Raw genomic sequence first — 115,343 nt, 5'->3', positions numbered from 1 at the left:
CATTGAAAGTCATGAAATTGCCGATATCATTGAAGATAAATTAAAAGAAAAACATGAAATCTTTTTTGTTCAGGTTCATGTTGAACCGATGATGTAATTTGCAAGCTAATTTTATAGGACTAATTGCCTTAATATTGTATAAATCATTTGCTATCTCCTATTGAATATCAAGGTATAATAGATAAAAGGCATGCAACCCATATCGATCCTTGATCAATGCCCACTCATTTATTCCACATATTTGAAAAAGATATCGATGTTCGCTGACAGCCTAGAGAAACTTGGGAGGAATTGCAATGGATGTAGTCACAGATGAATTAGTTATTGCTGCAATGGAAAGTAATTTAGCCTTAATTCGTTTTGACCTTGATCGCAAAATTGTTTATGTCAATGATATTTTTGCGCAAACTCTGGGTTATGAGAAAGAACAATTATATGCGCTCAAGCATAAGGACTTATGTTTTCCTAAATTTGTAAATAGTTCTGAATATGAAAAGTTTTGGGAGAGTTTATTATCGGGGCAAAGCTTTCAAGACAAAATTGAAAGAGTAAGTGCTACAGGGGAATCTATCTGGCTAGAAGCAACCTATATGCCTATATTTGATGCCTCACATGAGCACATTCTTGGTGTGTCAAAAATCGCAACAGATATTACAGCTCGTCAAAATAATATTACGAGTGTTGTTACCCAGCTACAGGAGATGGCAGATGATTTAAGTAAGCGCTCAGACACTGGTGTCAATCGCAATCGGGAGTTATTAGACAGCATTAACAAAATGTCTGAAGTATCTAGCACCAATATGGAGACGTTGAATACGCTTCAAGAGGAAGCTAAAATGATCCATAGTATTGTAGGTACAATCCGTGAAATTGCTTCACAAACTCATCTTTTAGCACTTAATGCTGCCATTGAAGCCGCACATGCTGGGGAGTATGGCAGAGGTTTTGATGTCGTAGCACAAGAGGTGAAAAAGCTCTCTGGTATGGTGCAAAACTCGATTACAGAGGTTAAAACAAGTACAGATGCTATCACACATGAAATTGAAAAAATTTCGCTTGGTATTTCGCAAATCGAAAAAGATATCGAACTTAGCCAGCAACAGGTACACGTAGCGATTGATGATTTCAGTCAAATTGCGTTAAATGCACAAAAGCTAGAGGAGCAAGCTCGCGCTGCAGGCTCCGCAGTATAAACGAAAGACCTATAACCTAACTCAAATAGGTTTATAGGTCTTTTATCCATTTTGGCATAACTTTATTAGGTTAAAGGATACTCCCGTGGCAATTTTGCTGGCTGAATAATGTAGTTGCGATCCAACTTTACCACATTTTTATTTGGTCTACGAATGACAACCTGCTCCTCATTCCAAGCTACCACAATCCCACGCACATCGTTGCTAGGTAATGAATCACGCATCACTCTTACCTTCTCCCCCGACAAACGGTATTCATTTAACTGTTCATCAGAAATCATGGCTTGTTCCTCCTTGTATTAAAAAAGAACCCCGCCATAAGCTCAAGCGGAGTTCTCTATGACATGTATTAACGTTGAGCATGTTCTTTACTATCGTTTTTCTCAAACCAAAAATCAAGCACCTTTGCAGACATCACACGCTCTTCTATATAACCGACCTGCTGAGAGCTAAATTGCTCTCTCCACGAAATAGATAAATCATCACACATTTGTGCAATCGTTAATAGCTGCGACCAAGCCACATAGCGCTTATACCAGAAAAACTGAGGATGCTCCAGCATATAGGGATAAAGATCATCAAATTCAGTATGTTTACAATCAAGCGCACGCTCAAAAGTTATTTTTGCATCAAGCAACTTCGATATGAAATATTCATGATTACCTACAACACTATTATTATCCATCAATATGCCTCCCTCCTAGTCATCCTAATTATAACGAAAAATAGATGGCCTGCAAAGAGTTAAATATTTGATTTTAATTTCACTTAACCAAAGGTTACTTTGCCACCCTCAAGTGAAGCAATCACCACCAAAGTCTCCAACCTGATTCCTTGCTCACGAAGCTGCCCTGCACCTGACTGGAACTGCTTTTCTACAACAATCCCTGCACCAACTAACTCTGCACCTGAACGTTCAATAATTTTAATGAGTCCTTGGGCTGCATCCCCATTTGCAATAATATCATCAATAAATAATACTTTATCATCTTCTGAAATATAGTCGCGTGAAATTAAAATATCTGTCACGATTCCCTTTGTAAAGGAAGGCACGCGTTCACACAGCATATTAGACTCCGCTAAAAGTGTTTTTTTGCGACGAGCAAATACAAGTGGTACACCTAATTCTAGTGCTGTGGCAAAAGCTACTGGAATACCCGATGATTCTACAGTCACAACTCTTGTGACACCTGCATCACGAAAACGGGACGCAAACTCCTTTCCCATCTCCATCGTAAGCTGAGGATCAACCTGATGATTTAATAGGGCATCTAATTTTAATACTTGATCTGAAACTACAATCCCATGCTCTAAAATTTTCTCTTTTAACTTGTCCATATTAGATCCTCCCTGATTTTATGAAATTGCACTTTTAGCAGCTAAGCTTTGTTTTCTCTTTTTCCAATATACAACACCAGCAACGATAAGCACTACCAAAAGAATAGATAAGAAATAAAATAAACGCCTGTGTCCATAAAAATACGGAACAATCTTATGCCAACGATGTCCAACGGCTCGTCCAATAAACATAAAAGTACCACACCACAAAATCGAGCCTAACGTGGCATAGGTTATGTATACACGCAAGCTAAGCTGATATACACCTGATAAATAAGAGGTCACCTGACGAATGCCTGGAATAAAGTAGCCAAATAACACACTCCAATTTCCATATTTAGCAAACCAAGTTTCTGTTTTTTCCAAGCGACTTGGCGTAATCCATATCCACTTACCATACTTATGTAACAGTGGTTTCCCAATAAGCCTACCTAACGTATAGCTTAGCATCATTCCACTTAAGCTGCCTAAAACAGTAACTAAGTAAGCAAGCCAAAAACTAAAATGTCCCTTTGCTGTAAATCCGCCAAATGCCATTACTAATGTTTCATCGGGAATGGGAACTCCCAAAAATCCTAACGAAAGCAAACCAAACATGGCGAAATAGCCGTATTGTGCGACATAGGACATAATTACACCCATTCATTTATTCCACCTTTCCGGAAAAGCTCTCAAGCTGAATTCAGCTATGCCAAAAGTTAATAAAGATAATAATGTGCATAGACTGACATCTAGTATGAATTATAAACGTTTTATTTCTTGTTAAGGTTACGAAATATATTTTTATTGGGACAAGTTTAAGTCATGTCCCATTCTCGTCCAACATACCCTGTACTATATATAGCACATCTTTAGGGAGGAAAACTATGAAAAATGCACAAAAAGTTGTCCAAATTGCATTTACTTATATTGGTACAGTTGTTGGCGCAGGTTTTGCAACGGGAAGAGAAGTATTGCAGTTTTTCACCCAATATGGAAAATGGGGTACGTTCACGATTTTGTTAGCTAGTATATTATTCATATGGCTTGGAACAAAAATGATGCTACTTGCTCAAAAAATAAAAGCAGTATCCTATGAGGATCTGAACCGCCAACTGTTTGGTGTACACATTGGCAGAATTCTAAGCTTCTTCACTCTCATCATCTTGATTGGTGTAAACAGCGTCATGTTAGCTGGTGCCGGCTCTGTTTTTTCTGAACATCTAGGCTTGTATTATCAGACAGGCTTATGGATCACCATTATTAGTACATTTTTTTTGCTACACCGTGGAATGAAAGGAATTATTCAATTAAATTCGGTTGTTGTCCCACTCATGTTAACTATTTCACTTGTTATTATAATCAACACTATTTATTCTCCCCAATCCGCTAACTTTATAACACTTGAAAGTGATTTTAGTCTGTTATCGATTTGGGCTGCACCTCTTCTATACACCTCATTTAACCTCTCTATGTCCCAAGCTGTACTCGTACCGATGGGAGGAATGATTGAGAATAGAAAGGTTATTATATGGGGTGGCATTTTAGGTGGGTTAGGCATCGGCTTTATGCTGCTTGCCGCACATTTTGCATTATCCTCTCAAATGCCAGGCATAATGCAATTTGAAATACCAATGGGCCATATTGCTCGTCAACTCGGCCATGCCATTCAGTTAATCTATGTGATCCTTATCTTTATGGAAATTTTCAGTACGTTTGTTGCAGATATTTACGGCGTAACCTTACAGCTTAAGCAATATATCCCTGTCTCCGCTAAAATTATTTCTATTTTTATTTTAATGATTTGCTATATCACAAGCCAATTTGGATTTAGCTCACTACTCTCTTTGTTATATCCTATTTTTGGGTTATTTAGCGCTTTATGGACCGTCTTACTAATCGCTTATAAGTCAAATAAAATTCCTGCAATTCCAAAATCAGTTTTATAAGGCCTGCTTCAAATACATTTCCTTTAACAAATGAACAACACGATTTAGTGAATATTGATTTCTTGCTTGGTCTGCACCATTTCGTGCTAATTCATATCGGTATGCTGGATCAATAATTAATGACTCTAATGCAGTCGATAAGGCTTCATAATCCTCAGCAGGGGTCAATAAACCATTTACACCATTACTAATTTGCTCTGCGATACCTCCCACTTGTGTACCAACTAAGGCTAGACAGCATAGGGCGGCTTCGGCAAACACTGAACCAAAGGCTTCGGCACGTGATGGCAACACAAAAATATCAAAAAAAGGAACAAACTCTTCAGGATGCAGTGTGTATCCGTAAAAAATAGTCTCATCATAAATACCTAATTGCTGAGCCATTTCTTCTAAATCTTTGCGAATCGGTCCATCACCAATAATATGAAGCACATAAGGCAATCCCTTTTTCTTTAACACCGCACAAGCTTTAAGCAGTGTGTCTAAGCCTTTAGCTGGTACAAGTCTACATACTGTTACAAGCTGAGCGACCTCATTTTCATGTGGGATGGGCTTAAATCTTTTTTCATCAAAGCCATTAGGAATAACACCAATCTGATCTCCATTTTCAACATATGGAGTTAAATATTGCTTAAACGAATGCGAAGCTGTATAAATCGCATCACAGCGATGCTCTAGCTCTTTATAGATCAAAGTTAGGAATTGATGCTCCAGTCCATTTTCCTTAATGTTACCGTTTAAAATAAGTTCCTGCTCATAACTAGAATGTATGCTAATGATGACAGGTGTATCTGGATATATTTCTTTCATTACAAGACCAACAATCGGATGATGTGCATGAATAATATCATAAGTATGGTGTAATCTCAGCTTCGTCCACCAATAATAATCTCTATAGGTCTGAATATACTTTTTTACAATTGGACAATCATAGTCATGCCAATCAAACGTCTCAAATTTCACATCATGATTGCCTTTGTTGCGTATTCGCTTAGGAAGAGAAAATAGCTCCATTTCCCAATGTGGTGGACCAAAACGATCCTGTAAATAAGGGATCATAGATGATACCCCTCCCGGCTGCTCTGGAGGGAAAAATAACGCCTGTAACAATTTCATAAGCGTTCTCCTTTAACTTCTTACGTGAATGACTTTCTATTTTCATTATGCCATACCTGACTGACAACATCCATGTTCTCTAAGTGCTACTCAAAAAGCTAATTTTTAAATCGAAAAAAATATGATACACTGCTAAAGGAAAATTATGATGAGAGGAGCAATTCGTGGTATGTTGCCAACAGCATTTATAGCACAAATGAGACAGATGCTTGGGGATCAGCAACTCGCACAATTTTTAAAGTGCTATGATGAGCCAAGAACATATGGACTGCGGTTTAACCGCTTAAAAATGAAGAGCCAACTTGTAGAACATTCCTTCCTCCAGCAAGCTTGGAATTTGGAGCAGATTCCATGGTGTGAGGATGGTTATTATTATGACCACAACCAACGACCAGGTAAGCACCCCTATCATGCCGCTGGACTATATTATATTCAAGAGCCTTCAGCAATGACAGCCGCTGAGTTACTTGACCCTCAACCAGGAGAAACGATTCTAGATCTAGCAGCTGCACCGGGCGGTAAATCCACACAAATCGCAGCAAAAATGCAAGGAAGTGGAGTTTTAATTAGTAATGAAATCCACCCTTCAAGAGCAAAAATATTATCGGAAAATATAGAGCGTATGGGAATTGTAAATACAATTGTAACCTGTGCTGCCCCAAGTGAGCTTGCAACACGCTTTCCAGCAACGTTTGATCGGATTATGCTTGATGCACCCTGCTCTGGTGAAGGTATGTTCCGTAAGGATGAAGGGGCGATTAAGGAATGGAGTCCTGAGTCTGTTCAGCAATGTGCAGCAAGGCAATGGGGGATCATCCAAGATGCTATCTCAATGCTTAAACGAGGTGGTATGTTGGCTTATTCAACATGTACTTTTAATAGGCAAGAAAATGAAGAGATGATTCGGCAAATTTTAGATCATTATCCTAATATGATGCTAATTAAAGAGCATAGGGTCTGGCCTCATTTAGAGCAAGGAGAGGGCCACTATGTCGCATTGCTGCAAAATGGACAACTTGAAGAGGATGAAGCAACGGCCCAACTGAATACAAGTAACGGAAGCATTCTTGCAAATGATAAGAACAAAACTAAGGAAAAACACAATAAAGAGCTCTCCACAGCATGGGACGCTTATACAGCTTGGGCCAAGGAAGTAATTCCTCACTTCCATTTACCACAAGGTAGACCTATTCTTTTTGGAGAAAATCTATATTTTTTACCCACGACAAATGACCTCAATTTAACAAGCAAACAATTAAACAAGCTTAAACTGCCGAGAGCTGGCCTACAGCTTGGTGAATTTCGAAAAAACCGTTTCATCCCTGCTCACGCCTTAGCAATGGCAGTGAAGGTTAATGAGGCACACCATACTCATAGTCTTGTGCTTGATACGAGCCAAGTCACCTCATATCTTCACGGCGAAACCATTGCCGTTGATGACAAGCTTACTGGCTGGTGTATTGTTGCAATTGCATTCTCTGAGCATGATGCCTTTCCTCTTGGCTGGGGAAAAGCTAGTCAAGGACAGCTTAAAAATCATTTACCCAAAGGATTACGGCAACAGCACGCCTAACTACCCCAAGCATGCTTTCAGTAGCTTTTCCCATTATGTTCGCCTATTTTGATCGCGCTTGGGGTATTTGACCATACAAAATAATCTCTCTCACATACAATAGGGTATCCCGATAAGTCAGCGGGAACAACATCTTCGAATCATAAGGGAGGATTTAACCATGGGTGAAATTTTTGGCGGCGGCTTCACTTCCACTGGCGTGATTTTAGTGTTGTTCATTTTACTCGTTATCGTTTCTCGTGCATTTGTATAATTTGCGGTGTAGCTTATAAACAAAAAGAGCAATGTAGCTTTATGCTACGTGCTCTTTTTTTCTAGCATCAAATTAATTCAGGCAGTATTTTTCTAGCGCTAATTTAACGCCCTCATCATTATTCGTAGCCGTAATCACTTTTGCAGCCGCCTTCACCTCAACGGGAGCATTATCTACAGCTACACCTAAACCTGCAAAGGAAAGCATCGCGATATCATTATAGTAATTCCCGATCGCCATAACCTGCTCTGCTGGAATCCCTCTAGAATCTGCTAAAGCTTTAAGTGCATTTCCTTTGGATGCATTTCTGTCCATCATATCCACAAAAAATCGACCACTACGCAAAATATTAAAGTCGTCTGACCATGTTGGCCAGTCTTTACTTAGCTGATCCATTTGCTCAATCGTGCCGGCAGTCATCATCTTTACGATCGGTTCTTGAATATCGTTAAACGAAGGAAGCTGCTTAGGCTGCATTAAAAATTTTGCATACATTTCTTTTTTAAAATCTTCTAATTCAGCTAATTGTTCTACATATACTTCATTAGTTGTACTAATATCATAATGAATACCGTTATCATGACAATACGCAATATATTTTGCAAATTGTGTTGTCTTCATTGGAAATTCGTGAACAATAGCACCAGACTTCACATCAATTGTTGCTGCACCATTATGTGTAATGGCGTATCCCTCTAGTCCTATTTCTTCCATTAGAGGTATCGCCATTTTAGGTGCTCTACCTGTACATAACACGATTTCCACACCTTGATTGGACAACTGCTGAATCACCTCAATCGTTCCTTTGGTCAATTCATGATCATCCGTAATTAATGTACCATCCACATCAATAGCTATAAGTTTATAGTTCATCTCTATTTATACCTCCTATCCAAGTCCAACCACTTTATTGATTTGATGCCCGTAATTGCTGAAGCTCGACTTCTGTTAATTCTCTATATTTCCCTTTGGCCAATGTCTCATCTAGCTTCAAGCTCCCCATAGCAACTCGCTTTAAATATACAACCTCACATCCGATTGCTTGAAACATTCGTTTTACTTGATGAAATTTCCCCTCAGAGATCGTTAAGGAAATAAGACTAGGCTGGTTCTCATCTCCCTGCTCTACAATCGTTAAAGCCGCAGGCATCGTAACGTATCCATCATCTAGGGTCACACCAAGCTTAAATAATTCAATATGCTCAGGATGCAAAGCACCTAGAACCTTTGCCTCATATATTTTAGGCACATGCTTACGTGGAGATAACAAATCATGTGCAAGTTGTCCATCATTGGTTAACAATAATAAGCCCTCTGTATCCTTATCTAAGCGTCCTACTGGGAACGGAGAAAACACTTGATCCTGTGGAGATATTAAGTCTAAAACGGTCTTATCAAACTTATCCTCCGTCGCTGAAATTACACCTGCTGGCTTGTGCAGCATTAAATATATAAACTCACGATATACAATATCGCTACCATCCACTTGAATCTGATCAAATTCCGGATCGCATTGCGTCCCGCTATCCTTAACAACTTTGCCATTAAGCGTAATTCGACCTTGCTTCGCCATTTTTTTAATTTCCGATCTTGAGCCGATGCCAAGGTTGCCTAATACTTTATCAATCCGAGCCTGCTTTTTACGCTGACCCTCCATCTTACGTCCACCTCCAACCCGCTGGATACTCATTTTTCAACATGCCATCTAACCATTTACCAAAACCTAAAGAAAAGCCGTTAATCGTAACTAATACGTAGCCTTTAGGGACGGAATCATTGTTGCACACAATACGCTCACGCGAAATCGTTAATGTTTCCCCCTTCAAATAGGAAATGACCTCTTGATTGTTAAAGGATAACTCCACATAACGAACCACCTCGTCACAACGAAGAGCAGTCGCAAGTGGGTGACCAGGAGAAAACCGACCATGATGAACCGTCCCTACGTACCAGCCTGGACGTATTGTACGAAGTCCATTTAATTTAGTTTGTAGTAGCGGTGACATGTACACATGTCCCCCAAACAAAACAGGCATCCCTTGCGGTTGACTTAACAGATTTTCGCTCACAAATTGCTGCCACAATGCAAGCACATCACTTTCTTGCAGTATCGCACCTGTTTTTGATTTCTCCTGTTTTTTACCTTTATGTTGTGGATGCTGGTTGTGCTTATTTTTGTGATTGCCTCTGCCCTTTACATCCAAATGCTGTTCGTATACAGCAATTTCTTCTTCTCCAGTTATCGGAGCGTCTATCTCACTACCAGATGATTGATTAGATCGATTACGTTGTAATATCGTTAAAAAATGTCCTTCCCCTTCAATTAAATGGGGCCATAATCTCCCACAATTCACTAATTGACTCCTGATTGATTCAGTTAACTGTCCTTCATGAACTAGATCTATACATTCATCTAGCCATTCTGGACGACCTTTAGCAAAGCCCTGATTAGCGGGTAACGGAACGATGGAAAACTCTGGATGTTGACTTAGAAACCATGCCATAATGGCTTCATTTTCTTCAGGTGCAAATGTACAGGTTGAATATACAATTGTACCAGATTCCGCAAGCATCTCAACTGCCTGCACCAAAATTTCCTTTTGCATCTCACTATATTTGCTCCGCCAATTTACCTGCCACTCTGCTGACATCCCTTCATCTTTACGAAACATACCTTCGCCAGAGCAAGGGGCATCAATCATAATCTTATTAAAAAAGTTAGGAAATGCTTGTCTTAGATCAGCAGGAGATTCATTAAGTACAATGGCATTACGGACTCCATAAAGCTCTATATTTTTAGCCAATGCCTTGGTTCGTTCACTGTGGATATCATTGCTAACTAACATTCCTTGTCCCTGTAGCTTGGCAGCAATATGTGTGGATTTACCTCCTGGAGCAGCACATAGATCAAGTACTTTATCTCCTGGTTGCACTCCTAATGCCTCTGCTGGCGCCATTGCACTTGGCTCTTGAATGTAGTATAAGCCAGCATGGTAATACGGATGTTTGCCCGGCTTGTCCGCTTCATGAACGTAAAACCCACTTGGGCACCAAGGAATTGGCTTTAAATTAAAAGGGGAAATTTCCTTAAACGTCTTGACGTCAACTTTTAGTGTATTGATTCGTATACCTACATATTTGGAGTGTTCATACGATAGGAGGAAGGACTCATAATCAGTTTTGAGCAGTCCTTTCATTCGAGCTAAAAATTCATCTGGTAGTGAAACTGACATAACAAAATCCTCTCTATGGTGCATTTAACAATATACAAAATGCTACGCTATTAAATTTTCAATACTATTATTGTAACATGGACAGCCTTTTTCAAAAATATTTATTATTCATATTGACAAGCTGGAAAAAATCTTATATTGTTCTCATATAGCAAGTATTCCAATAACATAATATTCACCTGTAAAGGGGAGTAGCTGTACAATAAAATCGTCATTACGAGAGCAACCAACTCTCCGGTTTTATTGACATGAACTACATGTTAGCGAGACCTTTACCATGAAGTATATCCGTATGCCAATACTGGGTTGCTTGATGGTAAAGGTTTTTTTGTGTTAACGGACCTAGCAAACTATAAAGATAAGGGAGAGATTACATTGGACGCAGGATTAGGATTACTATTTGAATACGGTTGGGTTCTACTTGTTTTGGTAGGTCTTGAAGGGTTACTCGCGGCAGACAATGCTTTAGTACTCGCGATTATGGTTAAGCATTTACCTGATAAGGAAAGAAAAAAGGCATTATTTTACGGCTTAGCAGGCGCGTTTGTTTTCCGCTTTGGCTCATTATTTATCATTTCATATCTAGTAGATATTTGGCAGGTACAAGCGATTGGGGCTTTATACTTACTCTACATTTCTGGCAATCATATTGTTAAAAAAGTAATTGAGAGTAAGCGTAAAGCTGCAGGGATCTTAGATGAGGAAGAACATGCTAAGAGTCGGAAGCAGTCTAGCTTCTGGATGACCGTTTTCAAAGTCGAGGTTGCAGATATTGCCTTTGCAATTGATTCGATACTTGCTGCTGTTGCTCTTGCTGTAGCCTTACCTAAAACGAGCTTGCCTCACATTGGTGGAATGGACGGTGGACAATTTTTAGTTGTCTTTATCGGAGGATTTATCGGGCTAGTTATTATGAGATTTGCTGCATCTTTCTTTGTAAAATTGCTACAATCTCGTCCTGGTTTAGAAATCGCTGCTTTTTGTATTGTAGGTTGGGTTGGAGTTAAGCTATTAATTATTACATTGGCTCACCCTGCTGTTGGCTGGTTGCCAGAGACATTTGCCCATAGCACCGCATGGAAGGTTAGCTTTTATGTTGTTCTCATTTTGATTGCTGCACTTGGTTGGGTGCTTAGCTCAAAAAAAGAAGAACCTGTAGTGATTAAGCAAGAAGCTTCGCATCATTCTTAATGATTAAAATTAGTGTTTGACCACTAATTTTTCGTAATACAGATATAATAGAAAAAGTGAGTAAAGCTAGGAGATCCTAATGCTTTACTCACTTTTTTTGTTATGCTTATATGTTGTCCGAAGTGGTAGATGTGGCGGAAGCGCAATCGAAGCTCTCGCCACCTCCGCCGCTAAAGCAGAGTCCATGATCTCAATGCTTAGATCATAAAAGTCAGTCCCACTTGGTATAGACAGCTTACTAATATAGTCTGCAACCTCCCGCTTTAGCTTATCTAGGTTAATGCCCAATAGCTCCTTGGGATACGGAGCTAAATAGGACAATGCAGATTTAAACATTTTAATCCCACCACGAATATTATCATTACGAACATGAAACAGAGCAACAGCAACTTGTAATAAGCCTTTATAACGAAGATCATAATTTTCAGCTAACCACAATTCCTCTAATACTTCATGACATTCAAAGTAATCGCGATCCCGATTGAAATAAACCAAGTATGCCACATATAGCGGCTTATAGTTCATCGCCAGGTTCATCTACTTTTTTCACGGATTTTATGAGTGACTTAACATCATCTAGTAACTCTCTAATCCCTTCCATATCATGGTTTTCCCACAATTGGTTGAATTTTGACTGTGCTTCAATCGCTTCAGATACGAGGTGGTGGAAGTACAACTTATGAATCGCAGATAATACATGGGAAATGACATTCGCATCATCTTCAAAGCTTTTTTGAGCTTCTAAAATTTCCTGACGAATGCTAGACATCTCATTATCTAACACATAAGCGGCTTCGCCTGCTTTTTTGAGACGCTCTCTCATTTCACCAGGCAAGCTCTCCCGATATTTATAATTTAATGAATGTTCAATCGTTGCCCAAAAATTCATCGCAAGGGTACGAATTTGAATTTCTGCAAGCACCTTTTTTTGCCCAAATGCAGTCTGCACAGGGTATTCAATAATCATATGAAAGCTGCGATAGCCACTTTCCTTGTAATTAGTAATATAATCCTTTTCATATAACACCGACAAATCCTTGCGTAAACGAATGTACTCTGCCACTCGACGAATATCCTCAACAAATTGGCACATAATCCGAATCCCTGCAATATCCTCAATGCCTTCTTCAATTTTATCCATGGGTACGTCTAAACGTTTTGCTTTATCTAAAATGCTGGAGATTTTTTTAACTCTCCCTGTCACAAATTCAATTGGTGCATACTCTTCACGTTTTTTAAGCTCGGAACGCATCGTTTTAAGCTTGACCTTGAGCTCCTCTACTGCCTGCTCATATGGTAACAAAAACGTATCCCAATCTCGATTGTCCAACATATTTAAGCCCCCTATCTATTACAGCCCTACAAAGTATGGTGGTCTGCACCCACCGCTTCTGAAATATGAGAAAAGCCATCTCTTTGTAACAATTTTCTCAATTCACGATGAAGCTTACGATTTACTTCAGGCCCTTCATAAATTAAAGCGGTATAGATTTCAACTAAACTTGCACCCGCACGAATTTTTTCGTAAGCATCCTCTGCAGTAAATATCCCACCTGAGCCGATAATCGGTAATTTACCAGCCGTTTGCTTATAAATGGATGAAATAATTTGAGTAGACCTTTCCTTTAACGGCTTCCCACTCAATCCACCCACCTCGTGTGCTGCTGGATGATTAAGTCCATGACGTGAAATTGTCGTATTTGTAGCAATGACACCTGACACACCACTTTGATTGATGACCTGAATTGTGTAGCTTAGCTCTTCATCAGTCATATCTGGTGCAATTTTCACGAGTACTGCTTTAGGTTTTGCATTACGTTTAGCGGCTTGGGTAGCAATTTCTTGCTTAACCACACTTAATAAATGAGACAACTCATCACCATGCTGTAGCTTGCGTAAATCTGGTGTATTAGGTGAACTAATATTCACCACAAAAAAATCAGCGTGATCATATAACGTTGATACACACTTTGCATAATCTAGATGCGCTTCTTCATTAGGTGTCACTTTATTTTTACCAATGTTAATCGCAACTGGAATACTTCTGCGCTTGAGCTTGCCTAATGTCTCCGCCATTTTATCCGCACCTAAATTGTTAAAACCCATGCGATTAATTAAAGCTTCATCTGGCGGCAGACGGAATAAACGTGGAAGCTCATTGCCTGGTTGACCCTTAGGTGTAACAGTTCCAACCTCCATAAATCCAAATCCAATGGCCGAGAAGCCTTCCACAGCTTCAGCATTTTTATCTAAACCAGCAGCCAGACCAATTGGGGAAGGAAAATGAATCCCAAATAAATCACTAGCCATATCATCGGTGTGTGGAACGCCATACATTCCCTTCAGTAAAGAAGTAACACCAGGAACTTTAGATGCTGTATGTAGACCATCAATGACAAGATGGTGTGCAGTCTCAGGACTTAATTTAAAAAATATAGGTTTACCAATATGACGATACAACACGCTTTCATTCACTCCGTTCTTCTCTACTTGCTGACTCTTCTTCCTAGTTTAGCGTTTTATGCACTAAAAGAAAAGTTCAACCTGCAATATTGTGCAAAAAACAAGATCAATAATCCAGTTGTTATTATAGAAGGAATGAGAAGGAATTTATACAGCACATATAGAACTTTAACTTTAAATAAAGTAATTAATTATGGCTTAATCTTGAAATCAGTGTTTGACATTAACCCAGACTAGCGAAGAGACAGGGAGATTCTGAAGATTGTCTCTTAAAATCAGATTCCAACTCTACACTTACTCCAATACAAAGGAATATGATTTTAACAACAATCGCAAGAACTCTCTGGATCGTAGCTTCTTGCCTCTTGTCAAGTACTGATTTATCAATAGAGCCTATAATGGGAGGAGCACATCATTATGTCCGTAAAACGAGTTCCACCTACGATTTCACAGCATAAAAAAACACAAGTCAATAAAAAAGCAATCATTTGGGTAAGCTCCATTTTTAGTGTTCTTGTTATTTTATTTGCTCTGCTTTTGATCTTTAGTTAAATTTTTGATCTTTCATTCATTTATTCTAACCAACGATATACTTTGTTAGGATTAGTCTGATCTTGCCTCTTGCTGAGAACAAAACGGTCCTCGGGTACATTTTGCAAAGAAACTAAGGATTGTGATGTTATTGTCACCTTCGTCCCTTTTGGGGCAAGATCAAACAATTCCTCAATATCCTCTTTTAACATACGCACACAACCTAACGATAAGTCCTTTCCCATACTCGAAGGCTCGTTTGTACCATGAATCGCATAATTGGTGTCAGATAACTGCATTCCCCGACTACCAAACTCCCCATCACTTCGACCATTTGGATTTATGACCTTATCACTGATTTGGAATGTTCCTTCCGGTGTTTTGGCACCACCAAGTCCAACTCGGTAGCTTCTCAACACCACTTGACCACTCACAACCATTAATTGATGTAGCTTTTTATCAACGATAATTTCTAAAGGCCTTGTGAAATAGGGTCCATTTCCGGGTTCAAACTGTTGAGTTTTTGACGGGATGTGATTACTACCTTTTGCTGATGTTTTATCAATTTCAGCATTTCCCCCTTTGGATTTTTGCCCTTCTCCCTTCTGCTGTGCTGCCATTATTTTATGTAGAAGCGGTTCAAACTCCTGCTCCATCACCGTATCAGATCCTGCTAACCAGTTGTCAGGGAACGGCTGAGTTAAAGCAGATAAATCAGTCGGATAATCGCCCTTGTTCTCTTTATAAGAAATAATTGCGGTTGATAATACCGCTAAAGACTCCTGACGATTGATCCACGCTTTGGCTTGCTTTTGTAGCTTGGTTGTATTTGGCACATCACATTTACAGTAACGCTCATCATAGGATTGAAGTGTCGTAACCCCTGTTTCCTTATCTTGTTCGATTCCGTATACGACAGGCATATTTTTTGACCAAACCCAATGATCCCCTGATTTCCCCATTCCCAAAACATGAATAGCCTCTGGACCATCAACACTCGTATCTAGTAAATTACCAATGGATTGCATCCTTTGACTTGCGGTTCCCGTATACCCTCTTGCGGTAAATAGCGGACCTTCAATCACGACTTGAGGTTTACTCGGTTGCGCCGCCTCTTCTTGTTCTGAAAATGTTACATCCGCAGCTAAATCTCCATCTTGGCTTAACTGGCCTTGATCCACCCAGTCTGTCATGACGATATCACTTCCTGGAGCATGGGCAGAAGGCATCCACAACAATAAAACAAATAATAAAATCAAGCCAATCTTGCGAGCTAGCTTATTTTGTGATTCTTTGCGTTTCGTTTGCTCAACTAAACCTTCCTTATAATCATCTAACACCTCAGAACGAATCGAGGTAGATTCAAACGCCTCATACACCTCCCCTGCCTTCATATAGCAATAATGCGCTTTACCTACTTGACCCGATGCTTCATATTCCTTGCCAAGCAAATACCAAGACATTTTATTTTTAGGATGATCCTCGACATATTTTTTAAGATAATTTGAGTTTTTCATCTATGCCTCCAAAAAATTTAAAAATGATGAAATCAACACGATCATTTTCCATTCCCTCCTACTATATCGGCATTTTACAGGTACATTCTAAATGTTTTACTAAAAATAAAAAAAGCCAACTTCCGCAAAAAGCAGAAATTGACTTTGTTTATGCTCAAAATGGAGAAGCCTTAGCCTTCCATGTTAAATGGCTCGTCCGCAATTTTAATGGAATCAGTTGGACAACCGTCACATGCATCTTCCAAATCTTCATACATATCTTCCGGAATTTCAACGTTACCTTTGTTACCATCATTATTGTAGATGACTTCTGCCAAACCTTCGTCATCATAATCATAAATATCGGGTGCCGTTGCGCCACATGCACCACAAGCGATGCAGGTATCTTTTTCAACCCAAGTATATTTAGCCATTACTCTTCCTCCTGAATTAAACGGTATAAACCGTGTGAAATATTAAACAAGTACTTTCCCAATATAATATAAATACAAACCAATTTCAATCCAAATCCCATAAAATTACAACTGATAATTGTTATCAATCTTCTTCCTCTTTTAAAAGGAAATCTCGTTGTAGCGATGTACCTCTCACCTTATAGTTACGAATTAAAGCGGAAGGATCATCACCAAGCATCCCTGCTGTCATAATTGCATCCTCTCCGAATTTATCTCTTAGCTTGTCCATTGTCTGTAGTAACTGCTCTTTCTGCGGTTGCTTTGCGTAGTCAAACAGATCTAGCTGTAATGCAACTTCATCCTTAGCAACTAGGTTTTGAACAGTAATGCCTAACAATCTAACCGGCTTATCGTCATTAAAATGACGTTCATACAATCGACACGCTTCCGTATAAATATCTTTTGTCATTTCTGTGACATGTGGTAAGGTTTGTGATCTTGTGTATGTCACCATCTCAGGTGTCCTTACCGTAATTTGTACTGTACCTGCCATTAAATTTTGTCTGCGCAAGCGACGTGCCACTTGATCAGCGACATTTAGCATCACCCGCTTAATTTCATCAAGCTGTGAAATATTATGGGGTAATGTTGTTGTATGACCAATTGATTTATTTTTTTCACGTTCCTCAATCACAGGTGAGTCATCTAATCCGTTTGCCGCGCGTTTCATCCAGATCCCATTGATGCCAAAACGCTCCGTTAAGAGCTTTTCTTCGGTTGCCGCAAGCTGACCAATCGTGAAAATAGACATTTTCGTCAGCTTCTCTGCGGTTTTCCGTCCAATTCCAAACAAGTCACGACAAGGCCGATGCCATAGCAATTGGGGTACATCTCTTAACCTTAGGACGGTAATGCCATTTGGCTTTTTCATATCCGATGCCATTTTTGCCAATAGTTTATTAGGGGCAATGCCGATGGAGCAAGGTAAATGTAGCTCTGTAGCTACACGTTTTTGAATTTCAGTTGCGATATCAAGCGGGGTTCCAAACTGCTTAGAGCCTGTAATGTCCAAAAAGCATTCATCAATCGACATTGCTTGCAAAAGTGGCGTATAGCTATAAGCGATGTCCATAAATGCCCTAGAGTATTTGCGATATAAATGAAAATTGGGCTGAATGACAATCAGATCTGGACACTTTTGAAGTCCTTGACTTACGGTCATTCCTGTCGTTACCCCTTTGCTACGGGCTGTATATGAACAAGTAACAATTACACCCTTACGTAGCTCCACACTACCAGCAACTGCGGTTGGCTTCCCTTTATACCTAGTTGGGTCCTCGGCCTCGTGTACAGAACAATAAAAAGCATTCATATCAATATGAAGAATCACCCTGCCACGAGTCGGATAATAGTCTTCTACTTTTTTCAACGCCGGTCCCTCACCTTTCAGTTCTTTTATAACCCCTTAAAATTACTGCTTAAAGTAACCTCTTATGTCATGGCTCAAGTTAATTTTCAAAAATATCAAGTCACATTGAACATCATTTTGATCATTATATATAAGAATACATGTTTGGTTCTAAGCAGGCAATACCATACATCATATAGATTTTATAGGGATTAAAATTAAGATTTAAAAAAGATTGTGTTACATTACAGCGTCAAAATGATATAATAATAAAAATTTATATAATAATGCATCCAAAAGGGGGATTCTTCTACCATGTCAACGGCATTATCCATCTTTGATACAACGCTACGCGATGGAACCCAAGGTGAAGGAATCAGCTTGTCAGCTGATGATAAGCTGAAAATTGCACTGAAGCTAGATCAGTTGGGTGTACATTATATTGAAGGTGGCATTCCTGGGAGCAACAATAAGGATATTGAATTCTTCAAGCGAGTAAAGGAACTTGGTCTGTCTGCCAAGATTACAGCCTTTGGAAATACAAGACGCAAAAATAGTAAAGCGGAGCTAGACTCTAATCTGAGTAGCATCATTCAGTCAGGTGCTCAGGCTTCATCCTTAGTAGGCAAAGCGTGGGATTTCCATGTGCATACAGCACTACAAACCACGCTGGAAGAAAACCTAGCAATGATCCATGATTCTATCGCCTATTTGAAGCAACATGGACTTGAAGTCTTGTTTGATGCGGAGCATTTTTTTGATGGCTACAAACGTAATCCTGAATACGCACTTGCGGTCATGAAAACCGCAGAGGAAGCAGGTGCAAGTCACATTGTAATGTGTGATACGAATGGCGGCACAATGCCACATGAGGTCTATGACATTACAGCCATCCTCAAAGGGCAAGCAACAACTGCGAAATTAAGCATCCATACACACAACGATTGTGAATTGGCGGTAGCAAATGCAATTAGTGCAGTTCGTGCTGGTGCGGAGCAGATTCAAGGCACGATGAATGGTTATGGCGAGCGTTGCGGTAACACCAATTTATGCTCTGTCATTCCGAACCTGCAGCTTAAGCTTGGTTATGAAGTTATTCCTGAGCAACAGCTAGCTCAGCTTACAAATACAGCTAGATATATTAGCGAGGTTGCCAATGTATCGTTGCCCATCAACCAACCGTATGTTGGGAATGCTGCATTTGCACATAAAGGAGGCATTCATGTCTCAGCCATTTTACGAGATGCTAGAACGTATGAGCATGTTGAGCCTGAAACCGTCGGAAATAAACAGCGCATATTAGTGTCTGATCTAGCGGGGCAAAGCAATATTTTGTCCAAAGCTCAGCAGTTAGGTATTGAGTTGTCCCAAGATCAAGAAGGCACACAAAACCTTATCAAAAACATTAAAAATTTAGAGCACCAAGGTTATCAATTTGAAGGTGCTGATGCTTCCTTAGAGCTATTAATTCGTGAAGCAAATGGAGAGCTAAAGGAGCTATTTACATTTGAATCCTTTAAAATGCTTGTGGAAAAGGTGGCTGGAAACCCAGTTGTATCCGAAGCCTTTGTAAAGCTGAAAATCGATGGAAATAGCCTGTATACCGCTGCTGAAGGAAATGGGCCTGTTAACGCATTGGATAATGCACTTCGTAAAGCATTAATTACGTATTATCCAGGGCTTAAGGATATCCATCTATCCGATTATAAAGTGCGTGTATTAGATGATAAAGATGCTACCGCTTCTAAAGTACGTGTTCTAATTGAATCGAGGGACTTCGTAAACTCATGGAATACAGTGGGTGTATCTAGCAACGTCATTGAAGCGAGCTGGGAAGCATTGGTTGATAGCTTACGTTATGCCCTACTTGGACAAACAAAACGTGAAAATCTAGAGGATGTTTCCTCGGTAAGCCAAGGGCTTATTAATCATTAGAAGCTTAAGGGTCAACTAGAAAAAGGATACAAAAAAAGAAATAGCCTAACTCATAATATCCCTAAGGATGACGAGTTAGGCTTCTTTATTGTGAGCTTGCCCTATATATAGTTTCTCATTATATACTTAATTTGCTATACAGTGAAATTATTTGATATCGTTAACGATCTCATCAAGCTTAGCCTGTAACTGTTCCTTTGATAGTGAACCGATTTTAATTTCCTTTACAATGCCATTGCCGTCAATAAAAACGTGCGTAGGTAGTGCCGCTCCACGGAACAATTTAAAAATATCTCCTTGCTCATCCTTCAAAACAGGAAACGTAAGCTTATATTTCTCCACAAATGCTTTAACATCCTGTTCGTTATCATACATCGTGGCATTAATTCCGTACGCATCAAGTCTATCTTTATATTTAGCTATAAGCTCCTCAATATCTGGTGCCTCGGATTGACATGGTCCACACCATGAAGCCCAAAAATGAATCCAAACCGGCTTTTGCGTTACAATCCCTTGATTTCTTTCATTCTGTTGATGACCAATCGTATATTGCTTCCCATCTATCCCTTGTAATGAAAAAGCTGGAACTTCCTCCCCCACTTTGACTGGATTATTGTCAGCTGCATATACACGTTTCTCCATACCCCATGACGAGTTAACGTTAAGTCCAAAACTACAAATTAATACGAAAACAGTTAAAACAGTAACCACCTTTATAAAAAAAGAGGATATCCCCCTGTTTTGTTTACTTTGCATTTATGCACCATTCCTTTACTTCATTTTCAAATTATCGTGATTGAACACGATACCTGTATCTGAAAATTATGATCAAAATGAAAGTAAAGTATTCACATTAATTCACATTCACTTAATCAGTTACATTACTTTATAAGTTATATCTTTCAACTAAGTATTATCGATTTCATTATTACGATATAACTGTGGTATTATGATGATAAACAAAACATAGTAAAGGAGGTTTCTACTTCATGATTAATCGAGAATTGTATATGAATCGTATCCGTCCTTTTATAGGAAATGAGCTTATTAAGGTTCTAACCGGAATTCGTCGTAGTGGAAAGTCCGTCATGTTGAATTTGATTCAACAAGAGCTAATTAGTTCCGGTGTCAGTGAACATCAGTTTATTTCTATCAACTTTGAGAATATGAGCAATGCACATCTCTGTTTTGCCGAGGCGCTTCACAAGGAAGTTACTAGAAGGGTAAAGGAGACTCAAGGGAAGGCATACCTTTTCTTTGACGAAATTCAGGAAGTAGCTGGATGGGAGAAATGCATCAATTCTTTTAGGGTTGAATTTGACTGCGATATCTATTTAACAGGCTCAAATGCTAAGTTGCTTTCGGGAGAACTGGCCACATATCTTGCTGGAAGGTATGTAGAGTTTGTGATTTATCCCTTTTCCTTTGGAGAATTTTCAGAACTATATCAAACTGTTTTTCCTGACTCTAACTCACAAACAATGTTTACTCGGTATTTGACTGAAGGAGGGATGCCCTATATAAGCAATCTTCGTTATGCGCAGCAGCCAAGCCGTCAATACCTACAAGATCTATATAACTCTGTCGTTCTAAAAGATGTCGTAAAGCGCAACAATATCCGTGATGTTGACTTGCTAGAGCGTATCATTGCATATATCACGGCTAATGTAGGGACAACATTCTCTGCTACAGCAATATCAAAATACCTCAAAAGCGAGGGACGAACCGTTGCTCCCGAAACAATCTTAAACTATATCAAAGCCTGTGAAGATGCCTTCTTATTCTACCGTGTCCGCAGACAGGATTTACAGGGTAAAAAGATTCTTACTGTGAATGAAAAATACTATATTGCTGACCATGGTATTAGAGAGGCTGTCTTTGGCGGGAATATGAAGGACATTAATCTCATCTTTGAAAACATTGTTTTTATGGAGTTATTACGCCGTGGATATAAAGTCACCGTTGGCAAAGCAGGTGAAAAAGAGATTGATTTTATTGCTGAAAAGCAAAACCAAAAGCTGTATGTACAGGTGGCTTACTTGCTTGCATCAGAGGAAACAATACAACGCGAATTTGGGGTATATGATACGATTCGAGATAATTTCCCAAAGTATGTTGTATCCTATGATGAATTCGATATGAGCAGAGAAGGACTCAAGCATATGAATATTCGTGACTTTCTATTAACTGAACAATGGAATTAACACGTAAATGCCCGTCGTGTTTTACTTCTAAGACGGGCATTAGTTAATTATTACGCACTTCCTTTACAAAATTCCTGAAATATTTATAGTGTAGCGCGACTCATTTACTTAAATAAGCATATAAATCTCCTAACGTAACCACGCCACGATCCCGTAATTGTAATATTAATATCTTCCAAAGCTCTGCCGTCATTTTAGCATCCTCTAATGCATGATGACGTCTTGCAATTGGAATATGATAAAATTCAAGCCATTCATCCAAGCTTGCTACGCTATAATCAGGATTAAGCTTACGCGCAATCATCATCGTATCTAATACCCGATGTCCTAAATGGGCTTTCGTTGTTTTCCATAAGGCAACATCTAAAAAGGCTTTATCATGCGCACTGCCATGTGCAATAAGTACACGATCATCCACAAACGCCATAAATTCTCTTAATGCCTCAAGTAAGCTTGGAGCCTCCCGTGTCAATTCTGCTGTAATCCCAGTCAAATTACTAATACGTTCCGGAATTGTGCATGTAGGTTTAACCAAAGAATAAAATTGTTCATTACTTTCTAGCTCCCCTTGTACCTTTACCGCACCAAAGGAAAGAATTTCATCTCCATAATGATAATGAAAACCTGTCGTCTCCAAATCGAACACGACAGTTTTCAGCTCTAACAGTGGGACATGTAACGTCTCTGGCTTTCGTTGACCCTTCGTCAAAGACCGAACAAAGGCAATTTGCTGAGCGCTAGGCGCCCCTAACATAGAAGCAATTTTTGGAGATAAACTTCCGCCTTTTAACGCCTCCCAAAATCCTCCATTCCCCTTCATTTGATCTTTCATAGCCATTTCCTTTCCGCATAGCGGTGCTGACGTTGTAGCGTGCGATACATTAAACGTACAGTTCCGAGTGCGTTACGTAGCTCTGAGCGTACTTCCTTTTGTTTAATTACAAGTTGAGGTAAATAATTATTACCATTTAGTGATCCGTCATCGCTACGAATAGGTGAGATGGATCTAAGCTTGATCGCTGTATCAAATGCCTCACGGCACGATTCCAGCCAGCGGATCGGGACGGCTTCTAATTGATGTAGCTGCAATATTCTTTCCCATGTTGAAGAGGCATGTATGCCATATTGCAGGCTTAAGTATCTGATTGCATTCACAAGTGGAATATATAATCCATATTTAAGATCAAAATCCCCTGCATGATCTCCGACTGGCTCTGTAATGAGCTGCCCCAAAACATTTAATGCCGCTTTGTGCCTGAGTGTATTGCGTAAAATTGCCGCAGACAAATCTTCCCCGTATTCGTCTCCTTGATCAATGACTTTGGCAAATGCCATGCTTAGCTTCGCCGCAAGCTCCTGACTTCCCGCAATATAACGCATATCCGCAGCAATCATTAAATATCTCACCTGCTCCCAGCCACGTAGCCCACTCCAATACCAGAATTGCTTTTCCCAATCCTTTAAGCATTTTCTCCATATTGGATTAGAGACCATGACATTTCCGGGGCAAGGAGGATATCCCGCTTCCGTTAAAATCTGTACTAATTTATCGCCAAAGGCTTGAAAATAATCACGTACTTGGTCCTCTTCTTCCCCATCCCCAATTACCAATCCATTGTCTTGATCACTCCACAATGTCTGCTCTTCTCGACCGGCACTGCCAAATGCGATAAAGGCATACGGTACTGGCGGAGGGCCAAAGCCCTCCTGTACCATACTTTCCTCGCATAACACGACGGCTCGTTGCATCACAGCATCGTGTAGATCAGAGACATTACGATTCCACCGTTGAATTGGTGTTTCTTTATATAACTCATACAATTTTTCTTGCTCTTCCATTCGGGCTATCCTCAGCATGGCGGGAGAAGTAGCCGAGGTAATTTGACGACTCATTACAGCACTCCCTTTCTCGCTAGGACCGTCACTTTTCCATGTCAGTCTATTATAGTTTATGCACCAACATCTGGATTTTTGTTACCACTGACGATTTGAGAATTAAGAAGGCTCATTTGCTCTGGATAGCCATACGTACCATGCTCACTAATGTCTAGCCCCATCATTTCTTCCTCTTCAGTTACACGTAGACCCATGAAGTATTTCATTGCTAGTAAAATCCCATAAGATAAGACGAATACAAAAGCAAAGGTACCAATGACACCAAGTGCTTGCACACCAACTTGCTCAAAGCCACCACCATAAAATAGCCCTGCTTTACCTACTCCTGTTGTCTCAGCAAGCTCTGGTGTTGCAAATAGTCCTGTTGAAATCGCTCCCCACACGCCTGCAATCCCATGTACTGAAAATGCGTAAATTGGATCATCAAGCCCTGCACGATCAAACCATCTTGATGTGAAGAAGGTTAACACGCCTGCAACTGCACCAATCACTACTGCTGCCCAAGCTTCTACAAATGCACATGCTCCAGTAATCGCTACTAGTGCAGCAAGCACACCGTTTAACATACTCGGAATGTCTGATTTCCCCATCACTGCCCAAGAGATTAACAGTGCAGCAACCGCACCAGCAGCCGCAGCTAAATTGGTTGTCATCAACACGTATCCAAAAAATCCATCGCCAAGCGGTGTTAACGCACTCCCTGGATTAAACCCAAACCAACCAATCCATAAAATAATAACCCCTAACACCGTTAATACTTGGTTGTGTCCTGGAATACTGTTTGGCTTGCCATCCTTGTTATATTTACCAAGACGTGGCTTCAACAATATAGTTGCTGCTAACGCCGCTGTTGCACCCGTTAAGTGAACCACGGTAGATCCAGCATAATCTTGCATACCAAGGTTACCTAACCAGCCACCACCCCATACCCAGTGAGCAACAATTGGATAAATTACGATGGTAAAAATAAGTCCAAAAATAATATAAACACTTAGTTTTGCACGTTCTGCCATCCCACCACAAGCAATTGCGAGTGAAACTGCCGCAAAAGCCATTTGAAACAGAAACATTAAAATTAAAGGTACAGGCGTTTCGGCAAACACACTAAATGAACCAATATCTCCTGCTCCCCCAAACATAAAACCTGTTGTTCCCCAAAAGGAGTTCCCATCGCCAAATGCAAAGCCAAAACCTAATGCCCACCATGCAATTACGGTAATTCCTAACGTCAATACTGTTTTACCCGCAACGTGACCCGCATTTTTCATTCGTACTGTTCCTGCTTCCAATAAAGCAAAACCAGCTTGCATGAAGAAAACTAACATCGCTGCAAGGAAAACAAATAAAGAATTCAAGCCAACTTCTAATACAGTATTATTAACTTCTCCTTCTGCTGCAAAAGCTGAAATCGGAAAAGCTAACATTGCTAAACCACCAAATAGACTTAAAAGTACCTTTTTTCTCATTTACCCCACTCCTTAATGTCATGTTTCCTTACACAATAAAATTTATAAGGTGATTATAAGACCAAAATATCCAATAACACAATAGGTTTTTGAAAAAAAATCATATATTTGCACTTTGTGTAACATTGTATGTAATATATAGTCACACATTTAAGAAAGCCACTATTTTTTATAAAGTATGACGTTTGACTGTACAGTTATAATTGCAGTATTATTAAGTACATAAAATTTAATTTCAATAAGTAATTCCATACTAAATAGTAGGATAAAATGAGGTGAATATATTGGAGTTATGAAATTGTATCGAATCGGAGAATTGTCAAAAGTTGCAGGAATTAGTCAGCGGACGATTGATTACTACACGAAATTAGGGCTAATTTCGCCAGAGAAGCGGACTCAAAAAAACTATCGTCTGTATCATTCTGAAACCTTAAAACGACTTAAACGTATTCATCAAATGAAGGCACAAAAGTATACGTTAGAGGAAATTAAGGAAAAGCTACTTAAATGGAATCAAGTGAGCCCTGAGGAGCAAATCAATGAGAAATTAACCTCGCTTGAGCTTCATATGCAGCAATTAGAGAAGGAAGTAAAGGAACTGGAGCCTTTAATCTCTAACCTTAAGCCAAACCAAGCAAAACGTGCTTTTTCGCACCTTACACCACAAAGTGTTGCGTGTATTGAGGCATTACAATTTTTATTAAATAATAGTAATCCGTTTAGCTAACTTTAAAATTTCATACTAATTATAGGGGGATACCTAGATGTATATTAACTTAATGTATATTCCAATCATCTTAGCTTTTGGCTTATCCTTATGGGCTCAATTTAGAGTCAAGGGGACATTTAACAAATTCTCTGAAGTACCTAACCAATATGGTCTAACAGGCTATGACGCAGCACGCCAAATGTTAGATGCCAACGGACTGTATGATGTACCTATCGAGCCAATCCAAGGCAGCTTAACTGATCACTACGATCCGATCGCTCGTGTTGTCAGATTATCTGAGCCAGTATATCATGAGCGTTCCGTATCTGCGATTGCTGTTGCTTGTCACGAGGTAGGCCATGCGATCCAGCATAAGGAATCCTATCCAATGCTGGTGGCACGTCATCGGATGTTCCCAGTTGTGAACTTCGCTTCTGGTATTGCACCATTTATGTTAATCTTAGGTTTTATATTTAACTTTACAGGCTTAATTGGGCTAGGGATTTTATTTTTCTCTTGTGCTGTATTATTCCAGCTTGTCACTTTACCAGTAGAGTTTGATGCAAGTAATCGTGCACGTCGTATTATGTTAAGTAACGGTTTAGCAACTAATGAAGACGAACGTGGTGTAGGCAAAGTTTTAAATGCTGCTGCATTAACCTATGTTGCCGCGGCGTTGGTCTCCTTGCTTGAGCTATTACGCTTGGTCTTAATCTTTGTAAACAGCAGGGATTAATCTAAATTTTTGTAATTTAAACACAAAGAATCGATTCGTTATGGATCGGTTCTTTTTTATTTCAGACCTAAAAATAGCTTGTATTATCTACGCTATATAGTAAAATAAAATAGAACAAATGTTCCTGTTTATTTTATGTTGTGATAATAAAAAAGTGAGTATCCCTTAAAATAATAATTACTTTTTTAGGATACTCACTTCATATTATTTATCTTAATAAATGATAGCAGCTTAAGTATTAAATCAGCACTCGACAGCCAGCCCGAACTAGCGAATAGACAGAGAGAATAAACATAAATATAATCTAGAGGATCTGATTTTAACAACGATCGTAAGCACTCTCTGTATCGTAGCCTCCACCTTCCAAGAGCTGTCGAGTACTGATAATAAACTGAACTTATTTAATTACAACGTACTCTAAGTTAACTAGCTTTGCATACGTAATAATTTGGTCTGTTGTTAGGTTTAATGACACAACAGTGTGGTGACCACCACCGTTTTGAATCCAAGCCTGTACTCCGTCTTGGAAGTTTGGCTTCACTTTCCACATTACACGTGCTACAGGTAGCTTAGGAGCCGGAACCGTAGGTTCAAACGCCGTCACTTCGTTAATTAACAATTTATAATGCGTACCAAAATCCGCCATAGATACAACTACACCTTCGCCTGCTTTACCATCAAACACAAGACGAGCTGGATCCTCACGATCGCCAATACCTAATGGAGACACAATAATTTTAGGTTTATTAGCGGCTAACGTTGGGTCTACCTCTAACATATGTGATTGTAGGATTGCTTCTTGTCCAGCGGCTAGCTCGTAAGTGTAATCCTCCATAAAACCTGTGTTTTGATTATGACTCATTACTTTTAACAAACGATCAAGTGCTGCTGTTTTCCAGTCCCCCTCACCCGCAAAACCATAACCTTGTGCCATCAGGCGTTGCACCGCAAGACCTGGAAGCTGCTTCATACCATGTAAATCTTCAAAGTTGGAAGTGAAGGCATTGTAGCCTTTTTCATCCAAGAAACGCTTTAATGCAATTTCATAGCTTGCTTGGATTCTTACACTAGCTTCCCAAGCTTCTTTGGAATTAGTTCCATAATCAAACTCATAAGCTTCAGCATATTCTTTCATCAAATCATCAATTTCTTGCTCTGTCACTGCATTCACGTATTGAACGAGGTCTCCGATGCCATAGTAGTCTACCGTCCAACCCAATTGAATTTGTGCTTCAATTTTATCGCCATCTGTTACAGCAACATTACGCATGTTGTCGCCAAAGCGAGCTACTTTAATGTTGAAGCTTTCATTATAAGCAACCGCTACGTCCATCCAATCTGCGATTTGCTGTTGTACCTCTGGACGCTCCCAATAGCCAACAACAATTTTATTTTGCTTACCTAGACGCGCATTGATAAAGCCATATTCACGGTCACCATGTGCGGCTTGGTTTAAGTTCATGAAGTCCATATCAATTGTGGACCAAGGAATACTTTCGTTAAATTGTGTTGCTAAATGAAGTAATGGTTTTTGCAATAGCTTTGTACCACGAATCCACATTTTTGCAGGAGAGAATGTGTGCATCCAAGTTACTACACCTGCTACCTCATCACGATAATTAATCTCCTTCATCATGCTCGTAATTTTATCAGCACTAATCGCTAAGTCTTGCAATACTAGCGGATAAGGTAATTTACCACTTTGGTTTACTGAATCTACTAATTTTTGCGCATTTGCTTTTACTTCTGCTAACGCTTCAGGACCATATAAATTTTGAGAACCTACGACAAACCAAAATTGTTTAGCTGTTGTTGTCATTAAAACCATCCTCTTTTCCCTAATAAATTATTTTTTAATAATAATCAGCGATTGACAATCTATAAAGTAAGCTAAGTTAGCTTATTGTAATTCTTGATTTTAAAGTTTGAACTTAATTATTTTTGACCGTAATAAGCATCTTTCCCATGCTTACGAAGATAGTGCTTATCCAAAATATTTTGAGGCAATTCCTTTGCAAAATGATTTAACTCACGCGCATACAAATTCATTTTACAAACCTCTTCAAGTACAACACTGTTCACAACCGCGGATTTAACATCCTTCCCCCAAGTAAACGGTGCGTGACCATGCAATAACACGGCAGGAATGGCCATTACATCAAGTCCACGTTGCTGGAAGGTTTCAATAATTACATTTCCTGTCTCCGCCTCATACCCACGATCAATTTCTTCCTGATTCAAAAAACGTGCACAAGGGACAGCACCATAAAAAGTATCTGCATGGGTTGTGCCCATCACAGGTACATCAAGACCAGCTTGCGCCCATATTGTTGCCCATGTCGAGTGAGTATGAACAATGCCTCCAATTTCCGCATAATGCTTATATAGTACTGCGTGAGTTGGTGTGTCTGAGGAAGGTCTCAACTCCCCCTCTACCACGTTGCCATCAAAATCAACAACAACCATGTCACTAGGCTTCATCGTGTCGTAGCTGACCCCACTTGGCTTAATGACAAACAACTCACGTTCACGGTCAACCGCACTTGCATTTCCCCATGTGAACTTAACAAGTCCATGCTTCGGCAAATCTAGATTGGCTTGAAAAACCTCTTCTTTAAGCTGTTCTAGCATTTCTTATTCCCTCCCATTCTCTAGCAAATGATCTACAGCGGCTTGCTCAATCGCTAGACCACCTTGATAACGCTCCATAAATACGTCAAAACCCTTCACATCAGTAGGGTCTGGTGAAATTTCTTGTCCTTCTACATCTTTAAACACTTTATGTTCAAGGAAATCCTCTAGCGTTTGGGATTGCTCCTTGTTTTTCATATATGAAGCTAATAACGCCATTCCCCACGCGCCACCTTCACCTGCGGTAGACATGACAGAAATAGGAACATTTAAAGCAGCCGCAACAATTTTTTGTCCTACAATTGGAGTTTTGAACAAACCACCGTGCGCTAAAATACTATCAATCGCCACATGCTCATTATGAGTTAAAATATCCATACCTAGCTTTAGAGCACCAAATGCAGTAAATAAATGAGTTCTCATAAAATTAGCTAAATTGAAATTACTTTCAGGAGAACGAACAAATAACGGTCTACCTTGGTCAATACCTGTAATATTTTCACCAGATAAATAACCATAGCTAAGCAAGCCACCACCGTCAGGGTCACCCTCTAACGCCTTATTAAATAAGACGCTATACAATTTATTATTATCTACTTCAAAACCCATACTCTCAGAAAACTGGCGGAATAATCCGATCCAAGCATTCAAATCACTAGAGCAGTTATTGGCGTGAACCATCCCAACAGGATGTCCATTAGGCGTTGTCACCATATCAATTTCAGGGTATACCTTGGACAATTCCTTTTCTAACACGATCATGGCAAATACAGATGTACCTACAGACACATTCCCTGTCCGTTTTTTTACACTATTTGTCGCGACCATACCTGTGCCTGCATCACCTTCTGGCGGACACAGCGGAATATCGCCCTGCAAGTCTCCAGATGGGTCCAAAATACGCGCGCCTGCTTCCGTTAATGCACCTGCATTTTCACCCGCAAGATAGACCTTTGGAAGAATACCTTGTAAACTCCATGGATAATTACGATCAGCGATCAACCCTTCGAATTGCTCTACCATTCCTTGATGGTAGTTATGTGTACCTTCATCTATAGGAAAAACACCTGAAGCATCACCAATTCCGATTGCCTTATTGCCTGTTAACAACCAATGGATATAGCCTGCTAACGTTGTAACAAAGTCAATTTGTGGCACATGCTCCTCTTTATTTAAAATTGCTTGATATAAATGAGCGATACTCCAGCGCTCAGGAATATTAAATTGGAATCTCTCTGTCAGCTCTTTTGCCGCTACACCTGTTGTTGCATTCCGCCAAGTACGGAACGGAACAAGCAGCTTGCCTGTCTGGTCAAATGCCATATAGCCATGCATCATCGCAGAAAAGCCAATCGCGCCAACAGTTTGCAAAATAAGACCATATTTTTGTTCAACCTCTTGCTTCATTTCACGATACGCAGTTTGAAGTCCTGTAATAATGTCCTCCTGATTGTAGGTCCAATATCCATCCTTCAACAAATTTTCCCATTCATAACTTCCTGATGCAATCGTCTCAAATTGGTCATCCATCAGCACCGCTTTAATTCGCGTAGATCCAAATTCGATACCTAAAGCTGTTTCTCCCTTAGCTATCGCTTCCTTTAAGCCTACATGATTCATAATCATGTATGCCTCCTCTCTGTGCATAGTTTGTACATAAACGATACAGTAAAAAATGAGGGCGATACTAATTATCCTTTTGTTCTTATTATACAAACAATAAAAGAATACGCTTTCTTATACTCAGCAATAGTATATTTTTTGTACGTACATTTGTCAATATAAAGTAGTAGTTATACATACATAAAATAATTTTAAAATATGTCTATATGCAAAAATTAGTTTTATTATCAAGGTGATGAACGTTTTCATTGCTCGGAAATCATGTTAAGATATGTACGTACAAATTTCAAAGGAACAAGGATGAGAATGATGAATGACATGAAACCTAAATATCAAGTCATTATTGATGATATAAAAAGCAATATTTTATCAGGAACCTATAAAGTAGGTGAACAGATACCCACGGAGTTAGCACTACAAGAAAGCTATAACGTCAGTCGGCAAACGGTGCGTAAGGCAATTTTAGAATTATCGAATGAAGGGTTCCTGCGAAGCGAAAAAGGGTCTGGTACTTATGTAAGCCACCAATATCGCTCTAAATCAAATGGGGGCGGGAGCAAAAAAACGATTGGTGTCATTACCACCTACATTTCCGATTATATTTTCCCGTCGATTATTCGTGGGATTGAGGGGCGTTTAAACGAAGATAACTATTCATTACTGCTAGCTAGCACCAATAACGATATCGCTCAGGAAAAAAAGGCGCTAGAGATGATGCTCTCCTACGGTGTGGATGGTTTAATTATTGAGCCTACAAAAAGTAATTTATATAACCCCAACATCGCTTATTACTTGTCGTTTAAAGAGCAAGACGTGCCCTTTGTGATGATTAACGCTTATTACGAGGAGCTAGACGTCCCTTTCTTTTGCTTAGATGATGTGCAGTCTAGTTATTTAGCAACCAAAGAGCTGATTATGAATGGTCATACGCAAATCGGGATAATTGCCAAAATGGATGATATGCAAGGTAAGTATCGGATGAAGGGTTATATTAAAGCGCTGGGCGAAGCAAAGTTACGTTTCCTGCCGGAGCATGTGCTTTCTTTTGATACAGCCTCTAAGCTGAATTTGTCTAAAAATTTAGAAATATTTCTAAACGATCAGCGTGATGAGCTAACGGCTATTGTCTGCTACAATGATGAAGTCGGGTTAGAGGTCGTAAATGGTTGTAAAAACCTCAATATTGCCATTCCAGATGAACTATCTATCATCGGGCAAGACAATTCCTATATTGCTAAAAATGCAAACATTAAGCTAACCACCTTAACCCATCCGCAGGAGCAGATGGGTCGTGATGCCGCGGATTGGATTATTAAAAGCCTGCAAGGCAAAAAAGACCTGCCTAATCAAACCTATTACCAACCTACACTTATTGCAGGAGAAACGGTAAAGGAAATCGAAGTCGAATAGTGGTATTTAAAGAATTATAAGGGAAACTCCAATTGAAAATCTCTTGGGTCATTCTCATATAATTCTTTATTTATTTCTACCGCCTCTTTACAACCCATCGCAAAATAAAATGCAATTGTTTGTTCAGCGGAACCAGCACAAATATATATCTTATCTGCTTTCCATTCTCTGGCTACTTCTGCAATTTGCAAGAATAGATTTTTACCAATTCCTTTGTTTCTATGCTCTAATGATATAAATAACTGGTCTAATAAAACGTAGTTATACTTTTCACCAAAGAACTTACGGTTTATTGTTGCGAAACCCATTAATTTTCCACTTTCATCAAAAGCACCTATAGCTTCACCATCACTTAAAACAGTTGCTTTTAAATTATTGAAATGATGTTCGTAACCATTAGCCCAATCAGAATCTTGATAATTAATTTCGACTAACTTGCGTTTTCCATCTACTTCTCTCCATGCTCTTTTTATGAATTGCGAAGAGACAGAGAGATTCTGAAGATTGTCTCTTAAAATCATATTCCATCAATACATTTACTTCAATTAAAAGGAATATGATTTTAACACAATCGCAAGAACCCTCTGTCCCGCAGCTTCCATCCCTTCATTGTCAACTACTAATTTAAAACCTCCCAGCAATTCCCTTACTAAACAATCCGTAAATTAGGAACCCTCCAGCTAACCCACCTAAATGCGCCATCCAGTTTACATTTGGCATAATAAATGAGAATACAATACCAAAGATCAACAGGCTGTATAACGTCTTACGTGAGCTCTCATCCATTTTCATTCCTTGGAATAAGGCGATAAACAAAAATGCACCATATACTCCAAACACTGCGCCTGAAGCCCCAGTAGACAACGCACCTCTGTCTAATGTTTGATAATACAGTAAGGTAATTACATTCCCTACAACACCACTACCTAAATAAAGCAGCAAATATCTAAAGCTTCCCATTAATCGCTCCAATGGTGGGGCAAAAACTAAAATCGAAAAGCTATTCGAAAATAAATGATTAAACCCTTGGTGCAAAAATATTGCTGAAACTAAACGCCACCATTCCTGATCTGACGGTGGAATATTTGTTAATGCACCATATTGCAATAATACGTAAGGATCAGTTGATCCACCTTTTATACTTAAAAAAATAAACACCAACACATTGGCAAGTAACAATAAACATGTAATGGGGTAATATTTGATATAGCTTTTCCAGTTTTCGTACCGAATAAAAATCATGTAATCTATCCTTTCTGTAAGTCAATCATTGGACAAGTCCTTTTTAAAAAGCTTATAATTAAAATTGTATCAAATTAATTATACAACGCTTAGGAGGAGAATAAAAATGACACAAGCTCGTGCAACATTTAAGGGAAATCCGATTACGCTTATTGGACCAGAATTAAAGGTTGGGGATACAGCACCAGATTTCAAGCTTAACAAAGACCTCGTGACTGAAGTTTCCCTGAAAGACTATGAAGGAAAAATCAAATTGATTAGTGTCGTGCCTTCTCTCGATACAGGCGTATGCGATGCTCAAACACGTCGTTTTAATCAAGCAGCTGCTGATCTTGGTGAGGAAGTTGTTATCCTAACCGTTAGTGTTGACTTGCCATTCGCTCAAGCTCGTTGGTGTGGCGCAGCAGGTATTGAATCTGTGATCACACTTTCTGATTATAAAGATAATGAATTCGGCAAAGCTTATGGTGTATTAATTGATGAGTTCAAGTTAGACCATAGAGCGGTTTTTGTTATCGACCAACATAACAAAATTCAATATGTAGAATACTTAAAGGAAATGGCTGACCATCCTAACTATGATGAGCCAATTCATGTAGTTAAAAAGCTGTTAGCTTAAACTTAATTAGCTCAAAAACCAGAACAAGCAGCCATAATAAGGCATTAAAGAAATTTTAAATCTAAATTCAAAGACGAAAGCGAGTAGAGAACAAATCCCTACTCGCTTTGTTTATAGCAATGATCACTTAAGAAACTTTGTAGGATGAAAACTTCTTATCTAAAACTCTAAACAAGTGTAAAATAACGCGGTAATTTGAACCCATATCACCAAAAGAACCTCGGGTTGCTGAATAAATATCAATGGCAGTGCGTGTTGGACCTGTCGAAATGATAGATACTGTAACATCCATCGTTCTTCCTAGCTTCGTTTTCTTCTCTAAAATAATTTCCCCCACAGACTCAACCTCATGTGTAACCTTGTAGCCTGGGATTTTTTTCAAAACAGAAGTAACTTCCTCCCACATTCGATCTCTACTCATTTGATAATATCTTGTTTTCAATTCTGGAACCTTAGCGCGGTCGCTTGTTCCCTCCTGACTCCGAATAATGCCAGTTAATACTCTCTTAAATGACAACCCGTTCTTCCTCCTTCGTCACCTTACACTAATTTGAAGAATACATTTTATAATTATATAGTCTACCATTATCTTCAAACAAACAAAAGCGAAACACTAGTAACCATTTAAAATATAAAAAAACAACACCCCATACGCCCATCACTTGAGCCCACAAAGTGTTGCTTTAAATTACATAATAGGACCCGCCTATGCCGTCCAGTTATATTATCTCGAACCTGCATAGCAGGTGGGTGACCGCGGCAACAAGCTTCGAAGTCCCCTCATCATATAGATAGGGCCTTTCGTCATTTGTTGCAATATAAGTCTCCCGAGATAAAGTCATTGGTTCAAAATAACATAAAACCGAAACGTACATCGCAGGACGTAAATCTATTATAGAACTTTGTTAACTAAATGTAAACTTACTTGTTATCTAATTTTGGCGTTTCTACGATATCAGAATTTTCTGTAATCTCCGTATTTTCTGTTTCACTAGCCTCTGCTTTTTGTTCCTCAGCTTCACGCATTTTTTGTACCTTTTCTTGTAGCTTGTTATGGCCAAGATAAAAATTATAAAAAGCAACAAATGCGGTTAAGCTTACAAATCCAAACAAAATCAGCCAAGGAAAGCGGTAGGTTAGAAAACCTAACAGTACTGTACATAACACCGTGGAAAGTACGCGAAATGGATTAATAATCGTTAACAAAATTGAATTTTTAAGTAAAATAGATACTTTTAAATGGTAATGTGCTACCAAACCAAAAAAGTTAAATAAGGACACAAATAATACAATTAAAAAAACGAGCATAATCATGCCAAGAAGCTGTAAATTTTTAAATTGATTCATATATACACGATAATCAATAATCATGATCACGATTAGCAATGTATAAAAAATACCGCCTAAAAAGCTTTGCTTATAGTTTTCTTTGTACCCTTTAAAATAAGTTTTTGTAACACCCACATCACCTTCACCCATAACCCATTTCCGAGTAACTGAGAACAAAGCAGCGGTAGCTGGGAATAGTGTAAACGGTGCCAAAATTGCCATAAAAAATAAAGTCTGGCTGCCTAAAATCTCTTTATCCGCAGTTGGAGCAAACAACCATGTTATCGGGAAAAACAAAAACGGAGATGAACAAATAAGCCAAAGTAGGTTACTGCCCGATATTCTCATAATCCATTCGGTGATTTTATAAAATCCACCCATCATTCCTTTAGGTTCCAAGTACAATTTCTCCCCTCACAGATATTTATATATCTCTACTATACTACTATACATGAATCAACAATCATCCACCAACTATTTTAGTCATTTTTTCACTAAAATGATGCTAATTAAATCATAAGAAAGAAGACACAAGTACCTCTACTTGCGTCTTCCTTCTATCGTTATTTAAAGCTCAAGCTTACGATGTAAGTTTAAGCTTTTATGCACAATTACTTAGGTGTATTTTCTGAACGTTTTTGTGGTCTACGTTCTCCACCATTACTATTTCCGCCTGTACGAGGTTTACGATCAGATGAGCGATAATCACGTCCACCTTCACCACGATTATCACGGTTTTCACGTCCGCCTTCACGATTATCGCGATTGTATCCGCCTTTACCACTACCATAACCACCACGGCTTCCACCTTCACGATTATCACGACGGTAGCTACCTCCACGGTTGTTACCATAGCCACTTGGCTTACGTCCGCTTGAGCGGATATCTGGGTTACGACGTTTCACACGAATTGGCTCTTCTGGTGTAAGCTCAATATTTGCCTTTTCGTTTTTATCACCTGTAATTAGCTTAAACGCAGCTGCAAGCAAATTAACTGAATCATATTGCTCAAGAAGCTGAATCGCCATACCTTTGTATTCACCAAGCTCACCAACTTCAACAAGCTCAAGAATACGTTCTGCTGTAATGCGTTGCTTCCCTTCAATCGCTTCCGCAATACTAGGAAGTGGCTTACGAGTAATTTTGTGACGGGTAATTCTTTCGATAAAGTGTAAATGATCGATTTCTCTAGGAGTAACAAAGGACCAAGCTGCTCCTTCTTTACCAGCACGACCTGTACGACCGATACGGTGTACATAGCTCTCAGGATCTTGTGGCAAGTCAAAGTTCACAACATGCGTTACGCCTGATACATCTAGACCACGTGCAGCCACATCTGTAGCTACTAATACATCAATGCTGCCATCACGGAATTTACGCATTACATTATCACGTTGGTTTTGAGACAAGTCACCGTGTAATCCATCTGCGGAGTAACCACGTTTTTGTAATGCTTCTGCTAGCTCATCCACACGACGTTTTGTGCGACCAAAAACAATCGCTAGATCTGGTGATTCCATATCAAGCAAACGAGATAACGCATCAAATTTTTGACGTTCATGTACTTCAATGTATGCCTGGTCAATCAGTGGAGCACTGACTTGCTTAGGAATAACGGAGACATGCTCTGGGTTTTTCAAAAATTGGTCTGCCAATTTTCGAATGTTTGCTGGCATCGTTGCGGAGAATAACATCGTTTGACGTTCTTCAGGAACTTGCTTCAAGATGGACTGAATATCTTCCATGAAGCCCATATCCAACATTTCATCTGCTTCATCTAGAACAACAGTTTGTACATCTTCTAGTTTAATCGTTTTACGGTTAATATGATCAAGCAAGCGCCCTGGTGTTCCGATAATAATCTGAGGTTTCTTCTTCAAAGCACGAATCTGACGGACGATATCTTGTCCACCATAAATCGGAAGCGAACGAATTCCTTTAAAGCGAGAAAGCTTTCCAATCTCTTCTGCAACCTGAATCGCAAGCTCACGTGTTGGTGTCATAATTAAAGCAACAATTTTTTCTTCCTCTTTTGCAATTTTGTTAATAAGAGGTAGACCAAATGCTGCAGTTTTCCCTGTACCAGTCTGAGCTTGTCCAATCAAATCATGTCCCTTCATTGCAAACGGGATTGATTTCGCCTGGATTGGAGTTGCCTCCTCAAATCCTAGCTCTGTAACTGCTTGTAGCACCTTTGGCTCTAGGCCGAATTCTGCAAATGTGTTCAAATTTTTCATACTCCTTCTATCGTAGTGGACATTCCACTTTCTTGAATGTATTCTTAAGTAGCGCTTGGAATGTTTATAGACTATCCAAATAGCCTATAAAGTTTACATAGGGCATTTGATTTCCTTTATCAAATTCCAATATTTCATTCCGCTGTAATTAGCGGTACTATATTTTGTCAAAATTTCACGTACTCAAGAATATCTAAAACATTATAGCACATAACAATCAAGGAACACCAGCAAACGTAAGCGTCTACTTTTAAATTTTTCTGTGAGGTGAATCACAATTGATCAAGGAAATTAGAAAAATCATTACGATAATCTTAGGAGCCGCTTTTATTGCAGCAGGCTTCAATTTATTTTTAGTCCCGCATCATTTGCTTAGTGGTGGGGTTTCTGGTTTGTCGATGTTAACCAATTATTTTACTCCCATTGATTTAAGCTTATTATATTTGCTATATAATGTTCCGTTGTTGATTGCAGGTATTATTTTTCTTGGCAAAAGATTTATTGGACTAACCATTTTATCAGTCGCGACTGTAACCTGGTTCATTGCGATCATTCCTACCCCTGACAACTTATTAACGAATGATACCTTTTTATCAGCTGTATTTGGTGGAGTCCTTGTTGGACTTGGGGCAGGGATTTCATTTCGAGTGGGTGGATCTACAGGGGGCTTCGATATTATTGGCTCCATTATTACAAGATATCGTGATTTCCCAATAGGCAATGTGCTGGTTGCATTAAATGCGTCTGTCATTTTGGCTGCGGGGTATCTTGAAGGAAACTGGAATACAGCGTTAGCCTCTATGGTATCGATTTATTTAACGGGGAAGGTCATCGATCTCATCCATATCAGCCATATTAAAATTACTGTGTTTATTGTGACAGACCAGACAGAGGAAATGTTATCTCACCTGTTAAAAATTCCGCGCGGGGTTACTTTAATTAAAACAGAGGGCGCTTTTTCCCATAAAGAAAAGGATATGCTTATGACAGTAACGACTCGATATGAATTAGCAGAGCTAAAAGAAATTATCACTAAAAGTGATCCAAAGGCTTTTGTTAACATTGTGGAAACGGTGGGAATTATGGGATCCTTCCGAAAAGGATAAATAATACATTTTTTACATTGTATAAATCAGTGAAACAACCATTTCAATTTACATTTGATATGTTATAATAGCCTTATGCAATTTATGCTTTACCCTACTCATCAGCTATCTCTCTGCAAGAATGATTCTAGATGTGAATGATTCTAAGGTGGAAAGGGTGGTTTATATGGAGGTAGAGACTGTTAAACTGCACCAAATTGTCATGAAATGGTTCCCTGATATGTTACCCTTCTTGAATGAAGATGAGTTAAACTCCAAAATCATCTTGCGTGATGGTCTTACGATTTTAGAACCAGATGACGCACTTGAAATTATTCATTTTAGTATTTGCAGACATCAAAGCAGTAGCTTTTTACATTAATACCAAGAACAAATGTTTTTGCGTTAAAGCCGCTTCCTTTATTTCTTGAAGGGGGCGGCTGTTTATATGGATAAGAAATGGAGCGTTTTACAATGAGGCAAACTTATACGTTAAAGCAAAAGTATATACAATTTCTACATATTATGATTCCGATATTTATTACGCAAACTGCGCTTTCGTTAATGGCATTTATCGATACCAGTATGTCAGGTCATGTGAGTAAAGAGGATATGGCTGGCGCAGCTATCGGGTCTAGCTTATGGCTTCCAATCCAGACTGGAATTAGTGGGATTTTAATGGGAATTACCCCTATCGTTGCAGGCTATATTGGTGCGAAGCAAAGGGAAAAAGTTGGTTATTCTGTTTTCCAAGCTTTATGGTTAGCGGTTGGGGTAAGCTTAAGCGTATTACTCGTTGGAATATTTACAGTAAGTCCCATCCTTAATTATATGGGGTTAGATCCAAAGGTACATCATATCGCTTATTATTTTTTAACCGCACTTGCTGTTGGAATATTCCCTTTGTTTGGTTATACTGTACTCCGCTCCTTTATTGATGCACTTGGGCAAACGAAGATTTCTATGGCGATCACTTTATTAACTTTACCTTTAAATGTTGGCGCAGGTTACGTTTTGATTTTTGGACATTTAGGTTTTCCTAGGTTAGGTGGGATTGGATCTGGCGTAGCAACCGCATTTACCTACTGGTGTATTTTTATCATTGCAATTGTTATCGTCCATAAGCATCCTGCCTGCTCAAGCTATGGTGTATTTCATAAATTTTATAAGCTATCACTTACGAAATGTAAAGAAATTATGAAAATAGGCGTGCCTATGGGTTTTGCCATCTTTTTCGAAACAGCAATTTTTGCCGCGATCACGTTACTTATGAGTCAATTTGATACTGCAACGATCGCTGCGAACCAAGCCGCCAACAATTTTTCTGGTACATTATATATGTTCCCGCTAAGTATTTGTCTCAGCTTAACGATTTTGGTTGGATATGAGGTTGGAGCATCACGTCATAAGGATGCGAAGCAATATGCTAAATTAGGTATATTTACAGCCATTGGATTCTCACTCGTCGCTGCACTTATTTTACTTACATTTAATTATGAGGTTGCTTCAATCTATTCCAATGAGCTTGATGTCATTGATCTTATTCAGCACTTTTTAATTTACGCGATCTTTTTTCAAATTTCGGATGCCATCGCAACCCCAACACAAGGTGTGCTTCGTGGTTATCGAGACGTCAACAGCACGTTTTGGATCACATTAGTAGCGTATTGGATTATTGGATTACCGCTTGGTTATATTTTAGCAAACTTTACTACAAATGGTCCTTACGGTTACTGGATTGGCCTCATTACAGGTCTAGGGATCGCCGCAGTTTTCCTATTATATCGTTTGAAGAAAATTCAACGTAGAACTGAAACAGAGATTGTTCCTTCTTAACATTTAACATATTAAAAATTAACAAAAAACAGGCATTCACATTCAAAAGCAATAAGTGAGTGCCTGTTTTAGTATTTTCATTAGAAATAGGTTTTTAAATTAAACCTTATTGAGATAGACGAGAAGCCAAATCGTATAGCTCTACATCAAATACTTTTTTCGTAGATACCACTTTTTCGATATCCGTCAAAATCATTTGGCCACCAATCATACCACAAGCTTTATTAGATTCTCCTGCAATTAAGCTACGTACAGCAAAATCACCTAAACGACTCGCTAAATTGCGATCAAATGGAGTTGGTGAACCACCACGTTGAATATGACCTAATACAGTCGCACGCGGCTCCAAGGATGGTTGACGAGATTTAATCGCATTAACCACTTCTTCTCCTGAGCATACGCCTTCTGCAACAATAACAATGCTATGTCTCTTCCCTTTATCAAAGTTTTGTCTCATGCGATCAGCCACTTCATTTAAGTCATAAGGCATTTCAGGAACAAGAATCGTTTCAGCACCAGAAGCTAGTCCTGCATATAAAGCAATGTCACCAGCATGACGACCCATAACTTCAACAACAGAAGCACGTTCATGGGATGACATTGTGTCACGAAGTTTGTTAACTGCATCTACAACGATACTAACGGCAGTATCAAAACCAATCGTATAATCGGTAAAAGAAATATCGTTGTCAATGGTTCCTGGAAGGCCCATCGTTTTAATTCCTAGCTTACTAAGCTTTTCTGCACCATGATATGAACCGTCCCCACCAATAACAACTAAACCGTCAATCCCACGATCACGTAAAATTTGTGCGCCTTTAGCTTGTCCTTCTGGGGTCTTGAATTCTAGGCAACGCGCAGATTGAAGAATTGTACCTCCACGTTGGATAATGTCACCCACGCTGCGAATGTCCATAGAGAAAATATCTTCATTAAGCAAGCCTTGATATCCACGTTGAATACCAAATACTTCTAAGCCATAATATAATCCACTACGCACTACAGCACGCACAGCTGCGTTCATCCCTTGAGAATCTCCACCGCTTGTAAGTACTGCGATTTTTTTAATTTGTGACATATGAATTCCTCCTAAAATGTAAGCTGTAACCTTTAAAACCTATAGCATTTATATATGTTTGCGAATCCAACGACTGTTAACGAAAAAAAACAAACGCATAAGCGGACTTTTTCTCATTAACTTTCTAGAGGCGTCGCGTATTTCTTTTTGTTGACTTACCTTCGGATCTGATAAATATAGAGCAACAAGGCCTTCTATAATCATGACATGGAATGACGAGGCTGGTAAAGCAGCAACATCACGTCTAGCATTTTCAATGATCATCGTAATTCGTTGTATCATCGATTCTCGCGAATCATAGTAACTACAGAAATTGAGGTCTCCGCCAATCTCATCTTCCTCTTGATCAATTAAATAATCAAGCATAATATGTAATCCACATACATGAGGAAAATAACTATCAAATATTTTTTTAGCATCTGTGTCAAGTAATGTCTTACTACTCGCAGCTAAAAACAACATAAAGACACCTAATGTCGAACCTGTTGCTGCTGCAAACTCATTCCATTGTAAATGAGGTGTACGGTATTTATTATCTTCCCACCATTTCAACAGCGCAGTTTCACGTTCATTAGGATGAATGTGCTTATACACTTGAAGATCACTATACAGCGATACTAATTCAACAATATAAGGTTTAACTGTCTCATAGCTAGGTAGCTCAGCTATTTTTAACCGACAAGCTTCAACTAAGGATAGCAAATAGGCCCCATCTTCTTTTTCCTCACGTAAAGCATAATAATCTTGTGGCTCTCTGTTAGGATCTACCGCATCTAGCATACTTTGATGCAATAATCGAAAATCATCAGGGTCCATTGAAGTACTGCGATCACATAAATTATCTAAGTAATCACTAATGCTTTGGAAAGCAACGATTAAAGGAATCAAAACATGACGTTGCGCCAAGTTTGCGGCTGCATACACACTGCCTCCTTGGCAATGAAACTCCTTAGTAGCAATGCTAGCTAACGCTTGCTTTCTTAATTCAGGATCAGGAATTTGTGCAGCATTATGCTTCCAGAAATCTAGTTCCTTGCGTACATCCGGTAAAATAAACTTGTACACCCGACTCATCAGCCGAAAAGGTTCACGAGGTATTTTATTGTGGCTTTGCTCAAATTCAAACACTAAGGCACGCCTCCAAGGTGTAGTTAACATCATAATCCAATGTCCAATAACAGACATCAGCGCTTATATTATAATATGATCTAACTTTTTGCACAAATAAACTAAATCACAACTCCATTATAAGCTTTAATTTTGCTAAATTCAGGAGGGTATCTATATGTAACAGCATTGATAATTTCATTTTTTCGCGACGCTACTTCCTCCTGAGGGAGATCAACGATAATATCTTCTACATCATGAGGTCCAATACGCCAATGTCCTAACACAGCGCCCTGAAACTGCCCATCAATCAATAAATATTGTAATACTTCTTTCCCACTATAGCGTTTTTTTAATTGCGATAAAAATGCCCTAACTAGAAAGTCAGACTTATCCAGCATAAACACGCTACGTGGTAGCGATGGGTTCAGCTCTTTTTTTCCAGTCTCACTATTATCCTGATTGTTTTTACTAGATCGGTCAAAATCCGTGGCACACATCCAGCCTTCTCCTATTCCCCCCACCTCGGTTGCCATAAGCTTTCCGGTCTGAAGTGCACTGTCAACAACCATCTTTATCGTTTTAGCTGTAAACCCACTCCAGCTTTTAAATTGCTCCATATCCGTAAAAACCATCACTTTAACAAAGCGGATTAAAACCTCTTCGATCGCTTCAAGACGACTTGTCTCATCTGTTGGAATTTCAAACCATTGCTCAGCGAAATCAAGCCATCCCGTTTCCCATTCACTATCGACCTGTTCTTCCACAAGTAAAAATGCTTGTTGTAAAGCCTGCAGCGCTGCACCAATTTCTTTTGCTGTATAAGGTAATATTTCCTTTAACTGATCCTTAGTCAAGCCTCCAGACTGCTTAACAGCTTTATACACATCCTCGTGGACCTGGCTCATCTGTGCTGGCACTTTTCGAAATGCAGTTGCATACAACTGTAAATCATCCTCCGATACGTAGGCTACTCGTCCATCTTGGAATCTTGACTTTACAATCACATGCTTCTCACGCAAATAGAAAGCAATATTGGAATCATTAAAAACTGTACGATGTACGAGGGAAGGTGGCTCACCAGGTCGACCAAAAAAAACGGGGGCAACAGGCTGAAGTGATTTAAACATGGAGAGATAGGCTTCCTCGTCGGTAGCCTCTGTTAAAGGATGTGATAGTCCTTGACGAGCCATTCTTAGTCTTATCACTTGATCGATTGTCCAGTTCATTCCTTATCCCCTTCTTGTATGACATGTTGGATCACAAAGTTCATATATATCTCAAAAAAAGACACAGCCTCCTGGCTGTGCCTTTCATATCATGCTTAGAACTAAACTTTATAAGTCATCCTGGATAGGAAATAATCTTATAATTTAGTTACGTTAGCAGCTTGTTGACCACGGTTACCTTCAGTAATTTCGAATTCTACGGCTTGACCTTCGTCTAATGTCTTGAAGCCTTCGTCTTGAATCGCTGAGAAGTGTACAAATACATCTTCGCCGCCTTCAACTTGAATAAAACCGTAACCTTTTTCTGCGTTAAACCATTTAACTGTACCTTTCAAATGAACAACCTCCTAAAAATAATCACCATCATTGGTGAATAACCATATTATACTCTATGACTTGGGACAATGCAATGTGACATTTTTCTCTCTTTTTATTTTTAACCAGTTCCATAGACCTGAACTTTTAGTGGACAAACCTAAGGTTTTATTTGCTTTCCCGTCATGGCTAAGGTATCATTTCTTAAGATTGTACTCTTAAAAAAGACAACACAATATAATGAAGAAGGTTGGCGTACGCGATGATGAAAAAGCATCAAATATATAAAAAAGATAAGTGGAATATGATGACAGTAGAGGTTCAGGGTAGATACATCGTACTAAGAGAAATTTCTGAACAATGGGGCGAGGAAACTCATAATTTCCTAAGCCGCCCTGCCATGATGGAATGGGCTAAAAATCGTTTCCCTAAAGAACAATACATAGAACGTGAGGCAGAATGGGAAGAGATTATGGAAGCCTTTAAAAATATTTAAGAGGTGAAATATGGACAGTTCTAATCTTGTAATATTTACAATTTCCTCTTTTGCATTAGGGGCTATATTGCTCATGACTAAAAATAGTGTTCATCCTAAATTTAAAAGAGGACTAGCAACTGCGGCAGTATTTATGATTGCCGCTGCATTTATTATGGTTATATATACACTATTCACCTTGTAAAACAAAACGAGAAGAAACTTTTACCTCTACAGAAATATTATGTACAATAAAAGGACAAACTAGGGCTAATTTATGTTAAAAGGAGTCCCTAGTAATGAACAACGTCGCTATTATTGCTTTAATGCTTAGTTGCAGTATGCTGATATCTTCGGTGCCTAGTCTACCTGCAACAATGACATCTAGCGCTACAATGTCTCAAAATAAGCTACCTAAACAAAGGAGGACGACAATGAGTACTTTAAAACGTTCAGAGGTTAAACAAGAGAACACATGGAAACTAGAGGATCTATTTGAAAACCAACAAGCTTGGGATCAAAGCTACAACGATTTAAAAAAAGCTTACTCTGATGCTGCTAATTATGAGGGAAAACTAAATAATGCTCAAAATTTGAAGGCAGTGTTTGAATTAGAGGATAAGTTATCACTACAAATTGAACGCTTATATGTGTATGCTCACCTTCATCATGACGAGGATACAACCAACCCTACATATCAGGCACTCGTAGAAAAAGCGAAAAAATTAAGCGTGGAAATTAGCGAAGCATTATCCTTTATTACACCAGAAATTTTATCCTTGCCTGAAAATGAGCTAGACGCTTTTATTCAAAATCCAGAGTTAGCAGATTATAAATTTACGTTAGAAGAAATTAAACGTGAAAAAGCTCACATCTTAACAAAAACAGAAGAAGCCTTACTGGCACAGGTTGGCAACTTGTCTCAAGCACCTCAAAGCATTTTTGGCATGATTAACAATGCGGATCTTAAATTCCCTAAAATCAAAGATGAAAATGGCAAAGAGGTTGAATTGACGCATGGCAGCTACATTCAATTTTTAGAAAGCCCTCATCGTGAAGTACGTGAGCGTGCGTTTAAAGCGGTATATGCAACGTATGCAAAGCAAAAAAATACAATTGCAGCAACGTTAAGTGCAAATGTAAATAAAAATATGTTTTATTCTAAAGTACGTAAGTACCCTTCTGTCTTAGAAATGTCCCTATACGGTGACAATATTTCTAAAGAGGTATATACCAACCTTATCGACACCATTCATGAAAGCTTGCCATTAATGCACCGTTACATGAAATTGCGTAAGAAGCTACTTGGTGTGGATGAATTGCATATGTATGACCTATTTGCGCCATTAGTTGAGGAGTACAAATGGGATATTACTTACGAAGAAGCTAAAGGCATGATTGAAGAAGGCTTAAAGCCATTAGGTGAAAACTATTTAAAGGTGCTTCGTGATGGGTTTAATAAGCGCTGGATTGATGTATACGAAAATGAAGGGAAACGTACTGGGGCTTATAGCTGGGGTGCGTATGGCACACACCCTTATGTTTTGCTTAATCACAAAGATAACTTAAACAGCATGTTTACACTTGCCCATGAAATGGGTCACGCGCTTCACTCCTATTTCTCTGATGAGAATTTAAAATATCGTGATGCACAATATACGATTTTCTTAGCTGAGGTGGCTTCGACAACCAATGAAGCCTTGCTCATGGATTATTTGCTCAAAAAATCAACGGATCCGAAGCAAAAAATGTATTTGTTAACGTATTATGCTGATCAATTCCGGACTACAATTTTCCGTCAAACGATGTTTGCAGAATTTGAAAAGCTGATTCATGAGCGTGCAGAGGCGGGTGAATCCTTAACACCACAAGCATTATCTTCAATCTACTATGACCTTAATGTGAAATATTATGGTTCAGATATGGTTGTGGATCAGGACATCGAGATGGAATGGGCACGTATCCCTCATTTCTACACCAGCTTTTACGTATATAAATATGCAACAGGCTTCTCAGCAGCAACCAGCTTCTCGAAGCAAATCTTAGAAGAAGGTACACCAGCTGTTGATCGTTATTTAGGCTTCTTAAAGAGTGGTGGTAGTGACTTCTCTATCAACATTTTGAAAAAAGCAGGCGTAGACATGTCCTCTCCTGAGCCAATTCGCGAAGCAATGAGTGTGTTTGAAGAGTTGCTAGATCAAATGGAGCAATTAAGCAAGTAATGAAACAACTAACCGCTGATCTATCATGTTAATCATGTACAGATCAGCGGTTATCCTTTACACATACACCAATAGGCGGTGACATTTATGAAAATTCAATGGTCTTTGATTTTTGCGCTTATCTTTGCGCTAATTACAGCTATTTTTGCTGTGATGAACGTGAATCCTGTTAACGTAAATTTATTTTTTGGAACCGTATCCCTCCCTCTTATTTTGCTTATTTTGGGTTGTACTTTATTAGGCGGTATTATTGTCGGTTCTTTTGGTATTTATTGGGGTTATCGTTTGCAAAAAGAAGTAAAATCGCTGAAAAGTCAATTAGTACATATTCAAGAGGTAACTGGGTATACATTACCAGTGCAAGAGGAAACTCCCCCTACTGAACAAGAACCAAAAGACGATCAGCCTGTTTAATAATTAATTATGTATTTATTTTTTTAATTTAGGAGGTTTGTTCTCATTATGGCTATAACAATCAATGAGCAATATATTCTTGATTTTTTAAAGGTCCTACTAGATACTCCAAGCCCAAGTGGGTTTACCCATGATATTATGAAAAAAATTAAGACGGAAGCAGATCAGCTTGGCATATCTTTTTCTCAAAATGAAAAGGGGGGCGCTATCCTTAGCTTAAAAGGCAAAGACTCCTCTCGCAAAATTGCGCTTAGTGCTCATGTTGATACATTAGGAGCAATGGTTAGAGCGATTACACCACATGGTACACTATCGTTAACCTCTGTAGGCGGCTTTATGATGAATAGCATTGAAAATGAATATTGCCAAATCCATACCCGTGATGGCCGTGTGTATACAGGAACCATCTTGTCTAAGCATCCTTCTGTTCACGTGTATACTGATGCTCGTGAATACAAACGTGATGAAGAAAATATGGAGATTCGGATCGATGAATTGGTTAATAACAAGGAGGATGTACTTGCACTTGGAATTAGTGTAGGTGATTACATCAGCTTTGAAGCCAGACCTGTATTTACACCAAGCGGTTATGTTAAATCTCGTCATTTAGACGACAAAGCAAGTGTAGCTGCATTGTTTGGCTTACTTGAAGCGAGCAAACGTGAGGGCTGGGTTCCTCAGCATGATCTCTACTTCCTTATCTCTAATTATGAAGAGGTTGGTCATGGTACAGCATGGATTCCAGAAGGCATACATGAAATGATTGCGGTAGATATGGGCGCGATTGGTGACAATTTAAGCTGTAAGGAAACTGATGTTTCAATTTGTGCAAAAGATTCTGGTGGTCCTTACGATTATGAGATGACTAGCAAGCTAATCGAACTGGCAAAACAGCTCGAAATCCCTTATGTCGTCGATATTTATCCAAGATACAGCTCAGATGCAACAGCTGCACTACATGGCGGTCACAACATACGTGCTGCACTCATTGGTCCAGGCGTCCATGCTTCACATGCAATGGAGCGTACACATAAGGAAGCGATTTTTAACACAACTAAATTGCTTGCCGCTTATGTTGGAGGCTAGGTAATTACGACTCAAAAAAATGAGTGCTTGGCACTTTTGGAAGTAAGAGGCTTCGTTGCAGAGGGTGGCTTCAACCGCTGTTAAAGAATGTCTTTCTTGAATCGTAATTATAGTCTATATTGCATATTTGAATTAGTTTTGATATTATAGCAAATAATAATTTAAACATATTTTTATTATGCCACTGAAGAGCATCCAACTCTGAGGCGTTTTCGTTAAGAGAAGGCTTAGTTACACCTTTTGTATAAGTTTCCTCCAAGTTAACCGGTACTGCCCGTTATCGCAGACCAAAGCGGGTTTATTTTAAATCTAAAATAGACCAAATTGGGTGGCACCGCGAGTTAAACGCTCCTCGTCCCATAAAGACGAGGGCGTTTTTTGTGTTTTTAGGCAAAATAACTTGAGGAGTGGTGCTAAATGTTAGACATCAAATGGATCGAAGCACATGTGGATGAAGTACAACATAGTGCTGATGCAAAAGGAATTAAACTATCTGTAAAAGAGCTGGTTACAACAAATCATCATCGGATTACTCATTTACAACAGCTAGAGCAGCTAAGAGCAACTCGTAATACGCTCACGAATGAAATTCATCAAGCCATTCAAGGTGGAGACAATCACCAGGCAGAGCAGCTTAAACAAACAATGAAACAAAATAAACAAGCATTGGAGCAGGTACAGGTTCGCTGGCAAGAAGCGAATCAACAATATGAAGCTTTAATGCTGCTAGTGCCTAATATTATTTCAGTAGACACTCCAAGCGGAGAATCAGATAAGGATAACGTGGAACTCCGACATTACTTAGAACCAACTACTTTTGATTTTCCAGCTAAAGACCATATTGAGCTTGGTGATTTACACCATATGATTGATATCCCAAGTGGGACAAAAACAAGTGGTAGTCGGCAATATTATTTAACAGGAATGGGCTTTAAATTACACCGTGCAGTGCAGCAGCTAGCGATTGATCTACTTGCAGCTAGAGGCTTTGAATTTATGGATGTGCCACTTATGGTCAAAACAGAAGCAATGGTCAATACTGGATTTTTTCCTTTAGGCCAAGATCAGTCCTTTCACTTGGAGGGTGAGGATTATTGGCTAGTCGGGACATCAGAAGTCCCTTTAATTAGCTACTATAGTGGTAAAAAGCTAGACGTAACAGCGCCGATCAAGGTCGCCGCAGTTTCTACTTGCTTCCGTAGTGAAGTGGGCTCAGCAGGTAGAGATACGAATGGGCTATATCGTGTACATCAGTTTAGTAAGGTAGAACAGGTGGTTATTTGTGAGGATGATCTTGCATTGTCTCAGCAGTTACATGAGGAAATAACGCGTAACGCTGAGGAGCTATTACAATTATTAGAGTTACCTTATCGCGTAATGGCCGTATGTAGTGGAGATATGTCACAAAAAACGTTTAAGCAATATGACATTGAAACATGGATGCCAAGCCGACAAGCTTATGGCGAGACTCACTCTTCATCCAATTTGCTGCAATTCCAAGCTCGTAGAGCAAACATCGCCTATTTAGATACAGATGGTAAACCTAAATACTGTCACACGCTAAACAATACTGCAGTAGCAACACCAAGGATTTTAATCCCTTTAATAGAAAATCACCAACAGCAGGATGGATCCATTTATATTCCTAAAGCGTTAAGACCCTATTTACAGGGATTAGAGTATATCAAGTTATAAGAAAGTAATAATAAAGCTTGCACAATCGTGTAAGCTCTTTTTTAATTGACTAAAAATATAAGATAAAGTAATATAATACTCAAACGTTTAAATGTTTAAACATATTGGAAGGTAGGTTGTTATGGCTAAAGAAGCGTTAGAACATTTCCGTAAGTGTATTCCAGTTTTTCAAGTATTGGCAGATACACATCGTCAAGATATTTTATTACTACTTAGCAAGCATGACGCTTTAACAGTGGGCGAGATTACAGAGCAGTCCGTATTATCCAGACCTGCTGTTTCCCATCATCTAAAGTTGTTGCGGGAGCAAGACTTGGTTCATATGGAGAAACGAGGAACAGAGCGATTCTACTCCTTGTCCTTAAAACCTGCTGTAGAGTTACTTAAACAACTGACAGAACTTCTGGAGCGCGACTGTATTTAAGTCTAAACTGACTCGTTCACGAGAGGAGAAAAAAATGGAACAGCTAAATGAACAAAAGCTAAATAGCCTTTTAAAGCTACAAAAAGATTACTATTATACAGGGTCTACCCAAAGTGTTTCATTTCGGATAGAACAGCTAAAAAAACTCAATGATGTGCTTCATCGTTATGAAAATAAAATCGCAGATGCGTTATATCAGGATTTGGGAAAAAGCGAATTTGAAGCTTATGTCACAGAAATTGGATTTGTTTATCATAGTATTCGCTATTTAATAAAAAACCTTAATAAGTGGGCAAAACCGCAAAAAGTAAAAACGCCCCTCCATCTTCAGCCATCTAAAAGCTTTATTATTAAGGAGCCTTATGGAACAGTTCTAATCATAGGCGCGTTCAACTACCCCTTCCAGTTGCTAATTGAACCACTACTCGGGGCTATAGCTGGCGGAAATTGTGTCATTCTGAAACCTTCTGAAAACACACCGCATGTATGTGCCGTTATTGAACAACTTATACTAGAAACCTTTGCAAAAGAATATATTTGCGTAATTCAAGGTGGTAGAGATGAAACTTCTTTACTAATCCATGCGCCCGTCGACTATATCTTTTTTACAGGGAGCGTTCCAGTAGGAAAAATTGTAATGGAAGCCGCTGCAAAAAACTTAGTTCCTGTCACTTTAGAATTAGGCGGAAAAAGCCCCGCCATTGTCGATTCCACTGCCAATCTTGATTTGGCTGCAAAACGTATCGTCTGGGGAAAATTTCTTAATGCGGGACAAACCTGCATCGCACCCGACTATGTATTAGTAGACAGTAGCATATATGATGAACTTGTTAAAAAAATAAAAGCAGTGCTTAAGCAATTTTATAATAATTCTGCCGTGGACAGTAATGATTATGGAAAAATTGTGAATGAGCGTCAGTTTGATCGATTAGCCTCCATTATTGAGCAGGAACAAGATCATATTTTATACGGTGGACATTATCAGAAGGATTCTTTGTTTATAGAACCCACCTTAATAGAAGCTTCTTCCTGGGAGAATAGCGCTATGCAAGATGAGTTGTTTGGACCACTACTTCCCATTATGTCATATGACAAAATTAGCGATGCAATTCAAATGGTTCGGGAGCATCCTAAACCACTATCCTTATATATATTTACGGAGGATAAAAACATAGAGAGACAAGTACTAAGCCAAATTTCCTTTGGTGGCGGCTGTGTCAATGACACGATTTCACATACTGCAAATCACCACATGCCTTTTGGTGGTGTTGGGCACTCCGGTATGGGCGCTTATCATGGAAAATATAGTTTTGAACTTTTTACCCACTCCAAAAGTATATTAAAAAAAAGCACACGTTTTGACATTGGAATCATTTTTCCGCCTTATGGAAATAAGCTTAATCTGATACGAAAACTTTTAAAATAACTTTGTGCAGGAGGAACCCGATAGTGAAACAAGCATTAAAACTTTTGTCCCTAGAGGACGCCAAACAGGAGCTTCTACGCCTGAAACAATCTAAAACTGTAAATACACCAAACTGGGATATTTCAGAAATCTGCCTGCACTGCGCCCAAACTATTAACTATTCTATAACTGGATATCCTGTTATGAAGTCTCCATTCATCCGCAATACAATTGGGAAAATTGCTTATCGCAAGTTCAAACGCCAAGGATTTATGAGCCATAGCTTGACCGCTCATGTTCCTGGAGCAGATCAACTTGAGGTTGAACTCTCCCCACAGGATAGCATTCAGAAGCTTTTAGATACCATTGAAACGTTTCAAAACTACACAGGTGCTTTGAAGCCCCATCTCCTGTTTGGAAATTTGACAAAAGCAGAATACGATCAATACTTTGCTATGCACATTGCCGATCACTTTAGCGAGTTAGATTATTAATACTTAAACCTAATTTTGCAACAAAAAAAGGTGACAGCTGTATGTCACCTTTTTTAACCTTTATTACTTCTTCTGCTGCTCAATTTGCTCTGCTAGCTCATTTAAATAAGTCCAACGCTCCATCAGATGCTCTAGCTCTGCTTCTGCTTGGGATAGCTCCCCCATCAGGCGAGACAACTCCATCGCATCACTTGCCGCAAGCTCCATATTTTGCCCAATAAGCGCGATCTTTTGTTCAGCTTGCTCAATCTGCTCATCAATAAGCTCATATTCACGTTGCTCATTAAAGCTAAATTTTAATTTTGCTGTTGACGTGCCACTAGCTGAGGAAGTATCTACTTTTGCTGTCTTGGTGGATGCCTCCATTTTTTGCGTGGCTTCCCTTTCCTTTACAGCCGCTTGTATCCGTTCTTCATAATCAGAATAATCACCAACATGCACCGCAATGTTACCTTTACCTTCAAACGCCATAATTTTATCTACGGTACGATCTAGGAAATAACGATCATGGGACACAACAAACACTACACCAGGAAATTCGTCCAAATAAGACTCTAATACAGTAAGGGTGCCGATATCGAGGTCATTTGTTGGCTCATCAAGTAACAATACATTAGGCGAAGACATCAACACACGTAATAAATATAATCTTCGTCTTTCCCCACCAGACAGCTTCTCAATCGGAGTCCATTGCATCGTTGGCGAAAACAAAAAGCGTTCTAGCATTTGTGCAGCTGTGATTTTTGAGCCATCCGCAGTGGTCACTACCTCAGCTTCATCCTTAATATATTCAATCACACGTTGCTTGCCATCCATCTCTTGATGCTCTTGCGTGAAATAACCTAGCTTTACAGTGGTACCTTTAATAATTTCACCTGCATCAGGCTGAATGTACTCTGCAATCATATTTAATAGCGTAGATTTACCACTACCATTAGGTCCAACAATCCCAACCCGGTCCCCTGGAACAGCAATATACGTTAATCCATTTATAAGGGTTTTACCTGCGATCTCCTTATGTAAATCATGAATCTCGATAATTTGTTTGCCCAGTCGTGTAGAAGCAACTGAAATATCTAACTGATCTGACTTAAATTCATGTTTTTCATTTTTCAATTTCTCAAAACGGTCAATTCTCGCCTTTTGCTTCGTAGTTCTTGCCTTAGCACCACGACGAATCCAAGCTAGCTCAGTACGAAACAGATTTTTACGCTTCTGCTCAGAGGAAGCCTCCCGTTCCTCACGTTCACTCTTCAGCTCTAAAAAGCGGCTATAATTTGCTTCATAACGGAACAATCTGCCTTGATCCATTTCTAACATGACATTACATACACGATCTAAAAAATAACGATCATGCGTAATTAAAAGCAAGGCGCCCTTACGACGCGACAATACGTTCTCAAGCCATGATACCGAGGCATTATCAATATGGTTGGTAGGCTCGTCTAAAATGAGCAATTCCGACGGCAAAATTAGTGCAGAAGCAAGGGCAATTCTTTTCCGCTGTCCACCTGATAAGCTCCCCATTTTTTGCGTGAAATCTTGGATACCTAGCTTGGACAAAATACTTTTAGCTTCACTTTCTAATCCCCAAGCCTGTAAAGCATCCATTTGCGTACTATATGTTGTCATATCCTTTTGTAGCAGTACATCATCTGGGTTAAGCTTAAGCTTCTCCATCGTCTCCATATAAGCCGCCACAACCTGTAACGAATGATCTCCACCTTCAAAAACAGCCTTCAATACTGTAGATTCTGGATCAAAGTCTGGGTTTTGCCGAAGAAAATTAATACGCACATCGTTATTAATGGAAATAGTACCCGAATCAGGTTCATCTAAACCTGCAATAACACGTAAAAAAGTAGATTTACCTGTACCATTTACTCCAATGACACCAATTTTATCGTTTTCATCCATCCCAAAGGAAACATCCCCAAATAAAACCTTTTCCCCATAGCTTTTGCTTACCTGCTCAATTGTTAATATATTCACATTAATCTCCTACTCTATACAACAGACTTAGACTCTTCTTAAATTTTAGATCGACCAATAAGTAAGCTCAAAGCGATTTAATGTAGCATCTAGTAGTCACTAGCTTACGATATAGTACAGCCCCCAAGCAACTATTCCAGCGATTGCTGCACTTATTAAATTAACTGCATCATTGTTAAGCCAACGCCAACCCCGTAAATGTACCGTCGCTGTGTCACAGTGAACTTCTACTTCTACTTCTTTGTGACATACAGTGCATTTTTGCATAAATTGAACAGTTCCACCTAACCATGAATCCACAAAAGCACCAATAACACCAGAAATAACAACGATAAACAGCCATTGCAGCACAGACAGCTGTGATAGACTAAATAAATTCATGTTTGTCCATAACAACAGCAAGTAACCAGCAATACCAATCATCGCAGCAGCAACAAACGTGGCTAACGTTCCTAATCCAGAAACCCCTCCGGAAGTACCTGCAGGTACTTTACGGAACGTTACAATCGAGATCGGCTGTGAGCGACTTAGTCCTCCCCACTCCGTTGCCCATGTATCTGCGGTAACCGCCGCCATGCTCCCCACAAAAAACAAAATAAAAAAATCAAGTGGGTAAATAGCATAGGCTAGACAAGCCAACATGCCTAGTCCACCATTGGCAAATACCTGAATGGCATCTCTTTGGCTGCTCTTGGCGTAGGACTTTTCTAATTCTTCTTTACGTTCACCTCTAAATTTAGAGAAAAGACTCGACGTAATAAAAAATAACAACAAAAGCCCAAACCAAAAGCTATTACCAGCACCATAATAAATAGTGCCCATCACTATCGCAGCCAGCATACCTGAAAAGGATAAGGACCCTTTCCAAAACGCCAAAACTGAAATAAAAAAAGCCCCAAGTGCACCAACAACAAACTTAAGGATCATGATTTTTGCTCAATTGAAATATGGCAATCTCCTAAGGAGTTATTACCGTATATTAATTCTAAATGATCACCATGATGAACTGCACCTACACCTGCAGGTGTGCCTGTAAAAATGTGATCCCCTACACCTAGGCCGTAATTTTCACCAATATAATCAACAATCTCCTGTAAGGAAAAGATCATATTTGAAATATTTCCTTGCTGCACAAGTATTCCATTTTTTTGCAACTTAAAATCCTGCTTCTTCACATCCTCCACACCATCAAAAGCGATGTAATGAGACATTGGTGCTGCTTGAAGGAATCCTTTAGCTTTTAACCAAGGATGTCCCTTTTGCTTTAGCACAGATTGTACGTCACGTAAGGTAAAGTCAATTCCTAACGCCATCACATCAACAAGTTCATCCACAGTCATCCCTTTTTCATAAGGACGAGCAATTTTTATTACTAGCTCTGCCTCATAATGAATATCACCTACGCCATGAGGAAGTTGCACCATATTCCCCTTCATTGGGGCAATCGCATGGGATGGCTTTAAGAAAATCATCGGCTCCTCAGGAATGTCATTTCCTAATTCCTTGGCATGTAGTGCGTAATTTCTTCCAACACAATATACATTTGCAATCGTTGAGCTCAAGTGTAGTCACTTCCCATTTTAAGTTTAAGTAATCAATATTAGTTTTGAAAAACCTCTCCCCACAGTGCTACCTCATTCGTACAGATCATAATGTCACGACTTAAATCCTTCATCCGTATCATGCTTTTTTTATCATCGATCGTCCATGCCATTATAGTTATGCCTGCACTTCTCATACTTTCAATAAGGGCTGCATCAACATGGCGATAGTTAATAGATAAAAAGGAACACTTTAAAAGCTGTAGTCGTAATAACAAATCGTTTGGATTGCTATCTATAATTAATCCCGTTGGCATATATGGATCAATTTCTTTTACTCTAGATAAGCTGTTTGGATCAAATGAAGTTAATACAACATCGTGCTCCATCTGTCTCTTTTTTATAGCCTCGATCACTTTGACTTCAATTCCAGGATATAAGTTATTATGCGTCTTAATTTCAATATTTGCCTGTAGTCGTCCACAAATCAAGTCCAAAAATTGATCAAGAGAAATCAACCTCTCATTTTGATAGGCTTTCCCCTTCCAGCTTCCTGCATCTAATTGCTGTAATTCTGCCCATGTTTTGTCCTTTACCTCTCCACGCCCGTTAGTAGTGCGTCCAAGGGTATAATCATGAATGAGGAAAGGTACACCATCAATACTGCATTGTACATCTACCTCAACCCATTGTACATAAGGAAATGACATGGCTAGTGAAATCGCAGCCGCTGTATTTTCAGGAGCCAAGCTTGAATAACCTCGATGTGCTACACATAGGTTGTTCAACGGCAAAACACCTCCAAAATGAATGGTTTTCATCTATTTCAAAGTCCAATTAATCTGAATCTGTTGAGTCATCTGGTGTGTTGTCAAAGTTATCAATGGAGTTAGTTGAATTCTCATTTTTTGTATTGGTATCAGCTTGATTGTTTCCTCCAGTGGTTGATTGCACATCACCTTCATTGTTAATAGTAACGCCTGGTGATAAGCCCTCTACTCGTTTAAACATCTTTTGCGCTTGCTCTGCTTCCATTGGAATAGGTTGACCAATTCCCGTTACATAAGGAATCAGCTTCGCCGAAACAATTCCGTCCTTGTTCGCCTTTACTTGTAGTACAGCAGTTTCCCACGTCTCCACGGTCTTACTTTTCGTAAATATAAAGTTACCTATGCTATATGCAATCCATTTCCCCTTATATTGCTCAATTCCTTGCAACACGTGAGGATGACTGCCAACAACAAGGTCAGCGCCCGCATCCACTAATGCATGAGCGAGCTCCTTTTGATGATCCTGAAGCTTCGTTACACGCTCACGTCCCCAGTGGGTGACCACTATAACAAGATTCGCTTCCTTGCGTGCCTCTTCCACTGCTTCAAGTGCTAGCTTCGGATTGTACATCTCCGCTACACCAGCACTAAATGTCCCTGCCGCCCATTCCATCTTTGGCAACACGCGGCTAAAGCCAAGCAATGCAATTTTAACTCCTTTACGTTCCACATAAACAGGAGTGTATGCACTTTTTTTATTTTTCCCTGCACCGATATAAGAAATTTTGTTGTCATCGAGATGTGAAAAGGTGTCCAGCAAGCCGTCCTTCCCTTTATCTAATATATGATTATTAGCAAGATTCACGACATCAATGCCTGCTTTAGCCATATAAGGTGTAATGTCTGGAGAGGATTCAAAAACATATTGCTTATCTTCTGCATTTGTCCCTCTTGTTGTAATCGGTGATTCTAAATTTAACACGCTAAGATCATCATTCTGAAAAATGCTGCTAACGTGCTGAAATGGGAAATCGTTGCCTTCAATTTTTAACTTTTCAGCGACACGTCCAGAAAACATCGTATCCCCAGCAAAATGAAATAAAAGCTGATCCTCCTTCTTTTCCTCTTCTTTAGGCACAGCTGTCTCTTCTGTCTTATTGTTAGAGTTGAGTTCACTATTGCTCGGTGTGTTTTGGGAAGTGTTTGATGGTACATTTGCTTGTGGTTGCTCTATTTTTTGAGAATTCGTACCATTGATAAAGTCCGCTCTAGTTTTCCCAAATATTTCTCCGCCCGCTAAAAAATAAGTCACAAGAAACATAATTGCTGTAATCAAAGAAAGATTAAGTGTGACCCAAATTTTATTTTGCAGAGAGTTATCCATTTTCTTTTTCTTTTTATTTCGTTCTGCTCTTGATGTCTGCATCAGATTACCCCTTTAACCCTAAAATTACTTCATGTTTTAAGACTGAGTCTATATTATATCAAATTCTTGATCATAAGTAGAACTCTCACGCATAAAGGCAATTAATAATGAACATAATTGTTCATTACCAATTGCCTCTCTAGTTCTAATAACCTATGACCTTTTATCTACTAACCTTATAGCTGATTAGCCATCTGCTCTGCCAGTTCCTTCCCTTGGCGGATACAGTCAGGTAAGCCGACACCATCAAATGCAGCACCAGTAATGTGTACATGTGGCAAACGTACTGACAATTGTGCTCTAAGTTGAGCTGTTTTCTCCACATGGCCTACAGGGTATTGTGGCATAGACTCTGGTAATCTTGTAATTTCAGTGAATAGTGGCTCTGCTGTAATATTCATTAACGCTTTAAGATCGCGGCGAACAAGCGCAATTAACTCATCATCTGGCAAAAATACATTTTGCTCCTGACCGGATCGACCAATATAACAACGCAATAACATCTTATCCTCAGGTGAGGTATGTAGCCATTTTACCCCTGTCCAAGTACAAGCTGTAATATCAAGTCCTTCCTTTCGTGGAACAAGAAAACCTGAACCATCAAATAAGCCTTGAAGATCACTTTTATCAAAAGCTAACACGACATTAGCCACAGAAACATAATTGATTTGATCTAGCACTGTAACATCGATGTAAGGATTTAATAAAGTAGATGCCGCAAACGCTGGAGTAGTAATGACAACATCATCTGCAGGCAACATTTCACCCTGATCGGTTTCCACCTGATATCCAGATTCTAACTCATGGATCGCTGTTGCTTTGGTTTCTAACTTCACAGTTGTATCCGCAAGATCATGAATGAGCGCATGAATGAGACTTTGCAATCCTTGACGGAAGGTCAAAAACATACTTCTTTTTGTCCCTGTATGGGTCTCCATAGGGGTGGGTGTCTTTTTCCCCGAAGACATTCCCTTAATCAAGCTACCATGCTGCTGCTCCATAACGCCAAATTGCGGAAAGGTTGCCTTTAAGCTTAGATGGTGGGTATCTCCAGCATAAATGCCCGCTAATAATGGCTCTGTTAAATTTTGCAACACTTCTGGTCCTAGTCTTCTAGAAATAAAAGCACCTAAAGCTTCGTCTTCTGTACTCTTTTTACGTGGAAGGACAAAATCCATCAAAGCTCTAAGCTTTCCTGGCCAAGAAATAAGCCCTGTGCTTAAAAAAGCAGATAGCTGTGTTGGAATGCCTAGAATAAGTCCTGCTGGCATCGGATGAAGTTTTTTATCTTTCACAATATAGGTCTTTTTGGCATTAGGATTCATCGAAACAAGCTCATGATCAATTTCTAGCTCCTTAGCTAGCTCAATCATAGCTGTTTTTCGGGCAAGGAAGGAATCCGGTCCTTTTTCAATTACAAAGCCATCCTTATGCAAGCTTTCGATTTTACCACCCAAACGATTGGATGCCTCCACGATTGTAATGTTAGGTACAATCCCTTTATTTTGATAGCTTTTTTTAATATAAAATGCCGTACTAAGACCTGTTAATCCCCCACCAATAATTACTATATTACGACTCTCATTATCAGTACCCATTATTTAAAATTCCTTCTCCCATATCTTTATTATGGTATCGCTTAATGCCTCCATATATAAAGGGTCTGTATTAAGCGAATCAATCCGCATCAGTCGCATATCTAGCTCCTTAGCAACAGTTTTCGCTTCAATATCTAAGTCATAAAGTACTTCTAAATGATCAGAAACAAAACCAACTGGAGCAACAAGCACATCTTCGACTTGCTCAGTACTTAATTCCTGTAGTGTATCAAGGATATCAGGACCTAACCATGGCTCTGCTGTACGCCCTGCACTTTGCCAAGTAAATTGCCAATTATGAATACCTACCTTGTCAGCAACAGCCTTCGACGTTTCAAGCAACTGATCTTGGTACGGATCACCCATCTCAAGTATTCTTGCAGGCAAGCTATGTGCACTAAACAACACCTTCACATCATCCCGTAATGCCCCTGCTTCTGCAAATAAAGCTAGCTTACTTTCCACACGTATAGCAAGTGCCTCAATTAGGCTTGGATGTAAATGATAGCTATGGACGAAGCTCATCGTGATGCCTAGTTCTTTGGCCCGTGCCTCAGCACGCTTAATATAACTTCCAACACTCATGATGGAGTAATGCGGAGCTAACACAATGCCAATCGCTTGAGTAATTCCCTCTGCATGCATGTTACTAATACCATCTTCAATAAATGGTGGTGCATGCTTGAGTCCTTGAAAGCATTTAAATGAAATATCAGCTTCACTCATTTTTTGATTTAAAGCATCCTGTAATGCCTGGACTTGATCATCAGTATTTTTTCTTAGCGGGAAAACGCCACCTACAATCGCCTTATACCGATTAGTTAAATCTTGTAGCTGCTCTGGGGTAGGTGGATTGCCTCGGCGGATATGCGTGTAATACGATTCAATTTCATCCATACTGACAGGAGTCCCATAAGACATCACTAAAACGCCTATTTTTTCGCCATTTTTTGTACTCAAATTCATTCCTCCAAGCTTCATTTTATTCATGAATCACCAAAATATATAGTCAACCAGTCATAGGTTATATCTTAATTTGTTTCGTTATGATTGAGATCAGATCCCCTTTAACGCTTCGCTAGAGTAGGATTGAACAAACTCAGTAAGCTCTCTTAACTTATCCAAGGACGCTTCTGGAAACAAGCCATGTCCTAAGTTGAAAATAAAGCCAGGCTCCTTAATGCCATCATCAATAATACGCTTTGCATAATCTTTTATTACATCAATAGGTGCAGTTAGTACATATGGATCCAAATTCCCCTGCATTGCAAACGCTCCGCCTGTACGAAGGCGCCCCTCCGAAATTGATACTCGCCAATCAAGTCCAATCACATCTGCCTGTAAATGACCTAACGATGGTAGAAGCTCACCAGAGCTAACTCCTGGAAAATAAATTTTAGGTACATCAAGCTCAGCAAGTTCGGCAAAAATAGAAGTAATTGTCGGTAACACAAAAAGTTCAAAATCATGAGGGGATAAGGCACCTACCCAACTATCAAATAGCTGTAACGCTTTACCACCACTACGAACTTGGGCTTTCATATATTCGGCAACCATACTTCCAAGCTTGTCCATCAAGGCATACCACAGTTGTGGCTGACTGTACATCATCGTTTTTGTTCGGATATAATTTTTAGATGGACGTCCTTCAATTAAATAACTTGCAATCGTAAACGGTGCACCAGCAAATGTAATTAAAGGCACATCAAGCTCACGATCCAATATAGATATTGTTTCTAAAATATGTCCTAGATCCTTCTCGACCTGAATCGGCTTTAAGGCATCAACGTCCTGCTTAGAGCGTATCGGATTATGTATAACAGGACCAACGTCCTTTACAATATCGAAATCAATTCCGATAGAAGCAACCGGATTCATAATATCTGAATAAAGGATTGCCGCATCTACACCAAGCTTTTTAACAGGCATCATCGTTACTTCAGCTGCAAGTTCAGGTTGTTTACATATTTCAAGTAATGTGTACTTTTCTTTTATTTTACGATAATCAGGGTCGTATCTGCCTGCCTGACGCATATACCAGACTGGAACTTGATCTACCTGCTCTTTACGACATGCTGCAATAAAATGATTATGAGTTGACATTGACATGCTAAAAGGCCTCCAATATTCATAATTTCGCCTAATTTATATTATGCCCTTTTTGAAAGACAGTAACAACCATCATTGACAATGAGAACATGACAAAACTATGACACCTAGGAAGTGAATTTTTTGAAAACTTGGAAATTAAATTTAGCTATTATATGGTTTGGACTTTTCCTCGTTAATGCAGGCATGACGATGATTATTCCTTTCTTATCGCTCTACTTAGCAAAAGACCTGAATGTCTTTAATGAAAAAGAAATTACAATATGGGCTGGTGCCATATTTGCAGCAAACTTCGCCACCTCTTTTATTTTCCAACCGATCTGGGGTAAGCTTGCTGATAAATATGGACGGAAGGTCATGCTCCTACGCTCTGGCTTTGGAATGGCGATTGTCACCTCATTAATGGGACTAGCTACAGCACCTTGGCATTTACTAGGGTTAAGGCTATTAAATGGTGTCATTTCAGGCTTTAATCCCGCAGCAGTCTCCCTGGTCTCTAGCACTGCACCCGAAAATCGGATGGGCTTTGCCATGGGAACGGTACAATCCGGTTCGGTTGCGGGTACCATTCTCGGCCCACTCATTGGTGGATTACTTGCTGATAATATCGGTTATCGTCCTATATTTTATATTACGGGTGCCTTGATATTAGTCGCTTCTTTACTTGCCTTGTTTTTCGTTAAAGAAAATTTTGATCGTGAGGAGGCAAGTCATACTCCGCAGGTCAGTGTAATTGCAGGTTTTCGTGAGCTTAATAAAACACCACAGCTCATTGTATTATTTACGATTACTTTTTTACTGCAGTTCGCTATGGTTAGTCCGATGTCCATTCTCCCCTTATATGTTGAAAAACTTCATGGGCTTGCTCAAAATGCAGCCTTGTGGGCAGGATTTACAGTAGCCGTTACGGGTATCTCTAATATGATTACTTCCCCGTTTCTTGGTAAGCTTAGTGATAAACTTGGTGCACATCGTATTCTAACCATATGCTTGATTGGAGCAGCCGCATCATTAATTCCCCAAGCATTTGTGCACACCGTGTGGCAGCTGTTGTTAATTAGACTTATTATGGGAATTTTCATGGGTGGTTTGTTGCCAAGTGTGAATGCACTCATTCGGCATTACACACCAGATGGAATGGAAAGTCGTGCATTTGGCTTTAACGCCAGCACATTGGCACTAGGAAATATGTTAGGTTCACTTGTAGGTGGTTTTCTGGCGGTATACATTGGCATTGAAGGGATATTTATTATCTCAGGCATATTGTTGCTTGGAAATACGTTATGGGCGCGTATGAAGCTCTATGGCAAATATAATAAGGCGGCTGTGCATTAGGAAGATAGGGCTGTGTATTAGCTTTGCTTTTCTTTTTAATCCCCTCTTCCTTATAAGGGGTATCGTTAACAAGTTATATCTCGTAAATAAAATTAGGAATGGAGAAAAATTTGAACTGGAAGAAGCCTCTTATACTCAAAATTGCACATTGTAAAGATAAGATCATACACTTTTGAGTATAACAGCGACTGGAAGTCAAATTTTTTGCAATTCCTTAATTTACGATTTTTTTGTTAACGATACACCTTCATCCTCATCCTACTTAACTAGAGCCAAGGCTAACCCATCATAGGAAGGTAAAAATGCGCTCATCAGCCGTTCATCTCGTGCAATCATTTCATTAAACTGACGCATCGCAAGTACAGCAGGACCATTTTTATCCTGATTTAAGGTTCTACCACGTAATAAGGTATTATCTCCTGCAATAATTGCACCAGGGTTAGCCAGTGAGATTGCATATTCTAAATAGTTAGGGTAGTTGAGTTTATCTGCATCAATAAAGAAAAAATCAAACCTTTTTCCTTGCTGGGCCAGCTTCTCCAAGCTATCTATGGCAGGGCCAATATGATACGTAACAATGTCTCCATAACCCGCCTTAGCCATGTTGCTATGAGCAAGCTTTGCATTGTCTGCACTAATTTCCAGAGATACAATTTGTCCATGTGTTTTAAGTCCACGAGCGAGGCAAATTCCACTGTAGCCACCTAACGCACCAATTTCAAGAATGGCTGTTGCAGAGTTAGCTCGAACAAGCATCGTAAGCAATCGACCATAACTTGCTGTGATCGATACATCATTAATGCCTTGCTCAACGATGGAGGCCCTCACTTGCTCCAGCATCTCATCCTTTTTATATAATTCATCGCCATATTGTTCTGGCGTTTTCATAAATATTGCTCCTCTCGATTGTATATACGTGAACATTGTCCTATACTGAATTGTATGGTTTTTATGTCTTTCCCACAAGTTAAACGGAGTTGATTCTATCATTATGTCTGGAAAATACAATTTAATTGCTACCTGTCCCATGGGACTTGAAGCTGTAGTCGCACGTGAACTAAAGGATTTAGGGTATCACGATACTTCTGTAGAAAATGGACGCGTAAACTTTACAGGTGACTTAATTGACATTTGTCGTTGTAATTTATGGCTACGCACCTCTGATCGTATTTTGATTAAAATGGCCCAATTTCAGGCTTTAACCTTTGATGAATTATTTGAAGGAACCAAAGCCATTGCATGGGAGGAATGGATTCCTGAGGATGGAGAATTCCCAGTAGAAGGCCGTTCGCTTAAATCTCAGCTAAGCAGTGTTCCTGCTTGCCAAGGGATCGTGAAAAAAGCAGTCGTTGAGAAGCTAAAGCTTGCACACCATGTCGATTGGTTTGACGAAACTGGTGCAAGATATGTCATTGAGGTGAATTTACTCAAGGATCAGGCACTCATTACGCTAGACACTACAGGTCCTTCTCTACATAAGCGTGGTTACCGCAAACATGCTTTAGAGGCACCATTAAAAGAAACGATGGCGGCGGCACTTATCATGCTAAGCCGTTGGAATCAAAACCCTGCACGTCCTTTTTATGATCCATGCTGTGGATCAGGGACACTCCCAATCGAAGCTGCCATGATTGCATGGAATATTGCTCCTGGCTTGCGTCGTACCTTTAATGCTGAGCAGTGGTCTGTCATTCCTGAACAGCTATGGCAGCAAGCACGTGAAGAAGCGTTTGACCTTGTTAAAGATGATATTCCACTTAACATTACAGGCAGCGATATTGATCCTGCAGCGATTGAAATTGCTCAAGCTTCTGCAAAAAGTGCTGGATTCGGTAAGGAAATCAAATTTTTGAACATTCCAGCCATCCAAGTCCAACCTGAGGGGGATTACGGCTGCTTTATTACCAACCCTCCATATGGAGAACGTATTGGTGATGATCGGGAGGTACGCAAGCTCATTACACAGTTAGGCAGATTAACTGCTGAATTACCAACTTGGTCTTTCTTTGCAATTACACCTACAGAACATTTTGAAAAGATATTTAATCGCAAGGCAGACAAAAGACGTAAATTGTTTAATGGTCGTATCGAGTGTCAATACCTACAATTTTTAGGTCCATTACCCCCACGTCATTAATTAAGAGAGGCAATGCTTGCCATTGTCTCTTTTTTCATCCCCATTTTCTTTACAGCATAATAAAAGGTATCCCAAGCCAACCATTCTATGGTGCTTTGGGGATACCTCTATTTATAATTCATCTTCTATATATTACCTTTTTATTCATCCTTTAAAGGATTAAAAGGTTTTGGCTTCTTCACAAATGGCGCTGCCTTCTCAATCACTTCATCCTCTGTTGGTGCGCTAACATATCTTCCATTTATATATACAAAAGCGCGCTTTCCACAAGGCCCACAATAGGATTTGCAGCCGATTTTAATCTCAGCATCAGGCGCCATTTTTTGTAACTTAGGAACCATCGTTTTTAAACGGATAAAATTGCATTTATCACATATACGTATATCGTTTGCCATTATTAATCCCTTCTTTTTGCCAAGGCTTTAATGATCGCCATGGTTTCCTTTAGAAGGATTCGTAATCACAAAACCCTCTTCTGGGAAATACAAATAGTCTATTTTTACACCTTCAAGCAAATCTTGTGTTGGATCATAAATAACATCAATCTCTTTATCTGTTGAAACGACATGATCCTTATCCGTTGGCTTCACTAGGTCCATACCATAATGAGCATGATCTCCATGAGCATGAGTGATAAACACTTTTAGCACTAGACCTTTATTTTCTTCCTTATCTAATTCTTTTTTTATAACCTTTGCCGCATTGCGGGTAATTTTTATACTCATCACGTTTCTCTCCTATCACATAGTTGGGCTAGCTATCATTACTATTGTAAAGAAACGTGTCCTATCCTGCAATACTTATCCCACCTTTGCCCCATGTTTGCCACAACTAGCCCTGTACAAATGTCAGCAAAATAGGTTCAATTTCCTCATAAATGTGATCAAATTGTGTCAACGGTAAGGGGTTAACGCCTTCTCCTGCTTCAAGCGTAAAGCCTGGACGTTTAAATTTAGCAATAAACCAGTCCTTATACCCTGCGTCACTTCCTGTTAAAGCAACTGCCTTATACTCCCCAGCTTCAGCCATTCGCTCTGCAAATTCACTACTATAGGCTGGCTCCAAGTCTCTATAGTTCCAATAAAGCTCTTTGCCCTGTGTGTGTATAGATAACACCCTAGCAAAGTTCTTTTCTATCGTTAATCTTGCTAATGCAACCGCCTCCGGTTCACTTAGTGCATGTTTTCCAGCATAATCCTGAGAGGCAGGAGCATAAACTCCTCTTCGGGCAACCTCCTCATCCCAATAGGCAGGAAACTGGTCGTTAAGGTCAACACCGCGAATATTTGCTTTCCAATGTGAGAAGTCTTTTTTTCCTTGGTTCCACTTAGTTAGTGGCAAATCAGCTGTATCCTCATTCCAGCCATCTTGGGACAAATCCACACCATCAGGATTCACCATAGGAACTGCACAAATAGAAATCCGAGAAAGTAAGCCTAGGCTCTCTGGCTTTCCGTCACACCATGCTCTAGCTAAATCCTCCATAAATTTTAGCAAAAGCGGGGTTGTAATCCACTCATTAGCATGCACCGCACTATTAATGTGTACCTGCTCAGTTCCAGTCCCTAATTGTAATGCAGGAATTCTTTTTCCAAGTACACTGTGACCAATCCACGTTAAATGTAGACAAGGATACAACTTTGTTAATTGATCAATATGAAGGATTAAATCCTCATAGCGATACCCATCCTGTACTTCCACTACTCTTTTTTTATTCATGACACATTTCCCCTTCCTGAGCATGAATAGTAATAACTCTAAGTCTTAAGCATGAATGAAGTATTTCATGAATCACTTAAGTAGGTGCTCTTTTAAATAAGTAATTGACAACACACCCACATTAGCGGAGAGACAGAGAGATTCTGAAGAGCGTCTCTTAAAACCAAATTCCATCAATCAATTATTCTAATCAAGGGAATTTGGTTTTAATACGGTCGTAAGAACTCTCTGGAACGCAGCCTCAATCATCATTGTACGTTTCAATTACTTTTACTCCCACTCCCCTTTTATCCCTGTCACATTTATCTCCGTCTTAAGCATGATGAAGTATTTCATGAATCGCTTAAGTAGGTGCTCTTTAAAATAAGTAATTGACAACACACCCACATTAGCGGAGAGACAGAGAGATTCTGAAGACCGTCTCTTAAAACCAAATTCCATCAATGTATTATTCTAATCAAGGGAATTGGGTTTTAACACGGTCGTAAGAACTCTCTGGAACGCAGCTTCTATCGTTGTTGTATGTTTCAATTACTCCCACTCCCCTTTTATACCTGCACGTTTATCTCCGTCTTAAGCATGATGAAGTATTTCATGAATCGCTTAAGTAGGTGCTCTTTAAAATAAGTAATTGACAACACACCCACGTTAGCGGAGAGACAGAGAGATTCTGAAGAGCGTCTCTTAAAACCAAATTCCATCAATTAATTATTCTAATCAAGGGAATTGGGTTTTAACACGGTCGTAAGAACTCTCTGGAACGCAGCAACTATCCCTCTTATGTTGTCATGTACTTATTTTTTTACTTCCTACTTACCGCAAGAAATATGAAATCATCGCCAAGACCACCAAATGTGCAGGATAAAACCCCCTCCATAACCAGCGAGGCGTCGTCCTTTGCTCCAGCTTATGCCACAGCAACGACCCATAAGCGATAAATACCGTTGGAACAATACTTGCTAGCTGAATAAACCAGCCATGGGACCACCAAAAGATTAAATTTAGTATGAAATGTGCAAAAACCATCTCCCATGATTTTAAATAACGAAAAATAAGTACTAGAAATAAGCCGTAGGCACCATAATCCATCGGTATCCATTCCATCACGATAGCAAAAGTAACTGTAACCCCCATAGCAAGCGTAGTGCTTTTAAACTTATCCAGAAGGTGTAACACTACACAGCATAAGCATAATGTCACAATAACATTTAAGCCTTTAATCCCTAAGGCAAGCTGAAATGGGAGCTGGGCAACAAGCGCGAGTCCAATCAACCTCAGTAAATACTTGGGACGAGAAGAGGTATATAGATAGCCTTGAACTAATGCATATGCGTAAATAGGGAAAGCAATTCTGCCAATTATCCTTAAACCAGCTTGTCCAGGAAAAAAAATGGCGCCGACATGATCAATTAACATCGTAAGCATCGCAATCCATTGCATTTATAATCCTCCAAAATAAACAAATTTCATCCTACAATTTTTATCTATAAAAAAGGGCTCAACCTTAAAATCAGTGCTTGACAATAGGCAAACGAAGCGGATGAGCAGAGAGATGGTGGAAAAGCGATAGCGGTACAATCTTTCTGTAAGAAAGATACTTCGAGAGCATAAACCACTCTCTGCTACGTAGCCTCCCACCCCAAACATTGTCAAGCACTGATTACTATATTGAGCCTAAGAAAGCTCATTATTTATAATAAATGAAAAAAACCTCTGAAGATACACTTCAAAGGTTAACATCCAAGTTTATATTAAAAATTATAAACATTCCGGTACTTGCCATACGACTGGTGTAATTTTGATCTGATCCCCTAGCCATGAGATAGCAATTTTTTGAAATAGTTCAGCATCCCCACTACAAAAGAACTGATGAACAGGGATATGATTTCCTGATGCTAATTGTCCTTTTTGATGGAGAACCGCACTAATCTCCCTTGCTGTTTCATCCGCAGAGCTAATTAATGTTACCTTTTCCCCCATCACTTGTTTAATCTTTGACTTTAAAAATGGATAGTGTGTACATCCTAGAATTAAACAATCAATCGGATTTTCCTGCATTTGCACTAAAGATTCCTCTACAATCTTTAATGCTTGCCGGGAATCTGATAAACCTTTTTCAACTAAAGGTACAAAAGCTGGACAAGCTTGGCTATACACTTCAATAGCTGGATTGATTTCCTTTAGTGCTATACAATAAGCATCACTAATAATTGTCCCTATTGTACCAATCACACCAATTTTTCCAGTCTTAGTTGCACTTATAGCAGCTCTAGCACCTGGATGAATAACGCCAATGACTGGTACGTCCAGCTTCGCCTTAATAATATTTAACGCAGCTGCCGTAGCCGTATTACAAGCAATTACGATCATTTTAGGATTGTATTGGACTAAATAATCAACAATTTGCTCTGTAAATACTGCTACTTCTTGTGACGAGCGAGGTCCATAAGGTGCTCTAGCAGAATCACCAAAGTATATAATTTTTTCACGAGGAAGCTGTCTCATGACCTCTTTGGCAACTGTAAGGCCCCCTACCCCCGAGTCTAATACCGCAATTGCTTGCTCCACGAACATACCGCTTCCTTTATACATAAAGTTGAATCCGAGTCTGTGCGAATGATTCATTGTGTTACTATATGTGTGTACAAGCTAAAATGTACCTATAGTAACCTTTTTCTTTATAACATAACAAAATAAACATAACGAAGAAGACCCATGTTACAGGTCCCCCCACTTAAATTATTTATTTGGTATTATTATGACTCAAAACCAAAATTAGTGCTAACTTCCGAGGAAACAGCTACGGCGTAGAAGGTGGCTTCAACCCCTGTTACAGTCTGATTTTCTTAAATTAGATCGTTATCGGTTTGAAAAACAGTCTGTAAAGGCGGACGTGTTCACTTCTCCACCATCCCTCTCCCCCTTTGCTATTTTTGCTTCCTCTCCACCACTAATTTCTTAGTTGAGCTATTATTATTTTTCTTCTTTTGTTTCTTCTACGCTTTCCACCACAACAACATCTTCAATGGTAGGTGCTGCTTCATCTGCAATTCCTAACAAAACTGGCTGGGCAGCTTCAGTGCTGTCTGAGGATACAGTAACAACAGGTGCCTCTTCCTCTTTGCCAGAACGCCAGTTTTGGAAGTCCTGTACAAGACCGTCTGCCGTATTTTTTACTTTACCTGCAATTTGTACAGTTTGTTCTCCTACCTTTTGTGCAACCTCAGTTGTTTTTTCCCCTGCCTTGCGCGCACCAACGGCAATGTCCTTACGAACTTCTTTACCTGCCTTAGGCGCTAGCAGTAATGCCGTTACAGAGCCGACAACAGTTCCTATTGCTGCTCCCCAAACCCAGCCTTTACTTCTTTTTACTTTTTGTTCTACTTCAGCGTTTACTTGAACTTCTTGATTTTCTTGACTCATGTCTCATCTCTCCCTAGTTGACATTACCCCTTATCAGGGCTAACGCCTATATCGTTAATGTATTATAAGCAAGTCGTGCTTGTCCCGACACTATAAAAGATAAACTATTTTTTCCCTATAAGATATGCGAAAAGTCCTATGTAGCTTTACTCTAGCAACAAGCCCCTGTCCAGCAAATTTAAAATTCAAAATCAACCGCAATGGAGCTTTCACGTACATCATTCATATAAGTGATGACCTTTTGATGCTCTGGGTGCACTTGGTAGGCTTGTAAATCTTCTAAAGATTCAAAAACAGCAATAAGTGCAATATCATAAGAGCGCTCAGTTCGAAGTATATCTTGACCAATCTCTAAGCTGCGCAACTGCTCTATTTTATGCTCAAGTCCTCTTAGTACAGTTGCTGTACGTTCAATACTGTCAGCTGAGCCATCCTTTAGCTTAAAAAACACAACATGCTTTATCAATGTAACTCCTCCCTTCTCTATTAAAATGATACTCAAGCACCATACACAAATACTATCATATTGCTAGAACTAGAAGCAAACGGCAACTCATTTGAAGTTATTACACTGTAAGGATGCCCTAAATTATAAATAATGATGTTTATACAATTTTCTATCAATCTACCAACATATAATATATTAAGTCCTTTTTTTCTAGGACAATACTAAATAAAGGGGGGATTTACAATGGGTTTATTTCGTTTTTTATTGAACTCACCTATTCGTATACGAATCAGAATTCTTCAAACCTCATTTGAAATTTTGAAATTACGTGTTGAGCATCTTGAAAAAAAACTAGCTTCTACCCATTTCCCCGACTATGAAACAAAGCAAAAATTGCTAGGAGCGGTAAACCAATCTATTATAGTCCAAACGAAGGAATATAAATTTGAAGGTACACTGATCGCAGTCCACAACAGTTCACTTGAAATTGCAGATGATAAAGCTCAACGAATTATTATCCCATTTACGAAAATTTGCTCGTTCCATCAATAAATTTTTGCAAACAAGGTCCAGCGTTTTCTTTGCTGGGCTTCTTCTTACTTTATAAAGAAAATAACGCCTTTGCACCTTTAAAAACACAAAGTCAGACAGCTACAGATGAAAATCTCTCCATAGCTACCTGACTTAATAGGACGTTATCATTCTATTAAAGCCTTATACTTTTAGACTGTACAAACGTTCACCTTGCTTTACTTCAATGACCTGATTTTGCTCTAATGCATTATACTGATCAATATTTGTAATAATGACGGGTGTAATAATTTCATAACCTGCCTGTTTAATGGCGATATGATCAAACTCCATGAGTAAATCTCCAACCACAACCTGTGCTCCTGCTTTAACATGTGGAGTAAAGTGTTGTCCCTTTAATTTTACTGTATCGATACCGATATGGATTAGCATTTCTGCTCCTTTATCACTAACGATACCAATGGCATGACCACTTTTAGATACGGAGAACACTGTACCATTTACTGGAGCCACGACACGACCTTCAATTGGTTCAATCGCAACACCTTTACCCATAATTTCCTCAGAAAATGCTGGATCGGGAACTGCACTTAATGGTTTTACTTCTCCAACGATAGGACTAAAAACTTCTTCATTTGCTACAGAAGCCTCTAACTCTATTGATATATCAACATTTTTAGCATCCACAGCTGGTTCCGCTACTACTTCAGTTATAACAGCCTCGACTTCATCTTCTTGGAAACCAATTACATAAGTAATTATTGCTGCTGCAACAAAACTGATTACCAATCCAATTAATGCGTAAATAAGTGTCGGGCCAATAAACATCGCAATACCAGGAAGACCAGCTAATCCACCCATAACATAAGCTTTAGTGCCAAACGTGCTCATAAATGCCCCACCGATTGCAGCACCGATTAAAGCGGCAATAAATGGCTTTTTAAATTTCATGTTAACACCATACATGGCTGGCTCTGTAATCCCCATTACAGCAGTAATACCAGTAGAAAATGCTAATGTTTTTGTTTTGGAATTACGACTTTTCCATGACACTCCAAATGCCGCTCCAGCTTGTGCAAGGTTCGCCGCTGCCATAAGTGGAATCATGTAATCAAAACCAAGAGTAGCAATTGATCCGATCATAATAGGTACTAATGCATAATGCATACCTGTAATAATTAGCAAGGAGAATGTACCCCCAACAAGCAATCCTGCAAATAATCCTGCATTGTTAAACAGCCAAGAAATACCGTCCGCTAAACCATTACCCGCAACAACACCAATGGGTCCTACAGCAATTAGGGTAATAGGAACCATCACTAACATAGTTACTGTTGGAACTACAAGAAGCTTTAAGGAAGCATGTGTTACTTTATCGATCGCTTTTTCAACATAGGATGCTAACCAGACTGCAATTACAATTGGAATAACAGATGAAGAATAGATCGCGGAAATCACTTTAATATTAAGGAATGTTGCCTGTTCAGGCCCTCCTAGTAATGCAGTAATGTCTGGATGTAATATCGCTGCACCGATCCCTGCTGCAATAAACATGTTACTCCCTAATTTACGAGCAGCACTTACTGCTAGCAGGATAGGTAGGAAATAAAATGCCCCATCCCCAATTGCCGCCATAATTTTATAAGTAGAGCCTGTAGCTTCTATCCAATTAAGCGCAACTAGAATCGCTAAAATCCCTTTAATCATACCTGCACCCGTGATCGCTGGTAAAATTGGGGTAAACATACCTGAAATAAAGTCTAATACGCCACTAACTGGATTTTTAGCTTTTTTAGGCTTATCCTCTGAACGGGTTTCACCTTTAGAAGTAAATGTTGGAGACATATGCTTCACTAATTCGGTATATACACCAGCTACCTCGTTGCCGATAATAACTTGATATTGCCCCCCATTAATCATCACACCCATGACACCATCTAATTTTTCGATTTCCTGCTTATTCGGAATTTTGTCATCATGCAAATTAAAACGAAGACGGGTCATACAATGTACCACTTGATCAACGTTTTCTTCGCCACCTACCATCTTTAATATGTCTTTGGACAACTTTACTTTATCCATCTTTTTATCCTCCTGAACACCAATTAAAGTATAAAGCTAAAATTTCCCATTAAAAAAACCTGAATATTTAATTACTCTCAAACGTCACGTTTGCAGTAATAAACATTCAGGTTTTGCCCATAAGATCGGTTACAATCCTGTTATTCACTTTTAACTACACGCTCTATATGAATCGTCAAGTACAACATTTCTTCATTGGATAAGGAACGACCATATATTTTCTGAGCATAATCTTTAATTTTCTCTGCACAAGCGTAGGATGAGCTGTATTGTTGCTTAACCATATCATGCAGGGAGTTGTCAGTTTCTTTGTTGCTGCTTGAAGTACCTGATAAAATTCGTTGTGCAAAAAACTTTAAATGGGTTAAAAAACGATAATAACTTAGAGACTCTTCATCTAAATCTATAACAAACGATCTTCTAACGATATTGATAATATCTTTAACAATATTCGTCATCGTTACCGTATCTCGCATCTCCACATTAAGCTGTGCATTCACAAGATGTAACGCAATAAAACCGCCTTCATCTTCAGGAAGCGTTACCCCTAATTTATCTGTAATAATCCCTAATGCTTTTACGCCAATCGCATATTCTTTACGGTACATTCTTTTTATTTCCCAGAGAAGGGCATTTTTAATTTCCATACCTAACCGATAGCGTTCGATTGCAAAATGAATATGATCTGTTAGAGAGATATAGATACTATCATGAAGTTTCCCACCTAAAACACCTTGCGCATATTGGATAATTTCATCAGATATATCCATATACTCCATAGGAATATCAGAAAGTAAAGTCATGAGCTTTTGAGAAACTTCTCGATTTTCTAGAGTGAAAATCTTCTCGATCCGCTCTTCTTCAATCTCATCCCCTGGTTGCTTCTTAAAAGCTATACCTCTACCCATTATCACTGATTCTCTGTGTTGATCGTCAATAACTGTAATGACGTTGTTATTCAACACCTTAGCTATTCTCATCCCCATCACCTTAGAACACTATTTGTAGTATGAAAAAAACGCTTACCTCTGCACTCTATAAAAAGCAAAAGCAAAACCCAAACCGACACCTTGTGCCTGTTTATGGTTTTGCCTGATATTTCAGTAACAATCCATGTTTAGTAAGTGTGTCTATTTGGTTCTATAACATACTATCATACTCATCTTAGGTTGACAACTCTAATCGACAAACACTTACAGTATTAATACATTAATTTACCAAATAACTATTTGTCACTCTTTCCCCTTGCTCTTTTACACCATCTTTAATCGTCCAATGTTTAGATTTAACTCTATAATAATATCCAGTAGATACTTTTCTATCATTAGAAGCAATAAGATAACTAGCATTTGATTTCGTAGAGGCTCCACTAGAATATACATCAATCCAAACAGAACCGTCCCATCTTTGTAGAACAAAACTTAAACCAACGGTTGAAACTTTAGATTTTGCATTGGTTTCAACACTAATCGTAATATTACCATCTTTTTTATTTGAAATTATTGCAGAACCGTTTTCTAAACTCTTAAAAGTAGGATCAAACACTGAAAAAGGCGTAATAATAATTCCTGATGGCTTGATTTGCTGAGCAGTGGGCAATGACGCTGCCTGTACAGCTGCACTAATAGTAATTGTACCAAACACAACTACACTTGCTAGCATTACAGCTTTTTTAAGATTAGAATTTTTTTTCATATTGATTGCCTTCTTTCCTTTTATAGTAAAAATAGCATTCAATATAACAACGATTACAACCACCTATAAGTTTCCTTTATTCGAATTTATATCTATTTTATTAAAAAATATTTCCAAAATCATATAAATTACTAGTTTGATCCTAAACTTAACCTCAAATATTTAGATTCACGCTCATCTCTTTAACAAAAACAGCCGTGCCCCTAATTCGAACGTCCATCTCATGTTGATCGCGGCTTACCTTCACTTGAACTCTTCCCTCTCTCCCCATTTCATGCCCTTGCTCAACTACAAATTGAATCTCATTCGCCTCTTGATCTACATAGTTTAAATAATAAGCTCCCATCACCCCTGAGGCAGTGCCTGTTACTGGGTCTTCTGTTGTCCCAGAATAAGGTGAAGAAAAATGCCTCGCATGCATCATGTTATCAGCATCACGAGTTTCAAAGCAGAAGGGATGTAACGATGCCTTAGGGTTTTCTAACAAAATATTAGGAAACTGAGAAGAATCTGGTTTCATTTTCGCAAAAGCACTCAGATGACGTATAGGAATGAGCAAAGTCCAAGTGCCTGTACTTCCATATACAATTGGTTTACTTAGGTCTATATCATCTGTAGTTAAATGAATCGCCCCTGCAAGCTTCTCCACATCCCCTTCAAACGGTACAAAACGGGGTTGATCCTGCTTCATTTCAATAAGTAATGTATCACCATCTCGCTCAAACTGAATTGGAAGCACACCTACTTTTGTTTCAATTGTGATGGATTCCTTCCCCTCTAATAAACCACGACTCTTCATACCATAGAGCGCCGCCATTGTTGCATGTCCGCAAAGATTAATCTCATGACCTGGTGTATAATAACGTAGCCGAACATCTGCCGTTTCCGATTTTAATATAAAAACGGTCTCGTTAAATCCCACTTCATAAGCTATCTGCTGCATTTCAGCTTCACTTAGATGTTCCGCTTGGAAAACAACACCTGCTGGGTTTCCTTTATCTGGAGTGTTTGAGAAAGCATCATAGTGATACACTTGAATGGTACGCTTCATGTTATCATCCTCTTCTTTTTAGTTTTATACTAATATATAGTAAAAAGTTTGAGTTTTATCTAGATACAGCAGTGATTTTCAAGTCTTCAAAAAAACGATATTTCCCAGAATGATAACCTTCTGTATCTTCTAGCCATGAATCGTAATCGTCATTCATTGAGGTCACTAGTTCACCCTTATAAAGTAAACCGGATGCATTATACACATATACATACAAATGTCTGTAGCCTTCTTTGGCCTTAACCTCGGAATCTTCTTTCGCGTCCTTTGCTTTATCATTTTGTACCTTTTGATTTTCTGTTTGCTCCTGCTCCATGCGTATAACATATAAATGATTTTGTAGGTAAGCCACTTGTCTAACACCAATTAGAGCAGTCGCTGATTCCTTTGGATTGCTAAAAGATGACTTCAAAACGGATAGCAAGCTTACGTTGTTTTTCATATCTATACTTACAAATAATACATCTCGGTTTACCTGGCCCTCTGTCACGATATTAAAGCTCAAATTCAATACGCCATTATTCTCATCCCGATAAACGTTATAACCATAGGATTGCACAACTGTTTTTCCCTCTAAAGACGGGTTTGAGACACTATCATTTAGATCAGTTTGTACATAGACATCGTTAACTTCAACGACTCCTATCTCCTTACCGGAAACGCTATCATAAGCTTGAATAACTAATTTTCCATCCTTAGACATCACAACTGCTAATTGTTTACCAACTGATTCTAAGCCCAAAACCTCAATATTTCTCGGTTGTTCCTTCTGAGTTGAAAGTGCATTCTCCTTTAAATCAATCGTAGCAAGCTTGCGCGAGTTGGATTTGTCTTTTTTCTGCTTAAAATCTAATTGATAAATGCTATTTTCGCCCGCATAAGCTGCATTGTTAGGGACTATAAAAAACATTTGATCATCCACATCCGTTAATCCATACTCTAGTGGATTGGTGAACTTAGTATTTGCCAACTTGTCATCCTTAATTTTTCCCAATTGATAGGTTATGGAAGACGGCACCACAGCACTTCGGGTCTGCTCCCCATCTTTTTTACTTCGATCCTGTTCTAAAATTTTAAAGTTTTGCTCCCCATACACAGTATAATATTTATCGCCAACCCCTAATTCCCCACCTAATGTATAAGGTCTTAATTCGATAGGCTGCTGCTTACGAAAATATTGTGTGGTTGCTTTCACCTCATGCCCGATCCAATCAAAGAAAGTTGTTTGCTTTCCATTTCGCAATACGCCACTTATTTTGACCTGTGATAATAGGGATGAATCACCTGATATATCTTTTACAACAAAAGATTCTTTCTCCTTTTTATCAAAAACACCCGTATACCAAACTACAACGACAGCTAGTACTGTTATTACTGCTAATGCAGTCATCATCCGTCTTGACCTGCCCATATACTCCCTCCAATTGTAAATTATTTTAACTCTGAGAACTGGCATAACTCTAATATTTCATTAGAACGATAATCGTTCCCATTTCTTTGATCATATTTATAAGCATAGTCTAACGCTGTGTTTTTGTAATATTTTCCCAATTGGGCTACATTACGACTGAGATGCAAACAAGGATGCTCCAAAGGAAGTCGCACATCAAATTGTATATTTTCTTGCTCTATACGTGAAAACAATTTTGATGCGAAGGCACTAAAATACATAATAATCTCAGGGTCCTCTTGGTTTAATGAGTGCACCACATTTTCCTCAAAAACTTCCAATGCTTTAATAGGATCAGTGTAAGTCAAATAACTTATATGTAACCCTAACTGAAATAAATAGTCTCGTCTTCCCTTTATTAATTCATAACCTTTACGCTGCCATTCATCTGCTTCTTCCTTAAGTCCTAAACGTAATAATGTCATTAACACCAATGGAATAGTCGTCTCTAAACTTACATCACACTTTAATTTCTCAGCAAGAATCGGTTCAGCAGCGTGTAATATTCCTTCATCATTACCTAATATTGCTTGAACACCTATGTGTGAGGCTTGTTCACATGCTTGACAATTACTCATTTCATCCCTTTCCATCGTCTGCACAAGCTTATAATATTCAATTCCCTCGTCTAGATCACCCATTCTAATTGAAACTATCATTTTATAATAATAATAGGTACGATCACTATAACCTTCAGCAGCAAAACGAAGCTTCATATCCTCAAGTAAGTTTTCAATCTGTATTCGATTAACCTCCGGAAAGCAGGTGATATGACCTGAAATATACATATATTTCCATAATAACGAATAACCACTAAGCAGCTCAGGATATTTATCCTTCATCCCTACGAGCCATGAAAAAGCAACCAATGCTTTTAAAGGGTATCCTTTAAAGGTGCATAAATCTACCATTTCCTCCCGTGCCTTAAACCCTTGCTCAATGTCTTTTCGCGTATCCGCTACTCTAACCGCCTGCTCTAACAAAGCAAGCTTTGCATCCCCATCCGGTAAACGTAACGCTTGATCCATCAATTCATCAAAGTCGATTGCATTGAATTCACTGTTCATTTGGTTCCCTTCTTTTCTTGATAGCTTTACTTTGAAAAAAAAGTCCAAGCTCCTTAATAAGAAGTTGGACTTTATTACAAGTGTACAATCAGTACTATTGTAAGCGATAGGTGGATAATTTTTCAACTAGTGTTACATGGTAACTATTTTTATTGCGGTGATCTAGCTTTTCAGCAGTGGCAAGTGCTAATGACTTGAAATAACGTGATAAGGCTTGCACATCACTACTTAGATGCTCACATGGATGACCTGTAGGCAATTTAACCTGATAATTTATATCTTCTTCTGCAAGTCTACTGAAAAGGTTAGCAGAATGTGCGTTAAAAATCATTACGTCTAATGGATCTTCATGATCCATAGAGGAAGCGACATATTCCTCGAACACTTCTAATCCTTTGATCGGGTCAGTTAACGTTAAATAACCTACATGCTCTCCTTGATGATACAAAAAGTCACGATTCCCTTTAATTAACTTGTAGCCCTTACGCTGTAATTTATCTGCTTCCTCCTTACGTCCTAAACGAAGCAATGGGAATAATACTTTACTAATTGTAACATGCGGAACCTCACCACAGCTCATTCCACCTTTAAGGATCGGTTCAGAAGCCTTGATTGTTCCTTCATCATCCCCTAGCCTAGACATGAACTCAACTAATCTATTTTGCTCACAAGCTAAGCAATCACTCATATCATCTCGTTCCATCGATTGTACAATTTCCCACTCCGCCTTTGCAGCTTCCAGCTCTCCAAACTCTGTAAATGTATGTCCTTTATAATAATGATAGGTACGATCACTATATCCTGCTGCCAAGTATCTTGTTTTCATATCAGCTAATAGGTTCTCAATTTGTGTACGACTAATATCTGCGAAGGAAGTAATTCGATCAAGCACCCATTTGTAGGACCATAATAATGAATATTCATCAAAAAGCTCAGGATTTTTATCATATTGACCTAATTGCCATGAAAACGCTACTAACGCCTTCATTGGATAACCATGAAAGCTTCCAAATTCCACAATTTCACTTCTCGCCTCAAAGCCTTGTTCTATATCTCCAGCAGCATCTGCAACACGCACTGCTTGCTCTAATATGTCCAGTTTGGCTTTGCCATCGGGCAAGCTATAGGCTTCTTCCATTAATTCATCAAAATCCATTTCAGCAAAATTCATATTAATTTTCTCCACCTTCCTGATTTACGCTCATTCCCCAGTCAATAAAACGTACAATTCCTTGATTTAATAACGCCATCTCTTGCCTACTCATCGGATAATGTCCCATCATTAAGGCATTGCAATATAGCATTTCAACTGCGGCCCCAATCATATTTCGATTCGTAGAATTAAATACTTTCTCCACAACAGGATTGTTCAAATTAAAATACAAAGTTGCATATGCAGAATCTTTAAAAGAAGCACCTAATGATCCAAGCACAGACGACAATACATCTGTTGTTGTTTCTTTCGCAGCCTCAAGCGAGCGGAGACTAGCCGATTCCTCGGATAAGGTGTATAACACTGGAATATCCTCAGGCTTAAAGCGTCTAAGCTGAACTTGACAACGAAACTTTTGCAATACACTATCTGCAAAACGAGTCGCTTCATAAAACTGCATTCTTTCTTCTGCCGTCACATCTGTGAATGACAAGGACACATCCTCAGGTAACAATCTCTCCACCTGAATATTTTGATTAATTAAAGGCAAGGCAGACAGTAGCTCCGCATCATATATATAACCACCATTTACAACAAGCATCGATTGGGCGGAGGCCACATGCGTAATTTGACGATATTCATCTAGGGTAGCAGTAAAATATATATGCTTATGCTCTGAAATTAAATCCCCCAAGGACTTTGTCCCAAACGTAGTTTCAAAAGGTAACCAAGCGTGAATAATAGAATAAAATTCAGGGTCTGCCACAGCCAGCGCCTTCATTGACAATGCATGCAAATGAATAATAGCTTGTAATCGTTCAGGATTATATTCCGCCATCGAAATTAATTCCTTACGAATCGCATCACCAAGTTCCTCACGCACCTGCTCTAATTTTTCATTTTCATAAAAATGCTCCCTTGAGGCCGTAGGCTGAAGCTCATCTGTCCAAACTAGACATTTCACAAAAAAAGTCCAATCAGGCAAAATATTTGTAGCAGCCTCGGATACAAGCATATGCTTCAAATAAACACGATGATTCCGCTTGGCATTCAGATTCACTGCATGTGGCAATATAAACGCAATGCCTCCTGTACGTCCAGATGAGGTTTGGAGTGGAATAAAATCTCGGAAACGTTCCCCAAGCAACTGTTCTCCAAAAGCCAGCACTTCCTCACGGTGATTTCGGGCTTGTAGTGGCTCCTTAACCCATACTGGTGATGTTGGATTAATCTGTCTCGTGTGCTCCTCACCACGCAAAATAATAGGGTAAGGTAATAAAGCACCATAATAATAAAGCCAGTTTTGCAAATTTTGCTCATCAAAATAAACTTCACAACCTGCTTTACAACGCAAATAAACCTTCGTTCCAGGGGATAGTGGTTCGAGCTTACGAATCGTATACGTACCGTCTGGCTTACCTCTCCACTCTAATGCGGGCCCACCTTTGGCAGATTGAGTGAGCATAACGATCTCATCACTCACCATAAAGCAGGACAATAACCCAATCCCAAAACGACCAATAAAAGAATCATTGTTAGATAAAAAATCATCGCCTCGTTTAGACGATTGACCAATCATCGCTAAAAACTCATGTACCTCTGCTTCATTTAGACCGATCCCATTATCCTCTACTATAAGGGTTGCTCCAGCACCAACACCATTCACTTCGATGTTAATTTGTCCTATGTAGTCCTCATCTGCTTGTGCTTGTCGTGCCGTAATGGCATCTACCCCATTTTGCAATAACTCTCGTAAATATACTTTGGGATTGCTATAGAGGTGGTTAGATAAAATGTTAATCATCCCACTTAAATTGACCTGAAAACGATAAGTATCTTGATTTTCCATTGTGCTACTCCTATCTTATTAAAATTAATTACTATGATTGAATCTAAATAAAGTTGAGTGATTGACAATTATGGAGATGGTTGCTACGAGACAGAGGGTTCTTCCAATCATTGTTAAAACCAGATTCCATTTATCATATCAACTTAATGGTTGAAATCTGGTTTTAAGAGATGAACGTTTCACTTCTAATTTAGTTCAACCTAATAATCATTACTTAACAAATATATGTGGTAAGATTATTTAATAAATTTAACCAAATGAGATAAGTCTGAAACTAGTTCGGCAAGTTCCACCAAATGGCGTAAAGCCAGTAACAAGTATTTTCATAGATTTCTCCTTTTTTGGCAATAGTAAGCAAGTACTAAAATCAGTTTAAAAGGAACGAATGTTTGTCTTCAAATTTATTCTTTACTATATGAGGAATAGGTAGGATAATGAATAAAAATTCAAAGGGGATGTGAGGATTGAAAATAAGAATAGCAACAATAGATGATTTACCCCAATTACTTGAGATTTATAATTATGAGGTTTTAAATGGCGTGGCTACGTTTGATTTAGCACCAAAGACAACCGAAGAACGGACTGAATGGTTTTATAAGCATAATTGTAACAACCATCCCCTTATTGTTGCGGAAATTGAAGGTCAAATCGCTGGTTATGCTAGCTTATCCCCATACAGGGATAAAGAAGCCTACAATTCCACAGTGGAGTTATCGGTATACATAGCAGCTAAGTTTAGAAATCAAGGTGTTGCAACTACTTTGATGACTGCGATCATCGATATGGCTCAAAAAAATAATCTTACCCATATGATCATATCCGTAATTACAGCAGGGAATGAGGGTAGCCGTCGGCTTCATGAGAAGTTTGGCTTCACATTTTGTGGTGTAATACCAGAGGTTGGATTTAAATTCGGGAAATACCACAGTATTGAAAATTACAGTTTAAAGGTGTAGCAACAAGGTTAAACCAATCAAAAAAAGTTGATTGGAAAACGAAATGTTCTCCAACCAACTTTATATTACCTATAAAAGTATTCCATAAAATTATTAATTAAGACAAGCGTCCACTATAATCCTCAAAACCAAATTGACGAATGACCTTTATACCATCCTTGTCATTGTAGCTACAGATCGAAGGTAGGTTAACGCCATTAAACATATGGTTTTTGACCATCGTGTAATGTGCCATATCACAAAATACGAGACGATCACCCGGTTTCAGTGGTTCTTTAAAGGAATAGTCACCGATGACATCTCCAGACAAACAAGTTAAACCACCTAATCTGTAGGTATAAGCATGTTCACCTGGTTCTCCACCACCAATAATGTTAGGACGGTAAGGCATTTCAAGCACGTCTGGCATATGACAAGTTGCAGATGTGTCGAGAATCGCAAGATCCATGCCATTGTTCATGATATCCAATACAGTCGTTACAAGGTAACCTGTGTTAAGGGCAATAGCTTCGCCTGGTTCAAGATATACCTTCACATCATATTTATCTTGAATATGATTGATACAACGAATCAAAGTATCAAGATCATAGTCAGGACGGGTAACATGATGACCACCACCAAAGTTGATCCATTTCATTTGATAGAAATATTGACCAAACTTCTCTTCAATCACTTGAAGCGTCCGTTCTAACGTATCGGAATTTTGCTCACACATCGTGTGGAAATGTAGTCCATCAATCCCTTCAAGCTCTTCTGGCTTAAAGTTAGCAAGTGTAGTACCCATACGTGAAAAGGGAGAACAAGGGTCATAAAGTGGTGTAGCAAGCTCAGAATATTCTGGATTAATCCGAATGCCACATTCAATTTTTTTTCCTTGAACAGCTTGTACCTTTTCTTTGTGTTGCTGCCACTGGCTAAAGGAATTAAACACCATATGATCTACATAACCAAGAAGCTCGTCCATTTCAGAGGGCACATAAGCTGGAGCATAAATATGAACCTCTTTACCCATCTTATCATGACCCAATTTGGCTTCAAATAAGGAGCTAGAAGTAACTCCTTTTAAATATTTACCGACTAATGGGAATGTAGAAAACATTGAAAATCCTTTTAGCGCTAACAAAATACTACAACCGGTCGCTTGCTGAACCGAGTCTAACACTTTAAGATTTTTTTCCAATAATCGCTCATCAACAACATAACTAGGTGTAGGTGCAGTGCTGAAATCAATATTCATTGCCATCACCTAATCCAACAAAGTTGGCGAGTGATCTTCTTGCCAAGGCAATCCATGTTTATTGAGTGCATCCATAAATGGATCTGGATCAAATTCCTCAACGTTGTACACGCCTGGTTTATTCCAAATGCCTTTAATGATCATCATTGCCCCAATCATCGCAGGTACACCAGTTGTATAAGAAATCGCTTGTGAGCCAACCTCTGCATAACATTCTTCATGGTCACAAACATTGTACACATAATACGTTTTAGGCTTGCCATCTTTTGTACCTTGAATAATACAACCGATATTTGTTTTACCTTTTGTTCTTGGTCCAAGTGAAGCTGGGTCAGGTAAAATAGCCTGCAAAAATTGCAATGGGATAATTTCTTCTCCATTAAATTGGATTGGCTCAATCGAAGTCATTCCTACATTCTCTAGTACTTTCAAATGATTAAGATAGTTATCAGAGAACGTCATCCAGAAACGAATACGTTTTACACCCTTGATATTCACCGCCAAGGATTCCAATTCTTCATGGTACAACAAGTAAATATTTTTAGGCCCAATTTCAGGCAGATCGTATTCTTTTTTATGTGAAAGTGGTGGTGTTTCAATCCATTTACCATCTTCGTAGTAACGACCATTAGCTGTAATCTCACGAATGTTAATTTCAGGGTTAAAGTTCGTTGCAAATGGATAACCGTGGTCACCCGCATTTGCATCTACGATGTCAATAGTATGGATTTCATCAAAATGGTGCTTTTGAGCATACGCAGCAAATACGCCAGTAACACCTGGGTCAAATCCACTTCCTAGTAAAGCAGTAATGCCTGCCTTTTCAAATTTCTCACGATAAGCCCATTGCCATTTATATTCGAATTTAGGTGTATCAGGTGGTTCATAGTTCGCAGTATCCACGTAGTGAACACCTGTAGCAAGGCAGGCATCCATAATGGTCAAGTCCTGATACGGCAACGCAACGTTAATGACAACATCCGGACCAAAATTTTTAATTAATTCAATAACCTCTTCGGTTTTATCAGCGTCCACCTGAGCAACTGAAATCTTGGTTTGTCCGCCATCTAATTTATTTTTTAGAGCTTCGCACTTTGCGATGGTCCTGCTAGCGATGCAAATCTCTTCAAAAACGTCCGGATTTTGACAACACTTATGCACTACAACACTAGCGACGCCGCCGGCGCCGATAATCAAAGCTTTTCCCAACATTAATACCTCCTCAAAGTTCCATATAAAAAATCAACAAAGCTGATTATACAAAAAACATCGCAAATAATCAAGAAAAACGACAAAAAATGATATTTAGTCAGCAAAATCTCAATATATTTTTAGAAATGCTCATAAATTCATAAAAATGCTCTATTTTTCATATGAAGCTATTTAAAAAAAGTTGAAAATAATCAGGATGAGCTATAACAACAGTATGCGCTAGTTATGTAACAACTATTAAAGGAAAATGTAAATGTATCCATTATCAATGATTATTAATTTTTATGCATAGTTTACGATTAGCTATAGATAAGCCATATAGTAGAAAGAAAAAAACTCCGTAAGAAATAAAAGAAACTTTTCCTTTACCTCAAAACGGAGTTATTTTGACATGGATTCACACTTAAGGTCTTGCAGCTGCTTCAATATATTTGTATGCCCAATGTTCCATAGGAACGTCGTTAAAGCTAGGCATAGCTCCTAGCTGAGCTAGCTCACGATGAAAAACTAGATTTAACACTTTCACAGCCTCTGCTCTAGTGATAGCTACATTTGGCTTAAATGTTCCATTCCCATAACCTTGCATTATTTTAGCTTGCTCAGCCGCTTGAATAGCAGTGTATGCCCAATGTGTTGCGGGTACATCGCTAAACGTGGTTGATTCTGCTCCTACAGCCGAAGAAGTCCCTTGGTTGCTCAACAGGTGATCCACAATGACAGCCATCTGCGCTCTTGTTACCTTTTGCTCTGGCGCAAATACAGTCTTGGAGATTCCCTTCATCACACCGTATTTTACTACTTGCATAATTTCAGATTGCGCCCAACTCTTAGTTACATCAGAGAAGTCAGGGGCCATATCTATTAGCTTCAAATTTAACCCTTTAGCTAGCATTGCTGCCATTTGTGCTCTTGTCACTACTGCATTAGGCTTAAAGCTTCCATCTGTAAATCCAGTAATATAAGGAACTGATTTAGATTGATCAAACAACCAATCGATGAGCTTTGTATCATTGAATGCAGGTGCCCACGACCAATGGCGCAACCCACCATATAGTCTCATTTCATCCATTTCCTCATCACTATAAAATTTAGCATGAACTTTAGTGCTCCCTAACTCCTTTAGTGCTTGATAAGCTAGCTTACTTGTTCGACTATCTGTGGTTGGATCTCCTTCAGCATGAATAATCCATAAAGGAATATCAACTAAATTTTTAAGCTCTTGTTTAAATACCTCTACAGAACCTGTATAATCCGCTACCGTATCCTTTGCCGCTATTGCGATTGCACCAGCAAACAAATCAGGATATTGCATCAAAAATCTAAGTACGCCCCCACCACCACTGGACACACCAACGACATAAATTTTATTTTTGTCGACCTTACCTTCTGCTACCATTTTATGAATTAATTCTTTTTGTGCTGTAAAATATTGCTCCATGATAGGCAGTTGCTCTTTATTTTTATAAATCGCCCAGCCGTAATTTTCAGGGTATTGAATGGCTAATACTGAAGTATCGTGACCAGACTCTGACCAGACCACAGCACCTTTATTTTCAGTTAACTGCTTTAAATTATCGGTACCAACCTCACCCCCACCATGCAACCAAACTACTAGCGGTTGTGGTGTAGCTGCTTTACTTAAGTTAAGGCGATATTTAAGTTCAATTCCATTACTTGCCTTAAAGCTACCTGCCTTAAAATCATCTACTGTTCTTGTATTTACTTTAGTAACGTTAGACTTATTAAAAGATAATTCAGGATATTTTACATTTTTAACTTCGAATTCAGATACATATCCGCCTGGATATTTAAAAGCCTTCACATCTAACATAATTTTATTATCTTTAATACTTAGCTTAATTCCATCATCCTCATAATTATTTTGAGCGATCTTTCCTTCCTTATTTAAAGGATACCCATCATAATTACCAGTGATTTCGAAATCCCCCGCCTTTAAATCTTGGTAAGGAGTCATATCGTTAACTTCAATTTCAAATGAATATACCATCGGTCCACCATCGCCTATATACGTGTTAGCAACAATGCCCTTTACCGTTCCCTTACTGTTACTGTTTTCTGCTTTAACTGTGTGAATTGGGAAACCTGCAACAACCAATGTCATCACAATAGCCACCATGAAGCTTAGCTTCATTTTTTTTAATGCCATACTTATTCCCTCCTGTAGTTTTTTTATAGGGTTATGAAATAAAAAAACCTGAACCAACATACTACGAAAAAATTCGCAGCCATGTTTTAGCTCAGGTTTCGCCCGTACAAAGTACGGTAACAATCCATTATTATATTTACTACCTTATCTAATTATGAAAGCGGTGTCAATATATAAATATAATTCCCACTAAACATTAAATACATAAAATTCATAAAAAATATTATATTGACATAAACTGGCATTCTAAGTATAATCCGACTATCAAGGTATATTAAATATGATTTAACATTGAAAGGAGTGATGCTTATATAACATAACTAGCTATAGCTTTATGTATTTCTGTTTACCTCGTAAGACCACCTCAGAATTGCTCTAAGCTCTTAAAGAACCTTTATGCTTGCCGCACCTGTGTTGATCAGAAAGAAACAAAAGCCATAAACAAAAAAGAGGCTTAAAATTAAAGAGGAGTGGATATTATGAGAAAGCGTTTAGCTTCCATCTTTGTAACCACAGCATTGCTTTTAACAACACTGGCACCGGCAGGAGCATCTGAAATTCATGCACAAGCCTCGCAAGTCCCTAGCTTTATTGATGAATTATGGGTTGCACCAGAAGGCTTATCTCAAGATGAGAAGGTGTATAGCTATTTGGAACAGCATAAAGATACTTTACAATTAGGAGCAGAAATTCAGCAAGAGCTAAAAATTCAATCCGCAGAAAAAGATGATCAAACAAACACAGAACACTATAAGCTCCAACAATACGTTGGCGATATTCCTGTATACGGTGCACAACAAACGGTGCACTTTGATGCACAAGGAAATGTGACAGCCTATTTAGGTAAGGTATTCCCTGATGCAGCAGAAATTGCGAATGGTGCTGAGGCAAAGCTGTTGCCAGAAGAAGCTATCGCCATTGCAAACAAGGATTCCGAGCAACAATACGGACAACTTGGTTCACCAGATAAAGCACCTGAAGCGAAGCTATATGTTTATGAACTAGATGGTAAATTTTTGCTCACTTATGTAACAGAGGTCACTGCGCTTGATCCTGAACTTATTCGTGATCGCTATTTTATTGATGCAGTCAGTGGTGATATATTACAAAAATATAGTTTAATAGGAGCGGCAGTAGGCACAGGTAAAGGTGTACTAGGGGATACAAAAACATTCACAACTACACAAAGTGGCTCTACTTATCAGCTAAAAGATACGACACGTGGTAAAGGAATTACGACGTATACTGCGCGTAACACTACTTCTATTCCTGGAACTCTACTAACAAGCACTAATAACAACAACTGGACCGATGGCGCTGGTGTAGACGCACACGCCTATGCAGGAAGAGTATATGATTTCTACAAAAATAAGTTTAATCGTAATAGCTTAGATGGCAAAGGCATGGAGATTAAATCAACTGTTCATTACTATCGTAACTGGAATAACGCCGCTTGGACAGGATCACAAATTATATATGGTGATGGGGATGGCGTTAATTTCAGAGCTTTCTCTGCCGATGTTGACGTTATTGGCCATGAATTAACACATGGGGTTACAGAATTTACAGCCAATCTTGAATATTATGGTCAACCTGGCGCATTAAACGAATCGATTTCAGACATTATCGGAAATACCATCGATGGTACAAATTGGTTGCTTGGTGATTTAATCTATACCCCTAACATTCCAGGGGATGCGCTTCGTTCCTTATCTAACCCTCCATTATACGGACAACCCGATCATTTCAGTAACCTTTATACTGGTTCACAGGATAATGGTGGTGTTCACACAAATAGTGGCATTAACAACAAAGCCTTTTATTTATTATCTGAAGGCGGAACCTTCCATAATGTCAATGTAACGGGAATTGGTAGAGACAAAGCCGTAAGCATCTATTATCGTGCACTCGTCTACTATTTAACAGTATATTCCAACTTTAGCGATATGCGTGTAGCTGCCATCCAATCTGCTAAAGATTTGTATGGTGTAAACTCCGCTGAGGTCACTTCTGTAACAAATGCATATAATGCAGTTGGTGTTTATTAAAAAATAAACAAAGCGTCCTCTGCATAAAAGTAGAGGGCGCTTTTAGTTAAACTTTATCTTTTTTATAATTATACTTCACGTTTCTGCTCTGGATGATAAATAATCCGTACGTAATCGTAATCCTTATTATCCATATCGCCCAAATACATGCGTTGATGCTCTGGAACAAGCTCATAAGCTTCCTTAAGCTTACTCCGTGAGTGTTCATTAGGATACTCTAAATAGTTGAAATAAGCTGCCCTACATTTTTCAATCACTGACTTTTCTCCTTTTACGCGACTACTAATATCCATAAACTCCTTGAATTTTTCTTCCACATCACAAGCATAACCTCCATCAATCACCGTCAATACCCCTAAATCATCCCAAACAATTGGCGTGCGTGTTTTGACCGAGGTAAAAAATATCCCTTCATCCCATAACTTACGCATTTGATCTAACTTAAACGTTAATTCAAAATGAGGGCAATAACAGATGACAGTATCATGACGGTAAACAAGGAGACGAACTAAGTAATTTCTACCACGATGCTTCATAAATATAGTAAACCCATCCCCTGGCTCAGTTGAATAACCTACCTCTTGGGTCACTACAAAATCTTCAGGTGAAGGTGAATATTTAACCCGACGTTCCTGCCAAAGCTTTTTTTCCTCATCAGAAATTTGATAAATATTTGTAAAGGAAGGGTTGAGTCCTCTCACCTTATCATGAATGTAATCCTGATACCGCGATTTATTCATCTGCCAATCGGCTGCTACAAGTTTATAATACCCTAAGCCATGGATTGAAATCCCTTCGCCAAGCGGGACCTTAGGCACAAGCCAACCTATATCTAGCTTTTCAGTTAGCCCCTCTAAATCTACTAATTCCCAGCAATTCACCATGCCATCTTCATAGACATCAATATAGTTAAAGAAGTATCTTCCTCCATTACATATAAAACCAGGCACTTTTACCCCTTCAATTGTTTTGGTCCTACGAATTTTTGACATTTCTTTTCTCCTTTTCTTGTTACTAAAGTGTATGTAAGCTTGAATCATTTGTGTCCAGCCTAAGTAAGCGGGTTATTTCCATGCTATCTTAACATGATATTCCTTTACAAGATGCTCTAGCCCTATCCTTAAAATAAAAGAAAAACAGGGTCGATAAACACCCACCAAAGATAAGTGTATCGCCCTATTATCGATTACTTGTATCCTGTATGAAGAAGCTGAACATAAGCGGCAACTTGAAAATAAATAGGCGCAACCTCCTGCTGCTTTCCTACGCCAAATACGTAATCACGACTATGCTGAATCAAGCTTGTAAGCAACGTAACTAAGAAGTCCATATGCAGGCTAGTACCTTGTAGCTTCATTTCCTCTAAAGTATCAATATCATGTTCCGCAAGCTGATCAATCCCTCTTAGCAGTAATTCTTGACACCAATCATCAATGGTACTAATTAAAGCTTCCTTCTGGTTCAAGCCTTCCCCCTCCTTTAGTATATGGCAAATGGACGGTGCTTGTTTATCCAAATTATAAGTCTAACAGTAGGCTTGTGACATGCCCTCCACTAAGAAAACTAATTGGATAAATCAAGTCATCCTCTATACGTACGAAGGCAATAAAATGACGATGCTTCTCATAGAAGGTTGCTTTCTCTAACACTTTCAATGCCTTCTCCCATTGTGACTGAAAAGGAATTGTAAACTGCACATGCTGCTCATCCTCAAGCAGTACATTCATGATGAGATTTTGAGATCTCTGATCAAAAGCACTCTCACAAATTTGTTGTACACGAAACAATACAAAGGATGGTGGTTTGCGTGTAAACAAGGAGGTTGTTGTCCCACTGTTGTAAGTAGAACATGATTTATGCTCATAACTTCCAAACTGCATATCCTCAACGAATTGACGTTCAGAAATAACTAATTTAGCAGTAGCGCTTGAGGATAACCGTCCTTCTTCATTCACCTTCATCCCCGTGAAGGAAACCTCTGATTTACTAAACTGCTTCAGCGATAAATCAAGCTGCCAAGGTGAATGCGCTTCATAATACTTAACATAATCAAAGGAGATATCGTCATAATAAATCGGACGTGATTCAGTATACGTGTAAATACGGCCATCCCCTAGACTATAAAAATAATACGTAATCCCTTTATATAACGATTTGCTTTGCCATGGTTCAGCACCAAGTCCATACAGATGGAGCATAGGCACCTCATAATATTTACTGCGAAAGCTACCTGTTAATTGTGCAAGCTCTTTCGCCCCAAGCTGTTGCTCCACTGGCAAAATCGATTGCCTGTGTAAAGCCTTTAGTGCAAGATACGTTTCTGTTATTTTTCCTAGTAATGTAACCATTGAAAAACGAATATGACGGGCAAAATAAAGCTCTAGCTCCGTTTTTATAGCATGAAGTCCGCGTTCGATGTTCGGTAAATCAGCGCTTCTTGCATGAACAGACATCGTGTCAAGTTGGATTGTGATCTCCTCTGGCAATCTTGTCAGTCCATTGCAAACTATACTTGTTAATAATTCCATACCTTCCTGTAAAAATCCTGCTGGAAAGGAGAGAACTCCCTTACGTGCAATAAGTGCTGGAGAATCATCGATCCCTTGATGAGCGCGATATCTAAGAAGAACCTCCAGTTTAATTAATTCACCTTCACGTTCCTTTAATGCACATAGCATTGTACCTTGCTCAGGAGTAAAGGCTACCTCCACCCCTCTTTTCACCATTTTAACCGTAAGTAAAGAGGATGCTGTAATCTCTAATTGCTCGTCATACCGCAGGCGAAAGGCAACCTCATCGATCATTGTAGGCGTATAGGATTGAAGCAATTCAGTCAATGGAATAGTAACAAGCCAACTAAAGTCTATTGTCTTATCCTTTTCCTCTAAAGCAACTTCTTCAAGATGGTTCTCTCGATAGTATAAAATAGCAATTAATACATGCTTGCATAGCTGTGAGGACGGACAACTACATGTCCAGGTGTCCAGAGAATTTGTCAAATAACAGATTGTATCATCGGACAATTCACACTTTACCTTGTCTAGTAAATCAAAATGGTAGGTGACCGTTAGACCCTTACTTATGTCCTTATTGGCGCGATTAAATAAGCCTTTATTACTGTAACGGACTAGTAGGTCATCCTCACACCGTGATATAAATGAATCAAACTGTCCCTTGAGGCTGGAATTTGCCACCCCGATCCCCTCCCCTATAGCTATACGCGACCAGCAGCACGCAAAATATCATACATCGTCTCACTGTACACACGTGGGGGGACTATACTAAGCTTCATCGCATCATTAGGTTGGAAATAATGATAACGTGTCTTTTTATTATTGAAAAAGCGTAATGCCTTTAGGGATATATCCTCCATCCCTTCATAATAAGATACACTCGTTCCACTAAATTCTAGCTCAGCAATAACTCCATCGTAATCCTTATATAAAAGATAATAGAAGCCTGCATCCTCAGCAGGACCTTTATACCAACCTAATTTCTCTAATGCTTTCGGGAATGCCGTTGGCGAAAAATCTCCTGCCGGCAAACTTGAGATTAATTCAGTATTTAGTTTTTCTTCCTCGTTCAAAAGATAAATTTGTCGATGGAGTTGGGTAAACGGTTGTATAATTTCATAGTCCTCTAACTGCTGTTGCCATGCCTGTAATGTCTCCGCATCCAGCTCAAGTGGCTGTACAAGACCAATCTTTGCATTTGCTGGCAATTCAAATTCCTCTTCATCCACAGTGTTAAAGGTTCCATCCTCCATATAACGGAAGGTATCTACTAGCTCTTCTCCCTCATAGACTCCCCAAATTAAGCCAATCGCAAATTTCTGCATAATGATATTGTTTACAAAAAGCTCCTGCCAATCTTCCTTGCTCCATAATCGTTGTTTGGACAATGATTCCTCTAAACGTAAAGCTTGAAGAGACACCATATTTTTTAAATCCTTTTTAAGCTGTGTCAAATACGCCTTTCCTTGAATAACTAGCTCTGGGTCATCCTTTTGCGTTGCAGCCGGAAGACTTTTCAACAGCTTGCCTGTTTCCTCATTGACAACAACAACTTGTAAATCTGCAGACACCTTCACAGTAAAGCTTCGCTCGCCATAGCTAATCGATTGCTCTCCTTGCTCATTAAAGCCAAGTGTGGTGATAAGTTTGTCCTCAAGCTGGGCTTGAGTTAAGTTCATATTTTCTGCGGCTAGCTGGAGTGCCTCATCAGCCATAGTTTTAACTTGGCGATTTTTGATCACACGTTTAAGTCGATCGATCATCATTAGTGCTGCCGTATCCTGCATAAACGATAATGCTCTAATCGCCTCAGCCGCTATCGCTCCACGACTATTTTCAGCCCAATCCTTGATTTGATCTCCTAACGTATTCATGACTTGTCGATCCCCAAATAAACAGCTTAAATATAACACCCATTTTTCCTTTGCAGGTGCGCCTTCTCCTATCCATAGCTGTAAAAGCTGAGCAGCAAATTGTGCTAATGAAGCTTGATCCACGTAGGCTGACACTTCTTTTAGCGTTAAATTAGGCTGGCTACTATACTCTAAAGACTGGCTCAGCAAATATAATTTAATGTTGTGGTCAAGTGGCTCTCCATTGTGATCCATTAAGGCTGGCATATGCTTTACAGGAATAAAGCTAAGACGCGCCTGCTTCTTGTCATCTAGTCTACTTCCCAATGCGGCATGGGCAACATGAATCCCTTGATCACTTGTCTCTAATAGAATAGTGAGCAATTCCTTCATAACGTCATTTTGCTTTTCCTTTAACAATGCAGTATAAGCCGCTTTACTGTCCTCCATACCACGAATGGCACTTAGCACCATTTCCTTGATCGTTGCTTTCTTTTCTGTTCTAAATAATTGCATGTATAATTCGGTATCTGGCTTACGGTTAAATTCCATTAATGCAATATTGTTGATCGCTTTAGAAGAATCCGTGAGTCCAAGACGAAGCGCTTCAGCAAACTGTTTTAGTGGTAAGCGCTCACGATTTGCAAATAACAGGTCGATTATAAATTGTCTAGATTGTGTCTCTAGCTTTTTAAATAGCGCAAGGGTTTGATCAATATGTGTACAAACAACATGACCAAATTGCTGCTGTAGCTCTGAGTTAGCGCCATAAGTATCTTCAGATTGAGTGAGAATACTTTCAACTAATGCCTTGCCATCTAGTGTAACATCATGCTCATATCGCTCTATTAAAGTTGAATAACTAAATTTATAGCCATCACTTAAAATCCGAATAACAAATGAAAGATTAACCTGGGGATGCATAAGCAACATAACAAAACGATGAAACTGCTCACTTTCCATTGGTAAAAATCCGATGGTGAACAACATTCGTCTTTGCTTACGGTCATATAAATTCTCTTTACCGTTTAAACCTTTATCCTTATCACCCTTCTCTAAAAAGTCTTCTATCGACAATTTCCCTTCTAAATATTTAGCAAAATAAGGGCTCACTCTAGAAATATCTCTTCGCTGGGCTAATGCTGAAATTACATGCTCCTCTAAAGTGCCTGTGAGTTGCTTTTGCACCTGTTCATTTTGTTCACTTAAAACTTTATATATAAACAGCTTAACAAATGGGTTTCCAACGATTTCATACGCCCGTAACGCTTGATCTAAATCACCCACAATTTTGTTACGCAAATTGTCCCAGGAAGGCCTTTGTGCATCTAGGTCAATTAGCAAAGTTTCAATTAGCTCATATGGCTCCTCATTACTTAAAATGCCTATAAAATCCCCTGGGCTTACGCCCTGATAAACATTCTTTTTCATCACTAAATTTTGTCTCATCTCAAATGGGAACATGTCATATAACACTTGTAGCGCCGAAATCAATTGCTCATCTATTCCATCTTTATGCTCTAAAAGAGCTTTTTTTCCGCCATGACGATTCATCCGATATAAAAATGCAGTAGAAACCTGCAACAAAATACTTTCAAATACATCTCTAGTTAACTGCTTCTCTTTATCTACACTAACATTAGAAAAATAATTCCGATGAAGCCGATCTCTAGTCGCTTGTACAAAATCAGGAGCAAGGTTTAGTGTTGAATCGTTATCCTTCAAAGGTAATGTATGAAGTATAATTTCTGATACACGATCATGAAGAGAGCTTTGTAGTATCTTTTCATCCCCTTGTAAAACAGCTTGAAGCAATGGAGGCAAAGTAGCGATATACTCCGCGGCTGTTGAAGGATTAATTTTTGCATATAAATCTAACAGCATTAGCAGCTGAGTGCCTTCATCTACCCAGCAAAGCTCCTTCCCCTCAAAATTATGATGCTTCATTCTAAATTTAAGCTCATCCTTAATAACCTCTTCACCAGCATATTTGCTTATCATCTGAAGACGGTATAACAAGCTTTCAAATTTATGAATATCAGATTTACTTTTCCCATTCAAGGCATCTACTTGAAAAGAATCTCCCAAGCTTAGGGAAAAAACATCATAATATCTATACGTACTACGTGACCATTTAGTGCTTGCTCGTAAAACAACAGCCGCCGCTCTATAAAATATTTCGCTATCATCCCTTTTACTTAACTTCGCTAGCTCTGTATAGGTATAATAGTGAAATGTGTTGGAATTTTGCAAAATATCAGGATATTGCTCTGTTTCACCAGTTACATACGCTACAATTTGATCGCTACGATCAATCGCCTTGGAATATTCATCAGAGCACTCCTTTGCAAACCTTTCAACAATTGCCATGACATCCATAGAAATAGATTTCATCTTATACTTCCTTTCCTATTAAGAAATAAAATTATAAACTTAATCAATTTATAACTTTGAAACGATAGATTTACGAAATAACTTCGCCAATCCACTCTGCAAGCTCATAAGGCGTAATTGCCGCAACCTTGGCTCCCATGTTTGTCAACGTTTGGGCTGCATGCTCGTTATATACAGGGCTCCCCTCAAAATCTAGTGCAGTCAGCACAACCAACTTACACCCTGTATCCATAATGTCCTTACATGCTTTATACATGTGCTGGATCGAATAACCTTCCTCTAAATCACTCACTAATATAAATAAACTTCTGCTAGGATTATCAATCAATCCTTCCCCATATCTTAATGCCTTCGTAATATGCGTCCCACCACCAAGCTGAACGTTCATTAATACATCTACGGGGTCCTCCAGCCTTCCAGTTAAATCTACAACCTGTGTGTCAAAAATAATAAGATGCGTTTTTAGCGCATTGATACGATAAAAAATACTCGCCATCACAGAGCTGTAAATGACCGAATTCATCATGCTCCCGCTTTCATCCACTGCAATGATGATGTTCCACTTGTTATAGGGCTGAATGCTTCCATCAAAATAAATACGATCTACCACAAAGCGATCCTTAGCCTTATCATAGTTTTTCAAATTTTTAATAATCGTTTTTTTGAAATTCAAGTTGCGTAACGATTGAACTCGACTTGGATTGTAGGGACTTTTTTTGCCCATAATGCTCGCCCTAGATTGTGACTCCAGCTTTCTACGTAAATCTTCAACAACTTTGCGCACAATTTGTTTGGCGCTGTGAAGCACATCCCCTTTCATTCTGCCTTTAAATTGAATTATATTTTTGAGGAGATCCATGTTTGGCTCTAATCGCTCTAGTAGCCGCTTATCTAATAACAATTCACTTAAACCATAACGATCTAACGCTTGCTTTTCTAATATTTCAACCGTTGTTTTAGGAAATAGCTCTCGCACTTTACTAATCCAAGTAGGCACTGTGAGTAAGGATTTTCCTTGTCCACCTTTACGATAACCTTGATCTTCGCCATATTCTCTGTCATACAAAAAGCTAAGCACTTCGTCCACTTCTTGATATACAAATCCCTCCTGCCTGTGCTCCTCCCCTTCACCATCTGTAGGCTGAATCAGCTTGTCGGCATGTGGACCAAGAACAAGACGCCAGCGATTCATCGCTTTTTGCTCTGGATCTAAATGAGGCTCCATTTCGCAAACTCCCTTCTCACCGCTTCATCTTGTGCCTTCGCTTCAACCAGTAACGCTTCACTAATCCCTTTTTCCTCAAGCACAGTCACATCAACTTGGTGAAACCCAGCAATTTGCTTCATAATAAGATTCACCTCAGCCGCCGTAAAGTTGGTGAAGGCTAAGCGCAGCTCAGGTGACATCTCTATAAACTGCTCATGAGATAAGGTCATAAATAACTCATTTAAGCTCTTTAAAAGCACATCATCATATAACAATACATCTCTAGCCGTAGCGAAAACGCCCTGTAAATAACTACTTATTAGCTTTACTTTTTCAGGTGTTCCTAACATATAGCTACTTGCTCTAGTGACAATTTCAGGTCTACGACTGTGATACGCCTGCGCTAAAATAGCAATGCAAGCTCCCTCTAGCATTGGAGCCAAATCAGGCAACTGTAATAAGCTTGCCAGATCATCAAGCAATCGCTCTTGATCAAAGTTAGCCTCATCACGTTTTGCCAGCATACCTAATGTCTTTAACGCCTGAATACATTGACGATGTTCATCTGGTTGACTCCGATAAATTTGGTGCAGACGGCTGACAGCCTGTTCATATCCTTGTGTGAGTAGCGGGACTAAAGAAGACTCGTCAGAGATCCCTAACAAGCTTCGATGACTATACATATGATTTAAGATGGACAACGTTCCACATAATGAGAGAAAACTTCCATCCTGAAGTAAAGCTTCCTTAAGTGCTATATACAATGATTCTGATAATGCTTCAAGTCCCATTCGGTGCGATTCCATTAGCTTTTTGGCATATTCTTTACTTTGATGAGAAGGAATTTGTGCAAGCTCCTCCTCCATTTTTCGCATCACAGCTTCTTTGACGGTACCCCCATAGCTGGCATACTCCACGAGCCTTGCCTCTACCAAAGACGTATACGTGTACGTCCAATTTTCTCGCACACGATGAATATCAATGTAGTTTACGAAATCAGGACCTGATTTTTTTGTGGCAAAACCAACGTCTAAATAGCTAGCACAATGTAATAAATGACTTATTTTACGATGCTTTTCATTGCTATACAGATCAAGCTGCTTACGATGCTGCCCTGTTGTTTTCATATGTAGCTTTAGGTTAGAACAGCTTTCCTTAAAATCCTTCACAATCGGAGGGATAAACTCATTAGGTGCAACCTCACCAATTTCATTACCTGTTAACAAGGTGGATAATAACTCCAGAGGCTTTACGTTGGCAAAGCTATCTTCCCCTTTAACAAACGCAGTTCGGATGCCATCCTGTAGCTCATAGACGCCACCTTCACGCTTGTGGCGCAATTGTGCCAACCCTTGAATCATCGCATAAGCTTCGATTCCATCTGAGGTTGAAATACTCTCCTCATTTTTGCGAAGCTCCTTTGAAAGAGTAGAAATTATAAACAAATTACTTTGTTTAAACACTTCTGTTGGCTTGCGAGCACTCAACTGCTTCCATATTTGCTGATAATAGTTTACATAAGGCATCCCACTTGCATAACCATTTAATTGATCCGCTTCTTGAAACGTATAGACCATGGGATAAATTTGTTCCTCGCCTTGTTGCTCATTAGTATTAGCACCTGAGAGAGCTGCTACTGCTGACCCTGATTGATTTAATGTGGGAGGTGTAACTAAACCGTAGGTATGAAAGCCTCCAGTAACAACAAGGGTTCGCTTATAACTTCCCTTAGCCCGTTCAATACAGTTACGCATAAAGGCTTCTCTAGCTAAATGTCCTTCTTCTGCTAACTGCTCATCGGTGTAGCACAACCTAGATAATGTACAATATGTAAATACCTCTTGGGCAAAAGCCGTAGGTGTCTTTGTAATCCCTTCAATTTCAAATACTTTCTCCCATAGCTCATTAAAACCTCTGCAATGCAGTTTATGACATAAGGAGGTCATAAATTGAGAGTCGGCAAGTAGGGACTCATCCTGAAACGAGGTTTTTGTTAGCTTTACTAACGTGTCATCATTCTTGGGACGAAAATTCAAATCAATGAATTGCACAGCGATACCTTGCTTGCTAGCCTGCTTTAGCACCACATACTCAGGTGAAAATTGTAGCATTGGGTAATAAAAAGAAGCTCGCTTATTGGGATTTTGTTCATCCTGATAGCTATAATACAAGCTTACAGGTGGTCTAGTTGCTTCGTCTGCAAGCACTGGAATAAGCTTATTTGCCAGCTCAGGACCCTCAATCAGCACGATTTCCGGATTATATTGCTCAAATACCTGTAACAAATGATAAGAGCAGGCAGGGCTATGATGCCGGATCGGAAAATAAACAACCTCCTGCTCCAAATTAAATACATGTTGTGTAAACAACTCATTTAGCTGTTCAACGCCAAAGTCAAGGTCAAGCACAAGCTTGTTCACCTCCTAATGCTCAATCCATTTTTTCTCTTGATAATAGGCATCCCACAATTCATTGCCTTTTGCCCGTTCCTTTACCACCTTAGCAAAGTATGTTTTTAGGACCTGAAGATCTTTACTGTTTTCTTTGGCAACAGTACCTAACATATTTTGAACTAACCGACTTAAGCTAATAAATTTTTGATCATAATAATAGGAAGTCATTGCACTTTGTACATAAACAGACACCGCTTCAGCAGTACTCATCACAGATTGCGGAATATCAATCTTATATCCTTCCTTGGTCATGCCTGTACGAAGCTCCATAAATGTCGTGGCAAGTAGCTCGACCACATCAATATCCACCTCAGCCTCTACACCGCTGTACATTAACAAGCTACTTGCTTGTGCTTGTATAATTTGCGCCTCCATTTTGACATTCCCAATTGGCTTGATCGTTTCAAAATTAAATCGACGTTTTAATGCACTGCTCATCTCATTTACACCTTTATCGCGGATATTTGCAGTGGCAATAATGTTAAATCCAGGTTTAGCAAATAACACCCCTTCACCTAGCTCCGGAATGTTCATGACCTTATCACTAATAATACTAATAAGACTATCTTGTGCTTCTGATGGGCATCTCGTAATTTCCTCAAAGCGGGTTAAAATGCCCTGCTTCATGCCATTGTATAGTGGCGAAGGAACAAGTGCTTGCTCTGAAGGACCTTGATCGAGCAGCATCGCATAATTCCATGAATATTTGATCATATCCTCTGTCGTTCCTGCTGTACCTTGAATCGTATTTGTACTTGTTCCAGAAATCGCCGCAGATAAAAGCTCACTTAACATCGTTTTAGCGGTTCCAGGTTCACCTACAAGCATGAGTCCCCGATTCCCAGCTAACGTCACAATTGCACGCTCAATTAGAACGTCATTCCCATAAAACTTACGAGTAATTTCAATCTCTTCCCCATCCAGTATGGCAGGTTGATTACGTCCAATAATAAAATCGCGTACATAAATAGGGGACAACAGCCAGTTTGGTGGCTTGACACCTTGATCTTCGTTTCTTAACGCAGCTAATTCTTTTTCATACAACACTTCTGCGGGTGGTTTAATCATTTCCAAAATACATCACAAGCCCCTCTCACCATGAGATCATACGTTCCATTTTAGCATAAAGCTTATGTAAATTAATCGTTAATTCAGCAATTTAGTTCCATTGTCCTGTAAAAGATCTACTATTATAAGCACATGCAATAACGTCTATAACTAAAGGAATAATCACTATTACCCATACTTATAATTTGCAAATCAAAAAGACCTTACTAAGCATACAAAGCCGAACAAAACAATGACCAAAAACCCGATTTCTTTATCATTTATTTATGATAGGAATCAGGCTTTCATACTGTATGCACCATATTAATTTAATTTTTAGTTTATCTTTTTGCGTTTTTTTACCGCTTTCCATCCACGCTCATGCACCTGCTGACGAATGGCCGATCTTGCTTGTTTCCATTCTCCAGCCGTAAGTAATTGGTACGTTGGAACCTGCCATATGGAGCCATCCTTTAAATGAAATAACCAGCTTTCGTAATCTAGCATCCCCCATTTACCGATCGTAGGTCCCTTTTCCGTTACACGAATAATCATACTCCACTCCAATTCCTTCCCCCATGCGCGGACAACCCTATCATTAAAACTAATGATGTAGTTTTTGGACGTAAATAACCTTTTTAGATAAAAAAGCCATAGTGGACCTGTAAATAAAAAACATACTATACCTAAAAAATAGAGGGGTAACATAAGCAAAAACGGTAGCTCTCGCATTCGATAACCTTCCACCAAAAAAACTACACCTATAATTAGAAATAGAAGTGTTCCCCCAAATCGTTTCCATAGAATTGAGCGTTGATATCTAATTTCGGTCACCAAATCCCTCCTACTTTAATGAACTATTATAAAATTGTTTAGGCTCATCTTGAAATTAGTGCTGACTTCAAATAAAAGGAATATGATTTTAACACAATCGCAAGAACTCTCTGTATCGTAGCTATCACCACTACTATTTTTATTTATATTAACCAATTATGTTGTAGTAGTATCTTCAATGCGTCAACTTGTTTTTTACCTAGTTTTTCAACAATTTGATTTTCCAACTCCTGCTTAATTTGAAGTAAATCATAACAGCATTGTTTACCCTTCTCCGTAAGCATTACGTGTTTATCCCGTAAGTTCCCTTCAATCGGCAGTATGGTAACATACTGTTTTGCTAACAGGCCTTGAACACATTTATGTGTACCTTGTCTTGAAATATGAATGATTTTACTAATTTCAGATATCGTCAGTCGAGTTTCTCTTTCCAATACAGCTAAAATATGGCCTTCGGTTTTATTCACATCATCTACACTTAACTGGGAGACTTTTTCCCGTAATTGTAAATGCTTTTCACTAATTAAATCGATTAAATTAAGTTTATTCAAATAGTTATCAGTCATAACATAACCTCCCATACTCCACTTACATTCATCATAAGAAAACTATTCAGCTATTGTCAAATTAGTTGACAAAATTAAAAACTAGATTTATTGTAAACTAGGTTGACAAAAAGAGGAGGTTTTTTTGATAATGGGACAAAACAAAAAACAAAGCTTAATTTTTACAACAATGATGTGTGCACTAATGGTGCTTGGAATGAGCATATACAATGTATTACTGAGTGAAGGGTTTTCAAATCAGCTATGGCGGAGTGTCGTCTTAGGTTATATACCAGCGTTTGTTGTTGCTTTATTTTTAGACCTATTTATTGTGGGCAAGCTCGCAAAATCTTTAGCAAATAAGCTAGTTCCAACTAGCGGACATGGAATATCGGTCAAAAAGATCATGGTGATTTCCTGCTTGATGGTTAGTGGTATGGTCTTGCTCATGTCATTTTACGGAGCGGTCTTACACGTAGGATTTACCTCACAGCTACCAAAAGCTTATCTTACCGCAATATGGACCAATTTTATTTGTGCCCTACCATTACAATTACTTATTGTTGGACCCAGTACACGTAAGATTTTCACTAAACTATTTCCACCTCGTTATACACTAGGGGCATAGAAGTAACTTAAAAAAGGCACTACGTTATAGCTTCACTACATATAAACGTAGTGCCTTCTCCTAACTTATTTTCTACTAAGATGAGTCATCCACTTCCCCTCAAACAATCTTTTTATTCTAAGGTTGTAAAAAGATCCCTTATTTCTCCTTATAAGTAAGAGAGAAAAACGGCAACTGTCAGATGTCAGGGAGAAGCACTTGTCGGTTGAATCCCCCGTTTATTCCACTCTCAAGCAACTTATGTAATAGGTTGCAACACAATCATTATACAAATAAACGTTCCCTAAGGAGGAAAATAATTATGTCTTGTTCTCAACCTAACTTAAACCCAATCACAATGTCTTCTATTCCACAACCTGTGCTTTCTAGTGGCTTCACACCAATTTCAGGGCAACGCCTTTATGTCTGTGATAACCCTGAACCATTGAAGCAAAGCACTTTTACGACACCTATCGTTACTCTATGGCAAGATTCAGTACCTAGTTCAACCTCTGTACGTTACCGCGTATTTATGTGGCATCATAATGATACTGCACAAACTATAAAGTACGGATTAACTGTCGGGAATGGCGGAACTAGTCCAATTACAGTAGGTTCAATTAAATACGAAACGACATTTACCTCTAATAATGGAGATATTCTAACGAATGCAGGTCTTTGTCTCTCTAAAGCACTTCTAGGACAAACGTTAATTACAGACAATACAACAGTAAGTGTTCCTAGTAACTCGGTAAAAACTGTTAAAGAATTTACACTTACAGCTGGGCAAGTTCGCGGACTCGTAATGGAGTTCACCCTCTCTAGTGCATCCGCAATGTCAGCTAAAATTCGCACAGTTGCGGCGAAAAATACTTCCGCTCTTCTTAATACATACCAAGGACCTGTAGTAAATACCGAAGGAACACACCCACGAGGAACTTGGAGCTATGCCGATGTCCAAGGTAGTAACATAACACTTACCGTAGGTAGCAACGGTGTATCTAACAGTGTTTCAGTTCTTGACAAGCAGTCACCTGTATTCCCTGGTACTTTGCCAAATAAAGCGGCTTATGGCGGGATCTATAAAACAAACTTAACGATTAAAAATAACTCTGGTGCACAGACTGTAAATCTTTATCTTAATCCACGGGGAGGACTATTTGTAGGCGCCGTAAAAGTAGGAAGTAATGGTGTAAACGGTATTTCCAAAACGAAGCCAACAGAAGTCGTGAAAATTGGAGCCTTCTCTATACCAAATGGACAATCTATCACAGTTCCTATTCAAGTGACCGCAGGTGGGGGAAGCTCGACACCAATCGCATTTTTTGCACAAAAGGCATAAGTTGTTGATCAAAAATAATAGCGACTCCTAATTTTAGGGGTCGCTTTTCTTTTATACTAATCACAGTAATCTATAGCTAATGCAAAAAAGGCGTCTACGTCTACAGCGTAACTATAAACGTAGCGCCTTCTCCTAGCTTACTCTCTACAGCAATGGTGCCGTTAAACAACTCCACGATTTTTTTTACAATTACAAGCCCTAATCCATTGCCATCTTTAGAGCGAGCAGGATCACATTTGAAAAACCGTTCAAATATGCGCTCCTTATCTTGCTCTGCAATCCCGATTCCTTGATCGCTAATTTTAACCTCAATATGACCTTGTTCACCTTGTTGCCTCTGCTCCTGCGTAAGAGAGATGCCGATCAATCCACCCTCACTTGAAAATTTAATTGCATTTTGAATCAGATTAAGCCAAACCTCCTGCAATAAAAACTCATCCCCTTGAAGCATCACTTTAGGTAACTCAAGCTCAAACTCAATTTGCTTTTTTGACCATACTGGCTCCAAAATTAAAATCGCTTTGCGTATTTGCTCATCTAATGAAAACAATGTTCCCTGCTCTCGGATAATACGGCTATCTAGTTCAGATAGTTTAAGTAAACTTGAAGATAGCACAGACAACCGTTCACTTTCCTGCACAATAATCTCACTATATTCAGCTAGTTCAGTTGAGGAGAGCTGCTCATCACGAATTAATTTTGCAAAGCCTTTAATCGACGTAATTGGTGTTTTAAATTCATGGGACACATTAGATACAAAATCTTTTCGCATCACATCAATATTTTTAAGCTCCGTTGTCATTAAATTAAAATCAGAGGTTAGTTGTCCAATTTCATCCTGTGTCGTCACATCCACCTGCACATCAAAGTTCCCTTTTGCTACCTCCATGGACGCTACGGACAATCGCTTAATCGGTCTTACCATACTTCTCACAAAAATTAAAATAACTAACGTACCAATGATGGCTGTAAAGAGAAAAACTGCACCATTAATGAGTCGAACCCGTTCAAACTCTTCATTCATTGCAATATTACGAATTGGAATATTAATAAAAAAACGCTTAGAAATCGCATGAATAACTACCCCAAAGGCCATTGAATTTAACAGCCACCACATACATAAAAATAAGACGGTAAATTTTCCATAAATCGATTTAAAAAGCTTTGGCTTTCTAGGTTTTAATTTCATACGTGCTTATCCACCTTGTAACCAAGTCCTCTTACCGTCACAATTTCAAATTCTTGAATATGCTGGAGCTTTTCGCGCAAGCGTCGGATATGAACATCCACGGTTCTTTCATCTGTTTCATTGTCCATCCCCCAGATTTCGTCCATCAAATCTTGCCTTGTAAATATTTTTTGTGGGTAGCTCAGTAGCTTAAACAGTAAGTAAAACTCCTTTTTAGGTAACTGCATTTCGACTTTTGATGAGGTTAGCGTTAAATTTTCATAATTGAGAGTAATGTCGCCCACCACAATTTTATGCTCATTCGAAATTTTGGCGCGCCGTAACAACGCAGCTACTCTTAACAGCATTTCATCAAAATCAATCGGCTTGACCATATAGTCGTCACTACCTGCCATAAATCCCTTCTTTTTGTCTTCATAGCTCTCTTTCGCTGTAATCATCAAGATCGGTAAGTCCGGCTTATAGGAACGAAGCTCACTTGTTAACGTGTAGCCATCCATATTGGGCATCATAATATCTGCAATCATTAGATCAATATGCTCCTGTTCTACTGCCTTTAATGCCTCAACCCCATCTGACGCCGTTATCACATAATAGCCCTCACGACTTAAATAGGTTGTTGTTAGCTTTCGAATACTTTCGTTGTCATCCACTACAAGTATATTTAGCATTTTCCCCCTCCTTGCTTTAATTGTACCTTATACAATTTATAAGCTTCGTAACGCATCTATCGGATTTAATCTGCTTGCTTTACGTGCAGGCATATATCCAAATATAACGCCTACTCCTGCCGAAAATCCAAGTGCTAACACAATCGTAGATGGAGCAAGCGAGTAGCTGACATCCATAATATTTGTTCCTACATAAGCAATGACAGCACCAAGCACTAAACCAATTGCTCCACCAATCACCGATAAGAAGATCGATTCCATAATAAATTGAAGCTGGATTCGTCCCGGTGTCGCACCAAGTGCTTTACGAAGACCAATTTCCTTTGTACGCTCTGTGATAGAAACCAACATCATGTTCATAATGCCAATCCCACCAACTACGAGAGATATACCAGCAATCCCTGACAAAAGCACAGACATCATAGACATAATCGTCTGGAATGATTTGATCATATCTCCCATATTAAAGACCGTATAAGCGTTATCCTTGTAATTAAATGCTTTATTTAATACACCCTTAATGTTAATTACCGTTTCATCTGCTAAATCAGTATCATGTAAATATACGTCTAAGCTCGTAATGTTTTTCACATTTAAATTCCGTAATGCTGTCGTATAAGGCACTACAATATTATCGTTGCTAGCGCCAATCCCCAGCTCATTAGCAGGACTTAATACGCCTATAATCGTATACGTCATTCCATTAATAGTTAGCTTATGACCTACTGGATTTTTCCCATAAAAAAATTCTTTTTCAATATTGCTACCAATAACGGCAACGTTATTTTTACTCCCAACATCAATGGGATTAATGACTCTCCCCGTCCGAAGCAAGCTGGTATCCGTATTAAAATAAACTTCATTTTTACCCAATATGGATACATTTTCTTTTACTTTTCCATTATAGACGATGCCTGCTTGACTTTGTACGGTGGGGGAAATGCCAGTAATATTGTCTAACTGCCTAATCGCCCCGATATCACCCTCACTTAACCCTTGCTTTAGCGGTGTTCCCATGGCATTAACGGTAATTTTGTTCACACCTAATGATTTAACCTGATCACTAATACTATTGGTAGCACCTTGAAGTAACGTAATTAAGGCAATAATAGAGGCTACCCCAATTACGACACCAAGCATCGTTAAAAATGATCTTAGCTTATTGTGGATAATATTTTCCCATGACATTTTAATGCTTTCTAATATCATTGTACTTCCACCTCCTGCTCTGACAATCGTCCATCTAAAATATGAACAACTCTTTTGGCACGAGCAGCAATATGAATATCATGGGTAATCATTACAATGGTTCTGCCATCTTGATTTAATTCCTCAAATAACTCCATCACCTGTGCGCCATTTTTTTGATCCAATGCCCCTGTCGGCTCATCCGCGAGCAAAATCGTAGGTTCCGTCACTAAAGCGCGAGCAATCGCCACACGTTGCTGTTGTCCACCTGAGAGCTGGCTTGGCAAGTTTTTCATGCGATCTCCCAAACCCACCCGCTCTAAAATATGCTTTGCTTTCTCTTGACGTTTAGCGTAGGGAATCCCAGCATAAATTAACGGCAACTCCACATTTTGAAGTGCAGTCATCCGCGGTAACAATTGAAAATTTTGAAACACAAAGCCGATTTCCTTATTTCGAATTTTCGCAAGCTCAATTTCATCGAGATCATTGATATCATTTCCAGATAACAAATAAGTGCCTGAGGTGGGTACATCTAAACAGCCGATAATGTTCATCATCGTCGATTTTCCTGAGCCTGATGGACCAAGGATGGACAAAAACTGTCCAGCATTAATTTTTAAGTTCACGTCATGCAAAATGTGTAGTTCTTCCCCACCTAAGGTGTATTGTTTATTAATATTTTGCATATTTAAAATTTCTGTCATTACTTATCACTCCCACCACTACGCATAGGTCCCATAGAACCTGATCTGCCTGGGAAGCCTGTCCCGCTAGACGACACCTTCTTATACAAGATTGTATCCCCCGCGACAATTCCTTTTTTGACCTCAACTTTAGTTCCATCATTAATGCCTGTTTCAATTACAGTTTTGATCTCTTTATCGTCCTTGCCTTGCTTTAATACATAAGGCTGGTTATTATCCTCAAATAAAATTGTGTTCATAGGTAAAGTCACGACACCTTTTGCACTTTCTCCCGCCAACTGTACCTCTGCAGACATTCCTATTTTTATATCTTTATCCTTTTTCAAATCAATGCTTGCCATAAAGAACGTAATGCCGTTTACAATTTCCCCTTCTTTGGCCACACTCTGAATAGTGCCCTTTACTTCTTTATTAAGTGCGCTAAGCTTAACCGTTGCTTCCTTGCCTTCCTTCATAGAGGTAATATCGTATTCGTCCACTTTAACATTTACCTTTAAATGATCATAGTCCACAATATTCATTAAGGGTGAACCTGCCATCACCTGCGCCTGATCCTCTACTGCAATCGTAACGACCTCTCCATCTATTTTCGCTTGAATTTTTTCTCCAGCCGTCGTTGTTAGTAAAGTATCGCCTTCCTTAACCTGTTCCCCTTCAGCCACCTTAATATCTGAAACCTGTAGCATTTTGTCTGCGACCACATTTTGTCTATTTTTTGTTTCCACATTCCCTGAAAAGGAGTAAATCGTAGCAATGTCCCCTTTTTCTGCCTTTACCTGCTCATAAGCTGACGCCTTAGGCTTCATCCATTGCATAGCTGCAATTCCTCCAACTACCACAATCACTAAACCAATCCCTATCCATTTCTTTGCTTTTGATTTTCTTTTTCCACTCATTATCGTTAACCCCCAACAAAAATAATAATGTTACATTAAATCAGCAATATGAACTAAACATGAACGAAAAAAAGCTATCTTCCTATTGTACCCAGTACAAGAAAAAGATAACTTCTATTCAAAAAGAAAAACGTGCATGCTAATGTGCCTCTATCCTGAAATCAGTGCATGACCACAAGCCCAAACTAGCGAAGGGCAATTAATATTAGTCAAATTCCCCATCAATAACTTTATTTAAGTAGTCAAACGGGGTATCCAAAAACTCCGAAACGCTACATATGTCCCCATGCTGCTGATGCTCTGGATCATAAAACCCAATACGCTTCTTACTTGGAATCCATACAATCTCAAAGTCATAACTATCTATATCAGCAGACAATCGAAGTGCTTTTTTTCGTCCTAGCTTCATCGGGATCGTATCTATTAAACTATAAAATTCAATATATTGAATCGCACTATTATTATCTTCACATTCAAAACGTAGCTGATCCCCTTGTAAAAATTCAATAAGTTCTTTTGGAAGCTTATAGCTTTTTAGTTCAAGCCATTTATTTTCAAGATTATGAAACTCCTTAGGCTCATGCTTCTTCAGAAACTGCGCCATTTCATGATTTTTTTGACTCACTGCAATAGTATACGCTCGATCTCCGTCTTTTTCCTTATATGTTACATCTGCACCATGCTCTACTAAAAATTTAACCATAGCCAAATTGCTATATCTGGCCGCAACGGTTAATGCTGATGCACCATAAGAATAAACCATGTTAGGCTTATTATAATTAATATCTACCCCATAATTAATTAATAACTGAATTGTTTTCATATCATGATCAGAAACCGCCATCCGCCAGAGCTCTCCACCATGCTCTGTAATATCAAGCCCAAGCTCGTGAATGAGCGGGATATTAGACTTATTTCTATAATAAGCCTGTGCGTATGCGCCAGAACCAACATGATTACGCAGGTCAAGCTTAGCCCCATGTTCAACAACATATCTTATTAACTGCTCCTTGCCATAACGAACGGCTAGCAAAAAGGCAGAACCATGGAGGGAGTTTAACTCCACACCTTGATTAACGAGGAACTGAACGACATTAAATTTGTCCGCAATAATAGCTATTTCAAGTGGAATTAATGAAATAGAATTGCTCAAAGCAATCTTTTTATCGATATCCCAGCCAGTATCCAAAGCTTGCAGTAATGCATCAACATTTCCCTCATAAATTTGCACCGCGATTTCAGGTAAAGATTCGAAGTTCCCAATATCCTTTAATTTAAACACATCTCTTTCTCCCTTCATCAATTTCTCATAAAATAAGAAAATATGTTCCCCATCTTGTATAGTTTTAGGATACAATATAAGTAACTGTTTTAGCCAATGAAAGTTAGTGATGGACAGAAAAGAGGTCTACTATGAAAAGTATAATCGAACAATTATACATAGGAAAAATCACACCTGAAGAGGACATTATTCCAGAGGACCCTCAATATCGAGCCATTAGTGGGCAAGTCTCTAACATGATGGAGATGTGGAAAAAGAAATTAAGTCCTGAGGACTTTGAATTACTAGAGCAAATGCTAGATTTGAAGGTAGAGCTACATGCGATGCAAAATAAAGCTTGTTTCGTACAGGGGTATAAGCTAGGTGCAAAAATGACTGTGGAGGCATTAACCTAAAGCTTTTTCCAAAATTCAGTTCCTTCAAAAATCATTTCCTTCGTTAACACTTCATTATTAGACTTGTCATAACTAGCCCATGCTACACGCGTAGCAATCTCATTTTCACTATTTGAACTAATAGCTTCATTTACATGCTTACTGTTGTATTCGCTATACCTTACAGTCTTTTCGTTATGGGTATCATCCCAGTTATGCCATCCTTCAGGATGGATATGTTCACCCATATAGCAATCAACAAATATCGTTTGAGCGTACTCACGCCAAGGACGACCAAGAAACACATTCGTTACCCCATCTTCTGCCGTCAAATAGCAAGACTGAAAGACATAGCCATAACGACAACCTTGTGGGGTGGAGGCCGCCGTCACATATCCCGCTCCCCCATAGCAATGACGTAAGCTATGTAGCTGACAATGCTCAAAATAAGCGGTAGCTCCACCAAAAATAAAATCAACCGTCCCTTCAATATAACAGCGATCATACCATTGACGATAACTTACGTGGTGCTCCTTTAACTCCACACCCCCAAAATGACTTTGTTTTTTAGGCGCAGGAGGAAGTGGCCCTGTAAACAAGGTATCCTGATGACCTCTAAAAATACAGTTACGGAAAATAAGCTCATCTCCATGTGCGTATACGGCTAACGCTTGTCCAATCTCTTTCCCTTGACCCGCTGTATTGCAAATTTCTAAGTTTTCGATAATAACATCACAACCTCCAACAAAAAAAGTTGGAGTTGCAAAGGTTCCGATCTCTTGTCCTTGCTGATCCACTTCTTTAGCGTAGCGATTCCCCGTAATTGTTACCTTGCCTATGCCAATGATATGTAAATGAGAACGATAAATCCTCACCTGTTCCTCATAAGTGCCTTGCATAATATAAAGTACGGCAGGTTTTACTGGTGACTCTACTGTATGTTTTACAGCTGAGTTAATTGTATGCTCACACTGCTGTTCCAGCACATCAATCGCCTCTTGAATGGTTTCATAGTCACAAATCGAGGATTGACCTACAAGCAATATCTCTCCTTCACTTTCTGTTGTTTCCTTTGCTGACATACCCCTTTCCTCCTTCTCTTCCCAAACTACAAATACTTCTGCAAAAACTCCCGCCATAATACTCTCATTTGTAACGTTTCCATATGCCCACCTGTCGTAATGACGGCTTGGAAATGGTCTGGTACGCCAGCTTCTTTATATTTCTGTTGCAAGCCTTGGGCTAGATGCTTGACCCCTTCAATTGGGCACATTCGATCATCCTTACCAACTAAACTCATACGTGGTCTTGGCGCAATTCGTTCTTGAATTTGTAATGTTGTATAATATTTAAGCAAATTAGGCACATAAGAATAAAACCCATGATGATCCAAGCCACGCTTAGCAATTAACGTATGTGCATCCACCTGCCCACATAAATCAATAATAACCTGAACTCGCTCATCCAATGCAGCTAACCACCAACTCATTAGCCCCCCCATGGACATTCCAATTGTCGCAATACGGGAATTATCGATATCACTACGCCCAATCATATAATCTATCATTCTCATGTTATCGTAGAGCATCATTCCCCATAACACTTTACCTTGCCACAACATTTCTTTTACAAGCTCACTTTCAGTTTTACCTGAGCGCTCATTAAACCCCCACATATCAATACAACATACCGCATAACCCATCGCTGTTAGCTCTGCTGCAAACGAAGGCTGCTGTAAATATGGACTACCTAGGATAAGCTCTTTTCGTCCATGACTATAATTTCCACCATGAGAATGGTTGAATACAACTAAAGGGAAGGGCCCCTTCCCTACAAGCGGTAAAGCCACATAGGCAGGAACCCTTTCTATCCCGTTTAAATCTAGCATTAAGCTTTCTAACACATACCCTTCTTGCTCAGTTTTTTGCAACAGTTTGGCTGAAATGGGCTGATTTTGCGGAAGATCACCAAGTAAATTTTCTAATGGTATCATTTCCATCCTTATCTTTTTACCTTCCTTCTAATGCTCTTTCTACTGCTATTTCTACTGCTCTATCGGATTCAGTGCATCGTAAGGTACATTAACCTGTTCAATCAGTTCCTCAGGCTGACGTGTTCCTTTAGATTCACAGTGTATTACTGCAACATTTTCTCCATTTTCCACATAAAAGGCAGCACCTTCATGATTTTCAATCGTAACGCGATTAAACCGAATATCCTTAACATTTCCGAGGTAAAAACCACGATTATGCATATCCTGAATACCCGTCATCATGGCAGGACGTCCTGGCACCGCATCCTCTGCCATTGAAATATCAATATCCGTAAAGGTAATGTCGGAAATAGCTAGCTCAGCTAATCCATAGATGAAACCTGCTGAGGCATGAACTTGACGTGCCGTAATATTTGCAAAATGAATGCGTCTAAAGCAAGGCGTCTCTTCTGTGATCGGATAAGGATTTTTGTCCCATACATATTTTTCTTTGCCACGTGGGCCACAAAAATAATACAGGTTTAAAATAAACGGACAAATGACATCCTCCATAACAATATTGCTTACTCGAATATCCTCGACCATCCCACCACGTCCACGTCTGGATTTGAGCCGAATGCCCCTATCCGTCTGTTTAAATATGCAGTTGCTAATCGTTACATTACGAATATCCCCACTCATTTCACTGCCTAGCACAACCCCACCGTGCCCATGCACCATGGTGCAATTCGTAATCGTAATGTTCTCACAGACTTGACGATACGCCGTATCCTCTGTCCCTGCTTTAATAGCTATGCAGTCATCACCCACATCAATATGGCAATTGCTAATCCGCACGTTATTACACGATTCCGGATTAATTCCATCTGTATTGGGGGAATCAGCAGGATTCCAAATGGTAACATTATCAATTGTTACATTGGAGCAGCCACATGGATGAACTGTCCAGCTTGGCGAGTTGCGAAGCGTAACATCTTTAATCGTAATCCGCTTGCAGCCATCCAAACTAATCATTTTAGGTCTTGGATACGCTAATTTATCTACTGAGTTACGAAAAATATCCCACCAAGGCTGTCCATTCCCCTCTAACACACCAAAACCTGTTATCGATATATTTACTGCATCCTCAGCATAAATACACGAAGCATAAACTTCACGTTTTACGCCCTCCCATCTGGAGATTACGACAGGATAGTGATTAGGGTCTGTACTAAAGGATAATATCGCTCCAGGACTTAGGTGCAACTCAATGTTACTTTTTAAAATAATCGCCCCAGTATAAAACGTTCCGGAAGGAACATAAACGGTTCCCCCACCTGCTGCCTCTGCCGCAGCGATGGCACCTGCAATCGCCTCAGTACATAATTTATTTGAATCGCTAGTTGCGCCATAATGAGTTATATCAAACACTTGTAATGCTTGCATGTAGATTCTCCCTTGCATGTAAATTTTCATATTCCACACACGCCTGTAAAAATGCCCCTACACCTTTGAGATCGTTGCAAATGATAGGCTCGCTAATATAATAGGCAAAGCTGCCATCCCGCTGATCAGGTCCACCTAATCCCGCAACCATACAATTTTTGTTCAGGTTAACCCAGCCTTCTTTAGTTTCCAGTACAAACTCCGTAATGATACCCGCAAAAGCTTTATCCAAAGTTGTTTTCCATGCATGATCCAGCAAGCCAAGTCGTATCCCTTTTGCTATTGCATAGGCGATCATACAGGAGGCGGAAGCCTCTAAATAATTTCCTTTGCGTTCGCCTTGATCTACAACCTGATACCATACACCTGATTTACTATCCTGATATTTGCATACACTTGTAAGCGTATCTCTTAAAATGGCTCTAAGCTTGTTATAGTTAGGGTCTGTCACAGGTAAAAGCTCCAAAACATCCACTAGCGCCATGACATACCACCCCATCGAACGTCCCCAGAAGTTAGCAGATAGGCCAGTTTCCTTATGACACCAAGGCTGTACTTTTTTTTCATCCCAAGCATGGTACAATAAACCCGTATAGGCATCCTTCGTATGTTTATGACAAAGAATAAATTGCTTCGTTACATCACCCAGTTTGTCATGAATGTCCTGTGCATCCCCATCCTCTTGACCTTCCTCAAAGGTTAATAGATACTCTAAATAAAACGGAGCACCCATATATAATCCGTCAAGCCAGATTTGGTAAGGATATATTTTTTTATGCCAAAAAA

General features: G+C 39.1%; 108 protein-coding genes and 1 other RNA gene (2 of these 109 cut by a window edge). 32 read left to right on the top strand and 77 right to left on the bottom strand.

Features of this window, described 5'->3' with window-relative positions; genetic code table 11:
• Both ABE099_RS04645 and ABE099_RS04640 read left to right on the top strand, forming a co-directional pair.
• Positions 1-97, top strand: partial view of a cation diffusion facilitator family transporter gene (locus ABE099_RS04645; protein ID WP_430027803.1) — the final stretch only. Its footprint begins 773 nt before the window's first position; 97 of the gene's 870 nt are visible here — the last part of the coding sequence; its start codon lies off the left edge, out of view; the stop codon is at positions 95-97.
• Between the two features lie 199 nt (positions 98-296).
• The gene (locus ABE099_RS04640) at positions 297-1,193 is read left to right on the top strand and encodes a methyl-accepting chemotaxis protein (RefSeq protein WP_430027801.1); all 897 of its coding nucleotides are present in this window, start codon (positions 297-299) and stop codon (positions 1,191-1,193) included.
• A gap of 65 nt (positions 1,194-1,258) precedes the next feature.
• On the opposite strand, the gene ABE099_RS04635 is transcribed toward ABE099_RS04640, so the two are convergent.
• The 4 genes from ABE099_RS04635 to ABE099_RS04620 form a co-directional block, all read right to left on the bottom strand.
• Entirely contained in the window at positions 1,259-1,474 is a 216-nt protein-coding gene (locus ABE099_RS04635) for a hypothetical protein (protein WP_430027799.1), read from the bottom strand.
• A 68-nt stretch (positions 1,475-1,542) separates the two neighbouring features.
• Positions 1,543-1,878, bottom strand: a complete 336-nt coding sequence (locus ABE099_RS04630; protein ID WP_430027797.1) for a hypothetical protein — start codon at positions 1,876-1,878, stop codon at positions 1,543-1,545.
• Between the two features lie 83 nt (positions 1,879-1,961).
• Positions 1,962-2,531 carry a xanthine phosphoribosyltransferase gene (locus tag ABE099_RS04625; RefSeq protein WP_430027795.1) on the bottom strand — a complete coding sequence of 190 codons (570 nt, stop codon included), beginning with the start codon at positions 2,529-2,531 and terminating at the stop codon, positions 1,962-1,964.
• Between the two features lie 18 nt (positions 2,532-2,549).
• The gene (locus ABE099_RS04620) at positions 2,550-3,173 is read right to left on the bottom strand and encodes a DedA family protein (RefSeq protein WP_430027793.1); all 624 of its coding nucleotides are present in this window, start codon (positions 3,171-3,173) and stop codon (positions 2,550-2,552) included.
• Positions 3,174-3,397: 224 nt separating this feature from the next.
• Here ABE099_RS04620 and ABE099_RS04615 point away from each other — a divergent pair, with 224 nt between their 5' ends.
• Positions 3,398-4,459: a YkvI family membrane protein gene (locus tag ABE099_RS04615; protein WP_430027791.1), complete on the top strand. Its 1,062-nt coding sequence runs from the start codon at positions 3,398-3,400 to the stop codon at positions 4,457-4,459.
• On the opposite strand, the gene ABE099_RS04610 is transcribed toward ABE099_RS04615, so the two are convergent.
• On the bottom strand, positions 4,454-5,575 hold the full coding sequence (locus ABE099_RS04610) for a glycosyltransferase family 4 protein (RefSeq protein ID WP_430027789.1): 1,122 nt from the start codon (positions 5,573-5,575) through the stop codon (positions 4,454-4,456). The genes ABE099_RS04615 and ABE099_RS04610 overlap by 6 nt on opposite strands.
• A gap of 148 nt (positions 5,576-5,723) precedes the next feature.
• On the opposite strand from ABE099_RS04610, the gene ABE099_RS04605 reads away from it, so the two are divergent.
• Both ABE099_RS04605 and ABE099_RS04600 read left to right on the top strand, forming a co-directional pair.
• Positions 5,724-7,148 (top strand): RsmB/NOP family class I SAM-dependent RNA methyltransferase, encoded by a 1,425-nt coding sequence (locus ABE099_RS04605; protein ID WP_430027787.1) that lies wholly within the window; start codon positions 5,724-5,726, stop codon positions 7,146-7,148.
• A gap of 160 nt (positions 7,149-7,308) precedes the next feature.
• On the top strand, positions 7,309-7,401 hold the full coding sequence (locus ABE099_RS04600) for a YjcZ family sporulation protein (RefSeq protein ID WP_210089512.1): 93 nt from the start codon (positions 7,309-7,311) through the stop codon (positions 7,399-7,401).
• Positions 7,402-7,473: 72 nt separating this feature from the next.
• Here the strand turns inward: ABE099_RS04600 and ABE099_RS04595 are convergent, their stop codons facing one another.
• The 3 genes from ABE099_RS04595 to ABE099_RS04585 are packed head-to-tail and all read right to left on the bottom strand — an operon-like array spanning position 7,474 to position 10,634.
• Positions 7,474-8,274 carry a Cof-type HAD-IIB family hydrolase gene (locus tag ABE099_RS04595; protein WP_430027785.1) on the bottom strand — a complete coding sequence of 267 codons (801 nt, stop codon included), beginning with the start codon at positions 8,272-8,274 and terminating at the stop codon, positions 7,474-7,476.
• Positions 8,275-8,308: 34 nt separating this feature from the next.
• Positions 8,309-9,058, bottom strand: coding sequence for a pseudouridine synthase (locus tag ABE099_RS04590; protein WP_430027783.1), 750 nt, complete (start codon positions 9,056-9,058; stop codon positions 8,309-8,311).
• A 1-nt stretch (position 9,059) separates the two neighbouring features.
• Positions 9,060-10,634, bottom strand: a complete 1,575-nt coding sequence (locus ABE099_RS04585; RefSeq protein WP_430027781.1) for an RsmF rRNA methyltransferase first C-terminal domain-containing protein — start codon at positions 10,632-10,634, stop codon at positions 9,060-9,062.
• Between the two features lie 375 nt (positions 10,635-11,009).
• Here ABE099_RS04585 and ABE099_RS04580 point away from each other — a divergent pair, with 375 nt between their 5' ends.
• Entirely contained in the window at positions 11,010-11,825 is an 816-nt protein-coding gene (locus ABE099_RS04580) for a TerC family protein (protein ID WP_430027779.1), read from the top strand.
• An 84-nt stretch (positions 11,826-11,909) separates the two neighbouring features.
• On the opposite strand, the gene ABE099_RS04575 is transcribed toward ABE099_RS04580, so the two are convergent.
• From ABE099_RS04575 to ABE099_RS04565, 3 genes are read right to left on the bottom strand one after another with little or no spacing between them, the layout of a single operon-like run.
• On the bottom strand, positions 11,910-12,350 hold the full coding sequence (locus tag ABE099_RS04575; RefSeq protein ID WP_430027777.1) for a DUF309 domain-containing protein: 441 nt from the start codon (positions 12,348-12,350) through the stop codon (positions 11,910-11,912).
• On the bottom strand, positions 12,340-13,155 hold the full coding sequence (locus tag ABE099_RS04570; RefSeq protein ID WP_430030467.1) for a GTP pyrophosphokinase: 816 nt from the start codon (positions 13,153-13,155) through the stop codon (positions 12,340-12,342). Before ABE099_RS04570 ends, ABE099_RS04575 begins: the two co-directional genes overlap by 11 nt.
• A gap of 29 nt (positions 13,156-13,184) precedes the next feature.
• On the bottom strand, positions 13,185-14,288 hold the full coding sequence (locus tag ABE099_RS04565; RefSeq protein ID WP_430030465.1) for a quinone-dependent dihydroorotate dehydrogenase: 1,104 nt from the start codon (positions 14,286-14,288) through the stop codon (positions 13,185-13,187).
• Positions 14,289-14,705: 417 nt separating this feature from the next.
• On the opposite strand from ABE099_RS04565, the gene ABE099_RS04560 reads away from it, so the two are divergent.
• Positions 14,706-14,840 carry a hypothetical protein gene (locus ABE099_RS04560; RefSeq protein ID WP_280921143.1) on the top strand — a complete coding sequence of 45 codons (135 nt, stop codon included), beginning with the start codon at positions 14,706-14,708 and terminating at the stop codon, positions 14,838-14,840.
• 20 nt (positions 14,841-14,860) lie between these two features.
• On the opposite strand, the gene ABE099_RS04555 is transcribed toward ABE099_RS04560, so the two are convergent.
• The 3 genes from ABE099_RS04555 to ABE099_RS04545 all read right to left on the bottom strand — a co-directional run bounded on the left by ABE099_RS04555 (position 14,861) and on the right by ABE099_RS04545 (position 18,160).
• Complete coding sequence (locus ABE099_RS04555) at positions 14,861-16,336, bottom strand: L,D-transpeptidase (RefSeq protein ID WP_430027775.1); 1,476 nt, start codon at positions 16,334-16,336, stop codon at positions 14,861-14,863.
• A gap of 170 nt (positions 16,337-16,506) precedes the next feature.
• A complete protein-coding gene (locus ABE099_RS04550) occupies positions 16,507-16,749 on the bottom strand; it encodes a ferredoxin (RefSeq protein WP_210089519.1) in 243 nt (80 codons plus the stop codon).
• Positions 16,750-16,873: 124 nt separating this feature from the next.
• Positions 16,874-18,160, bottom strand: coding sequence for a DNA polymerase IV (locus tag ABE099_RS04545; protein WP_430027773.1), 1,287 nt, complete (start codon positions 18,158-18,160; stop codon positions 16,874-16,876).
• Positions 18,161-18,454: 294 nt separating this feature from the next.
• On the opposite strand from ABE099_RS04545, the gene cimA reads away from it, so the two are divergent.
• Positions 18,455-20,074 (top strand): citramalate synthase, encoded by a 1,620-nt coding sequence (gene cimA / locus ABE099_RS04540; protein WP_430027771.1) that lies wholly within the window; start codon positions 18,455-18,457, stop codon positions 20,072-20,074.
• A gap of 147 nt (positions 20,075-20,221) precedes the next feature.
• On the opposite strand, the gene ABE099_RS04535 is transcribed toward cimA, so the two are convergent.
• Positions 20,222-20,785, bottom strand: coding sequence for a TlpA family protein disulfide reductase (locus tag ABE099_RS04535; RefSeq protein WP_430027769.1), 564 nt, complete (start codon positions 20,783-20,785; stop codon positions 20,222-20,224).
• A gap of 278 nt (positions 20,786-21,063) precedes the next feature.
• Here ABE099_RS04535 and ABE099_RS04530 point away from each other — a divergent pair, with 278 nt between their 5' ends.
• Positions 21,064-22,278, top strand: coding sequence for an ATP-binding protein (locus ABE099_RS04530; RefSeq protein ID WP_430027767.1), 1,215 nt, complete (start codon positions 21,064-21,066; stop codon positions 22,276-22,278).
• A gap of 100 nt (positions 22,279-22,378) precedes the next feature.
• Here the strand turns inward: ABE099_RS04530 and ABE099_RS04525 are convergent, their stop codons facing one another.
• The 3 genes from ABE099_RS04525 to ABE099_RS04515 are packed head-to-tail and all read right to left on the bottom strand — an operon-like array spanning position 22,379 to position 25,640.
• Complete coding sequence (locus ABE099_RS04525; RefSeq protein ID WP_430030463.1) at positions 22,379-23,110, bottom strand: exonuclease domain-containing protein; 732 nt, start codon at positions 23,108-23,110, stop codon at positions 22,379-22,381.
• Positions 23,107-24,171, bottom strand: coding sequence for a DUF294 nucleotidyltransferase-like domain-containing protein (locus tag ABE099_RS04520; protein WP_430027765.1), 1,065 nt, complete (start codon positions 24,169-24,171; stop codon positions 23,107-23,109). The genes ABE099_RS04525 and ABE099_RS04520 overlap by 4 nt, the downstream gene beginning before the upstream one ends.
• Before the next feature lie 56 nt (positions 24,172-24,227).
• Positions 24,228-25,640, bottom strand: coding sequence for an ammonium transporter (locus ABE099_RS04515; RefSeq protein ID WP_430027763.1), 1,413 nt, complete (start codon positions 25,638-25,640; stop codon positions 24,228-24,230).
• Between the two features lie 292 nt (positions 25,641-25,932).
• Here ABE099_RS04515 and ABE099_RS04510 point away from each other — a divergent pair, with 292 nt between their 5' ends.
• The gene (locus ABE099_RS04510) at positions 25,933-26,367 is read left to right on the top strand and encodes a MerR family transcriptional regulator (protein ID WP_210089530.1); all 435 of its coding nucleotides are present in this window, start codon (positions 25,933-25,935) and stop codon (positions 26,365-26,367) included.
• Positions 26,368-26,404: 37 nt separating this feature from the next.
• Complete coding sequence (locus tag ABE099_RS04505) at positions 26,405-27,085, top strand: zinc metallopeptidase (RefSeq protein ID WP_430027761.1); 681 nt, start codon at positions 26,405-26,407, stop codon at positions 27,083-27,085.
• Between the two features lie 397 nt (positions 27,086-27,482).
• Here the strand turns inward: ABE099_RS04505 and araA are convergent, their stop codons facing one another.
• From araA to ABE099_RS04490, 3 genes are all read right to left on the bottom strand, one after another.
• On the bottom strand, positions 27,483-28,904 hold the full coding sequence (araA, locus tag ABE099_RS04500) for an L-arabinose isomerase (protein WP_430027759.1): 1,422 nt from the start codon (positions 28,902-28,904) through the stop codon (positions 27,483-27,485).
• Positions 28,905-29,020: 116 nt separating this feature from the next.
• Positions 29,021-29,716, bottom strand: a complete 696-nt coding sequence (locus tag ABE099_RS04495; RefSeq protein WP_430027757.1) for an L-ribulose-5-phosphate 4-epimerase — start codon at positions 29,714-29,716, stop codon at positions 29,021-29,023.
• 3 nt (positions 29,717-29,719) lie between these two features.
• A complete protein-coding gene (locus ABE099_RS04490) occupies positions 29,720-31,336 on the bottom strand; it encodes a xylulokinase (protein WP_430030461.1) in 1,617 nt (538 codons plus the stop codon).
• A 321-nt stretch (positions 31,337-31,657) separates the two neighbouring features.
• Between ABE099_RS04490 and ABE099_RS04485 the strand changes: the two genes are divergently transcribed.
• Positions 31,658-32,749 (top strand): GntR family transcriptional regulator, encoded by a 1,092-nt coding sequence (locus ABE099_RS04485; RefSeq protein ID WP_430030459.1) that lies wholly within the window; start codon positions 31,658-31,660, stop codon positions 32,747-32,749.
• A 14-nt stretch (positions 32,750-32,763) separates the two neighbouring features.
• Here ABE099_RS04485 and ABE099_RS04480 read toward each other — a convergent pair whose 3' ends face one another.
• The gene (locus tag ABE099_RS04480) at positions 32,764-33,270 is read right to left on the bottom strand and encodes a GNAT family N-acetyltransferase (RefSeq protein ID WP_430027755.1); all 507 of its coding nucleotides are present in this window, start codon (positions 33,268-33,270) and stop codon (positions 32,764-32,766) included.
• A gap of 103 nt (positions 33,271-33,373) precedes the next feature.
• A complete protein-coding gene (locus tag ABE099_RS04475; RefSeq protein ID WP_430027753.1) occupies positions 33,374-33,991 on the bottom strand; it encodes a rhomboid family intramembrane serine protease in 618 nt (205 codons plus the stop codon).
• A 106-nt stretch (positions 33,992-34,097) separates the two neighbouring features.
• Here ABE099_RS04475 and tpx point away from each other — a divergent pair, with 106 nt between their 5' ends.
• Positions 34,098-34,610 (top strand): thiol peroxidase, encoded by a 513-nt coding sequence (gene tpx, locus ABE099_RS04470; protein ID WP_210089536.1) that lies wholly within the window; start codon positions 34,098-34,100, stop codon positions 34,608-34,610.
• Positions 34,611-34,737: 127 nt separating this feature from the next.
• Here the strand turns inward: tpx and ABE099_RS04465 are convergent, their stop codons facing one another.
• The 4 genes from ABE099_RS04465 to ABE099_RS04450 form a co-directional block, all read right to left on the bottom strand.
• A complete protein-coding gene (locus tag ABE099_RS04465) occupies positions 34,738-35,127 on the bottom strand; it encodes a DUF1499 domain-containing protein (RefSeq protein ID WP_210089537.1) in 390 nt (129 codons plus the stop codon).
• 178 nt (positions 35,128-35,305) lie between these two features.
• Positions 35,306-35,496: non-coding RNA, 6S RNA (gene ssrS / locus ABE099_RS04460), on the bottom strand.
• A gap of 35 nt (positions 35,497-35,531) precedes the next feature.
• On the bottom strand, positions 35,532-36,338 hold the full coding sequence (locus tag ABE099_RS04455; RefSeq protein WP_430027751.1) for a YesL family protein: 807 nt from the start codon (positions 36,336-36,338) through the stop codon (positions 35,532-35,534).
• Positions 36,339-36,550: 212 nt separating this feature from the next.
• Complete coding sequence (locus ABE099_RS04450) at positions 36,551-38,167, bottom strand: DEAD/DEAH box helicase (RefSeq protein WP_430027749.1); 1,617 nt, start codon at positions 38,165-38,167, stop codon at positions 36,551-36,553.
• A 287-nt stretch (positions 38,168-38,454) separates the two neighbouring features.
• On the opposite strand from ABE099_RS04450, the gene ABE099_RS04445 reads away from it, so the two are divergent.
• The 3 genes from ABE099_RS04445 (at position 38,455) to ABE099_RS04435 (ending at position 41,097) form a co-directional block, all read left to right on the top strand.
• On the top strand, positions 38,455-39,282 hold the full coding sequence (locus tag ABE099_RS04445; RefSeq protein ID WP_210089540.1) for a YitT family protein: 828 nt from the start codon (positions 38,455-38,457) through the stop codon (positions 39,280-39,282).
• Positions 39,283-39,448: 166 nt separating this feature from the next.
• Positions 39,449-39,643 carry a hypothetical protein gene (locus ABE099_RS04440; protein ID WP_210089541.1) on the top strand — a complete coding sequence of 65 codons (195 nt, stop codon included), beginning with the start codon at positions 39,449-39,451 and terminating at the stop codon, positions 39,641-39,643.
• Between the two features lie 92 nt (positions 39,644-39,735).
• The gene (locus tag ABE099_RS04435; RefSeq protein WP_430030456.1) at positions 39,736-41,097 is read left to right on the top strand and encodes an MATE family efflux transporter; all 1,362 of its coding nucleotides are present in this window, start codon (positions 39,736-39,738) and stop codon (positions 41,095-41,097) included.
• A gap of 106 nt (positions 41,098-41,203) precedes the next feature.
• Here the strand turns inward: ABE099_RS04435 and pfkA are convergent, their stop codons facing one another.
• From pfkA to ABE099_RS04415, 4 genes are all read right to left on the bottom strand, one after another.
• The gene (gene pfkA, locus ABE099_RS04430; protein WP_430027747.1) at positions 41,204-42,175 is read right to left on the bottom strand and encodes a 6-phosphofructokinase; all 972 of its coding nucleotides are present in this window, start codon (positions 42,173-42,175) and stop codon (positions 41,204-41,206) included.
• A gap of 48 nt (positions 42,176-42,223) precedes the next feature.
• Positions 42,224-43,333 (bottom strand): tetraprenyl-beta-curcumene synthase family protein, encoded by a 1,110-nt coding sequence (locus ABE099_RS04425; protein ID WP_430030454.1) that lies wholly within the window; start codon positions 43,331-43,333, stop codon positions 42,224-42,226.
• A gap of 71 nt (positions 43,334-43,404) precedes the next feature.
• Positions 43,405-44,511, bottom strand: a complete 1,107-nt coding sequence (locus ABE099_RS04420) for a DNA glycosylase AlkZ-like family protein (protein ID WP_430027745.1) — start codon at positions 44,509-44,511, stop codon at positions 43,405-43,407.
• A gap of 137 nt (positions 44,512-44,648) precedes the next feature.
• Complete coding sequence (locus ABE099_RS04415) at positions 44,649-44,846, bottom strand: cold-shock protein (RefSeq protein WP_430027743.1); 198 nt, start codon at positions 44,844-44,846, stop codon at positions 44,649-44,651.
• Between the two features lie 242 nt (positions 44,847-45,088).
• Between ABE099_RS04415 and ABE099_RS04410 the strand changes: the two genes are divergently transcribed.
• From ABE099_RS04410 to ABE099_RS04375, 8 genes are all read left to right on the top strand, one after another.
• The gene (locus ABE099_RS04410) at positions 45,089-45,322 is read left to right on the top strand and encodes a hypothetical protein (RefSeq protein ID WP_430027741.1); all 234 of its coding nucleotides are present in this window, start codon (positions 45,089-45,091) and stop codon (positions 45,320-45,322) included.
• A 413-nt stretch (positions 45,323-45,735) separates the two neighbouring features.
• Positions 45,736-47,523, top strand: a complete 1,788-nt coding sequence (gene pepF, locus ABE099_RS04405) for an oligoendopeptidase F (RefSeq protein WP_430027739.1) — start codon at positions 45,736-45,738, stop codon at positions 47,521-47,523.
• Positions 47,524-47,610: 87 nt separating this feature from the next.
• Positions 47,611-47,937, top strand: coding sequence for a LapA family protein (locus ABE099_RS04400; protein WP_430027737.1), 327 nt, complete (start codon positions 47,611-47,613; stop codon positions 47,935-47,937).
• Positions 47,938-47,985: 48 nt separating this feature from the next.
• The gene (locus ABE099_RS04395) at positions 47,986-49,023 is read left to right on the top strand and encodes a M42 family metallopeptidase (RefSeq protein ID WP_430027735.1); all 1,038 of its coding nucleotides are present in this window, start codon (positions 47,986-47,988) and stop codon (positions 49,021-49,023) included.
• A gap of 417 nt (positions 49,024-49,440) precedes the next feature.
• Positions 49,441-50,718 (top strand): serine--tRNA ligase, encoded by a 1,278-nt coding sequence (gene serS / locus ABE099_RS04390; protein WP_430027733.1) that lies wholly within the window; start codon positions 49,441-49,443, stop codon positions 50,716-50,718.
• Between the two features lie 121 nt (positions 50,719-50,839).
• Positions 50,840-51,142 carry an ArsR/SmtB family transcription factor gene (locus ABE099_RS04385; protein ID WP_210089552.1) on the top strand — a complete coding sequence of 101 codons (303 nt, stop codon included), beginning with the start codon at positions 50,840-50,842 and terminating at the stop codon, positions 51,140-51,142.
• Between the two features lie 34 nt (positions 51,143-51,176).
• The gene (locus tag ABE099_RS04380) at positions 51,177-52,568 is read left to right on the top strand and encodes an aldehyde dehydrogenase (RefSeq protein WP_430027730.1); all 1,392 of its coding nucleotides are present in this window, start codon (positions 51,177-51,179) and stop codon (positions 52,566-52,568) included.
• 23 nt (positions 52,569-52,591) lie between these two features.
• The gene (locus ABE099_RS04375) at positions 52,592-53,041 is read left to right on the top strand and encodes a DUF1569 domain-containing protein (RefSeq protein WP_430027728.1); all 450 of its coding nucleotides are present in this window, start codon (positions 52,592-52,594) and stop codon (positions 53,039-53,041) included.
• A gap of 63 nt (positions 53,042-53,104) precedes the next feature.
• Here the strand turns inward: ABE099_RS04375 and ABE099_RS04370 are convergent, their stop codons facing one another.
• The 8 genes from ABE099_RS04370 to hemE form a co-directional block, all read right to left on the bottom strand.
• Positions 53,105-55,033, bottom strand: coding sequence for an ABC-F family ATP-binding cassette domain-containing protein (locus tag ABE099_RS04370; RefSeq protein WP_430027726.1), 1,929 nt, complete (start codon positions 55,031-55,033; stop codon positions 53,105-53,107).
• 99 nt (positions 55,034-55,132) lie between these two features.
• Positions 55,133-55,960, bottom strand: a complete 828-nt coding sequence (locus tag ABE099_RS04365; RefSeq protein ID WP_430027724.1) for a DUF92 domain-containing protein — start codon at positions 55,958-55,960, stop codon at positions 55,133-55,135.
• The gene (locus ABE099_RS04360; protein ID WP_430027722.1) at positions 55,957-56,595 is read right to left on the bottom strand and encodes a fumarylacetoacetate hydrolase family protein; all 639 of its coding nucleotides are present in this window, start codon (positions 56,593-56,595) and stop codon (positions 55,957-55,959) included. Before ABE099_RS04360 ends, ABE099_RS04365 begins: the two co-directional genes overlap by 4 nt.
• Positions 56,596-56,633: 38 nt before the next feature.
• The gene (locus ABE099_RS04355) at positions 56,634-57,362 is read right to left on the bottom strand and encodes a glycerophosphodiester phosphodiesterase (protein ID WP_430027720.1); all 729 of its coding nucleotides are present in this window, start codon (positions 57,360-57,362) and stop codon (positions 56,634-56,636) included.
• A 49-nt stretch (positions 57,363-57,411) separates the two neighbouring features.
• Positions 57,412-58,770 (bottom strand): CapA family protein, encoded by a 1,359-nt coding sequence (locus ABE099_RS04350; protein ID WP_430027718.1) that lies wholly within the window; start codon positions 58,768-58,770, stop codon positions 57,412-57,414.
• A gap of 176 nt (positions 58,771-58,946) precedes the next feature.
• A complete protein-coding gene (gene hemY / locus ABE099_RS04345) occupies positions 58,947-60,368 on the bottom strand; it encodes a protoporphyrinogen oxidase (protein ID WP_430027716.1) in 1,422 nt (473 codons plus the stop codon).
• 3 nt (positions 60,369-60,371) lie between these two features.
• The gene (gene hemH, locus ABE099_RS04340) at positions 60,372-61,328 is read right to left on the bottom strand and encodes a ferrochelatase (protein ID WP_430027714.1); all 957 of its coding nucleotides are present in this window, start codon (positions 61,326-61,328) and stop codon (positions 60,372-60,374) included.
• Between the two features lie 96 nt (positions 61,329-61,424).
• Entirely contained in the window at positions 61,425-62,471 is a 1,047-nt protein-coding gene (gene hemE, locus ABE099_RS04335; RefSeq protein WP_430030452.1) for a uroporphyrinogen decarboxylase, read from the bottom strand.
• Positions 62,472-62,600: 129 nt separating this feature from the next.
• Between hemE and ABE099_RS04330 the strand changes: the two genes are divergently transcribed.
• Positions 62,601-63,812, top strand: coding sequence for an MFS transporter (locus ABE099_RS04330; RefSeq protein WP_430027712.1), 1,212 nt, complete (start codon positions 62,601-62,603; stop codon positions 63,810-63,812).
• 258 nt (positions 63,813-64,070) lie between these two features.
• Here ABE099_RS04330 and ABE099_RS04325 read toward each other — a convergent pair whose 3' ends face one another.
• Positions 64,071-64,700: an O-methyltransferase gene (locus ABE099_RS04325; protein ID WP_430027710.1), complete on the bottom strand. Its 630-nt coding sequence runs from the start codon at positions 64,698-64,700 to the stop codon at positions 64,071-64,073.
• Positions 64,701-64,803: 103 nt separating this feature from the next.
• On the opposite strand from ABE099_RS04325, the gene ABE099_RS04320 reads away from it, so the two are divergent.
• Complete coding sequence (locus tag ABE099_RS04320; protein WP_430027708.1) at positions 64,804-65,949, top strand: THUMP domain-containing class I SAM-dependent RNA methyltransferase; 1,146 nt, start codon at positions 64,804-64,806, stop codon at positions 65,947-65,949.
• Between the two features lie 140 nt (positions 65,950-66,089).
• Here the strand turns inward: ABE099_RS04320 and ABE099_RS04315 are convergent, their stop codons facing one another.
• From ABE099_RS04315 to ABE099_RS04285, 7 genes are all read right to left on the bottom strand, one after another.
• Positions 66,090-66,344, bottom strand: a complete 255-nt coding sequence (locus tag ABE099_RS04315) for a DUF1450 domain-containing protein (RefSeq protein ID WP_210089566.1) — start codon at positions 66,342-66,344, stop codon at positions 66,090-66,092.
• 27 nt (positions 66,345-66,371) lie between these two features.
• Positions 66,372-66,674 carry a HesB/IscA family protein gene (locus tag ABE099_RS04310; RefSeq protein WP_210089567.1) on the bottom strand — a complete coding sequence of 101 codons (303 nt, stop codon included), beginning with the start codon at positions 66,672-66,674 and terminating at the stop codon, positions 66,372-66,374.
• 106 nt (positions 66,675-66,780) lie between these two features.
• Positions 66,781-67,668, bottom strand: a complete 888-nt coding sequence (locus ABE099_RS04305) for a M14 family metallopeptidase (RefSeq protein WP_430027705.1) — start codon at positions 67,666-67,668, stop codon at positions 66,781-66,783.
• 813 nt (positions 67,669-68,481) lie between these two features.
• Entirely contained in the window at positions 68,482-69,108 is a 627-nt protein-coding gene (locus ABE099_RS04300) for a TraX family protein (RefSeq protein WP_430027703.1), read from the bottom strand.
• Between the two features lie 318 nt (positions 69,109-69,426).
• Positions 69,427-70,242, bottom strand: a complete 816-nt coding sequence (gene racE, locus ABE099_RS04295) for a glutamate racemase (RefSeq protein WP_430030450.1) — start codon at positions 70,240-70,242, stop codon at positions 69,427-69,429.
• A gap of 399 nt (positions 70,243-70,641) precedes the next feature.
• The gene (locus ABE099_RS04290; protein ID WP_430027701.1) at positions 70,642-71,091 is read right to left on the bottom strand and encodes a YtxH domain-containing protein; all 450 of its coding nucleotides are present in this window, start codon (positions 71,089-71,091) and stop codon (positions 70,642-70,644) included.
• A gap of 178 nt (positions 71,092-71,269) precedes the next feature.
• Positions 71,270-71,557 carry a Dabb family protein gene (locus tag ABE099_RS04285; RefSeq protein WP_430027699.1) on the bottom strand — a complete coding sequence of 96 codons (288 nt, stop codon included), beginning with the start codon at positions 71,555-71,557 and terminating at the stop codon, positions 71,270-71,272.
• A 225-nt stretch (positions 71,558-71,782) separates the two neighbouring features.
• Here ABE099_RS04285 and ABE099_RS04280 point away from each other — a divergent pair, with 225 nt between their 5' ends.
• A complete protein-coding gene (locus ABE099_RS04280) occupies positions 71,783-72,091 on the top strand; it encodes a hypothetical protein (protein ID WP_430027697.1) in 309 nt (102 codons plus the stop codon).
• A 162-nt stretch (positions 72,092-72,253) separates the two neighbouring features.
• Here ABE099_RS04280 and ABE099_RS04275 read toward each other — a convergent pair whose 3' ends face one another.
• The 8 genes from ABE099_RS04275 to ABE099_RS04240 all read right to left on the bottom strand — a co-directional run bounded on the left by ABE099_RS04275 (position 72,254) and on the right by ABE099_RS04240 (position 82,417).
• Positions 72,254-74,152, bottom strand: a complete 1,899-nt coding sequence (locus ABE099_RS04275; protein ID WP_430027695.1) for a beta-glucoside-specific PTS transporter subunit IIABC — start codon at positions 74,150-74,152, stop codon at positions 72,254-72,256.
• A gap of 140 nt (positions 74,153-74,292) precedes the next feature.
• On the bottom strand, positions 74,293-75,132 hold the full coding sequence (gene licT, locus ABE099_RS04270) for a BglG family transcription antiterminator LicT (RefSeq protein ID WP_430027693.1): 840 nt from the start codon (positions 75,130-75,132) through the stop codon (positions 74,293-74,295).
• A 229-nt stretch (positions 75,133-75,361) separates the two neighbouring features.
• The gene (locus ABE099_RS04265; protein ID WP_430027691.1) at positions 75,362-75,910 is read right to left on the bottom strand and encodes a hypothetical protein; all 549 of its coding nucleotides are present in this window, start codon (positions 75,908-75,910) and stop codon (positions 75,362-75,364) included.
• Between the two features lie 91 nt (positions 75,911-76,001).
• Entirely contained in the window at positions 76,002-76,898 is an 897-nt protein-coding gene (locus tag ABE099_RS04260; RefSeq protein WP_430027689.1) for a PhzF family phenazine biosynthesis protein, read from the bottom strand.
• Between the two features lie 55 nt (positions 76,899-76,953).
• Complete coding sequence (locus ABE099_RS04255; RefSeq protein ID WP_430027687.1) at positions 76,954-78,309, bottom strand: hypothetical protein; 1,356 nt, start codon at positions 78,307-78,309, stop codon at positions 76,954-76,956.
• Positions 78,310-78,329: 20 nt separating this feature from the next.
• Positions 78,330-79,415: a hypothetical protein gene (locus ABE099_RS04250; RefSeq protein WP_430027685.1), complete on the bottom strand. Its 1,086-nt coding sequence runs from the start codon at positions 79,413-79,415 to the stop codon at positions 78,330-78,332.
• 94 nt (positions 79,416-79,509) lie between these two features.
• The gene (locus tag ABE099_RS04245; RefSeq protein WP_430027683.1) at positions 79,510-80,586 is read right to left on the bottom strand and encodes a hypothetical protein; all 1,077 of its coding nucleotides are present in this window, start codon (positions 80,584-80,586) and stop codon (positions 79,510-79,512) included.
• Between the two features lies 1 nt (position 80,587).
• On the bottom strand, positions 80,588-82,417 hold the full coding sequence (locus ABE099_RS04240; protein WP_430027681.1) for an HSP90 family protein: 1,830 nt from the start codon (positions 82,415-82,417) through the stop codon (positions 80,588-80,590).
• A gap of 464 nt (positions 82,418-82,881) precedes the next feature.
• On the opposite strand from ABE099_RS04240, the gene ABE099_RS04235 reads away from it, so the two are divergent.
• A complete protein-coding gene (locus ABE099_RS04235; RefSeq protein WP_430027679.1) occupies positions 82,882-83,373 on the top strand; it encodes an N-acetyltransferase family protein in 492 nt (163 codons plus the stop codon).
• A 97-nt stretch (positions 83,374-83,470) separates the two neighbouring features.
• On the opposite strand, the gene nspC is transcribed toward ABE099_RS04235, so the two are convergent.
• The 3 genes from nspC to ABE099_RS04220 all read right to left on the bottom strand — a co-directional run bounded on the left by nspC (position 83,471) and on the right by ABE099_RS04220 (position 87,989).
• Complete coding sequence (gene nspC, locus ABE099_RS04230) at positions 83,471-84,610, bottom strand: carboxynorspermidine decarboxylase (protein WP_430030448.1); 1,140 nt, start codon at positions 84,608-84,610, stop codon at positions 83,471-83,473.
• Between the two features lie 9 nt (positions 84,611-84,619).
• Positions 84,620-85,819, bottom strand: a complete 1,200-nt coding sequence (locus tag ABE099_RS04225) for a saccharopine dehydrogenase family protein (protein ID WP_430027677.1) — start codon at positions 85,817-85,819, stop codon at positions 84,620-84,622.
• A 406-nt stretch (positions 85,820-86,225) separates the two neighbouring features.
• Positions 86,226-87,989, bottom strand: a complete 1,764-nt coding sequence (locus ABE099_RS04220; RefSeq protein WP_430027675.1) for an S-layer homology domain-containing protein — start codon at positions 87,987-87,989, stop codon at positions 86,226-86,228.
• A gap of 479 nt (positions 87,990-88,468) precedes the next feature.
• Here ABE099_RS04220 and ABE099_RS04215 point away from each other — a divergent pair, with 479 nt between their 5' ends.
• The gene (locus tag ABE099_RS04215; RefSeq protein ID WP_430027673.1) at positions 88,469-90,037 is read left to right on the top strand and encodes a M4 family metallopeptidase; all 1,569 of its coding nucleotides are present in this window, start codon (positions 88,469-88,471) and stop codon (positions 90,035-90,037) included.
• A gap of 68 nt (positions 90,038-90,105) precedes the next feature.
• Here ABE099_RS04215 and ABE099_RS04210 read toward each other — a convergent pair whose 3' ends face one another.
• The 9 genes from ABE099_RS04210 to ABE099_RS04170 form a co-directional block, all read right to left on the bottom strand.
• The gene (locus ABE099_RS04210) at positions 90,106-91,029 is read right to left on the bottom strand and encodes a DUF7638 domain-containing protein (RefSeq protein WP_430027671.1); all 924 of its coding nucleotides are present in this window, start codon (positions 91,027-91,029) and stop codon (positions 90,106-90,108) included.
• A gap of 194 nt (positions 91,030-91,223) precedes the next feature.
• A complete protein-coding gene (locus tag ABE099_RS04205; protein ID WP_430027669.1) occupies positions 91,224-91,502 on the bottom strand; it encodes a hypothetical protein in 279 nt (92 codons plus the stop codon).
• Between the two features lie 52 nt (positions 91,503-91,554).
• The gene (locus ABE099_RS04200; RefSeq protein ID WP_430027667.1) at positions 91,555-93,231 is read right to left on the bottom strand and encodes an SWIM zinc finger family protein; all 1,677 of its coding nucleotides are present in this window, start codon (positions 93,229-93,231) and stop codon (positions 91,555-91,557) included.
• A 20-nt stretch (positions 93,232-93,251) separates the two neighbouring features.
• Positions 93,252-96,797, bottom strand: a complete 3,546-nt coding sequence (locus ABE099_RS04195; RefSeq protein WP_430027665.1) for a DUF4132 domain-containing protein — start codon at positions 96,795-96,797, stop codon at positions 93,252-93,254.
• A 70-nt stretch (positions 96,798-96,867) separates the two neighbouring features.
• The gene (locus ABE099_RS04190; RefSeq protein WP_430027663.1) at positions 96,868-98,022 is read right to left on the bottom strand and encodes a VWA domain-containing protein; all 1,155 of its coding nucleotides are present in this window, start codon (positions 98,020-98,022) and stop codon (positions 96,868-96,870) included.
• Positions 98,007-100,412 carry a DUF5682 family protein gene (locus ABE099_RS04185; RefSeq protein WP_430027661.1) on the bottom strand — a complete coding sequence of 802 codons (2,406 nt, stop codon included), beginning with the start codon at positions 100,410-100,412 and terminating at the stop codon, positions 98,007-98,009. The genes ABE099_RS04190 and ABE099_RS04185 overlap by 16 nt, the downstream gene beginning before the upstream one ends.
• Positions 100,413-100,427: 15 nt before the next feature.
• Entirely contained in the window at positions 100,428-101,531 is a 1,104-nt protein-coding gene (locus tag ABE099_RS04180; RefSeq protein WP_430027659.1) for an ATP-binding protein, read from the bottom strand.
• Between the two features lie 309 nt (positions 101,532-101,840).
• Positions 101,841-102,338 (bottom strand): hypothetical protein, encoded by a 498-nt coding sequence (locus tag ABE099_RS04175; protein ID WP_430027657.1) that lies wholly within the window; start codon positions 102,336-102,338, stop codon positions 101,841-101,843.
• Between the two features lie 143 nt (positions 102,339-102,481).
• Positions 102,482-102,904: a MarR family winged helix-turn-helix transcriptional regulator gene (locus ABE099_RS04170; protein ID WP_430027655.1), complete on the bottom strand. Its 423-nt coding sequence runs from the start codon at positions 102,902-102,904 to the stop codon at positions 102,482-102,484.
• A 130-nt stretch (positions 102,905-103,034) separates the two neighbouring features.
• On the opposite strand from ABE099_RS04170, the gene ABE099_RS04165 reads away from it, so the two are divergent.
• Positions 103,035-103,511, top strand: a complete 477-nt coding sequence (locus ABE099_RS04165) for a DUF2798 domain-containing protein (RefSeq protein ID WP_430027653.1) — start codon at positions 103,035-103,037, stop codon at positions 103,509-103,511.
• A gap of 301 nt (positions 103,512-103,812) precedes the next feature.
• Positions 103,813-104,832, top strand: a complete 1,020-nt coding sequence (locus tag ABE099_RS04160; RefSeq protein WP_430027651.1) for a hypothetical protein — start codon at positions 103,813-103,815, stop codon at positions 104,830-104,832.
• Positions 104,833-104,932: 100 nt separating this feature from the next.
• Here ABE099_RS04160 and ABE099_RS04155 read toward each other — a convergent pair whose 3' ends face one another.
• The 6 genes from ABE099_RS04155 to ABE099_RS04130 form a co-directional block, all read right to left on the bottom strand.
• Complete coding sequence (locus ABE099_RS04155) at positions 104,933-106,021, bottom strand: sensor histidine kinase (RefSeq protein ID WP_430027649.1); 1,089 nt, start codon at positions 106,019-106,021, stop codon at positions 104,933-104,935.
• A complete protein-coding gene (locus ABE099_RS04150; RefSeq protein WP_430027647.1) occupies positions 106,018-106,692 on the bottom strand; it encodes a response regulator transcription factor in 675 nt (224 codons plus the stop codon). Before ABE099_RS04150 ends, ABE099_RS04155 begins: the two co-directional genes overlap by 4 nt.
• Before the next feature lie 36 nt (positions 106,693-106,728).
• Positions 106,729-107,901, bottom strand: coding sequence for an ABC transporter permease (locus tag ABE099_RS04145; RefSeq protein WP_430027645.1), 1,173 nt, complete (start codon positions 107,899-107,901; stop codon positions 106,729-106,731).
• Positions 107,898-108,587, bottom strand: coding sequence for an ABC transporter ATP-binding protein (locus tag ABE099_RS04140; RefSeq protein ID WP_430027643.1), 690 nt, complete (start codon positions 108,585-108,587; stop codon positions 107,898-107,900). Before ABE099_RS04140 ends, ABE099_RS04145 begins: the two co-directional genes overlap by 4 nt.
• The gene (locus ABE099_RS04135; protein ID WP_430027641.1) at positions 108,587-109,483 is read right to left on the bottom strand and encodes an efflux RND transporter periplasmic adaptor subunit; all 897 of its coding nucleotides are present in this window, start codon (positions 109,481-109,483) and stop codon (positions 108,587-108,589) included. The genes ABE099_RS04140 and ABE099_RS04135 overlap by 1 nt, the downstream gene beginning before the upstream one ends.
• 205 nt (positions 109,484-109,688) lie before the next feature.
• Positions 109,689-110,765, bottom strand: coding sequence for an ankyrin repeat domain-containing protein (locus ABE099_RS04130; RefSeq protein WP_430027639.1), 1,077 nt, complete (start codon positions 110,763-110,765; stop codon positions 109,689-109,691).
• Positions 110,766-110,896: 131 nt separating this feature from the next.
• On the opposite strand from ABE099_RS04130, the gene ABE099_RS04125 reads away from it, so the two are divergent.
• Positions 110,897-111,160 carry a DUF6809 family protein gene (locus ABE099_RS04125; protein WP_430027637.1) on the top strand — a complete coding sequence of 88 codons (264 nt, stop codon included), beginning with the start codon at positions 110,897-110,899 and terminating at the stop codon, positions 111,158-111,160.
• On the opposite strand, the gene ABE099_RS04120 is transcribed toward ABE099_RS04125, so the two are convergent.
• The 4 genes from ABE099_RS04120 to ABE099_RS04105 form a co-directional block, all read right to left on the bottom strand.
• A complete protein-coding gene (locus tag ABE099_RS04120; protein WP_430030446.1) occupies positions 111,157-112,182 on the bottom strand; it encodes a pectinesterase family protein in 1,026 nt (341 codons plus the stop codon). The two genes, ABE099_RS04125 and ABE099_RS04120, sit on opposite strands and share 4 nt — an antisense overlap.
• A 65-nt stretch (positions 112,183-112,247) precedes the next feature.
• Positions 112,248-113,132: a dienelactone hydrolase family protein gene (locus ABE099_RS04115; protein ID WP_430027635.1), complete on the bottom strand. Its 885-nt coding sequence runs from the start codon at positions 113,130-113,132 to the stop codon at positions 112,248-112,250.
• A 51-nt stretch (positions 113,133-113,183) separates the two neighbouring features.
• Entirely contained in the window at positions 113,184-114,557 is a 1,374-nt protein-coding gene (locus ABE099_RS04110) for a glycoside hydrolase family 28 protein (protein WP_430027633.1), read from the bottom strand.
• Positions 114,535-115,343: the 3' portion of a glycoside hydrolase family 88/105 protein gene (locus ABE099_RS04105; protein WP_430027631.1), read on the bottom strand. Its footprint extends 379 nt past the window's final position; 809 of the gene's 1,188 nt are visible here — the last part of the coding sequence; its start codon lies beyond the right edge, outside the window — the gene reads right to left on this strand; the stop codon is at positions 114,535-114,537. Before ABE099_RS04105 ends, ABE099_RS04110 begins: the two co-directional genes overlap by 23 nt.

This window comes from Paenibacillus turicensis (assembly GCF_050461185.1).
Classification (GTDB): domain Bacteria; phylum Bacillota; class Bacilli; order Paenibacillales; family Paenibacillaceae; genus Fontibacillus; species Fontibacillus turicensis_A.
This window is presented reverse-complemented; position numbering and strand designations above follow the sequence as displayed.

Excerpts from the sequence above, each read along its gene's own strand:
- ABE099_RS04505 (WP_430027761.1), top strand. The coding sequence starts at position 26,405 with ATGTATATTAACTTAATGTATATTCCAATCATCTTAGCTTTTGGCTTA.
- ABE099_RS04630 (WP_430027797.1), bottom strand. The coding sequence starts at position 1,878 with ATGGATAATAATAGTGTTGTAGGTAATCATGAATATTTCATATCGAAG.
- ABE099_RS04260 (WP_430027689.1), bottom strand. The coding sequence starts at position 76,898 with ATGAAGCGTACCATTCAAGTGTATCACTATGATGCTTTCTCAAACACT.
- serS (WP_430027733.1), top strand. The coding sequence starts at position 49,441 with ATGTTAGACATCAAATGGATCGAAGCACATGTGGATGAAGTACAACAT.
- ABE099_RS04615 (WP_430027791.1), top strand. The coding sequence starts at position 3,398 with ATGAAAAATGCACAAAAAGTTGTCCAAATTGCATTTACTTATATTGGT.
- ABE099_RS04245 (WP_430027683.1), bottom strand. The coding sequence starts at position 80,586 with ATGAATTTTGCTGAAATGGATTTTGATGAATTAATGGAAGAAGCCTAT.
- ABE099_RS04620 (WP_430027793.1), bottom strand. The coding sequence starts at position 3,173 with ATGGGTGTAATTATGTCCTATGTCGCACAATACGGCTATTTCGCCATG.
- ABE099_RS04150 (WP_430027647.1), bottom strand. The coding sequence starts at position 106,692 with ATGCTAAATATACTTGTAGTGGATGACAACGAAAGTATTCGAAAGCTA.
- ABE099_RS04380 (WP_430027730.1), top strand. The coding sequence starts at position 51,177 with ATGGAACAGCTAAATGAACAAAAGCTAAATAGCCTTTTAAAGCTACAA.
- nspC (WP_430030448.1), bottom strand. The coding sequence starts at position 84,610 with ATGAATATTGATTTCAGCACTGCACCTACACCTAGTTATGTTGTTGAT.
- hemY (WP_430027716.1), bottom strand. The coding sequence starts at position 60,368 with ATGGGTACTGATAATGAGAGTCGTAATATAGTAATTATTGGTGGGGGA.
- ABE099_RS04510 (WP_210089530.1), top strand. The coding sequence starts at position 25,933 with ATGAAATTGTATCGAATCGGAGAATTGTCAAAAGTTGCAGGAATTAGT.
- ABE099_RS04195 (WP_430027665.1), bottom strand. The coding sequence starts at position 96,797 with ATGAAATCTATTTCTATGGATGTCATGGCAATTGTTGAAAGGTTTGCA.
- araA (WP_430027759.1), bottom strand. The coding sequence starts at position 28,904 with ATGACAACAACAGCTAAACAATTTTGGTTTGTCGTAGGTTCTCAAAAT.
- ABE099_RS04220 (WP_430027675.1), bottom strand. The coding sequence starts at position 87,989 with ATGGCATTAAAAAAAATGAAGCTAAGCTTCATGGTGGCTATTGTGATG.
- ABE099_RS04215 (WP_430027673.1), top strand. The coding sequence starts at position 88,469 with ATGAGAAAGCGTTTAGCTTCCATCTTTGTAACCACAGCATTGCTTTTA.
- ABE099_RS04605 (WP_430027787.1), top strand. The coding sequence starts at position 5,724 with ATGAGAGGAGCAATTCGTGGTATGTTGCCAACAGCATTTATAGCACAA.
- ABE099_RS04420 (WP_430027745.1), bottom strand. The coding sequence starts at position 44,511 with ATGAACTGGACAATCGATCAAGTGATAAGACTAAGAATGGCTCGTCAA.
- ABE099_RS04485 (WP_430030459.1), top strand. The coding sequence starts at position 31,658 with ATGAAACCTAAATATCAAGTCATTATTGATGATATAAAAAGCAATATT.
- ABE099_RS04410 (WP_430027741.1), top strand. The coding sequence starts at position 45,089 with ATGATGAAAAAGCATCAAATATATAAAAAAGATAAGTGGAATATGATG.
- ABE099_RS04475 (WP_430027753.1), bottom strand. The coding sequence starts at position 33,991 with ATGATTTTTATTCGGTACGAAAACTGGAAAAGCTATATCAAATATTAC.
- ABE099_RS04250 (WP_430027685.1), bottom strand. The coding sequence starts at position 79,415 with ATGAACAGTGAATTCAATGCAATCGACTTTGATGAATTGATGGATCAA.
- ABE099_RS04310 (WP_210089567.1), bottom strand. The coding sequence starts at position 66,674 with ATGAGTATAAAAATTACCCGCAATGCGGCAAAGGTTATAAAAAAAGAA.
- pepF (WP_430027739.1), top strand. The coding sequence starts at position 45,736 with ATGAGTACTTTAAAACGTTCAGAGGTTAAACAAGAGAACACATGGAAA.
- ABE099_RS04610 (WP_430027789.1), bottom strand. The coding sequence starts at position 5,575 with ATGAAATTGTTACAGGCGTTATTTTTCCCTCCAGAGCAGCCGGGAGGG.
- ABE099_RS04590 (WP_430027783.1), bottom strand. The coding sequence starts at position 9,058 with ATGGAGGGTCAGCGTAAAAAGCAGGCTCGGATTGATAAAGTATTAGGC.
- ABE099_RS04140 (WP_430027643.1), bottom strand. The coding sequence starts at position 108,587 with ATGACAGAAATTTTAAATATGCAAAATATTAATAAACAATACACCTTA.
- ABE099_RS04320 (WP_430027708.1), top strand. The coding sequence starts at position 64,804 with ATGTCTGGAAAATACAATTTAATTGCTACCTGTCCCATGGGACTTGAA.
- ABE099_RS04145 (WP_430027645.1), bottom strand. The coding sequence starts at position 107,901 with ATGATATTAGAAAGCATTAAAATGTCATGGGAAAATATTATCCACAAT.
- ABE099_RS04240 (WP_430027681.1), bottom strand. The coding sequence starts at position 82,417 with ATGGAAAATCAAGATACTTATCGTTTTCAGGTCAATTTAAGTGGGATG.
- ABE099_RS04325 (WP_430027710.1), bottom strand. The coding sequence starts at position 64,700 with ATGAAAACGCCAGAACAATATGGCGATGAATTATATAAAAAGGATGAG.
- ABE099_RS04350 (WP_430027718.1), bottom strand. The coding sequence starts at position 58,770 with ATGCAGACATCAAGAGCAGAACGAAATAAAAAGAAAAAGAAAATGGAT.
- hemE (WP_430030452.1), bottom strand. The coding sequence starts at position 62,471 with ATGTCAACTCATAATCATTTTATTGCAGCATGTCGTAAAGAGCAGGTA.
- ABE099_RS04190 (WP_430027663.1), bottom strand. The coding sequence starts at position 98,022 with ATGGAGCCTCATTTAGATCCAGAGCAAAAAGCGATGAATCGCTGGCGT.
- ABE099_RS04170 (WP_430027655.1), bottom strand. The coding sequence starts at position 102,904 with ATGACTGATAACTATTTGAATAAACTTAATTTAATCGATTTAATTAGT.
- ABE099_RS04520 (WP_430027765.1), bottom strand. The coding sequence starts at position 24,171 with ATGAGTCGTCAAATTACCTCGGCTACTTCTCCCGCCATGCTGAGGATA.
- ABE099_RS04530 (WP_430027767.1), top strand. The coding sequence starts at position 21,064 with ATGATTAATCGAGAATTGTATATGAATCGTATCCGTCCTTTTATAGGA.
- ABE099_RS04210 (WP_430027671.1), bottom strand. The coding sequence starts at position 91,029 with ATGTCAAAAATTCGTAGGACCAAAACAATTGAAGGGGTAAAAGTGCCT.
- ABE099_RS04595 (WP_430027785.1), bottom strand. The coding sequence starts at position 8,274 with ATGAACTATAAACTTATAGCTATTGATGTGGATGGTACATTAATTACG.
- ABE099_RS04385 (WP_210089552.1), top strand. The coding sequence starts at position 50,840 with ATGGCTAAAGAAGCGTTAGAACATTTCCGTAAGTGTATTCCAGTTTTT.
- ABE099_RS04365 (WP_430027724.1), bottom strand. The coding sequence starts at position 55,960 with ATGATCCTTAAGTTTGTTGTTGGTGCACTTGGGGCTTTTTTTATTTCA.
- ABE099_RS04550 (WP_210089519.1), bottom strand. The coding sequence starts at position 16,749 with ATGGCTAAATATACTTGGGTTGAAAAAGATACCTGCATCGCTTGTGGT.
- ABE099_RS04600 (WP_210089512.1), top strand. The coding sequence starts at position 7,309 with ATGGGTGAAATTTTTGGCGGCGGCTTCACTTCCACTGGCGTGATTTTA.
- ABE099_RS04640 (WP_430027801.1), top strand. The coding sequence starts at position 297 with ATGGATGTAGTCACAGATGAATTAGTTATTGCTGCAATGGAAAGTAAT.
- ABE099_RS04490 (WP_430030461.1), bottom strand. The coding sequence starts at position 31,336 with ATGAATCATGTAGGCTTAAAGGAAGCGATAGCTAAGGGAGAAACAGCT.
- ABE099_RS04125 (WP_430027637.1), top strand. The coding sequence starts at position 110,897 with ATGAAAAGTATAATCGAACAATTATACATAGGAAAAATCACACCTGAA.
- ABE099_RS04425 (WP_430030454.1), bottom strand. The coding sequence starts at position 43,333 with ATGTTAACTACACCTTGGAGGCGTGCCTTAGTGTTTGAATTTGAGCAA.
- ABE099_RS04480 (WP_430027755.1), bottom strand. The coding sequence starts at position 33,270 with ATGATTTTAAGAGACAATCTTCAGAATCTCTCTGTCTCTTCGCAATTC.
- ABE099_RS04495 (WP_430027757.1), bottom strand. The coding sequence starts at position 29,716 with ATGCTAGAACAGCTTAAAGAAGAGGTTTTTCAAGCCAATCTAGATTTG.
- racE (WP_430030450.1), bottom strand. The coding sequence starts at position 70,242 with ATGTTCGTGGAGCAAGCAATTGCGGTATTAGACTCGGGGGTAGGGGGC.
- ABE099_RS04305 (WP_430027705.1), bottom strand. The coding sequence starts at position 67,668 with ATGAATAAAAAAAGAGTAGTGGAAGTACAGGATGGGTATCGCTATGAG.
- ABE099_RS04435 (WP_430030456.1), top strand. The coding sequence starts at position 39,736 with ATGAGGCAAACTTATACGTTAAAGCAAAAGTATATACAATTTCTACAT.
- ABE099_RS04275 (WP_430027695.1), bottom strand. The coding sequence starts at position 74,152 with ATGGATAAAGTAAAGTTGTCCAAAGACATATTAAAGATGGTAGGTGGC.
- ABE099_RS04575 (WP_430027777.1), bottom strand. The coding sequence starts at position 12,350 with ATGAACTATAAGCCGCTATATGTGGCATACTTGGTTTATTTCAATCGG.
- ABE099_RS04315 (WP_210089566.1), bottom strand. The coding sequence starts at position 66,344 with ATGGCAAACGATATACGTATATGTGATAAATGCAATTTTATCCGTTTA.
- ABE099_RS04525 (WP_430030463.1), bottom strand. The coding sequence starts at position 23,110 with ATGAAAGATCAAATGAAGGGGAATGGAGGATTTTGGGAGGCGTTAAAA.
- ABE099_RS04280 (WP_430027697.1), top strand. The coding sequence starts at position 71,783 with ATGGGTTTATTTCGTTTTTTATTGAACTCACCTATTCGTATACGAATC.
- ABE099_RS04395 (WP_430027735.1), top strand. The coding sequence starts at position 47,986 with ATGGCTATAACAATCAATGAGCAATATATTCTTGATTTTTTAAAGGTC.
- ABE099_RS04515 (WP_430027763.1), bottom strand. The coding sequence starts at position 25,640 with ATGAGAAAAAAGGTACTTTTAAGTCTATTTGGTGGTTTAGCAATGTTA.
- ABE099_RS04635 (WP_430027799.1), bottom strand. The coding sequence starts at position 1,474 with ATGATTTCTGATGAACAGTTAAATGAATACCGTTTGTCGGGGGAGAAG.
- ABE099_RS04560 (WP_280921143.1), top strand. The coding sequence starts at position 14,706 with ATGTCCGTAAAACGAGTTCCACCTACGATTTCACAGCATAAAAAAACA.
- ABE099_RS04155 (WP_430027649.1), bottom strand. The coding sequence starts at position 106,021 with ATGAAATTAAAACCTAGAAAGCCAAAGCTTTTTAAATCGATTTATGGA.
- ABE099_RS04255 (WP_430027687.1), bottom strand. The coding sequence starts at position 78,309 with ATGGGCAGGTCAAGACGGATGATGACTGCATTAGCAGTAATAACAGTA.
- ABE099_RS04135 (WP_430027641.1), bottom strand. The coding sequence starts at position 109,483 with ATGAGTGGAAAAAGAAAATCAAAAGCAAAGAAATGGATAGGGATTGGT.
- ABE099_RS04625 (WP_430027795.1), bottom strand. The coding sequence starts at position 2,531 with ATGGACAAGTTAAAAGAGAAAATTTTAGAGCATGGGATTGTAGTTTCA.
- ABE099_RS04585 (WP_430027781.1), bottom strand. The coding sequence starts at position 10,634 with ATGTCAGTTTCACTACCAGATGAATTTTTAGCTCGAATGAAAGGACTG.
- cimA (WP_430027771.1), top strand. The coding sequence starts at position 18,455 with ATGTCAACGGCATTATCCATCTTTGATACAACGCTACGCGATGGAACC.
- ABE099_RS04115 (WP_430027635.1), bottom strand. The coding sequence starts at position 113,132 with ATGATACCATTAGAAAATTTACTTGGTGATCTTCCGCAAAATCAGCCC.
- ABE099_RS04110 (WP_430027633.1), bottom strand. The coding sequence starts at position 114,557 with ATGCAAGCATTACAAGTGTTTGATATAACTCATTATGGCGCAACTAGC.
- pfkA (WP_430027747.1), bottom strand. The coding sequence starts at position 42,175 with ATGTCACAAATTAAAAAAATCGCAGTACTTACAAGCGGTGGAGATTCT.
- ABE099_RS04300 (WP_430027703.1), bottom strand. The coding sequence starts at position 69,108 with ATGCAATGGATTGCGATGCTTACGATGTTAATTGATCATGTCGGCGCC.
- ABE099_RS04165 (WP_430027653.1), top strand. The coding sequence starts at position 103,035 with ATGGGACAAAACAAAAAACAAAGCTTAATTTTTACAACAATGATGTGT.
- ABE099_RS04555 (WP_430027775.1), bottom strand. The coding sequence starts at position 16,336 with ATGAAAAACTCAAATTATCTTAAAAAATATGTCGAGGATCATCCTAAA.
- ABE099_RS04400 (WP_430027737.1), top strand. The coding sequence starts at position 47,611 with ATGAAAATTCAATGGTCTTTGATTTTTGCGCTTATCTTTGCGCTAATT.
- ABE099_RS04290 (WP_430027701.1), bottom strand. The coding sequence starts at position 71,091 with ATGAGTCAAGAAAATCAAGAAGTTCAAGTAAACGCTGAAGTAGAACAA.
- licT (WP_430027693.1), bottom strand. The coding sequence starts at position 75,132 with ATGAGAATAGCTAAGGTGTTGAATAACAACGTCATTACAGTTATTGAC.
- ABE099_RS04160 (WP_430027651.1), top strand. The coding sequence starts at position 103,813 with ATGTCTTGTTCTCAACCTAACTTAAACCCAATCACAATGTCTTCTATT.
- tpx (WP_210089536.1), top strand. The coding sequence starts at position 34,098 with ATGACACAAGCTCGTGCAACATTTAAGGGAAATCCGATTACGCTTATT.
- ABE099_RS04440 (WP_210089541.1), top strand. The coding sequence starts at position 39,449 with ATGGAGGTAGAGACTGTTAAACTGCACCAAATTGTCATGAAATGGTTC.